Annotated in this window: 114 protein-coding genes and 1 tRNA gene (2 of these 115 running past the window's edge); 47 read left to right on the top strand and 68 right to left on the bottom strand. The window is 35.8% G+C overall.

Annotated elements, in window-relative coordinates:
- Together KXJ69_RS09695 and KXJ69_RS09690 are read left to right on the top strand one after the other, a co-directional pair.
- Nucleotides 1-361 carry the 3' portion of a GNAT family N-acetyltransferase gene (locus tag KXJ69_RS09695; RefSeq protein ID WP_219052889.1) on the top strand. 185 nt of this gene lie to the left of the window's left edge, so only the last 361 of its 546 coding nucleotides appear in the window; its start codon lies beyond the left edge, outside the window; it ends in the stop codon at nt 359-361.
- Between the two features lie 2 nt (nt 362-363).
- Entirely contained in the window at nt 364-1,005 is a 642-nt protein-coding gene (locus tag KXJ69_RS09690; RefSeq protein ID WP_219052888.1) for a protein-L-isoaspartate(D-aspartate) O-methyltransferase, read from the top strand.
- Between the two features lie 5 nt (nt 1,006-1,010).
- On the opposite strand, the gene KXJ69_RS09685 is transcribed toward KXJ69_RS09690, so the two are convergent.
- The 12 genes from KXJ69_RS09685 to KXJ69_RS09630 form a co-directional block, all read right to left on the bottom strand.
- Nucleotides 1,011-1,679, bottom strand: a complete 669-nt coding sequence (locus KXJ69_RS09685; RefSeq protein ID WP_308701037.1) for a cyclase family protein — start codon at nt 1,677-1,679, stop codon at nt 1,011-1,013.
- 43 nt (nt 1,680-1,722) lie between these two features.
- Entirely contained in the window at nt 1,723-2,532 is an 810-nt protein-coding gene (locus KXJ69_RS09680) for a methyltransferase domain-containing protein (RefSeq protein WP_219052887.1), read from the bottom strand.
- Between the two features lie 30 nt (nt 2,533-2,562).
- Nucleotides 2,563-4,968, bottom strand: coding sequence for an FIDD domain-containing protein (locus KXJ69_RS09675; protein ID WP_219052886.1), 2,406 nt, complete (start codon nt 4,966-4,968; stop codon nt 2,563-2,565).
- A gap of 74 nt (nt 4,969-5,042) precedes the next feature.
- On the bottom strand, nt 5,043-5,870 hold the full coding sequence (locus KXJ69_RS09670) for an ABC transporter permease (RefSeq protein WP_219052885.1): 828 nt from the start codon (nt 5,868-5,870) through the stop codon (nt 5,043-5,045).
- Between the two features lie 5 nt (nt 5,871-5,875).
- Nucleotides 5,876-6,772, bottom strand: a complete 897-nt coding sequence (locus KXJ69_RS09665) for an ABC transporter ATP-binding protein (RefSeq protein WP_219052884.1) — start codon at nt 6,770-6,772, stop codon at nt 5,876-5,878.
- 68 nt (nt 6,773-6,840) lie between these two features.
- A complete protein-coding gene (locus tag KXJ69_RS09660) occupies nt 6,841-7,218 on the bottom strand; it encodes a hypothetical protein (protein ID WP_219052883.1) in 378 nt (125 codons plus the stop codon).
- Nucleotides 7,219-7,275: 57 nt separating this feature from the next.
- Nucleotides 7,276-8,334, bottom strand: a complete 1,059-nt coding sequence (locus KXJ69_RS09655) for a nucleoid-associated protein (protein WP_219052882.1) — start codon at nt 8,332-8,334, stop codon at nt 7,276-7,278.
- Nucleotides 8,335-8,357: 23 nt separating this feature from the next.
- A complete protein-coding gene (locus KXJ69_RS09650; RefSeq protein WP_219052881.1) occupies nt 8,358-8,867 on the bottom strand; it encodes an IS1096 element passenger TnpR family protein in 510 nt (169 codons plus the stop codon).
- A gap of 40 nt (nt 8,868-8,907) precedes the next feature.
- Nucleotides 8,908-9,921 (bottom strand): COX15/CtaA family protein, encoded by a 1,014-nt coding sequence (locus KXJ69_RS09645; RefSeq protein ID WP_219052880.1) that lies wholly within the window; start codon nt 9,919-9,921, stop codon nt 8,908-8,910.
- A gap of 1 nt (nt 9,922) precedes the next feature.
- Nucleotides 9,923-11,347: a CCA tRNA nucleotidyltransferase gene (locus KXJ69_RS09640; RefSeq protein WP_219052879.1), complete on the bottom strand. Its 1,425-nt coding sequence runs from the start codon at nt 11,345-11,347 to the stop codon at nt 9,923-9,925.
- A gap of 9 nt (nt 11,348-11,356) precedes the next feature.
- Entirely contained in the window at nt 11,357-11,917 is a 561-nt protein-coding gene (locus KXJ69_RS09635; protein WP_219052878.1) for an L-threonylcarbamoyladenylate synthase, read from the bottom strand.
- A 3-nt stretch (nt 11,918-11,920) separates the two neighbouring features.
- Nucleotides 11,921-12,853 carry a glycosyltransferase family 2 protein gene (locus KXJ69_RS09630; RefSeq protein WP_219052877.1) on the bottom strand — a complete coding sequence of 311 codons (933 nt, stop codon included), beginning with the start codon at nt 12,851-12,853 and terminating at the stop codon, nt 11,921-11,923.
- A 169-nt stretch (nt 12,854-13,022) separates the two neighbouring features.
- Here KXJ69_RS09630 and KXJ69_RS09625 point away from each other — a divergent pair, with 169 nt between their 5' ends.
- The gene (locus KXJ69_RS09625; RefSeq protein WP_219052876.1) at nt 13,023-13,808 is read left to right on the top strand and encodes a glycosyltransferase family 2 protein; all 786 of its coding nucleotides are present in this window, start codon (nt 13,023-13,025) and stop codon (nt 13,806-13,808) included.
- On the opposite strand, the gene KXJ69_RS09620 is transcribed toward KXJ69_RS09625, so the two are convergent.
- Together KXJ69_RS09620 and KXJ69_RS09615 are read right to left on the bottom strand one after the other, a co-directional pair.
- Nucleotides 13,805-14,932, bottom strand: a complete 1,128-nt coding sequence (locus KXJ69_RS09620; RefSeq protein ID WP_219052875.1) for a CDP-glycerol glycerophosphotransferase family protein — start codon at nt 14,930-14,932, stop codon at nt 13,805-13,807. The two genes, KXJ69_RS09625 and KXJ69_RS09620, sit on opposite strands and share 4 nt — an antisense overlap.
- Before the next feature lie 2 nt (nt 14,933-14,934).
- Nucleotides 14,935-15,696: a glycosyltransferase family 2 protein gene (locus KXJ69_RS09615; protein WP_219052874.1), complete on the bottom strand. Its 762-nt coding sequence runs from the start codon at nt 15,694-15,696 to the stop codon at nt 14,935-14,937.
- 122 nt (nt 15,697-15,818) lie between these two features.
- Between KXJ69_RS09615 and KXJ69_RS09610 the strand changes: the two genes are divergently transcribed.
- Nucleotides 15,819-16,502 carry a polysaccharide deacetylase family protein gene (locus tag KXJ69_RS09610; RefSeq protein ID WP_219052873.1) on the top strand — a complete coding sequence of 228 codons (684 nt, stop codon included), beginning with the start codon at nt 15,819-15,821 and terminating at the stop codon, nt 16,500-16,502.
- A gap of 90 nt (nt 16,503-16,592) precedes the next feature.
- Here the strand turns inward: KXJ69_RS09610 and KXJ69_RS09605 are convergent, their stop codons facing one another.
- On the bottom strand, nt 16,593-17,330 hold the full coding sequence (locus tag KXJ69_RS09605) for a glycosyltransferase family 2 protein (RefSeq protein ID WP_219052872.1): 738 nt from the start codon (nt 17,328-17,330) through the stop codon (nt 16,593-16,595).
- A gap of 70 nt (nt 17,331-17,400) precedes the next feature.
- On the opposite strand from KXJ69_RS09605, the gene KXJ69_RS09600 reads away from it, so the two are divergent.
- Nucleotides 17,401-18,237 (top strand): glycosyltransferase family 2 protein, encoded by an 837-nt coding sequence (locus tag KXJ69_RS09600; protein ID WP_219052871.1) that lies wholly within the window; start codon nt 17,401-17,403, stop codon nt 18,235-18,237.
- Here the strand turns inward: KXJ69_RS09600 and KXJ69_RS09595 are convergent.
- Nucleotides 18,222-18,797 (bottom strand): class I SAM-dependent methyltransferase, encoded by a 576-nt coding sequence (locus KXJ69_RS09595; RefSeq protein ID WP_219052870.1) that lies wholly within the window; start codon nt 18,795-18,797, stop codon nt 18,222-18,224. The genes KXJ69_RS09600 and KXJ69_RS09595 overlap by 16 nt on opposite strands.
- A 3-nt stretch (nt 18,798-18,800) precedes the next feature.
- A complete protein-coding gene (locus tag KXJ69_RS09590; protein ID WP_219052869.1) occupies nt 18,801-19,865 on the bottom strand; it encodes a glycosyltransferase family 9 protein in 1,065 nt (354 codons plus the stop codon).
- A 73-nt stretch (nt 19,866-19,938) separates the two neighbouring features.
- Between KXJ69_RS09590 and KXJ69_RS09585 the strand changes: the two genes are divergently transcribed.
- Nucleotides 19,939-20,703: a lipopolysaccharide kinase InaA family protein gene (locus KXJ69_RS09585; RefSeq protein ID WP_219052868.1), complete on the top strand. Its 765-nt coding sequence runs from the start codon at nt 19,939-19,941 to the stop codon at nt 20,701-20,703.
- Nucleotides 20,704-20,706: 3 nt separating this feature from the next.
- On the top strand, nt 20,707-21,291 hold the full coding sequence (locus KXJ69_RS09580; protein WP_219052867.1) for a YdeI/OmpD-associated family protein: 585 nt from the start codon (nt 20,707-20,709) through the stop codon (nt 21,289-21,291).
- A 7-nt stretch (nt 21,292-21,298) separates the two neighbouring features.
- Here the strand turns inward: KXJ69_RS09580 and KXJ69_RS09575 are convergent, their stop codons facing one another.
- A complete protein-coding gene (locus KXJ69_RS09575; RefSeq protein ID WP_219052866.1) occupies nt 21,299-22,114 on the bottom strand; it encodes a 2,3,4,5-tetrahydropyridine-2,6-dicarboxylate N-succinyltransferase in 816 nt (271 codons plus the stop codon).
- A gap of 93 nt (nt 22,115-22,207) precedes the next feature.
- On the opposite strand from KXJ69_RS09575, the gene ruvX reads away from it, so the two are divergent.
- The 4 genes from ruvX to mazG all read left to right on the top strand — a co-directional run bounded on the left by ruvX (nt 22,208) and on the right by mazG (nt 24,538).
- On the top strand, nt 22,208-22,621 hold the full coding sequence (ruvX, locus tag KXJ69_RS09570) for a Holliday junction resolvase RuvX (protein ID WP_219052865.1): 414 nt from the start codon (nt 22,208-22,210) through the stop codon (nt 22,619-22,621).
- Nucleotides 22,618-23,208: a peptide deformylase gene (gene def / locus KXJ69_RS09565; protein ID WP_219052864.1), complete on the top strand. Its 591-nt coding sequence runs from the start codon at nt 22,618-22,620 to the stop codon at nt 23,206-23,208. Before ruvX ends, def begins: the two co-directional genes overlap by 4 nt.
- Before the next feature lie 60 nt (nt 23,209-23,268).
- Nucleotides 23,269-23,685 carry a DUF5606 family protein gene (locus tag KXJ69_RS09560; RefSeq protein WP_219052863.1) on the top strand — a complete coding sequence of 139 codons (417 nt, stop codon included), beginning with the start codon at nt 23,269-23,271 and terminating at the stop codon, nt 23,683-23,685.
- Between the two features lie 70 nt (nt 23,686-23,755).
- Nucleotides 23,756-24,538, top strand: a complete 783-nt coding sequence (gene mazG, locus KXJ69_RS09555; RefSeq protein WP_219052862.1) for a nucleoside triphosphate pyrophosphohydrolase — start codon at nt 23,756-23,758, stop codon at nt 24,536-24,538.
- A gap of 21 nt (nt 24,539-24,559) precedes the next feature.
- Here the strand turns inward: mazG and KXJ69_RS09550 are convergent, their stop codons facing one another.
- From KXJ69_RS09550 to KXJ69_RS09490, 13 genes are all read right to left on the bottom strand, one after another.
- Nucleotides 24,560-26,539 (bottom strand): DUF349 domain-containing protein, encoded by a 1,980-nt coding sequence (locus tag KXJ69_RS09550; RefSeq protein WP_219052861.1) that lies wholly within the window; start codon nt 26,537-26,539, stop codon nt 24,560-24,562.
- Nucleotides 26,540-26,631: 92 nt separating this feature from the next.
- A complete protein-coding gene (locus KXJ69_RS09545) occupies nt 26,632-27,363 on the bottom strand; it encodes a shikimate dehydrogenase family protein (RefSeq protein ID WP_219052860.1) in 732 nt (243 codons plus the stop codon).
- Nucleotides 27,338-28,375: a DUF368 domain-containing protein gene (locus tag KXJ69_RS09540; protein ID WP_219052859.1), complete on the bottom strand. Its 1,038-nt coding sequence runs from the start codon at nt 28,373-28,375 to the stop codon at nt 27,338-27,340. The genes KXJ69_RS09545 and KXJ69_RS09540 overlap by 26 nt, the downstream gene beginning before the upstream one ends.
- A complete protein-coding gene (locus KXJ69_RS09535) occupies nt 28,372-29,394 on the bottom strand; it encodes a DUF368 domain-containing protein (RefSeq protein WP_219052858.1) in 1,023 nt (340 codons plus the stop codon). The genes KXJ69_RS09540 and KXJ69_RS09535 overlap by 4 nt, the downstream gene beginning before the upstream one ends.
- A 32-nt stretch (nt 29,395-29,426) precedes the next feature.
- On the bottom strand, nt 29,427-30,827 hold the full coding sequence (locus KXJ69_RS09530; protein ID WP_219052857.1) for a tetratricopeptide repeat protein: 1,401 nt from the start codon (nt 30,825-30,827) through the stop codon (nt 29,427-29,429).
- Between the two features lie 137 nt (nt 30,828-30,964).
- Nucleotides 30,965-32,152 carry an aspartate aminotransferase family protein gene (locus KXJ69_RS09525; protein ID WP_219052856.1) on the bottom strand — a complete coding sequence of 396 codons (1,188 nt, stop codon included), beginning with the start codon at nt 32,150-32,152 and terminating at the stop codon, nt 30,965-30,967.
- Nucleotides 32,152-33,915 (bottom strand): OstA-like protein, encoded by a 1,764-nt coding sequence (locus KXJ69_RS09520; RefSeq protein WP_219052855.1) that lies wholly within the window; start codon nt 33,913-33,915, stop codon nt 32,152-32,154. The genes KXJ69_RS09525 and KXJ69_RS09520 overlap by 1 nt, the downstream gene beginning before the upstream one ends.
- Nucleotides 33,916-33,963: 48 nt before the next feature.
- The gene (locus tag KXJ69_RS09515; RefSeq protein WP_219052854.1) at nt 33,964-35,235 is read right to left on the bottom strand and encodes an adenylosuccinate synthase; all 1,272 of its coding nucleotides are present in this window, start codon (nt 35,233-35,235) and stop codon (nt 33,964-33,966) included.
- 18 nt (nt 35,236-35,253) lie between these two features.
- Nucleotides 35,254-35,709 (bottom strand): Fur family transcriptional regulator, encoded by a 456-nt coding sequence (locus tag KXJ69_RS09510; RefSeq protein WP_219052853.1) that lies wholly within the window; start codon nt 35,707-35,709, stop codon nt 35,254-35,256.
- A 24-nt stretch (nt 35,710-35,733) separates the two neighbouring features.
- Complete coding sequence (locus KXJ69_RS09505) at nt 35,734-37,938, bottom strand: RelA/SpoT family protein (RefSeq protein WP_219052852.1); 2,205 nt, start codon at nt 37,936-37,938, stop codon at nt 35,734-35,736.
- A 74-nt stretch (nt 37,939-38,012) separates the two neighbouring features.
- The gene (locus tag KXJ69_RS09500; RefSeq protein ID WP_219052851.1) at nt 38,013-38,327 is read right to left on the bottom strand and encodes a DUF6122 family protein; all 315 of its coding nucleotides are present in this window, start codon (nt 38,325-38,327) and stop codon (nt 38,013-38,015) included.
- Nucleotides 38,328-38,353: 26 nt separating this feature from the next.
- Complete coding sequence (locus tag KXJ69_RS09495; protein ID WP_308701036.1) at nt 38,354-38,752, bottom strand: DUF1801 domain-containing protein; 399 nt, start codon at nt 38,750-38,752, stop codon at nt 38,354-38,356.
- Nucleotides 38,753-38,789: 37 nt separating this feature from the next.
- On the bottom strand, nt 38,790-40,022 hold the full coding sequence (locus KXJ69_RS09490) for a M48 family metallopeptidase (protein ID WP_219052850.1): 1,233 nt from the start codon (nt 40,020-40,022) through the stop codon (nt 38,790-38,792).
- A gap of 102 nt (nt 40,023-40,124) precedes the next feature.
- Here KXJ69_RS09490 and KXJ69_RS09485 point away from each other — a divergent pair, with 102 nt between their 5' ends.
- Entirely contained in the window at nt 40,125-40,541 is a 417-nt protein-coding gene (locus KXJ69_RS09485) for a hypothetical protein (protein WP_219052849.1), read from the top strand.
- Nucleotides 40,542-40,549: 8 nt separating this feature from the next.
- On the opposite strand, the gene KXJ69_RS09480 is transcribed toward KXJ69_RS09485, so the two are convergent.
- From KXJ69_RS09480 to KXJ69_RS09455, 6 genes are all read right to left on the bottom strand, one after another.
- Entirely contained in the window at nt 40,550-41,356 is an 807-nt protein-coding gene (locus KXJ69_RS09480; RefSeq protein ID WP_219052848.1) for a TrmH family RNA methyltransferase, read from the bottom strand.
- Nucleotides 41,357-41,385: 29 nt separating this feature from the next.
- Nucleotides 41,386-42,240, bottom strand: coding sequence for an alpha/beta hydrolase (locus tag KXJ69_RS09475; RefSeq protein ID WP_219052847.1), 855 nt, complete (start codon nt 42,238-42,240; stop codon nt 41,386-41,388).
- Nucleotides 42,241-42,243: 3 nt separating this feature from the next.
- Nucleotides 42,244-44,622 carry an alpha-L-rhamnosidase-related protein gene (locus KXJ69_RS09470; RefSeq protein ID WP_219052846.1) on the bottom strand — a complete coding sequence of 793 codons (2,379 nt, stop codon included), beginning with the start codon at nt 44,620-44,622 and terminating at the stop codon, nt 42,244-42,246.
- 77 nt (nt 44,623-44,699) lie between these two features.
- Nucleotides 44,700-45,995 (bottom strand): amidohydrolase family protein, encoded by a 1,296-nt coding sequence (locus KXJ69_RS09465; protein ID WP_219052845.1) that lies wholly within the window; start codon nt 45,993-45,995, stop codon nt 44,700-44,702.
- A gap of 7 nt (nt 45,996-46,002) precedes the next feature.
- Complete coding sequence (locus KXJ69_RS09460; RefSeq protein WP_219052844.1) at nt 46,003-48,960, bottom strand: amidohydrolase family protein; 2,958 nt, start codon at nt 48,958-48,960, stop codon at nt 46,003-46,005.
- A gap of 93 nt (nt 48,961-49,053) precedes the next feature.
- The gene (locus tag KXJ69_RS09455; RefSeq protein WP_219052843.1) at nt 49,054-50,121 is read right to left on the bottom strand and encodes a DUF3810 domain-containing protein; all 1,068 of its coding nucleotides are present in this window, start codon (nt 50,119-50,121) and stop codon (nt 49,054-49,056) included.
- Between the two features lie 85 nt (nt 50,122-50,206).
- On the opposite strand from KXJ69_RS09455, the gene KXJ69_RS09450 reads away from it, so the two are divergent.
- A complete protein-coding gene (locus KXJ69_RS09450) occupies nt 50,207-51,667 on the top strand; it encodes an aminoacyl-histidine dipeptidase (RefSeq protein ID WP_219052961.1) in 1,461 nt (486 codons plus the stop codon).
- 43 nt (nt 51,668-51,710) lie between these two features.
- Here KXJ69_RS09450 and KXJ69_RS09445 read toward each other — a convergent pair whose 3' ends face one another.
- The 3 genes from KXJ69_RS09445 to KXJ69_RS09435 are packed head-to-tail and all read right to left on the bottom strand — an operon-like array spanning nt 51,711 to nt 54,404.
- Nucleotides 51,711-52,835: a peptidylprolyl isomerase gene (locus tag KXJ69_RS09445; protein ID WP_219052842.1), complete on the bottom strand. Its 1,125-nt coding sequence runs from the start codon at nt 52,833-52,835 to the stop codon at nt 51,711-51,713.
- Nucleotides 52,836-52,840: 5 nt separating this feature from the next.
- A complete protein-coding gene (gldI, locus tag KXJ69_RS09440) occupies nt 52,841-53,392 on the bottom strand; it encodes a gliding motility-associated peptidyl-prolyl isomerase GldI (RefSeq protein ID WP_219052841.1) in 552 nt (183 codons plus the stop codon).
- Nucleotides 53,382-54,404: a DHH family phosphoesterase gene (locus KXJ69_RS09435; protein WP_219052840.1), complete on the bottom strand. Its 1,023-nt coding sequence runs from the start codon at nt 54,402-54,404 to the stop codon at nt 53,382-53,384. The genes gldI and KXJ69_RS09435 overlap by 11 nt, the downstream gene beginning before the upstream one ends.
- 134 nt (nt 54,405-54,538) lie before the next feature.
- Between KXJ69_RS09435 and KXJ69_RS09430 the strand changes: the two genes are divergently transcribed.
- Nucleotides 54,539-54,958 (top strand): nucleoside-diphosphate kinase, encoded by a 420-nt coding sequence (locus tag KXJ69_RS09430; protein WP_219052839.1) that lies wholly within the window; start codon nt 54,539-54,541, stop codon nt 54,956-54,958.
- A gap of 47 nt (nt 54,959-55,005) precedes the next feature.
- Here KXJ69_RS09430 and KXJ69_RS09425 read toward each other — a convergent pair whose 3' ends face one another.
- Both KXJ69_RS09425 and recF read right to left on the bottom strand, forming a co-directional pair.
- Nucleotides 55,006-55,302, bottom strand: coding sequence for a DciA family protein (locus tag KXJ69_RS09425; RefSeq protein ID WP_219052838.1), 297 nt, complete (start codon nt 55,300-55,302; stop codon nt 55,006-55,008).
- 14 nt (nt 55,303-55,316) lie between these two features.
- Nucleotides 55,317-56,396, bottom strand: coding sequence for a DNA replication/repair protein RecF (gene recF / locus KXJ69_RS09420; RefSeq protein ID WP_219052837.1), 1,080 nt, complete (start codon nt 56,394-56,396; stop codon nt 55,317-55,319).
- A 139-nt stretch (nt 56,397-56,535) separates the two neighbouring features.
- On the opposite strand from recF, the gene KXJ69_RS09415 reads away from it, so the two are divergent.
- The 7 genes from KXJ69_RS09415 (at nt 56,536) to KXJ69_RS09385 (ending at nt 62,715) form a co-directional block, all read left to right on the top strand.
- A complete protein-coding gene (locus tag KXJ69_RS09415) occupies nt 56,536-57,306 on the top strand; it encodes a tetratricopeptide repeat protein (protein WP_219052836.1) in 771 nt (256 codons plus the stop codon).
- Nucleotides 57,307-57,308: 2 nt separating this feature from the next.
- A complete protein-coding gene (gene ribH / locus KXJ69_RS09410; RefSeq protein ID WP_219052835.1) occupies nt 57,309-57,806 on the top strand; it encodes a 6,7-dimethyl-8-ribityllumazine synthase in 498 nt (165 codons plus the stop codon).
- Between the two features lie 87 nt (nt 57,807-57,893).
- Nucleotides 57,894-58,184, top strand: coding sequence for a hypothetical protein (locus KXJ69_RS09405; protein WP_219052834.1), 291 nt, complete (start codon nt 57,894-57,896; stop codon nt 58,182-58,184).
- Nucleotides 58,185-58,193: 9 nt separating this feature from the next.
- Nucleotides 58,194-60,047 (top strand): DNA mismatch repair endonuclease MutL, encoded by a 1,854-nt coding sequence (mutL, locus tag KXJ69_RS09400; RefSeq protein WP_219052833.1) that lies wholly within the window; start codon nt 58,194-58,196, stop codon nt 60,045-60,047.
- The gene (locus KXJ69_RS09395) at nt 60,047-60,793 is read left to right on the top strand and encodes a rhomboid family intramembrane serine protease (protein WP_219052832.1); all 747 of its coding nucleotides are present in this window, start codon (nt 60,047-60,049) and stop codon (nt 60,791-60,793) included. The genes mutL and KXJ69_RS09395 overlap by 1 nt, the downstream gene beginning before the upstream one ends.
- Nucleotides 60,794-61,675, top strand: coding sequence for a rhomboid family protein (locus KXJ69_RS09390; RefSeq protein ID WP_219052831.1), 882 nt, complete (start codon nt 60,794-60,796; stop codon nt 61,673-61,675).
- 32 nt (nt 61,676-61,707) lie between these two features.
- On the top strand, nt 61,708-62,715 hold the full coding sequence (locus KXJ69_RS09385; protein WP_255571302.1) for an endonuclease/exonuclease/phosphatase family protein: 1,008 nt from the start codon (nt 61,708-61,710) through the stop codon (nt 62,713-62,715).
- Here the strand turns inward: KXJ69_RS09385 and KXJ69_RS09380 are convergent, their stop codons facing one another.
- From KXJ69_RS09380 to udk, 13 genes are all read right to left on the bottom strand, one after another.
- Nucleotides 62,716-63,333 carry a WbqC family protein gene (locus KXJ69_RS09380; RefSeq protein WP_219052829.1) on the bottom strand — a complete coding sequence of 206 codons (618 nt, stop codon included), beginning with the start codon at nt 63,331-63,333 and terminating at the stop codon, nt 62,716-62,718. It abuts the gene before it with no gap.
- Between the two features lie 11 nt (nt 63,334-63,344).
- Nucleotides 63,345-64,964 (bottom strand): signal peptidase I, encoded by a 1,620-nt coding sequence (gene lepB / locus KXJ69_RS09375; RefSeq protein WP_219052828.1) that lies wholly within the window; start codon nt 64,962-64,964, stop codon nt 63,345-63,347.
- A gap of 43 nt (nt 64,965-65,007) precedes the next feature.
- Nucleotides 65,008-65,709, bottom strand: a complete 702-nt coding sequence (gene dapB / locus KXJ69_RS09370) for a 4-hydroxy-tetrahydrodipicolinate reductase (RefSeq protein ID WP_219052827.1) — start codon at nt 65,707-65,709, stop codon at nt 65,008-65,010.
- Nucleotides 65,706-66,281, bottom strand: coding sequence for a DUF5683 domain-containing protein (locus KXJ69_RS09365; RefSeq protein WP_219052826.1), 576 nt, complete (start codon nt 66,279-66,281; stop codon nt 65,706-65,708). The genes dapB and KXJ69_RS09365 overlap by 4 nt, the downstream gene beginning before the upstream one ends.
- Nucleotides 66,271-67,170: a ParB/RepB/Spo0J family partition protein gene (locus KXJ69_RS09360; protein ID WP_219052825.1), complete on the bottom strand. Its 900-nt coding sequence runs from the start codon at nt 67,168-67,170 to the stop codon at nt 66,271-66,273. The genes KXJ69_RS09365 and KXJ69_RS09360 overlap by 11 nt, the downstream gene beginning before the upstream one ends.
- A gap of 6 nt (nt 67,171-67,176) precedes the next feature.
- Nucleotides 67,177-67,941, bottom strand: a complete 765-nt coding sequence (locus KXJ69_RS09355; protein ID WP_219052824.1) for a ParA family protein — start codon at nt 67,939-67,941, stop codon at nt 67,177-67,179.
- A 313-nt stretch (nt 67,942-68,254) separates the two neighbouring features.
- Nucleotides 68,255-69,136 carry an SDR family oxidoreductase gene (locus tag KXJ69_RS09350; protein ID WP_219052823.1) on the bottom strand — a complete coding sequence of 294 codons (882 nt, stop codon included), beginning with the start codon at nt 69,134-69,136 and terminating at the stop codon, nt 68,255-68,257.
- A 68-nt stretch (nt 69,137-69,204) separates the two neighbouring features.
- Nucleotides 69,205-70,341 (bottom strand): AAA family ATPase, encoded by a 1,137-nt coding sequence (locus KXJ69_RS09345; RefSeq protein WP_219052822.1) that lies wholly within the window; start codon nt 70,339-70,341, stop codon nt 69,205-69,207.
- A gap of 58 nt (nt 70,342-70,399) precedes the next feature.
- Nucleotides 70,400-72,529 (bottom strand): methylmalonyl-CoA mutase, encoded by a 2,130-nt coding sequence (gene scpA / locus KXJ69_RS09340; RefSeq protein ID WP_219052821.1) that lies wholly within the window; start codon nt 72,527-72,529, stop codon nt 70,400-70,402.
- Between the two features lies 1 nt (nt 72,530).
- Entirely contained in the window at nt 72,531-73,127 is a 597-nt protein-coding gene (locus KXJ69_RS09335; protein WP_219052820.1) for a hypothetical protein, read from the bottom strand.
- Complete coding sequence (locus tag KXJ69_RS09330; protein WP_219052819.1) at nt 73,114-74,484, bottom strand: methylmalonyl-CoA mutase subunit beta; 1,371 nt, start codon at nt 74,482-74,484, stop codon at nt 73,114-73,116. Before KXJ69_RS09330 ends, KXJ69_RS09335 begins: the two co-directional genes overlap by 14 nt.
- The gene (locus KXJ69_RS09325; protein WP_219052818.1) at nt 74,477-74,812 is read right to left on the bottom strand and encodes an FtsB family cell division protein; all 336 of its coding nucleotides are present in this window, start codon (nt 74,810-74,812) and stop codon (nt 74,477-74,479) included. Before KXJ69_RS09325 ends, KXJ69_RS09330 begins: the two co-directional genes overlap by 8 nt.
- A 9-nt stretch (nt 74,813-74,821) precedes the next feature.
- Nucleotides 74,822-75,430, bottom strand: coding sequence for a uridine kinase (gene udk / locus KXJ69_RS09320; RefSeq protein WP_219052960.1), 609 nt, complete (start codon nt 75,428-75,430; stop codon nt 74,822-74,824).
- Nucleotides 75,431-75,620: 190 nt separating this feature from the next.
- Here udk and KXJ69_RS09315 point away from each other — a divergent pair, with 190 nt between their 5' ends.
- Both KXJ69_RS09315 and KXJ69_RS09310 read left to right on the top strand, forming a co-directional pair.
- Nucleotides 75,621-76,223, top strand: a complete 603-nt coding sequence (locus tag KXJ69_RS09315; RefSeq protein ID WP_219052817.1) for a YceI family protein — start codon at nt 75,621-75,623, stop codon at nt 76,221-76,223.
- Between the two features lie 2 nt (nt 76,224-76,225).
- On the top strand, nt 76,226-77,557 hold the full coding sequence (locus KXJ69_RS09310; protein WP_219052816.1) for a hypothetical protein: 1,332 nt from the start codon (nt 76,226-76,228) through the stop codon (nt 77,555-77,557).
- 44 nt (nt 77,558-77,601) lie between these two features.
- Here the strand turns inward: KXJ69_RS09310 and KXJ69_RS09305 are convergent, their stop codons facing one another.
- A complete protein-coding gene (locus KXJ69_RS09305; RefSeq protein ID WP_219052815.1) occupies nt 77,602-78,723 on the bottom strand; it encodes a PQQ-dependent sugar dehydrogenase in 1,122 nt (373 codons plus the stop codon).
- A 75-nt stretch (nt 78,724-78,798) separates the two neighbouring features.
- Between KXJ69_RS09305 and KXJ69_RS09300 the strand changes: the two genes are divergently transcribed.
- The 4 genes from KXJ69_RS09300 to KXJ69_RS09285 all read left to right on the top strand — a co-directional run bounded on the left by KXJ69_RS09300 (nt 78,799) and on the right by KXJ69_RS09285 (nt 83,851).
- Nucleotides 78,799-78,873 (top strand) — tRNA-Pro (locus KXJ69_RS09300).
- A gap of 264 nt (nt 78,874-79,137) precedes the next feature.
- Entirely contained in the window at nt 79,138-79,851 is a 714-nt protein-coding gene (locus KXJ69_RS09295; protein ID WP_219052814.1) for a TerC family protein, read from the top strand.
- 178 nt (nt 79,852-80,029) lie between these two features.
- Complete coding sequence (locus KXJ69_RS09290) at nt 80,030-80,941, top strand: serine hydrolase (protein ID WP_219052813.1); 912 nt, start codon at nt 80,030-80,032, stop codon at nt 80,939-80,941.
- 288 nt (nt 80,942-81,229) lie between these two features.
- Nucleotides 81,230-83,851 (top strand): Npt1/Npt2 family nucleotide transporter, encoded by a 2,622-nt coding sequence (locus KXJ69_RS09285; protein ID WP_255571300.1) that lies wholly within the window; start codon nt 81,230-81,232, stop codon nt 83,849-83,851.
- A 4-nt stretch (nt 83,852-83,855) separates the two neighbouring features.
- Here KXJ69_RS09285 and KXJ69_RS09280 read toward each other — a convergent pair whose 3' ends face one another.
- On the bottom strand, nt 83,856-85,115 hold the full coding sequence (locus KXJ69_RS09280) for a serine hydrolase (protein WP_219052812.1): 1,260 nt from the start codon (nt 85,113-85,115) through the stop codon (nt 83,856-83,858).
- Between the two features lies 1 nt (nt 85,116).
- A complete protein-coding gene (locus tag KXJ69_RS09275; RefSeq protein WP_219052811.1) occupies nt 85,117-88,023 on the bottom strand; it encodes a PEP/pyruvate-binding domain-containing protein in 2,907 nt (968 codons plus the stop codon).
- Nucleotides 88,024-88,175: 152 nt separating this feature from the next.
- Between KXJ69_RS09275 and hpf the strand changes: the two genes are divergently transcribed.
- Nucleotides 88,176-88,478, top strand: a complete 303-nt coding sequence (gene hpf, locus KXJ69_RS09270) for a ribosome hibernation-promoting factor, HPF/YfiA family (protein WP_219052810.1) — start codon at nt 88,176-88,178, stop codon at nt 88,476-88,478.
- A 99-nt stretch (nt 88,479-88,577) separates the two neighbouring features.
- The gene (locus KXJ69_RS09265) at nt 88,578-89,414 is read left to right on the top strand and encodes a universal stress protein (RefSeq protein ID WP_219052809.1); all 837 of its coding nucleotides are present in this window, start codon (nt 88,578-88,580) and stop codon (nt 89,412-89,414) included.
- A 54-nt stretch (nt 89,415-89,468) separates the two neighbouring features.
- Here the strand turns inward: KXJ69_RS09265 and deoD are convergent, their stop codons facing one another.
- The 5 genes from deoD to KXJ69_RS09240 are packed head-to-tail and all read right to left on the bottom strand — an operon-like array spanning nt 89,469 to nt 92,415.
- A complete protein-coding gene (deoD, locus tag KXJ69_RS09260; protein ID WP_219052808.1) occupies nt 89,469-90,176 on the bottom strand; it encodes a purine-nucleoside phosphorylase in 708 nt (235 codons plus the stop codon).
- A 1-nt stretch (nt 90,177) separates the two neighbouring features.
- Entirely contained in the window at nt 90,178-90,822 is a 645-nt protein-coding gene (gene deoC, locus KXJ69_RS09255) for a deoxyribose-phosphate aldolase (protein ID WP_219052807.1), read from the bottom strand.
- Nucleotides 90,823-90,825: 3 nt separating this feature from the next.
- Entirely contained in the window at nt 90,826-91,122 is a 297-nt protein-coding gene (trxA, locus tag KXJ69_RS09250) for a thioredoxin (protein WP_219052806.1), read from the bottom strand.
- A gap of 2 nt (nt 91,123-91,124) precedes the next feature.
- Nucleotides 91,125-92,000, bottom strand: a complete 876-nt coding sequence (locus tag KXJ69_RS09245; RefSeq protein ID WP_219052805.1) for an RsiV family protein — start codon at nt 91,998-92,000, stop codon at nt 91,125-91,127.
- Nucleotides 92,001-92,010: 10 nt separating this feature from the next.
- On the bottom strand, nt 92,011-92,415 hold the full coding sequence (locus KXJ69_RS09240) for a hypothetical protein (protein WP_219052804.1): 405 nt from the start codon (nt 92,413-92,415) through the stop codon (nt 92,011-92,013).
- A gap of 102 nt (nt 92,416-92,517) precedes the next feature.
- Between KXJ69_RS09240 and KXJ69_RS09235 the strand changes: the two genes are divergently transcribed.
- The 8 genes from KXJ69_RS09235 to KXJ69_RS09200 all read left to right on the top strand — a co-directional run bounded on the left by KXJ69_RS09235 (nt 92,518) and on the right by KXJ69_RS09200 (nt 100,423).
- Complete coding sequence (locus tag KXJ69_RS09235) at nt 92,518-93,741, top strand: PAS domain-containing sensor histidine kinase (RefSeq protein WP_219052803.1); 1,224 nt, start codon at nt 92,518-92,520, stop codon at nt 93,739-93,741.
- Nucleotides 93,742-93,745: 4 nt separating this feature from the next.
- The gene (locus KXJ69_RS09230; RefSeq protein ID WP_219052802.1) at nt 93,746-94,795 is read left to right on the top strand and encodes a response regulator; all 1,050 of its coding nucleotides are present in this window, start codon (nt 93,746-93,748) and stop codon (nt 94,793-94,795) included.
- A 71-nt stretch (nt 94,796-94,866) separates the two neighbouring features.
- Nucleotides 94,867-95,706, top strand: coding sequence for a universal stress protein (locus KXJ69_RS09225; RefSeq protein WP_219052801.1), 840 nt, complete (start codon nt 94,867-94,869; stop codon nt 95,704-95,706).
- A 95-nt stretch (nt 95,707-95,801) separates the two neighbouring features.
- Nucleotides 95,802-96,647, top strand: a complete 846-nt coding sequence (locus KXJ69_RS09220; protein WP_219052800.1) for a universal stress protein — start codon at nt 95,802-95,804, stop codon at nt 96,645-96,647.
- A gap of 10 nt (nt 96,648-96,657) precedes the next feature.
- Nucleotides 96,658-97,506, top strand: coding sequence for a universal stress protein (locus KXJ69_RS09215; RefSeq protein WP_219052799.1), 849 nt, complete (start codon nt 96,658-96,660; stop codon nt 97,504-97,506).
- Between the two features lie 3 nt (nt 97,507-97,509).
- Nucleotides 97,510-98,337, top strand: coding sequence for an ATP cone domain-containing protein (locus KXJ69_RS09210; protein ID WP_219052798.1), 828 nt, complete (start codon nt 97,510-97,512; stop codon nt 98,335-98,337).
- Between the two features lie 3 nt (nt 98,338-98,340).
- Nucleotides 98,341-99,711, top strand: a complete 1,371-nt coding sequence (locus KXJ69_RS09205; RefSeq protein ID WP_219052797.1) for an MBL fold metallo-hydrolase RNA specificity domain-containing protein — start codon at nt 98,341-98,343, stop codon at nt 99,709-99,711.
- A gap of 82 nt (nt 99,712-99,793) precedes the next feature.
- On the top strand, nt 99,794-100,423 hold the full coding sequence (locus KXJ69_RS09200; protein ID WP_219052796.1) for a hypothetical protein: 630 nt from the start codon (nt 99,794-99,796) through the stop codon (nt 100,421-100,423).
- Here KXJ69_RS09200 and KXJ69_RS09195 read toward each other — a convergent pair whose 3' ends face one another.
- The gene (locus tag KXJ69_RS09195) at nt 100,424-101,236 is read right to left on the bottom strand and encodes a universal stress protein (RefSeq protein ID WP_219052795.1); all 813 of its coding nucleotides are present in this window, start codon (nt 101,234-101,236) and stop codon (nt 100,424-100,426) included.
- 148 nt (nt 101,237-101,384) lie between these two features.
- On the opposite strand from KXJ69_RS09195, the gene KXJ69_RS09190 reads away from it, so the two are divergent.
- The 9 genes from KXJ69_RS09190 to KXJ69_RS09150 all read left to right on the top strand — a co-directional run bounded on the left by KXJ69_RS09190 (nt 101,385) and on the right by KXJ69_RS09150 (nt 110,207).
- A complete protein-coding gene (locus KXJ69_RS09190; protein WP_219052794.1) occupies nt 101,385-103,763 on the top strand; it encodes a heavy metal translocating P-type ATPase in 2,379 nt (792 codons plus the stop codon).
- 72 nt (nt 103,764-103,835) lie between these two features.
- Nucleotides 103,836-104,027 carry a cbb3-type cytochrome oxidase assembly protein CcoS gene (gene ccoS, locus KXJ69_RS09185; RefSeq protein WP_219052793.1) on the top strand — a complete coding sequence of 64 codons (192 nt, stop codon included), beginning with the start codon at nt 103,836-103,838 and terminating at the stop codon, nt 104,025-104,027.
- A gap of 2 nt (nt 104,028-104,029) precedes the next feature.
- On the top strand, nt 104,030-106,225 hold the full coding sequence (gene ccoN / locus KXJ69_RS09180; protein WP_219052792.1) for a cytochrome-c oxidase, cbb3-type subunit I: 2,196 nt from the start codon (nt 104,030-104,032) through the stop codon (nt 106,223-106,225).
- Between the two features lie 10 nt (nt 106,226-106,235).
- Nucleotides 106,236-106,433, top strand: coding sequence for a CcoQ/FixQ family Cbb3-type cytochrome c oxidase assembly chaperone (locus tag KXJ69_RS09175; protein WP_219052791.1), 198 nt, complete (start codon nt 106,236-106,238; stop codon nt 106,431-106,433).
- Nucleotides 106,430-107,380, top strand: coding sequence for a cbb3-type cytochrome c oxidase N-terminal domain-containing protein (locus KXJ69_RS09170; RefSeq protein WP_219052790.1), 951 nt, complete (start codon nt 106,430-106,432; stop codon nt 107,378-107,380). The genes KXJ69_RS09175 and KXJ69_RS09170 overlap by 4 nt, the downstream gene beginning before the upstream one ends.
- A 58-nt stretch (nt 107,381-107,438) precedes the next feature.
- Nucleotides 107,439-108,860 (top strand): cytochrome c oxidase accessory protein CcoG, encoded by a 1,422-nt coding sequence (gene ccoG, locus KXJ69_RS09165; protein ID WP_219052789.1) that lies wholly within the window; start codon nt 107,439-107,441, stop codon nt 108,858-108,860.
- A 6-nt stretch (nt 108,861-108,866) separates the two neighbouring features.
- Complete coding sequence (locus KXJ69_RS09160; RefSeq protein WP_219052788.1) at nt 108,867-109,313, top strand: FixH family protein; 447 nt, start codon at nt 108,867-108,869, stop codon at nt 109,311-109,313.
- 1 nt (nt 109,314) lies between these two features.
- Nucleotides 109,315-110,034: a sulfite exporter TauE/SafE family protein gene (locus KXJ69_RS09155; RefSeq protein WP_219052787.1), complete on the top strand. Its 720-nt coding sequence runs from the start codon at nt 109,315-109,317 to the stop codon at nt 110,032-110,034.
- A gap of 29 nt (nt 110,035-110,063) precedes the next feature.
- Nucleotides 110,064-110,207, top strand: coding sequence for a hypothetical protein (locus KXJ69_RS09150; RefSeq protein WP_219052786.1), 144 nt, complete (start codon nt 110,064-110,066; stop codon nt 110,205-110,207).
- An 82-nt stretch (nt 110,208-110,289) separates the two neighbouring features.
- Here KXJ69_RS09150 and hemN read toward each other — a convergent pair whose 3' ends face one another.
- Nucleotides 110,290-111,654, bottom strand: coding sequence for an oxygen-independent coproporphyrinogen III oxidase (hemN, locus tag KXJ69_RS09145; protein WP_219052785.1), 1,365 nt, complete (start codon nt 111,652-111,654; stop codon nt 110,290-110,292).
- Nucleotides 111,655-111,836: 182 nt separating this feature from the next.
- On the opposite strand from hemN, the gene trxB reads away from it, so the two are divergent.
- Entirely contained in the window at nt 111,837-112,805 is a 969-nt protein-coding gene (gene trxB, locus KXJ69_RS09140; RefSeq protein WP_219052784.1) for a thioredoxin-disulfide reductase, read from the top strand.
- 51 nt (nt 112,806-112,856) lie between these two features.
- Here the strand turns inward: trxB and KXJ69_RS09135 are convergent, their stop codons facing one another.
- The 3 genes from KXJ69_RS09135 to KXJ69_RS09125 all read right to left on the bottom strand — a co-directional run.
- A complete protein-coding gene (locus tag KXJ69_RS09135; RefSeq protein WP_219052783.1) occupies nt 112,857-113,342 on the bottom strand; it encodes a nuclear transport factor 2 family protein in 486 nt (161 codons plus the stop codon).
- Nucleotides 113,343-113,414: 72 nt separating this feature from the next.
- On the bottom strand, nt 113,415-114,134 hold the full coding sequence (locus KXJ69_RS09130; RefSeq protein ID WP_219052782.1) for a head GIN domain-containing protein: 720 nt from the start codon (nt 114,132-114,134) through the stop codon (nt 113,415-113,417).
- Between the two features lie 24 nt (nt 114,135-114,158).
- Nucleotides 114,159-115,343, bottom strand: the 3' portion of a protein-coding gene (locus KXJ69_RS09125) for a PspC domain-containing protein (protein ID WP_219052781.1). The gene runs 537 nt beyond the window's last position; 1,185 of the gene's 1,722 nt are visible here — the last part of the coding sequence; its start codon lies beyond the right edge, outside the window; the stop codon is at nt 114,159-114,161.

Genomic DNA, 115,343 nt, shown 5'->3' with positions numbered 1-115,343 from the left:
TGGGATTGGACGTTGGGCAATGATTGAAAAAAATACGGGTGAGTTTATAGGTTGGACAGGCTTTAAATTGAATACGGAACCTGTAAATGGACACCATAACTTTTTGGATTTAGGCTACCGATTGCGGGAAGAATTTTGGGGAAAGGGGTATGCCACTGAATCTGCCTTTGCTTCTTTGAATTATATCTGCACTCATGGGAAGCACGATTCTATTTACGGAATGGCAGAAATCGACAATGAAGCATCCAATGTTATACTGAATAAAAAAGTGGGAATGCACTATGTAAATAGTTTTATGTATGATACTGCGCATTGTCATTTTTATGAAATCACAAAGGCTGAATGGCTAGCTAGAAATTGATAATGAAAGATACATTTACTCATAAAGGTATGCGGAAGAAGTTAGTGGAAACCCTTCGGAAAAAGGGGATTACTAATGAAGCTGTATTGGAAGCTATTAATAAAATTCCACGCCATTGGTTTATGGATAGCGGGTTTATAGATCACGCCTATGTAGATAAAGCCTTTCCCATTGCAGCAGAGCAAACGATTTCTCAACCTTATACCGTAGCAAGACAAACAGAACTTTTGGAGGTGGAAGAGGGAGATACGGTACTAGAGATTGGTACAGGAAGTGGGTACCAAAGTGCGGTCTTATTAGAAATGGGAATTACAGTGTATACAATAGAACGACAAAATGAATTGTTTAAAAAAACGTCCAGATTTCTTCCGAAGATAGGTTATCGACCCAAAAAAATGGTTTTTGGTGATGGTTATAAGGGTTTACCCGAGTTTGCCCCTTTTGATGGTATTGTTGTAACTGCTGGAGCTCCATACGTTCCTAAACCCTTGCTTGCACAATTAAAGGTGGGAGGGAAGTTAGTAATTCCTGTGGGTGAGGATGTGCAAATCATGACTGTATTTACACGCACCAGTGACACCCATTTTGAAAAGAATGAATATGGTGAGTTTCGGTTTGTACCGTTGTTGGAGGATAAGAATTAAATTTTTTATTGTAAAGTAGCATAAGCACGTACTGGAAATGTTCCAACGCCCTTAAATTTAGGTGGAGCTGCATTAAACGTAAACCCCTTATTTGGTAATTGATGTAAATTACATAAATGCTCAACTATTAATATTTCGGCACCTAAAAGGACCGTGTGCGAGGGTCTAGATTTACCTCTCGTGTCATCAATATTATGAGAATCGATTCCTACCAAAACAACTTTTGAATCCCTCAAATATTCTGCTGCTTTTTTTGTTAAAAAAGGATTGTTTTCAAAGTACGCTTCAGTATTCCATTTTATATCCCAACCTGTATGGATGAGTACCGCCTTATTTTCTATTGCATACCCTTTTAAGTTTTCATGTGTTATTTCAATTGTTTCGGTATGGGGAATTCTTATCACTATGGCATCTAAATCCACAAAACGAGATAATTCTACTTCCGATAAGTCTTTTCCATTTTCAAACCTATGAAAAGGGCAATCGACATAGGTTCCTGTATTAGAAACCATTTCAATTTTTCCAATTTGAAACTCCGTGCCTTCTTCATAAAATTTTCTTGATTCTTCTCTACTTAAATAATCACAAATAATAGGAGCAGGTAAGCCTTTGTAGGTGATTATTCCGTTGTCAATTGTATGACTTAAATCGATATGTTTTCTTTTAGTATTCACTATTTTAAGAAACTAAAATGTATAAATAACAATCTTCATACCATTACTTCTCTGCAATCACTTCTATCATGATGGGGCAACAAATGGAAGCTCCATGATTGTTTTCAAGTTGAGCTAGGCCTCTTAAAGCATTTGTAACATCCTCCTGATTTAAATATCCTGTTTCTGCTAATCGAGGAAAAAAGCTTTCATAAAAAGACTTGGGCCACTGCCAAACAAGGTCTTTGGGTGTTGCAAGTTTTGCCATAATGCGTGTGCTTGTAACAGTCATTCCTAATTCGGTTAATATCCTTGGGAGGTGTCTTCCAATGTTGAGGTCGGCATCCATATCTCCAAAACTTTTATAGGCCGCTTTTATGGCTTTAGTGAGTCCGGGAATGCTGGGTTCGGTTTGGTGAGTGGACCAATCGTAATATTCGTGTAGAACCATTCGCCCTCCTGGTTTTAATGCATCGTATACTTTTTTCAGAATTTCTTCAGGGTTCGGAATCCAAGCCAGTGCCCAACGACAATACATCCCGTCAAGGCTATTGGGTGCTAATTGCAAGTCGTTAAAATCTGTGCAGATGGCATCAATACTTAAGTGATTGAGTTTTGCAATTTGATGAAGGTGGTTAATAAATCCTTCCGATTTATCCACTCCCATTACTTTACCTGAAGCTCCTGTAATATAAGCAAGTTCCTGAGTGCAAAATCCGGGACCGCATCCTAAATCTAAAAGGGTTTGTCCTGCATTAAAATGGGCCAAATCCCAACCTTTTTGAGCTTCGGTAGCCCATACTTGGTGTTGAATTCCCAATCGGTGCAATTCAAGTTGGTCGGTACCTAGAATATAAGCATTGGATTCGGACATGGTTAGTATTTGGGTTTTAAAGAATTGTGACTAATAATTAACATATACATTGCCTATAAACGGTTCAGGGTAATCTGGGTCGTTTAAATTTAAAACATAGAAATAAGTACCTACGGGAACTACTTTATTTTGTTGAAGTATTCCAAGATTAGGAATGGCATCCCATAGCCCTTCTTCGTTTCCTCCTTCGTAAATTAAATTCCCTTCACGACTGTAAATTTTAAGATTAAAATCTGGAAACACATCTACGATATAGTATATTTTAAACACATCGTTTAATCCATCTCCATTTGGAGAAATACCCTCAGGTATCATGGGTGGGCATTTTTCTACAATTAGATTGAAAGACGTTGTAGTAAAACAAACTTCATTTTCTAACCGCACATAAATCGTTTGAGGATTACTCGTATTTTCAAATTCTCCAGGATTTTGAATGGGGTTAAGGTTGACGATTGCTTCCGCTTGAGAGGTAAAAAACTGAACCGTTCCTTGCGTGTTTGTGGTAATAAGCTCTAAAAGATCTTCATTTAATAGATTAAAAGTGGCGGTGTTAAATCCTTTGTCACATTCGGTTAAATTAGGTAAATCCACAATGGGAGGAATGGTTCCAAAAGTGACTAAAATTTCAAATTCGTTATTAAATTCATTTAATTCCTGTACGCTTCCCACACCTGTTCCATCATCATCCACCACAGCAAGCAGTGTAAATTGATTTGGGATACTTTCGGGAAGGTCTATTTCTAAAATGCCTGGTTCGCTACCCCCTATGGAGATATCATGTTGTGTTTCCGATTGCCCAATAAGTGTTCCGCTAGCATAAAAAGCTATTTGTGTGCCTGCTAATAAAGTATTTGTGCCTTTGGTATTATAAACTGTATATTCAATAACCAAATCCCGCTGACGACAAGCAAATAGTTCATTATCAATACTAATGGTAGCATCGGGTAGTGGACAAATAATGACTTCTACCTGAAAGCTATCTATGACAAAGCAATCTGGGTTTGAAACACGAATCCAAATTTCCTGAGGATTGAGAGGGTTTTCATAATTGTCGGGATTTGAAATTGGATTTTCATCATTTAATGCCTCACCTTCTGAAAGGTGATATGTAATGGTATTAATAGGGTCGATTTGAGCGGTAGCTTCTGTTAAATCAAAAAACTCTTCACCCACTACATCACATAATTCTAAGTCCGTTAGACCCACAATTTCTGGAAAAACAAGTAAATGAATTTCAACAGAATCTTCATTATTATCTTCTCTTAATTCGTTTATTTCTGAAAATGGATCTACAAATGCACGTAGTGTAAAGTCGGCTGGAACTCCCGCTAGAACAGTTAAAAAAATGCTGCCACTTTCTTGTTCGTCGATGCCTAAATCTACCGTAGTTACAGTGGTGTCTATGAGTGTGTTATTTGCATAAAAACCTAAGGTAGTTCCTGCGGGAAGAATGTCTGTGCTATTTAAGTTGCCAACTGTATATTCAATGGAGATATCCCGGTTTCCACATTCCGGAGTATAGGTAACAGAATCCAAAGTGACTGTTGCGTCGGGTAACTCAGTGTTTAGGACAGTGATAATATTATTAACCATTACCAAATCCTGTCCAGATGTAAGTTCGATGATGGCACTTTGATCTCCAGGCTGGATATTATTTTCGATATTGTAAAAATCAATATCCATATTAAAGAGCTGATCTGAGTTGGTAAAACTATTTGTCCCATTAAATGCATTATCTGCTGGATTTAATGGCGGATTGCTAATGATATTTCCGTTTACACGAAGCGTTTCGTTAACAGCTAAACCCAAATCTCCTTCCCAAGCCAAAAAACCAATTTTAGCACCAATATTGTCCAATACATTTAAGTTTTCAAGAGTAATGGTTAGGTTGGTATTATTTTGGGAAACCCCTTCCATTCCGTCAAAAATATTAACTTGATTAAGATTTAAAGAAGCGTCCTCATAAATTACGGTAACTGCCCAGCCGCCAAAATTGGTAGCATTCCCACAATAGTCTTCAATGACATCCGTTAAATCTAATTCTGATAGAGTATAGGTGCCATTGCCTTCATTTAATAATTGGGTTGTAACATCGGCGAAAGCGGCAAAATAGTTATTTAGTGTGTTAAGTTGATACTCAAACGTTCGTTGTGCTGTAATTGGAACTGCATTTAGCATCACATCAAAATCACCATCGCCAGAGCCAGCCCAATATAAATATGCAGCTATAAGTTGCTGTCCAGCTTGTAGCTGAAAATCTGCACTACTTTGCGTTAATATGACACAATCATTACTTAGTCCATTTTCTTCTGGATTTAATGTATTTCCAAAGGAGAGATAGTCATAACGGCCATTAAATTGCTGAAATAGTTCAATCTCTTGAGAGTAACTCAATAAAGGAAATAGAAATAAGGATAACAGTACAAGTAGACGCATAGCAACGTTTTGATAGCTAAATATACAACTATTTGATAGCTATCTCAATTTTTTTGAAAGCTAGAAACGATGTATTATAAATCTCGCTTTTTCAAAAGGGCGTATGATCCATAAATAAAGATAGCCGTCCAACCCATAACAATGAGTACATCCCAGAATTGTACATCATAATTCTTAGTAAATTCTTCTCCCAACTGATTTGCGGCACTTTTAACTGCTCCTAATCGTGTTCCTGGCTCTTTGATGAGGTTCGCCATAGAATTTAGTGGAAAAAAACGAGTCACGTAAGGAGCAATGGCTTCGGCTTTCCAATATAAAATACCAGTTGAAATTCCTTCAAAAGTTTGCCAAAGGATTAAAAAACCTAAGGCAAAAGCAGATCGTTTTATTAAAATTCCCAAGAATAAACAGAAAGAGAAAAAACCTACTAGTTTCACAAAATACCCAACAAGGTATTGCATATCACTAAATATGATTCCTATCTCATTATAATCTGAATAAATTAATCCTAGAATTAATGACACTACAAATACAAATAAAACAGAAACAACAGAAAACAGTATCACTGTCAAGAATTTTGAAAGGATGAATTCCTTTTTACTTAAGCCATCAATTAAATTCTGTTTAAGCGTTTTATTACTGTATTCGTTCGCCACCATCGATACAATAATAATGGCGAGAAACAACTTAAGCCAAGCCGCTACAAAAGTGTTAAAATGCCAAATAAAAGGAAAGTTGAAAATTCCTTGCTCTGCTAAATGAAACTTAATTGGGCCAATATCAAATTTAATGGCAGCTATAAGGGCAATACAAGTAAGTAAAAAGAAATACCCAAAAATAAGGACTCTACTTACCCGGCTCGTTTTCAGTTTTATTAATTCTATATTAAGAAGTCGTAGCATGGTGGTTAGTTGTTTTTGGTAAGTTCAAGGAATTGTTCTTCAAGACTTTCTTTCTTTTTCTCCAAGCGGGAAAGGACGATGCCTTTTTCAAAAAGTTGTTTGTTTACTGCTGAAGCATCTAAAGACTCATTCAAATATGCAATAAACAAGTTACCTTCTTCTTTGATAGTGCCGAAGGACTTCATTTCTTTTAATGCACTATGCAATGCTTCTCTATTAGGGCTTTCTAACAGTAGGAATCCATGACTTGCATTCATCCCATCCACACTTCCAGTGTACAGACTTACACCTTTTCGTAAAATGACTACGTGGGAGCATACTTTTTCCACTTCATCAAGTAAATGCGATGCCAATAAAATGGTAGTGCCTTGACTTGCTATTTTTTTGATAATTTCTCGAATTTGATGAATCCCCTGTGGATCCAATCCGTTGGTAGGCTCATCGAGAATTAATATTTCTGGATCGTTTAACAATGCCGAAGCAATAGCCAAACGTTGTTTCATCCCCAAAGAAAAAGTTTGAAACTTACTGTCCTTTCTATCCAAAAGACCAACGAGTTCTAATTTTTCTAGAATTTTATCTTCGGGAACTTCTTTAATTTTACAGACCAGTTTTAAATTTTGTTCGGCTGTCATATAAGGGTAAAAGTTAGGACGCTCAATAATCGCCCCTACTTTTCGTAATGCGTGGTGGGTGGTATCACTGCCGTCGAACCAATGGAAATTTCCAGAGGTTTTATTAACGACATTTAATACAATACCTAACGTGGTAGACTTACCACTACCATTAGGGCCTAATATTCCATACACATTGCCCTTTTCAATAGTGAATGACAAATTGTTTACAGCGGTAATAGGACCAAATTTTTTGGTAAGATTGTTTATGGTTAGAATAGGATGCACAAAAAGGGTTTTTGTTGATTAGTTTAAAGTATGACGAATCTAACCCAAATATGTTACAATTCTAAAAATTAATATGACACCTCAATATCGATATTGGCTTGCATCGCTATGGTACTTTCTGGACTACCAAGTGGGCCTGTTTCGGTAATGAGACGAACAAAATCGTGACCAATAAACCCTGCTTGCGGCTGATAGAAATAATACACTTCGCCTGTGGTTTCGTTTACTCGAAGTTCGCTTACTTCAGCATTGTTGGCTTGGGTTAGGATGGAGGTTAAGTTTTTATCTCCAAATGCACCTAAATTATAGGTCAAAGTTTCAGAATTTGAAATACTAGCCGTAGGTGTAAAAATAAGGGTAGTGGTTCTTACTTCGTCATCGTTTGAGCAGCTTACACTAAAAATGAGTGTAATAACTAACAAGGATTTTAAGAGTAGATTTCTCACAACTTTTTTATTTTAAAAGCATCAAAAATCGTTCCTAAAGTCTTATTTAGAAAAGACTTACGATTTATGTTCTTTGTTGAAATATACTAAATAATAATACATCTGCTTCTCCTCATCCCAACCTTTTTCGACAAATTTTTCGGCACTTTCGGGATTAATGAAATCCATTTTAATTTGAATGTTTGTATCCAAATTAATGGTGTTCTTTATTTTTTTACGCGCAGCCGTCACCGCCGTATTAGCAATTGGGAAGGTGGTTAAGTCTTCAATACTGTACTTGGGTGCTTTTTCAGATTTGTAATGACGAAATTCTGGAATAAGGTCTGGGTTATCGATAACCTCGTTCATAAACGCAGTTTCTTCAAACAAATCGTTTTTGGCAAAATGATTTACGGCACGATTCATAAACATCACTTCCTCTTTTTTGTCTTCAGCAGGGAAAACCACGTCTCTGGCAAAATCTTGGCAGAATTTTAAATATTTTTTTGTCTGAAAGTTTTCATCGTGAAACGCATCTACACCCAAAAAGCTTTCTAACCAATAGCGCGCATCGTAGCGATTACTATCGACAGATAGTATTTTATATCCATCTTCTTTTTTATGGTTGAAAATGAGGGCTCCTTTATCCAATCGATTCAAATTAATGCCTTGCTGAAGAATGGCGTCCAACTGATTTTCTTTTTCTGAAAACTGAAGGAAATCTTGTTTTAATTCAGATTTAAAAATCCCCACGGCATCTACCTTTTCGTTGTCAATTTGAAGGTTTTCTAAATACGCCACATATACCTCACCACTCTTAATATGTGGGTGTGTAGATTGATCGAATAAATGTCTTGTAATTTTTTTACTAAGCTCATGAACCTGTTCTGGAGCTTCAAATATTTCGGTCACCAAATTGAAGAGTTCATGAAATTCTAAATCGGTATCATGAGAAAACTGAAAATAATTTTCTTCCTTATCACGAAAAGGTTTCAGGAAAAACTCTTTTAGCAGAGGGGTAATTTCGTCATCCATTTTATAGGGGTCGGCAGAAAGAAATAAAGATTCATTTCGACTTTTGTTCCCCACTCTGTGGATGGATAATGAAGAAATGTGAGTATTATATAAATTAATCATAAATGTCTTTGGGGTAAATTATTTTAATTCCAGTTTTCATCAAAATCGAGGTTGTCGTAATCCTCAGGATCTAAGTCATAATCCTCATCGAGGTCATCTCCCTCAAGGGATTCACCTATAAATTCTTTATCGGGAGCTTCTTCTGGAATTTGTCCGTGAGCAAAAAGTAAATTAGGATAGGTTTTTCCTTCTTCGGGTTCGGCAATTTCGGCAAGTTCCACTAAAAAGGTCCACATATTTAGAAAATCATAGACGTAAATCATTCGGGTTTGCTCTTCATTTAAAATATCTTCAATAAAGGATTCACTCATTACGGGCAATCCGCCTTCATCACTCATATCGAACAAAGGGTATTCATCACCTTGCTCCCAAAGCTCGTTGCTCATATAAAAAGAAGCCATCTCTTGTCCGCCAAATCCAAATGCTTGGGTGATGGCATTGTGAAAGTCTTCTAACGATGCGGTATCATCCATTTCTATATCACGAAACACATCTTCTTGGGTGTCTAAAATAACTCTAAATCGGTAAACCATTTTGAAAAAATTTGGATTGCAAAGATAGTATTATTAATGCTTATTTACTGAAGCGATGCAAGGTAAATGTCATCGCTGCTAACAAGAAAAATGCAACCACTTGATGCAAAATACCTAACCATACAGGAACTTGAAATAATAGCGTAAAAACTCCCAGAATAAATTGAAGCAATACAAGTCCTACCAAACCATTAATTCCTTTTTTCTGTAGCGGAGTGAGTGTCATTTTATGACTTTTCCAAGCTATAAATAGAATCATACCTACAACCACATACGCTAAGTAACGATGCACAAACTGAACCCCACTTTTACCTTCTACAAAGTTTTTCCAAACAGGGCTTTGCTCAATATATACGGTTTCGTGCATCAATTTTCCCTCACTCATGAAAGGCCAGTGATTGTGAATCCAACCCGCGTCGAGTCCAGCCACAAACGCACCCCAAATAATTTGAATGAGTAAAATAGCCATTCCCCATCTTATTAGATTTCTAAAAGATGTATTAATCACTTTTTTAGTTGGATAGATGAGGTCTAACGCCACCCATAATGTATATGCAAAAGTGATAAATGCGGTAGTAAGATGCATTGCTAATCGATAATGACTTACATCGGGGCGATCGACCAAACCACTTTTTACCATATACCAACCTAAAAACCCTTGAAAACCACCTAAGAAGAGTAGAATAAGCGACTTTTTAATGGTTGGTTTCGAGAGTTGCTTTTTAAGTAAAAAATATACAAATGGAATGATAAAAACAACCCCAATGGCACGCCCAATTACCCTATGAATCCATTCCCAGAAATAAATGTCTTTAAACTCCTCGAGGGTCATTTGGTGATTTATTTTCTGGTATTCAGGATATTGTTTATATAAATCAAAAGCTTCGTTCCACTCCACTTCGTTCAAAGGCGGAATGGTTCCAGAAATTAGTTGGTAATTGGAAATAGAAAGTCCAGAGTGGGTTAGGCGTGTAATTCCACCAACAACTACCATGATAAAAATTAAGAAACACCCAGTAAGCAGCCAGTAAATTACCTTTTTATTATCTTTCATATTACGCTTTCTTCAAACCAATTTCCTCGGCTTTTTTAAACATAAACACTTTGGCAGCTTCATACTCATTGGGAATTTCTCCTTCCAAAATAGCTTCCTTTATAGCATCTTTAATAATACCAATTTCTCGGGAAGGTTTTAAATTGAATGTTTCCATGATTTCTTCTCCCGAAACAGGGGGTTGAAAATTTCGCACATGATCTCGCTCTTCAACTTCCACCATTTTATCCCTAACCAATTTAAAATTGTTATGATACTTTTTGAAGCGTTTCGGGTTTTTGGTAGTAATGTCTGCTTCGCAAAGCGTCATTAAATCATCTACATACTCGCCAGCATCAAAAATGAGCCTTCGCACAGCGCTATCGGTTACGTCGGTAGCAAGTACAATAGGGCGGGAGCTCATTAATACCATTTTCTGAACAAACTTCATTTTTTCGTTCAATGGCATTTTTAGCCTTTTGAAAAGTTTATACACCATTTTTGAACCTACAAATTCATGTCCGTGAAAGGTCCATCCGTTCTTTTTATCAAATCGTTTGGTAGGTGCTTTGCCAATATCGTGCAATAATGCTGCCCAGCGTAACCACAAGTCATTGGTTGTTTGGGAAATATTATCAACTACCTCAAGCGTATGCCAAAAGTTGTCTTTATGCAATTGCCCTTCTTTTTCTTCAATGCCTTGCAAAGCGACCAACTCCGGAAAAATATAGGGTAATAACCCAGTTTTATGTAATAATGTAAACCCAATAGAAGGAGTGTCGGCCATTAAAATTTTGTTGATTTCATCCACAATGCGTTCTTTGGAAATGATATTAATTCTTTCCGCATTTATAGAAATAGAATCAAGGGATGTTTTGTCAATTTTAAAATTCAATTGCGTAGCAAAACGAATGGCACGAAGCATGCGTAGTGGATCATCACTATAGGTAATATCTGGGTCTAATGGTGTTCTAATTCTTTTTTCTTCAATGTCTTTTAATCCATTAAAGGGGTCAATTAATTTTCCGAAGGTATCTTCATTGACACTAATTGCCAGGGCATTAATTGTAAAATCTCTTCGGTTTTGATCGTCTTCCAAGGTGCCATTTTCCACCGCAGGGTTTCGGCTATTTTCTTCGTAGGATTCTTTACGAGCACCTACGAATTCCAATTCTAAATCAGCAGTTTTTAGCATGGCAGTTCCGTAGTTTTTAAATACCGAAACTTTAGGCTTGCCAGGGAGTAAATTGGAAACCTCTTTTGCCAAATCAATGCCGCTGCCTACCGCTACAAAATCGAGGTCTTTTGCATCACCACGTTTCAAAATATAATCCCTAACAAATCCACCAATCACATAGGTCTCCAAATGCAGATTGGAAGCTGCTTGGGAAACTACTTTAAAAATAGGGTCTTGAAGTGCGTTTTTAAAAAACTGCGGCTGCTGCATTTTAAGGTCTTATTCTCTAATTATCGTAACCGCTCCATTGTTTTTTAACTTAATAATACTCGATGGTTTTGCGGGTTTGCTATTTCGATACAAATTTACGACATAGTCCACGCCTTCCAAAATAAGCGGACTTATTTCTTTAAAAGTTGCAGGTGTTTTTTCGCCGCTAAAATTGGCCGAGGTAGAAACCAACGGACGCTTTAATTTTCGAATCAAAGTTTTGCAAAAATCGTCTTGTACCACACGAATACCCAAAGAATTGTCTTCGGCAATGAGGTTTTCGGCCACCCGTATGGGGTCATCATAAATTACCGTCGTAGGTTTTACAGCATATTTTAAAATATCGTAGGCCACTTCGGGAACTTCTTGCACATATTGATTGAGCATTTTAAAATCGGATACCAAACAAATAAGAGCTTTGCTTTCGGCCCGTTTTTTAATTTTATACACTTTATCTATAGCTTCAGCATTGGTAGCATCACAGCCTATTCCCCAAACCGTATCGGTTGGGTAAAGGATTACACCACCTCGTTTTAAAACCGCTAATGCATTTTCAATTTCTTCTCTCATTTTTTAAAAAATGGATTCTATTTTTTGTTGTTGTTTAAGCGATTTGCTTAATGGAGCTTGTAAAAGTAATATATAAAACAATTTTCTATATTTTGGCTTAACTATGCTACTAAAAAAATATTTAATTTGAAGAAAAGTCAATAGTACGTAGAATGAAATTAACCCATAGTGTTTCCTTACAACATAGAGCAAAGAGATTTTGAGTTCGATTTTATATTTTACTGATTTAGGGGTGCTTGCTCCATGATAATGAATAAAAATACCTTCTGGTACTAGATATGCTAATTTATTAATATTTAATAATCTTTTACAGATGTCTGTTTCTTCATGAAATAAAAAAATATTTGTATCAAATCCACCTACTGCATTGAAATCATTAGATCTAAAAAACATAAAGCTACCTGCAACATATTGCCCTTTTTGTGGTGAGTTGTATAATATTTTCCGCTTTGGATACTTTGAAGGGTTTATTTTTTCAAGAAATTTTCTTCCAAGTATTTCTCTTGACACTGAAGCAAAATGGTCAATAGTAGGTTTTATTTTTGTTTTACCTTCTGAAAATGCTTGGGGACCACATACACCTACATTAGGGTGACTATCCATAAACAATTTTAAAATCATTAAACAATCATTTTCAAGATAGGTGTCATTATTTATAAAGGCGAAATATTTTCCAGAGGCATGTTGCACTCCAATCATGTTACCACCACCAAATCCTGTATTAATATTACTTCTTACTAATTTTATATTATGGTTATGGATAATAGAATCTACAAATTCCTTTACTTTAAAATAACTATATTTCTTAGATGCGTTGTCAACAATAATAAACTCACAATTAATCTTTTTTGAAGTATGTGAAAAAAGAGATTTTAAACAATTAATGGTATAGTTTTCTGAGTTGTAATTTATTAAGATAACCGAAATATCAATCATAGAAATATATTATATTAATTGTTTACGTTTCAACCATGCCTTAAACAATTTATTTGTAGTATAGATTTTATGATTAGCAAGATATCTATTTTAATGGGATTTGTAAAATAATTAGATCATTGAAAAGTACTTCTTAAAAAGGTTATATTTGAACTTGTTTTTTATGAAAATGAAAACTTCATTATTGGTTTCTACATATAATTGGCCTGAAGCACTAAAACTTGTTTTTAAAAGTGTTGAAAACCAAACTATAAAACCTGATGAGTTTTTAATTGCAGATGATGGTTCTAAGCCAAAAACAAAGGAGCTAATAGATTTATACACTCAAAAAACCACTGTTCCCATAGTACACGTTTGGCACAAAGATGATGGTTTTCGTCGCTCTTCTATTTTAAATAAAGCTATTGCAAAAGCGACTGGAGATTATATAATACAAACCGATGGTGATTGTATATTACACAAAGACTTCATTAAAGATCATATAAATAATGCACAAGAAAATTGTTATCTGTTTGGAAGTAGGGTTAGTATTTTAGAACCTTATTTAAATGTACTTTTCGGAAATGAAAAGATACATTTTCATTTTTTTTCCAAAGGCATTAAAAAACGTGGTCGCACTTTAAGAATACCATTTTTAGCAATTAGACATACCCCAAAAAGTGAACTTTCGCACAAGCTTAGGGGATGTAATCTTTCGTTTTGGAAAAAAGACTTTTTAGCAGTGAATGGCTACAATGAAGCCATGACAGGTTGGGGTAGAGAAGATTCTGAATTGATTGTAAGAATGCTCAATAATGGAGTTAAAGGGAAAAGATTAAAATTTGGTGGAATTGTATATCATATATGGCATAAAACCGCCTCAAAGCATAATTTTAATAAAAATGATGAAATACAAAAAGAAGCCATTGACAAAAAACTGAATTGGTGTGAAGATGGAATTAACAAATACCTTTAATTTTTTTCTAAGTACTTGTTAATGGCTATTGCTGCTCTTTGTGAAGCAGTACTGTTAGGGGCTTGATAAAAGTTTTCATCGGTTATTTTTTTCTGGATTTCCTTGTAGTTTTCAAAATTGGAAAAAGCATTTTTTAAAGCGTTATTCAATTCGTAAACTTCTTCAATCACTTCTCCTAATTTCCAGAACCTATAATTAGAATTGTTTTTATAAATAACCTTTTGTGTATTAATAAATATACAAGGTCTAGGTTTTAAAATAAATTCATACACTTGGCTAGAAACTTCTCCCAAAAAAATGGAAGCTGCGTTTAAATAGGTCATTTCTACGCTTTCTTCGCTTCCTAAATCTATAAAGATATGATCTGCTTCAAAATATTTTTTAGAAATTTGAGCAGCATCCTCGCCACCTTTATTTTTAAATAAATTTATGTGAGGAGCAAAAATGAGATTATATTCTTTTTGGTTATAGAAATACTCTAAAATATCCAACCCCATTTTATGCCAGGAGGAATACGGAGGAGAAAAATGTGGATTGTACAGCACAACTGGCTTATTATTTTTAAAAAAGTGTTTTTTTTGAGATAGATTAACTGCGTCTATTTTTGGGTAACCAATAATTACAGGATGGGGACCTAACAATTGCTTTTCTTTAAATTGTTGGTAATGAAAAGGACCAAAAAGTAATTGAAAATCAAAATCCAACTGGTCTTTATTGTAACTATAATCCCTACCGGGTGCTCCATGTGGAAATTTTAAAAATTTAGGAGAGATTTTTCCTCCTCTTGCTTTTAATAGTTTATGGTGAAAATAATCGGTGAAAACTACAGCATCAAAATTATTGAGCAAATATTTTTGGTTGGTGGTCATCCAGAAACCTTTTCGAGGAAGATCTCTATTTTTTAGTTTGTCGGTAAATGCACGAAACCAATGTGTGTGTTTTTGTACAACTCTAATCTTATGGTCTTTAAATTTTGAAAGAGAATGGTATAAATATTTGTGTTCCCCAGGGTAAGTAAGAATAGAAACTTCATTGGTTCTAGATAATTCAACAGCCACACTTATAAAGTGATTGATATGATGAATTTCATCCATATGAAAAAAACCAATTCTTTTTGATGTCATTTTTAACTAATTTTTCGATATAACAACCACAAATTCACATAGCGTTTAAACACGGAAAATGCGTTGATATAGGCTAGTATAAATCCTTCTTTTCCGTCTAAGATTCCTAACCGAAGTAAGTATTGGTGCCAAAAACGGTAAAAGGGACGAAACAAAAAATGGGATAAGTTGGGCTTCTTTTTCTTTTCATATAGCATCTGAGCCTGCAATTGGCTATAGCGATGCAATTTCCCAGTATAATCATCAAAACTCTTGTAGGTATGATGCGGAACGCGGGTTTTTAATTTGGACGTGGCACCCATAACCTGAAGCGTTTCGTGTACCAAATTACCATCGTATTTTCCACATTCTTTTTTGAATAATCGTATCACCCAATCTGTTTGGAATCCGCTGTATTTTATTTTTTTCCCCATAAAATACAACTGCCTGCGAATGTAATAGGCATCTGCTTTTGGGTTTTTAAGTGTTTCTAAAATTTCAGATTTTACCTCAAGCGTGATTTCTTCATCTGGATCAAAAAACAAAACCCAGTCATGGGATGCTTTGGAAATGGCAAAATTCTTTTGAGCACTAAAATTATCAAAGGTTCTTTCAAACACTTTTACCTTTTCAAATTGTTCGGCAATTGTTACCGTATCATCACTACTAAAGGAATCGACAATAATAATTTCATCAACAAAATCGAGGCTTTTCAGAAAATCGGGGAGGACTTCTGCTTCATTCAGTGTAATGGCAAGTGCCGTAATTTTGGGTAGTTGTTCCAAGAATGGCTGTTTGTTTCAGCAAAAGTACTAATTTTACTCGCAAGGCGAGGATTAAAAATTTTTAGAATCTAGCTTTATAAAAAATCCTTTTAATACTCAAAGTGGCAAAGCTTCCTATTTTAATGTACCACAAAATCTGTGCTTCAGAAAGTGAAGGATTGACTATTTCTGCGTCGAAGTTGGAAGCGCAATTTCAGTACCTTTCTGAAAAAGGATACCGAAGCTATCATCTTTCCGAATTGATGGATCTGAAAAAACTCCCTTCTAAAAAATCTGTGGTAATTACCTTTGATGATGGGTATGTAAGTCAGTTAGAATATGCCGTTCCTTTGCTTGAAAAGTACCATTTAAAAGCGACCTTTTTTATTCCACTGAAATATTTAGGACAAACCGATGCTTGGAATACACCTTCGTATCCGCTAATGACAGCCGAACAATTAAAAAGTTTGAATCCAGATAATATCGAATTGGGCTATCATTCCTATGCCCACCAAAAATATAATGAATTGTCACTTTCCGAAATAGCGGAAGACACGAGAAAAGCATTTGAAACCGATTCTAAAAATGAATTGTCACTCACGTCTACTTTGGCGTATCCTTATGGGAAATTCCCTCGTAAAAACCCTGAAAAAGAGCAGTTTTTTAATCATTTAAAAGAGCAACAATTCACCTACGGTTTGCGAATTGGGAATCGAGTCAATCATTTTCCCTTTAAAAACCCTTTTGAGATTAACAGGATTGATGTAAAAGGGGAGTATTCATTAAAAAAATTTCAACGGAAGTTGAAGTTTGGGAAGTTGTTTTAAAAGATTTTGGCTTTGATCCTTCTTTTGTCTTTCCGTGCTACGACACGGAATCTATTTTAATGGACACCAAATCAAGTTTGGTGTGACAAGTCATTTCATTCCTCTTTGCAACAACAATAACTTTACATACCTAGAAAAAACTCCGTAGGCATTCACTGCCGAAATGGTTAATCCAGGAATCCCATCTTTAAATCCACCTTTTAAAAAATAGCTGCTAAAAAACCGAAAGGTAGGCTTAGTAAATAGTAAGAACAAAGTAGCTTTCCTCCCCTTTTTCTGAAGTTGCTCTGCTTGAAACCACGCATAACTTTCCCGCTTTTCGATATAATATTCCAAGCCTTTATAGGTAAAGTGAAGGACAGGATTTTTCAGCTTACCAATGCTACCGTTTACGTGTAGTTTTTCATGAACCAATCCAGTATATTTGGTTCCTTCTCGTTTTACCAATCGCAACACCTTACTGCTGTGGTGGTATAGAAACCGATTCATAAAAAAATGCAGAAAATTGAGTTTATATCCTGAGTGTTTCCCACTTGTAATGGCTTCTAAAATTTCTATTTGTAACGGATAGGTAATCTGTTCATCGGCATCAAGGAATAGAACCCAATCTCCTGTAGCATGGTCCAAAGCAAAATTCTTCTGATTCGAAAAATTATCAAACTCCCTTTGCAGGGTTTTAGTCGTAAATTTTTCAGCAATTGCAACGGTACTATCGGTGCTAAACGAATCTACCACAATAATTTCGTCGGCAAATTGTACCGACCGAAGGGCAGCCTCCACATAGGCTTCTTCGTTGTAGGTGGGCATAATAACCGAGAGTGTTGGCATACCACAAATGTACTGTGTTTTCTTAAACCAAAAAAGAGGCGTAAATTTGCTAAATAATTAAACAGATACTTTGGATAGTTTAGGAATTTCAGTCATTGTAAGCACGTACAACAGCGAAGCTTGGCTTCAGAAGGTGTTGGAAGGGTATAAATACCAAACCTACAACCACTACGAGGTGATTGTAGCCGATGATGGTTCGCGAGCGTCTACGAAAGAGTTGATTGATTCTTTCAAAAAAGACTATCCCGTGCCGTTACGCCATATTTGGCATGAAGATGAAGGCTATCGCAGACAGCGTATTTTAAATATTGCCATTACCGAAGCGGCGATGCCGTATATTTTGTTTACCGATGGCGATTGCATTCCGCGGAAAGATTTTGTGGAGGTACACGCAAAATATGCCGAAGAAGGCTATTTCCTTTCGGGTGGATATTGCAAATTGCCCATGAAAACCAGTGAAGTCATTGACGAAGATGATATTCGCAACGAACGTTGTTTTGATGTTTCTTGGCTAAAGAAGCAGGATAAGTTAAAGGGTACGCAAGCCTTAAAATTGAATAGTGGACCTGCTTTGGCTTCTATTTTAGATTTATTGACACCCACCAATGCCAGTTTTAATAATTGCAATTCTTCGGCGTGGAAAGAAGATTTAATTGCCATTAACGGCTACGACGAACGTATGCAATATGGAGGTCCCGACCGTGAATTGGGGGAACGTTTGGAAAACTTCGGGATTAAGTCGAAACAGATTCGGCATAAAGCGATTGTGCTTCATTTAGATCATGCACGCGGCTATAAAACAAAAGAATCGCTAGAGAAAAACCTTGCCATTCGAAAAGAAGTGAAGGACCAAAAGAAAGTTTGGACTGAACATGGAATTGAGAAAAAGCCTCAGGCTAACTCATAAACTCCTACCTTCCAAAAGGTAGTTCCGGCTTTGCTATTCACTATTTTAAAATTAGTTTCTTTTAGGTTAGGATGGTCCTTAAAGTACTCCCAACACCCCTTTCCTTCTCTAAAAATAGAAACAATAAGTTTTCCGTCCTTTTTTAAGTGATTGATGATGGTTGAAATCACTTTATTTTTTTTGGAGTCGTGAATGTAATAAAAGGCTTCATTTATAATAATGGTATCAAAATCTTGCGGAGGGGTAAAGTCTAATAAATCTTTGGTTTTAAATTCAGCGTTGGGAAAATCTTGCGCTTTAGCCATTTTTATAGACTCTTTGGCATAATCTACCCCTAAAAAATAGTCATATTCGTCGTAGGTCATTCTTCGGTTTAAAATTCCGTCGCCGCATCCTAAATCCAAAATTGATTTTGGCTGAAACTCATTAATAAAAGCATTGATTTGCTGGTATCGCACCGATTCGTGATCACTTCCTAATTTTGCCCATTTTCCTCTTCGGTATTGCCTATTAAATTTAAACTTGCGTTTCCAATGCTTTAATCTATCGATGAGGTTCATGGTTTAGTTTTTAAAATGATTGGTAAGGTACGGCTCTAATTTTTGAAGGATGATATCTGGCGTTAATTTACGATAGAGCGTTTCAGGATTTTTTTCAATTTCCTTTTTCTGTTCACGGGTAAGACTATCGTAATACTCTGGATCATCTTCAAATAAGTGAATAGAATCGTGCATTTTTCCGTCTTCAAAACTATTCCAATGGCTTTTGGTGATGTATGGCGAATAAATGGTAAACGTAGGTTTGTCGAGTGCCTTGGCAATGTGTACGCTTCCGCCTTCGTTAGAAATAAGCATATCACATTGGTTCATTAATTTAATAAATCCCCGAATAGAATCCTCGTAGATTCCCATATTTATTTGGGCTTTCTGCTCACACAATTCGTAGATTTTTTGAGCATCTTCTTTTTGGTGGGGTGCATAGTTAAAAAGAAAGGTGGCTTGATACCTTTGCGCTAAAGTGTCTATAATTTTCGCTGTGTATTCATACGGAAGGGACTTATTGGGCGTACTTCCCAAAACACCCAGCATAATGACGGGTCGCTTTAGGCCTTCAAGTGTATTGTATTGTTGTTCTGCTTCAGTTAAAAAGATTTTATACTTGGGATCTGGATGTTCCATCCCAAAGGCTTTTTCAAGCAGGTTCATTCGGTCCTCCAAGGCTTTTCCGCAGGGAAGGGATGTCTTATCCAAAAATTCAATTTCGTGGGTATAATATTTCAGCTTTAAATTTTTGCCTTTCCGTTTGAAGCCTACTCTTTTTGGTGCTTTAGACAAATAGGTCATCATTCGGCTTTGGAATTTTGAATAGGGATCAATAATAATATCGTAGTGTGCTTTTTTCACCTCCCGAATAGTTTTCATCAATACAGGAAGTTTTTTTAACTGCTTGTCGTTGGCACGAATGATTTGATCGATATTGGGATTGTTTTCAATCACTCCCGCCGTATAATCGTAAACAAAATACGTGATATGGCACTCGCCGAAATGCTTTTTTAGGTTATTTGCCAACACCGAAGCGATAAGCACGTCCCCAATTCTTTTGTTCTGTATAACAAGAATTTTAATCATATCCTTTACCTTCGCAAAGTATCTCTTTTTTTGAAGTTATTAAAATGATTTCCACTCTTGTGGAAAATAAATTATGAAGGAAACCTTTGTAGTACATACCAATTTTATTGCCGATAGTGATGCTTTGTTACAATGGTTAAAGGACTTTGACGCGAAGGGGGAATATGTTGTAAAAGGAGAACGAAATAGCATAAAAAAGTATAAAGTTGAAGGTGCTTTTGTCAATGCGAAAAAGTTTAAAACGCCTAACATTTTTCAGAGCTTGGTATATCAATTCCTTCGGAAAAGTAAAGCACGACGCTCTTTTGAATATGCTGAAAAATTGATTCATTTAGGGATTCACACTCCCTTTCCTGTGGCGTATTACGAGCGATTTGTATTCGGACTCAAAGAAAGTTTTTACATCTCTCAACACTTGGAATACGATTTCGATTTTCGGGTATTAAATCACAACCCGAAATGGCCCAATCGAAAAGAAATTTTGGAACAAATGGCCACATTTACGTTTCAATTGCACGAGCGAAACATCAACTTTATGGATCATTCCCCAGGGAACACGTTGATTATTGAAAAGGATAAAGGAGACTATGAATTTTATTTGATTGACTTAAACCGTATTCGATTTGAAAAGATGAATTTTCACCAACGCATGAAAAACTTCCGTAGATTATGGCTTTCCAAAACGATGATTAACATCATGGCGCCCATCTATGCGAAGCTTTATGGAACAACAGAAGCCGAAACCTATACATTGATGACGTTCTATAGCCGTAAGTTTCAGCGGAAAGTGAATTCCAAGAAAATGAGAAAACGAAAAAAACGAATATTTAATATGTAGGCTATGAATCCAAAGGTGGTAGATCGATTTTTAGACAGAGCCAAAAAATGGAAGGAAGAAATGACCTTGTTGCGAAACATTTGCCTCGATTGTGGATTAACCGAAGATTTTAAATGGATGCATCCCTGTTATACTTACAAGGAGAAAAATGTTGTATTAATCCACGGATTTAAAGCGTATTGTGCATTGCTTTTTCACAAAGGAGCACTTTTAAAAGACTCTGAAAATATATTGGTGCAACAAACTAAAAATGTACAAGCCGCACGGCAACTGCGTTTTACAAGTGCAAAGGAAATTCTAGAATTAGAAGCAACCATTAAGGCCTATATTTTTGAAGCCATTGAAGTAGAAAAGGTTGGGCTGGAAGTTCCGATGAAAAAGACATCAGAATATGAGTATCCCGAAGAATTACTATTAAAATTTAAAGAAGATCCAAGTTTTAAAATGGCTTTTGAAGCCTTGACTCCAGGACGACAACGTGGTTATTTATTGTATTTTTCGCAAGCAAAACAATCGGCTACACGCATCTCCAGAATTGAAAAAAACACCCCAAAGATTTTTGATGGGAAGGGGTTTAATGATAAATGACCTTTGCCTAAACCGCCACATCATATTCCCTAAGCGCATCGTTTAAGGATGTTTTTTTATCGGTCGTTTCTTTACGTTTTCCAATAATTAAAGCACAGGGCACACTAAATTCCCCGGCAGGGAATTTTTTGGTATAACTTCCAGGAATTACCACAGAACGCGCTGGTACAACTCCTTTTCTTTCAATGGGTGTATCACCCGTTACATCAATAATTTTGGTAGAAGCAGTCAACACTACATTGGCTCCTAAAACGGCTTCTTTTTCCACTCGTACGCCTTCCACTACAATACAACGCGAACCAATAAACGCATTATCTTCAATAATTACTGGTGCTGCTTGTAGGGGTTCTAATACACCTCCAATGCCTACACCACCACTTAAGTGTACATTTTTACCAATCTGAGCGCAGCTCCCTACGGTTGCCCAAGTATCTACCATGGTTCCTTCATCTACATACGCACCAATATTTACATAACTTGGCATCATAATCACTCCTTTGGAAATATACGCGCCAAATCGTGCCACGGCATGCGGTACCACACGAATTCCTTTCGCTTCGTAACCACGCTTCAACGGAATTTTATCGTGATACTCAAAAATGCCCACTTCACTGGTTTCCATTTTTTGGATGGGGAAATACAATACTACGCCTTTTTTCACCCATTCGTTTACTTGCCATCCATTTGCTGTAGGTTCTGCACAACGAAGTTCGCCTTCATCACAAAGTCGTACCACTTCTCTAATGGCGGCAATCGTTTCAGGATTTTGAAGAAGGGAGCGATCTTCCCAAGCATTTTCAATAAGTTGTTGAAGCTGTGTCATAGTCATTTTCAGTTTGTGCAAAGATAACGTACGTGTTTTATTCCAAATAGTTTTTGGGTTACTATTTCTTAAAGCCCTATTTTTGCACCCAGTATGGCAAGAATAATGGCATTGGATTATGGAACGAAACGCACGGGAATTGCCGTGACAGACGAGTTACAAATCATTTCTTCGGGATTGACTACTGTGGAAACAAAAACGCTCATTTCTTTTTTGAAAGACTATTTTGAAAAGGAAAAAGTGGAATTGGTTTTGGTGGGTGAACCCAAACAAAAGGATGGCACCCATTCCAGAGTAGAAGAGGATATTCAGAAGTTTTTAGGGAAATTTTCTGAAACATTTCCCCAACTTCCCATACTAAGAAGAGACGAACGTTTTACCAGTAAAATGGCATTTCAAACGATGATTGACAGCGGATTGAAAAAAAAACAACGTCAAAACAAAGCATTAATAGATGAAATTAGTGCGACTATTATTTTACAAGATTATTTGAGTTCAAAATCATGATATACCCCATAATTGCCTACGGAGATCCCGTTTTAAGAGTCATAGGAAAAGAAATAGACAAGGACTATCCTAAGTTGGATGCCTTAATTGAAGATATGTTTGAAACCATGTATGCTTCCTCAGGTATCGGATTAGCAGCGCCTCAAATTGGGTTGCCCATCCGACTTTTTATAGTGGATGCTTCACCATTTGAAGATGATGAAGATTTAACCGAAGAGGAAAGAGCTTTTTTAAAGGATTTTAAGCGTGTTTTTATCAATGCCAAAATGGTTGAAGAAATAGGTGATGAATGGGTCTTTAACGAAGGCTGTTTAAGCATTCCCGATGTGCGTGAAGATGTTTTTAGAAAAGACACCATTACGATTGAATATATGGATGAAAACTTTAAAAAGAAAACCGAAACTATTAATGGAATAGCCGCACGGATTGTGCAACACGAATACGATCACATTGAAGGAATTTTGTTTACCGACAAACTTTCTGCGCTCAAAAAGCGTTTACTTAAAAGTAAATTGGCAAATATTTCGAAAGGGAAGGTAAAAGTAGATTATAGAATGAAGTTTCCTTTGGCAAAAAAGAAACGTTAATCCATTTGGAAAATCCATTGTAACCCAAGATATTTGCCCGCTTAAAAAGTAATCCTATTTATGAGTTTAGAAAAAATCTTATCTATTTCTGGAAAACCCGGACTTTACCAATTGAAAACCCAAACCCGTACAGGAATTTTGGCCGAATCTTTAATCGACGGAAAGAAAGTAACGGTGAGTGCGCGTCAGAATGTAAGTTTACTTTCTGAAATAGCTATTTATACATTAACTGAAGAAGTTCCATTACGTGATATTTTCAAAAAAATTGCTGAAAAGGAAAATGGAGGAGAGACCATAAGTCATAAATCTTCCAAAGATGAGTTGGAAGAATACTTTTTTGAAGTACTTCCAGAATATGATGAAGATAGAGTATATCCTAGCGATATTAAGAAAGTAGTACAATGGTATAATTTGCTAGTTAAAAATGGAATTACCAATTTTTCTGAATCAGCAGAAGACGCTTCGGAAGAAGAATAAGTTTATAACTTTTCAATAAAATATGTTTAAAAAATCTTCACTCAGTTGAAGATTTTTTAGTTTTATATCTATGAATTCTAGAGAAAAACAACTTCAGGCTTTTGACCGTTTATTGACTATTATGGATGAGTTGCGTGCGCAATGTCCTTGGGACAAAAAGCAGACGATGCAAACGCTTCGGCATCTTACAATTGAAGAAACTTACGAGTTGGGTGACGCCATTTTAGACAATGATTTGGAAGAGGTGAAAAAGGAATTGGGCGACCTGCTTTTGCATATTGTGTTTTACGCCAAAATAGGAAGTGAAACCAACGATTTTGATATAGCAGATGTTGCCAATGAGATTTGCGATAAATTAATCTCACGTCATCCCCATATTTATAGCGATGTGATTGTAGCTGATGAAGAAGAGGTAAAGCAAAACTGGGAGAACTTAAAACTAAAAGAAGGGAAAAAAAGTGTTTTGGAAGGTGTTCCTAAGTCGCTGCCCGCTTTGGTGAAAGCGAATAGAATTCAAGATAAAGTGGCAGGTGTTGGGTTTGACTGGGAAGAGCCCCAACAAGTGTTTGAAAAATTGAAAGAAGAGTTAGAAGAATTGCAACATGAAGTGAAAGCAGGGGACAAGGCTAAAATGGAGCAAGAATTTGGCGATGTGTTGTTTTCGATGATTAATTACGCACGATTCCTTAAAGTTGACCCAGAAAATGCTTTAGAGCGTACCAATAAAAAGTTTATAAAACGATTTCAATACTTGGAAAGTAAATCTAAGGAATTAGGTAAATCTTTAAAAGAAATGACCCTTGCCGAGATGGATATATTTTGGGAAGAAGCAAAAAAAAATCTGAGTGGTTAAACTCAGATTTTTTTTATTGTGTTAAAGAGACTTTATTTTCTTCATTTTTTGTTTCCAAACATCTAGTTGCTCTTTCTGCCTCTTAATATTATTGTGTACTTCCTTCACCAAAGGATTGTTTTGATCTGCGTGCTGGAAAAAACCTAAATTATTTTCTAGCTGACGAATATCTCCTTTGATTTCGGTAATTTTTTTGGAAATAAAGAACTTTTCATTTTGAAGTTTACGGTCGTCCTCTTGAGAAGCCAAGGCATTCAATTTATTTTCAAATCGAATCATTTCCACTTCTTTTTTATTCAGTTTTAACTTACCAAATAACCCATCCAAAACTTTATTAAATTTCTGGTCAATATTCTTTTTATTATAAGGAACACGACCAATGTCTTTCCATTTAGATATAGCTTCTTTTATCAATTTTAGATCGGCATCATTATCTCCAGATAATGTTAGAGCTTCGACCTCTTTTAATAAGGCTTCTTTGGATTCGAAATTTGCTAATTCTTCTTTATTTGCTTCATTTTTTTCGGCGTGAAGTCTATCAAAATAATGGTTACACGCATTTTTAAATAGCTTCCATATTTTGTCACTATCTTTTCTAGGAACATGTCCTATTTTTTTCCAGTCCTGCTGAATTTTTTTCATTAAAGGGGTAATCACTGCAAAGTCGTCTCCGTCTTTATTTTCTTCAGCAATTTTTACCAACTCTTGCTTTTTTGCAAGATTTTCAAACTGTTCTTTTTTCTGGTTTTTGTAAAAGCTGTTTTTTGCGTGGTTAAAGGATCGCGTAGTGTCTTTAAAAGCTTTCCAAATTTCTTTGTTTTTATCCTTAGGAACTTTCCCAGTCTCAAAATAAGCATCCCGAATTTCCTGAACGGCTTTTATGGCATTTTGCCACGCTTTATGGTTGGACTTAGTATTTTTTGTGATTTCCTCTATTTGCTGAATTTGCTGTTTTTTTACTTCGTAATTTTTTTCAAACTCGGCTTCAAGCTCCTGCATAAAGGCTTGTCGCTTATCGTGAATTACTTTTGTAGCGGCACTAAATTTATCCCAAACCTCGTCACGATATTCTTTTGCAACAGGACCTATATCTTCTTTCCACATTTTATGAAGCATTTGTAGCTCCCTAAACACCTTATTCATGTCTTCCTCTTGCGCCAACTCCTCTGCACGGCCAATAATCTTTAATTTTTGCTCAAGATTGTGTTTAAAATCTAAATCCCTGAACTCGCGATTTAAGTGAAGGAAATCGTAAAAATTCTCAACGTGATGGTGATAGGTATTCCAAACAGTATTGTATTTATCCCTTGGGATTGCCCCAGCAACATGCCATTTTTCCTGTATTTCTTTAAAGTGTTTATAAGTAGTATTAATATTTTCCTCCATATTGAGCAAGCCCTTAAGCTCCTCAATTAATTCTAGTCTTTTGGAAAGATTATCTTGTAAATCACGCTTTAAACTTTTGTAGTAATTATTGCGTTTTTCTTTATAATCGAAATATAGAGAACTAAATTCCTTTTTAAGGGGAGTGGTATAATGAAAGTCAATAATATTACCCCCAGTAGCTAAAAACTCTTCCTTTTTTTGTTCTAATTCTTCTTGAAATTTAGAATTGAATTCACTTCTTATTTCTTCAACAGCATTTTTTATAGATTGAATGGGCTTGTCTTTAAGCAACTTTTTCAACTCAGTAATGAGCTCTTTTTTGGAAAGTGCGTGGTAGTCTAATTCCTCTTCTTCTTCCTCTTCAGATTCCTCATCTTCCTCTTCATCAGTATCATTTTCTTCTATAGCTTCTTCTTCTTTGTCTTTTGTTTCAAAAGTTTCTTCTGCTTCAACTTCTTTGGCAGCTTCTTTAACTACTCCTTTTTCTTCAGTGGTTTCTTCCTCGGACGTAGACTCTTCAGATTTTGATTCCTCTGTTACTTCAGTTTTTTCATCTGTTGTAACTTTAATTTCTTCTTCTGAATTTTCTTTTTCCTGTAAATTTTTGTCTGACATTTTTTTCAATGTTAAGGTTCTAACTTAATTAGTTCTGAAAGATACTAACAACTGCCCACACTGCAAAGGAAGAAGCAGGTTTTTGAGGTTTTTTATGATTTCCAGATAGCCCAAGATTTTTCGGCTTGGTATTCAAGCATAGAAATTCCGTTTGTTACCCTAGCCCCTGCAGCAAAGCCTCTTTTTATAAATTCGGTTTGTGCGGGGTTATAGATTAAATCATATAAAACGTGATTCTTTGTGAGTAAATGGTAGGGTATTTGTGGGTAGCTATTTACGTTTGGGAAAGTGCCAACAGGTGTGCAATTTATTATTAAGAAGTACTTATTAATAATATCTCTGTTAATAGCTTCGTAAGAAATAGATGTTCCGTTTGGAGTTCTTGATACAGTTAGAAATTCAAAATTAAGAGTCTCTAAAACGTACTTAATGGCTTTTGAAGCACCCCCAGTCCCTAAGATTAAGGCAGTTTTTTTATGAAAAGGAAAAAACTCTTCTAATGACTTTGCAAATCCGAAATGGTCTGTATTGTATCCAATAAGTTGTCCATTTTTACTGAACTTAATTGTATTAACAGCACCAATTTTTTCGGCTTCGTTATCTAATTTATTTAAAAAGGGAATAATACTTTCCTTATACGGTATGGTTATGTTTAAACCTTTTAGACCTTGAGTATTTTTTATAATGTTAGGAAAATCCTCAATACAGTTAATATCAAAATTTTCGTAGGTGTCTTTTCTTTTTTCAGTTTCAAATTTGTGATTAAAAAACCCTTTTGAAAAAGAATAGGAAATATTCTTACCTATGAGTCCGTATTTTGCCATTCTGTTTTTGTGATTTATTATATCGTTCTAGACTTACAACAAGGATAATGCCTGCAATGATAAAGAAAATTGCTAAAAATGTCTCGAATGAAAATTCTGACGGGATGTATCTATCATAATCTTTAATAATTTCTCTTCCTTCGGCATCGATTCTAATATTTCCTAGGGAATCCAATTCATATTCTTTGTTTTTCCAAGGCCAAACCACTCCTAGGGAACCTGCAATAAATCCAATTATAACGGCATAGGTAGCCTTTTTAAAATGCTTAAGAACATAGCCTAAAATATGTGAAAAAGAAACCAATCCAGCTAAAGATCCTATTGAAAATACCATAAGTACTTTTAATAATTCGATTCTGCTTGTGTCATCGATAAAACTGAAATCAAATTGAATAATATCTGAAAAGGTATCATATAATGCATTTACAGAATCCACTAATAAGAGTACATAATTTCCAATGAGCATTAAAATAAAAGAACCAGAAAGCCCAGGCAAGGTCATCCCAGAAACACTAATCATTCCACAAAAAAAGACAAAAATTAAATTATGATTTTCTTTAGCAGGCTCCAAAAAACTAATACTCAAACCAGCAATAATTCCAAGTAAAACATATCCAATATACTTGCGATTCCATTCACCAAAATCTTTGGAAATGTAATAAATTGAGCCTATTATCATCCCAAAAAAGGCACTCCAAACGTAGAGTTCGTAATGCACAATTAAGTAATCTAGAATTTTTGATACGCTAAAGTAGCTTATAATCATTCCTAGAATAAGCAATCCTAGAAATCGCCCATTGATGTATTGAAAAAAGCTTTTAAACCTCCCATTAACAAGAAGTTTAAAGGCTTTTCTATTCACTTTTTGAAGGGAATAAATAAATTCTTCATAAAACCCAGCAACAAATGCTACAACACCACCCGAAACCCCAGGAACTTTATTAGCTGCCCCCATCGCAAGACCTTTAAGGACAAGCCATAATCTGTCACTAAGATTTCGTGTGCTTTTCATGTGAGTTGCTTTTTACTATGAGCAAATTTTTCAAGTAAAAAAATAGTCAAAAATCCAATAAGGATAAATACCACAGACTGCCAAATTTGAGAATCGATTCCCCCATTAATTTCTGAAAAATGAAAAGGACTAATACTAACTTCGGTAGCGGTTTTTAAAGTTTCAAAATCTTGAATGTTCTGTTGGAAAACGGAAAGAGTTCCCACTTCTGAAACATCAGAAAAAGGAATAATTTCTCCCACTTCTTTTGAATACACCGAAAATGTTTCTTTCCAAGGCCAAATTTTGTTCAAGGAACCCACTATAAAACCTGTAAGTAAGGCAAGTGTGGTGTTTTCATAATTTTTGAAAAGCCATTTTAACACATGACTAAAACTTAAAAGTCCTATAAGAGCTCCTGCCGCGAAAATGGCAATTCTCTTAAAATCGAAATCGTGTAGGGCATCACTTAGTGTTTTATACGCTCCAAGAATCACTAAAATAAAGGACCCCGAAATTCCAGGTAAAATCATAGCACAGATGGCTAAAGCACCAGCAAAAAACAAAAAATAAGCACTTTCATTGGTGCCTAAAGAGGGAAGTGTGGTAATATAAAAGGCAATGACCGTTCCTAAAATTAAAGCTACTAGGGTAGATAGTCGCCATTTTTTAATTTGTTTTCCTACGTAAATGATACTGGCGATAATTAGACCGAAAAAGAAAGACCAAATAAGGATAGGATGGTTCTCAATGAGGTATTTTGCCAAACGCATAAAGGAAACAAAACTGATAAGGATACCCGTTAGTAATGCTACTAAAAAACTTGCATTGGATTGGTTCCAAAAGGCATTAAAGCCTTGATTTTTAAGTGTTTTTAATAAAGATAGATTGATGTTACTTATGGTAGTCACTAACTCTTCATAAATTCCCGATATAAAAGCAATCGTTCCCCCAGAGACACCTGGGACAGCATCTGCTGCTCCCATAGCAACTCCTTTTAACGAAATGATAAAATACTGAAGAAAATTTCGGGAAGGCATAGGTTTATTTATCGATTCCCAAAATTAAGAATTTAAACCGAAGGTTTTTGGTGATTCACAATTAATTGTTTCACACTTTTATTTTTAAATACCGAAGGAAATAGTTCTTCAATAATTAATGAATATTCTTCATCAAGATTTAAGGCGTTTTTTAAATGGAATACACCTTTGTTTGGCTCTAAAACAGTATAGTATAATCCTGCAAGGCGGTATTCAATTTCGGCATTTTCTGGATAGAATTCCTTGGCTTGTAATAAATTATTAATAGCTGCATCATACTCGCCTAATTGTAATAATATATCACATCGAGAAATCCATGTGTCCATTTCGTAATTACCAAGCTCAATACTTCTTCTAAAGCCGTGCTCGGCCTCTTCAAATAAGTTTAATTGCTTATTAATCTTTGCATAACGCTGCCAATACAAAACATTTTCATTATCAATATTTAATGCTTTTTCAATGTAATACAAGGCTTTTTGAAAATTTCGTTTTCTAAAGTAATAATCGGTAATAGCAATCCAAGCCTTGTCCAAAAGCGAATCTTCCTCTACACATTTTGTATAAAACTGAAGCGCCATTTCGGGATTGTTCATTTTTTCATAACACTTCCCAATTCTAAGCAATGCAAACGAAGTAGGGTCGTCTAGAGTTAGCGTTATGGTATAACTTTCAATAGCACGTTCAAACTCCTTTAAACGTTCATGAACTTTTCCTTTTTCTAGATATGCACCTATAAATCGATCATCGCTTATAATAGCAAAATCAAATGCTGCTAAGGCTTTCTTATATTCTTTTAAGGCGTAATACTGTTTTCCAACTTGGTGCCACGCCACTTCACAATACGGGTTTTTATTCAGAAAATCATTGAGATAGTCTATGGCTTCCTCGCTTTGGTCTAAATATTCAAAACAGTACACGATATTATACAATGCCGAATAATCCTCTTCATCCTGTTCAAGGCATTTCATAAAATAATACTTCGCATTTTGGTAATCTTCAATAAAAAGATATTCCATACCTAATAACGAAAGGACATCGCCTTGATCTTCACTTATTTCGAGTGCTTTTTCAAGAAGTTTGATGGCGTTTTCGTGGTCGTCTCTTCGAGAAAATATATTCGCTTTTTGAATATAAATCTCTTCATTAGATTGTTCTAGAAGATATAATTCATCCAACAACTGCTCTGCGATTTCCAGCTTGTTTTCAAAAATGTACATTTCTACCCTAAACAATTTTAAATTGGTAGAGGTAGGATGTTGTTCCAAACCAAGCTTGGTTGCCTTTTTTGCAAGGGCAATCTTACCGTTTTCGAGATAATAATGAATAATTTCCTCGAACTCTTCAGAGTCGAAGAAGTACACATCATTAGTTTTTAACATGGACTCGAAACGGGTAAGTGAGAAGTTGTTATGCTCGTTTGGGCTTAATTGCATACGCAGGGGTTAACTGTTCTTCTAATTAAATATACTAATGATAGTAGCAAATCAATTGTTATGCCCTTTTTGTTGTTAACAGGCTTATTAACAGATTAAATGATGATATAAAATGCTGAAAAACAAAGCGGTATAGGCTATTTTTTAGTGTTTATAGTATTCAACACTTCGGTCAAGATGGCACATCCTTTTTCAATTTCTTCCTCTGAAATGGTCAATGGAGGGGTAATTCGTATGGCTTTTCCTTCAAAAAGGAGCCAAAAAAGGATTAATCCACGTTCTTTGCACGCTAAAATTATTTCTGAAGCCATTTCGGCAGATTCTACCATCACAACAAGCATCAATCCTTTCCCTCGAACTTCCTTAATGAGTGGGTGTTTTAATAATTTTCTGAAGGTGTTTTCTTTTGCTAATGCATCCTTCATTAATGAGGTTTCAGTAATTTCTTTTAGGGTAGCTAAGGCTGCTGCCGCAATGACAGGATTTCCACCAAAAGTAGTGATGTGACCTAACTTTGGGTTGTCCTTTAAATGTGACATAAGCTCATTGGAAGCTGTAAACGCACCAATGGGTAATCCGCCACCCATTCCTTTACCCATGACCAATATATCTGGGACAACATCATAGTTTTGAAATCCGAATAGCTTTCCTGTGCGTCCAAAACCCGGCTGAATCTCATCCAAAATCAGTAATGCACCCACTTCTTCGCAACGCTGCTTTACCTTTTGTAAATAATTATCCTTAGGTAGGATAAACCCAGCACCTCCTTGAATGGTTTCCAAAATCACTGCGGCCGTTTTTGAGGTTATTCGCTCTAAATGTGCTTCATTATTGAACTCAATGGGATGACAATCGGGGATAAGCGGTTCAAAGGGTTTTTTGCGATCCTCGTAATCCATTACGCTCATAGAACCCATGGTGTTTCCGTGATAGGCATTGTGTGCAAAAAGAATTTCAGTTCGTCCAGTAGCTTTACGAGCTAACTTTAAGGAAGCTTCAATAGCTTCGGTACCGCTATTAACAAGGTAGGTGGTATTTAGTGAGGGAGGTAAGTGAGTGGCTAATAATTTTGATAACGCTACAGCAGGTTGTTGGGCATATTCCCCATACACCATCACGTGAGCATATTTATCCATTTGTTCTTTTACAGCATTTACTACTACAGGATGACAATGCCCCAAACTACAAGCCGAAACTCCTGCCACAAAGTCTAAATGTGCTTTTCCAGAAGTATCGAAAATATAACTCCCTTTGGCATGGGAAACTTCCAACCCCAATGGGTGAGGGGACGTTTGCGCTTGATATGTCAAGAAGTCTTTGAGCATTAATAATTGTCCTTTTGCTCTTTAATTTTTTCTAATTCTAAAGAATCAGTCTTTTGCGTCTTAAATCGTGGATCGTCCTCTCTGTTTTGAAGATCCTTAGGCTTTAACTTGGAAGCTTCAGGGAGCTCGATATCTTCTTCATCCAATTCCTCGAAAAACTCTCCTTCATCTTCCGGTAAAGGGATTCCTTTTATTTTTGGTAAAATGGGTGCTGGTTTTCCTTTAAACAAGTCTTGTACGGTCATTAAGCGTTCGTCACCACGCCAAATAAAGCCAGGCAGTATTCTAGCGTTTTCAGCAAATTGAGAAGGAGGATACACTTTTCCGGGTACTTTTTTCAGGAACCGAATCCCTATAATCTTTTGGTTTTCCAAATACATTTGGATAGAACTGGAAGTAGTATTATTAATCCCTACTAATTCCTCTTTATCGTTTCGAGAATAGAAAATTACCTGGGTGTTTTTGATGATATTTACAGTGTCCAATTGATTTTTTGTAAATAATCCAATCAATCGTTCCCCTTTCACCTGATTATAACCCGCGCTGTCTTTTTGAACTAAAAACGCATTGTTAAATACTTTTAAGGTATCCAATTCGTCTGTAAGTTTGTTATTTAATAAATGAATGGTGTCGCCCGTCATTTGATTTTCGCCACTCCACAGAATGGGTTCTCGTATCATTTTTGTAATGCCCAGTTTTTCATTTACATAAATAGAATCACATTTTCCGCTTGTAGGTTCTTCACCATCCAAACCTTGTTTAAACATACGAGCGCGATAAAAGCCTTTTATGATGCGATTTTCGGGTTTCCCAGTAACGCGAAGGGTGTCGGCATGAACATAGACCGAATCATTTTCCTGAAGTGTTACAGCCACCGCTCTTTTGGTAATAAATACCGAATCTTGTTCCCGAAAAACCTCGGCATAGTGCCCTCGAATAATACTTTTATTTAGTGTGTCGAGTACTTTTATATTATTGGTGGCTGATGCAAAACCCGTATTCCGATTAAAGAAAATACTATCTCCGTATAAAATTCTGTTTTTGTAATCTACACGAGAGTTTTTTACAAAATGCCCCATATTGCTTCGGGTGTTGTAATAGCCTCTTTCACAATACACCGTGCTTGTTTCACTTACAATTTTAGATTCTCCGTATAAGTAGGCACCACCCGATTCTGAATAAAAATCGAGTTGCGGGGAGTAAACCGTGTACTTTGGATTGACAATTTTTACATCTGAGAGAAACTGATATTTTTTGGTTTCGGCATAATAACGACCAACCCTACTAGTAAGAACGCTGGCTGTATCCCGAACGGTACCACCTGTACGATAATAGGCTTGTTGTTTTATTCTGTCGAAGTAAAGGGTATCTGTTTTTAAGGTGGTTTTAGGCTCGGTTAGGGTCACATCACCAGCGGCAAAAGCAAAGGAGGTGTTGCCGTTATATTCGCCATACTTACTCGTCATACTAACGGTATCACCTTGTGAGATGCGTACCTTTCCGTAGGCTTTAACAAAGTTGTCCTTAAAATAGACAAAGGCTTGGTCGCACCACATTTCCACTCCTTCATGAACAATATATACTTGTCCTGCCTCATCACGGGTGTAAATAACGGCTTCGGGAAATTCAGGTTTTTTTTCGAAATATCCTGATTTTACTGATACTTTGGTAGTTTTTGTAGTATCAATAATTTTTACCTGTCCTTGGGAAATACTTCCGAAGAAAAGGAATAAAAGAAAGCATATGTAATTTGATATTTTCAAAAAGGTGTATTTGTTTTCTGTTAACGAAAATACCAACAAAAACTTGTTTTACCTATGAATTGTCTGTGTTCTGTCGGGTCCTACCGAAACAATTTTAATAGGCACCTCTAGTGCTTCTTCAAGAAAATCGATATAATCATTTAGGGCTTTTGGGAATTGGGATGCATCATTCATTTTGGTGAGATCTTCCTTCCACCCAGCCATTTCGGTATAAATTGGCTGTACGTTTTCTTCTTCAATATTGTAAGGTAAATGTGTGATGGTTTCCCCTTTGTATTTGTATGCTGTGCACACTTTTAGTTTGTCGAAACCACTTAATACATCTCCCTTCATCATCATTAATTGGGTAACACCATTTACCTGTACGGCATATTTTAACGCAACTAAATCTAGCCATCCACAGCGTCTTGGGCGACCTGTGGTTGCGCCAAATTCATTTCCAACTTTCCCCATGGTTTTTCCGTAGTCGTCAAACAATTCGGTAGGGAAGGGGCCACTACCGACACGAGTTGTATAGGCTTTAAAAATTCCAAAAACTTCATTAATCTTTCCTGGCGCCACTCCCAATCCTGTACAAGCCCCAGCAGCTGTAGTGTTTGAGGAAGTTACATACGGATAAGTCCCAAAGTCGATATCTAATAATGAACCTTGAGCTCCTTCGGCTAAAATAGTTTTACCCGCTTTTTGGGCTTGGTGTAAATATTCTTCGCTATCAATAAAAGTGAGTTCTTTCAACGTTTTAACAGCGCTGAAAAACTCGGATTCAAGTTCCTCAAGGTTATATTGAATGTCCACATTATAAAAAGCAATCATGGCTTCGTGCTTATTGGCTAACGCACGATACTTTTCTTTCCAGTCTGAAAGTTCGGTATCACCCACACGAATCCCATTTCGTCCTGTTTTATCCATATAGGTTGGGCCAATTCCTTTTAAAGTAGATCCAATTTTTGCTTTTCCTTTTGAAGCCTCACTGGCAGCATCCAATAGTCTATGAGTAGGAAGAATAAGGTGTGCTTTTCTTGAAATAAGTAGCTTCTTCTTGTAATCGAGATTAAATTTATCTAGATTTTGAAGTTCTTTTTTAAAAATTACGGGGTCAATCACTACGCCATTTCCCACAAGATTTATTGAGTTCTCATGAAATATTCCACTAGGAATGGTATGCAGTACGTGTTTTATTCCATCAAACTCCAAGGTATGACCCGCATTAGGTCCTCCTTGAAAACGAGCAATAATATCGTAGTTTTTTGTAAGTACGTCGACAATTTTTCCTTTTCCTTCGTCTCCCCATTGGAGTCCCAATAATAAATCTACTGCCATATAGTTTTGTTATTTTTCCTATTGTTTTTCGGCGGATTTTCGTTTTCCGTAGAAATAAAGTGAATGTTTGGTTATTTCAATATCGAAGACTTCTTCGATGGTTTTTTTAATTGTTTGAATACGAGGGTCACAAAACTCAATTACTTCACCATTCGATAGTATCACGTGATCGTGCTGCTTATCGAAATACGATTTTTCATAATGCGCTTGGTTTTGCCCAAATTGATGCTTTCTAACTAAGCCGCATTCCAATAATAATTCGATGGTATTATAAAGAGTTGCTCGACTCACACGATATTTTTTGTTTTTCATATTGATGTATAAAGACTCAATATCAAAATGATCGTTGTGCTCGTAAATTTCTTGGAGTATAGCGAATCGTTCGGGAGTTTTTCGGTGACCTTTTTCTTCCAGAAAATCGGTAAAAACTTGTTTTACGATGGCTTGGTTATTTATCTCGCTTTGCGTGCTCATAAGTAAGTGGCAAAGTTAGGTATTTTATACTCTTGTAACTTTATCAATACCATTTATTTTTTTGATGTTTTTAACCAAGTTATCAAGGATGGCTTTGTTTTTAACTACCACAATAATTTTTCCTGTAAATGTTCCGCCATCTGTATCAAAATGAACACTTTTCATATCGATATGAAGGTTGTTTGAAATCACCTTAGTTACGTTATTTACAAGACCTAAAGTGTCAATTCCCGAAATCAATAAATTAGCTTTAAACTCTTGTTGGGTAGAGTCGATCCAAGTAGCTTTAATAATACGATATTCGTAATTACTTTGAAGCTGAATCGCATTAGGGCAATTCTTTTTATGAACTTTAATTCCTTCGTTAATGGTTATAAAACCAAAAACGTCGTCCCCTGGAATGGGATTACAACATTTTGCCATTTTATAATCCAATTTTTCCTCTTCCTTTCCAAAGACTAATTGGTCATATTTAACCGTAAGTTCTTCTTTGTTTACATCTTCTGGGGTACTAGGCTTTCTAATTCTATTCTTGAAGAAACTTACAAAGGCATTGCTACGGGACGCAGCAAAATCTTTCAGCATTTGGTTGTCAATAATACCAGCACCCACACGATAAAAAAGATCCAAACTTGTCTTTAATTTGAAATAGCTCACCAATTGGTTTACCGTTCGCTCATCCAAAGCTATTTTTAAAGACTTTAGTTTTCGGGTTAACACCACTTTTCCTTCTGATGCCAATTGCTTTTGCTCATCTTTTAACGAAGACTTAATTTTTGAAATGGCTCGGCCTGTAGTTACATAGTTAAGCCAGTTGGCGGAAGGTTTTGATTTTTCTGAGGTAATCACTTCAACCTGATCTCCACTTTTAAGTTCCTGACTTAATGGGGTTAATTTTCCATTTACTTTAGCACCACGTGTGTGTAACCCAACTTCGGTATGCACGTGGAAAGCAAAATCTAAAGCCGTTGATCCCTTGGGGAGAGAATATAAATCTCCTTTGGGCGAGAAAACAAAAATCTCTTTCGCATACAGATTTAGCTTAAATTCTTCCACAAAATCCACTGCGTTTACTTCGGCATTTTCTAAGGTGTCCTGAAGCTTGTTAAGCCAGGCATCCAATCCACCATCTTCTTTTTCTTTAGTTTTATATTTATAATGTGCGGCATAGCCTTTTTCGGCTATTTCGTTCATTCGCTGACTTCTAATTTGAACTTCAACCCATCTGCCTTTAGGCCCCATAACCGTTATATGCAATGCTTCATACCCAGTGGATTTTGGAGAAGAAATCCAGTCTCGAAGTCGGGTAGGGTTGGGACGAAAATGATCCGTTACAATAGAATAAATCTTCCAAGCAATAAACTTTTCATTATCTGGAGTGCTCTTGTAAATTATTCGAACAGCAAATTTGTCGTACACTTCATCAAAAGAAACATTTTGAGCATTCATTTTTCGCCGAATGGAAAAAATAGACTTTGGACGACCTTTTATTTCATACTTCAATTTTTCGGCATCAAGCGAATCGCGAATTACTTTTGAAAATGCTTCTATGTAAGCATCTTGCTCCTCTTTACTTTCTTTAATTTTACTTAGGATATCATGATATACATCGGGTTCGGTATATTTTAATCCTAAGTCTTCTAATTCTGTTTTTATGTTATACATCCCAATCCTGTGAGCCAAAGGGGCATAAATATATAGTGTTTCTGAAGCAATTTTCACCTGTTTCGGAGCTGCCATGGAGTCCATGGTTTGCATATTGTGAAGCCTATCTGCTATTTTTATAATGATTACGCGAATGTCCTCATTGAGGGTGAGCAACATTTTACGGAAATTCTCTGCCTGCAACGAAACATCACTTTGATATTCTAAAGCAGAAATCTTGGTAAGTCCATCAACAATTCTAGCGACGGTTTCACCAAAAAGTTGTTCAATATCGGCAAGGGTATATTGGGTGTCTTCTACCACATCGTGTAACAGAGCGGCAGCAATAGCAGTAGCATCTAATCCTATTTGGGAAGCGACAATTTTTGCCACCGCAATAGGGTGGAAAATATAGGCTTCACCACTTTTACGACGTTGCTCCTTATGAGCATCTACAGCGACATCAAAGGCCGAACGGATGAGTTTTTTATCTTCGGAAGAAAGCACACGATAACTCACTTTTAACAGCTCTTTGTACTGTTTGGCAATCTCTTTACTTTCTTTTTCTAGCAATGCTTCTGTCATAGATTAAAAGTACAACTTTGTAAGAAATTGGGCAAGCACATTATTGGATGCTTCCAATTTAAGATAGATATTTATTATTGATTCATGAGTAGGCAATCAATCCAATCTGTAAGCATATGAAATAATAGCCCAATACCTAAAATGTTGAAAGGTTTTCGGAACAATAGTAAAACAAAATAGATTCCTATAGCCACGTCACTATGAAAAATATGAAATCCAATACTACAACGGTCTGCTTGAAAAATAGGAGTCGCCCATAGGTGGTCTATATCAACCAGCATCGTTGCAAGTAATAGGATGTATACTTTTAGCCATTCTTTTCTGAAGAATAACAACGCAATAAACAGTGGAAATCCTAAGTGTAAAAAGTAATGGAGAATGGGATGCATAGCAACATTTGTTTAGCCTTTTTTATTTAAAAAAGGCGTTCTAAAACACCCTTTCGTTTTACTATATTTTTATAATCCCACTGAATTATTTTCGATTTTTCTAACCAACATTTTAGTTGACGTGCATCAATTTCTGAAACGGCATTGTAAAATATGGAGGCATCTTTAAACTTTTTACCACGAACGTTAAGTGCATCTTCCTCAAAACTGGCACCACTCCAAAACATCAACCGAATCCCTTTTTTCTCTTTGCTGTATCCTACAATAGGATTGCCTTTTAAAAACCAAACTGGGTGACCGTGCCAGATTTTTGATTCGGCTTCTATTAGATTTTCAGAAATAATTTCTTGTAAAGTAACACAAATGGCTTTGTCTTCTGGTGATTGAGTGTCGTTGTAGATTAATACGTTAGATGAGATATTCACAAGAGATGATTAAGTTTTGATTTTTTTTTCAGCTTAATTAGCTTTTCAAATTCCTAAACCTTTCCAACAATGTAGGATGCGAATAATGCATAAACACGTAGGCAGGATGCGGTGTAAGGTTGCTTAAACTGTTTTTATTCAATTTTTTTAATGCTGAAATAAGGGGAGAAGCCTCAAAAGTATTTTTAGCATAATCATCGGCTTCGTATTCAAATTTTCGGGAAAGGAGATTCATTACTAAGCCTGTGATTTCAGAAATTGGGGTATATAGAATTCCAAAGGCAATTAATCCAATATGAAACGAAGGCGTCGAAACCCCCAAGGCTTCCGAAAAAATGGGCATCCCTACAAATAAGGAGAGTAGCCAAAAAGTAATCCCCATGGTAATCGTAGAGGCAATTAAATTGTAAATAATATGTTTCCGTTTGTAATGCCCCACTTCATGTGCCAACACCGCTACAATTTCATCTTCTTCCAAATCATTAATAAGGGTATCGTATAAGGTAATTCGTTTTTCCCTTCCGAAGCCAGAAAAATAGGCATTGGCTTTAGTGCTTCGTTTGGATCCATCTATTACAAAAATATTCTGTAAACTAAAGCCTACGTTGGATGCGTATCCTTCAATTTTAGAACGCAACGAGCCTTCTTCTAATGGAGTTTGTTTGTTGAATAGCGGGACAATTAGACGTGCGTAAAACATATTCAGAAATACTGAAAAAACAATGACAATTCCCCAAGCGAAGAGCCAAAAGTTACTTCCCGTACTTTCATAAAACCAAATAATGAGCGACAAAATGCCACCACCTAAAATTGCCGACATCAACCAGCCTTTCAATTTGTCGAGAATAAAAGTTGAAATTGTGGTTTTATTGAAACCGTATTTTTCTTCAATCACAAAGGTGTTATAGTATGAAAATGGAGTGCTTAAAACATCATCGGCCAGCATAATAATTCCGAAGAAAATAAGTGCCACAATGATATTGTTATCAGAAAAAGAACGCGCTATTTGGTCTACAAACTCAAATCCGTCGAGAAAGAAAAAGAGCAAAGTAGCTCCCATGGAAATGAATGAAGTAAGCATACCAAAACGGTATTTTTCCTTTTTATAGGCCTGAGACTTTTCATACTCTTCTTTGTTGTAAACATCTTGTAACTCCGCAGGAATTGGGTCGTTAAAATGCTTGGCATTAAGCGAATCTAGAATTTTATCAATAACAAAATGGAGGACTAAGATGCCAATAATGATATAAAAAAGTGCTGTTGCAGTCATTAAATTATTAAAGTTTTGTAAAAGAGTATTAAAGTTTGCCAAAAAAACGCAACATACTATGTATTGCACTATCTTAAGGATACAAATAACAAAAATAAGACTATGAAACCCAAACTTTTAATGCTATTATTTTTTGTTTCGAGCTTGCTTTTGGTGAGTTGTAATAAAAGTGATGATGACGGAGGTGATGCTGTTACCTTAAATGGAATTTGGCACTTAAATAATGTGAGTGGAGGCTTTGTGGGAGTCGATGTAGATTATGACCGCGGAGAGGTTAGATGGAATTTTAACCTTTCAACGGGTGTTCTTTCAGTTGAGAATAATTTGGAAAAATCAGATCCAGAGTATGCTTATTCAGGGTTGGAAACGGGAACTTATCCCTTTGATGTTTCAGAAATTAACGGACAAGAGGTGGTATTTATTGAAGGAACTGATAACGGAAATTATATGGTGACTTCAACTATGTTAACCATTGATGACCGTCCCGCCGATGGTTTTTTAAGAACATTTGAGAGGTAACGAAGGCATTACTTAAAATTTCGTTGTCTTTTGGCTTCAAAAATTAAAATCCCAGCTGCCACGGAAACATTCATGCTATCTATTTCCCCTTGCATTGGAATAATAATGTTTTGAGTACTGTTTTGAAGCCAATCTTCCGATAGTCCATCGGCTTCTGTACCCACTACAATGGCTGAAGAAGTTTTGAAATCACAAGTGTGATAAGGAATTGAAGCTTGCAGGGCAGCACAATACATGGCAATCTTTTTATCTTTTAAGAATTGAATAATTTCTGAAGTATTCCCTATAGCAATTTGATTGGTAAACACACAACCTACACTACTACGAATGATATTAGGGTTGTACATATCGGTTTTGGGATTGGCAATAATCACGGCATCAACGTTAGCAGCATCTGCCGTGCGAAGCAAGGCTCCAATATTTCCAGGTTTTTCAGGAGCTTCGGCAACAAGAATTAAAGGGTTTTTATTTGAAATATTTAGTTGGGAAAGCGTTAGTTTTTTTGTTTTACAAATTGCAATAACACCTTCGGTCGTAGTGCGATATGCCAATTTTTCGTACACCTCCTTCGATATTTCAATAGTTTCATAATTTGCTGAAATTTCTTTTTGAAGAAGAGTTAATGCTTCAGAAGTAATTATTTCAGAACAAAACAGTAAGGTTTCAATTTCATAACTTCCCTTCATGGCTAAGGAGATTTCCCGTTGGCCTTCTACCACAAAAAGCCCTTGTTTTTTTCGCTCACGGGATTTCTCGCCTAATTGCAAGATTTGCTTTATCAAAGGGTTTTGAAGACTAGAAATGTGTTTTTGCATGGGTGTAAAGATAGTTTTTACAAGTCAATTTACTTAAAAATGGCAGTTAGAGCATTACTAAAATTTTGCTGCCAACAATTCCAGTCATGTCCTCCGTTGGTAATCCGTAATTCGTTTGGAATGCTATCTTGAAGCATTTGCTGTTGTAAACTTGTTACAACAGGAACAATATTGTATGCATCATCATCTCCCACCGAGAGATAGTATTTAGGCTTTTTTGGTGCTTTTTTTATATTTCCCCAACGATGTGTGTAGGAGAAAGATTTCCAAATAGAATCATTAAAAACCCCATTTTTAGCAAAGGCAGCCACTTTTCTGGATGAGGAAATAGCGGGTGGTAATGGCTCGTAGGAAGCGGGACTTAATAAAATAACATTTTGAAATAATTCTGGTCTCAATAAGGAAAAGCGTAAGGCACCATAACCTCCGGCAGAATCTCCAGCGGCAATTCTACCTTGTTCGGTATCCACACGATAGGTAGCTTCAATAAAAGGGATAAACTCTTCCAAATAAAAAGACTCCATGGGTTCGGGTCTATTAACGTACCATGAGTTGCCTGCATGTACCGTCACGGCAATTATAGGAGGAATTATTTTATGCTGTATAAGTGAATCTAAAAACACCTTAATATTTCCTTCATCTTCGATAAACCAATCTTTTTCATCACCTCCGTGGCCGTGTAATAAATAGACAATGGGAAAGCTTTTTGTAGAGTCTTGGTAGGCTTCTGGTAGATAAATTTTATAAGGAAGTGTACGTTTTAATAGGGTAGAAGTAATGGTTTCATCTTGGACAATGCTTTCACTTTTTTGAATTTCCTCTTTACAAGATTGTAGTGAAAAGGCTATTAGAAAAAGAAATACAAAAAACACAGATTTCTTCATAAATTATAAATTTTTTAATGTAACCCGTGCTTTCTTGTCTTTTGAAACAAAGTGATAGTTTACAATGGAATTGGGCTCTGCTATTGTTCCTGGTTGAACTTCAAAGGAAGCATATTTTTCCTTTGGGAAAATAATTTCAATCTCCCAATCGGTTTGTGTTTGTGATACCAGCATCGTAGTTTTTCCGTCCTTATTAGAAAAATGCACCGAAACTTCGTTGTTTCCTATGTGTACATTATCTAATTGGGCAGTATCCCATTCAGAGGGCATTTGTGGTTTTATGACCACCCTTTTATTGGCTGCGTCGGGCTGGATTCCAAAGAATTGTTCCACAATAGGTACTGCATAGCTATAGATATTCCAAGCTTGAGTCATCATCCCGTAATCTGGAGAAACTTCATACATACCTCCTGGAAATGCATAGCTGAAGGTTCGTGTCATTCGCTTTAAATAGTTAAGAGCGTTGTCGGGTCTTCCGTAATTATTTTCAGCCACAATTTGCACGCCCGTAGGAAGTGTCATCACAGCGCCAGTGTACGAAAATATTTTACTTCCTTTAAAACTGCCATCATCACTTCCCGCCGAATCATCACGGTCTATTCCAGTGACAAACACCCCAAATGGATTGACAAATTGCTCTGCCGTATTCAAACCTTTTATGGCTTTATCCACGGGAGCGATGCCTACTTCCATAGGTGTATTCACCACCCAGTTATGATGTAATACAAAAGGTCTAGGCTCTTGTGATGGGTTTTTAAAAATGGCTTCTCGAGTTTTTTTCAACTCAGTTACCGCCCATGGTTTATTAAGCGTATCGGCTCTTACAATGGCATCATCGATGAGTTTTAAGGCTTGCTCGTCAGTGCCAATAAAATCGGCATAGGAATTAAATTCTTCATTCCAAAATTCCTTATTTATTTTGCCCTTCAATTGGTCTGCAAACAACTTATAACTTCTTGCTTTTTTCCCAAAACCTAATTCCAAAGCTATTTTGGAAGCATCATCAAAGGCTTTTTGGGTGTACGCAGCCACATCGATCATTTCACTATCCATGCCGTGGATTTCCATCATTCCAAAACCATCTGGGAATAAATTTTTATTGGCATCATTTTCTCGCAATAGCCATTCCAACCCTTTTTCAATGGTAGGAAAGTACTTTTGAAGAAATTCCTTGTCGCCATTCCACTGATAAATTTTCCAAATTAGGGAAGCAAACTGAGGTGTTTCATTGATGTTTCCGGGATTGAAAACAGCTCCGTTGGTGGACATTTCATGAATTATTCTTCCGTTACCATTGAGTGCATTTGAAACGCTATCTAGTAATTTAATAGTATTATAAACGGGCTCGGTTTGTCCAATAGCCATATAGCCTTGCAAGGCATATTCACTATCTACACCAAACCACCACGGGTAATCTGGAAGCCCTGCACCAATTCCTGAACCAATTTCAGGAACAGTTCGCACTAACCAATCGCAGTTATATTTAAGCCATTTAAAGGTTTCATTAATGGTGGAGTCTGGAGTAACTAAAACTGATTTGCTTGAAATTTTCTTGTACCGTTCTTTTTTTTCTGAAAGTAAGGTTGTCCAGTTAGTTTTTAGCTCATCATATGTAGCTTTTGCTAAAGCTTCTGACGTATACGATCCAGCGATAAAATAATTGATCGTTGTAACATCATTTGAAGATAGTATAATTTCCTTTTCAATAGAATGTATTGAAGTATTGTCGTTCGAAATACTAGTCGAGGTTTTCTCGATTCCCATTTCCGAACCAAAAATGGTAAACCAAGGGTTGAGGCTATCTTTTATAAACCACGCTTGAGTTTTATCATCCCAATGACCAATATCTTTTCCATCAATCATATTGGTGCGTTCCCCTAACCACGTGGGTCGTAAATCACTTTTCCCAGTAAATTTTACTTTTACCTTAGTTTCGGGTGCTTTTTTGATGACCAGCTGGACAACCATACCTTCTTTACCATCGGGGACAAACTGCCATCGTTCTATTTCTATGTTTTTTTCTTTCCAATTAAAAGTATGCATGTTGGCATAAGGGTAATTTGTAAAACTCGTCGCTTTGTTTAAGGTAAAAGTAGAAGTTCCATCATCCAAAACGATATCAAACCCATCCATCAATTTAATAGGATGATTCCAAATTCCTCCCATTTCCCCTTTAATATGCCATCCCAAGTCTGGAAAAGACCCATCTTGGTGCCCAACCATATATACTCTGTCTCCAGCTGCTACCATAGGAGACGAAAGATATTCAGGCTTTCCGTTGATGAAGGGTGAATCTTTAAGAATTTCTGAAAAAACTTGAGGATTGGACTTCGAACAACTTGCAACTATAGAGATTAGGAGTAAGGAAAGTAAGTATTTCATTGTGGCAATTTTGAAAAAACTAAGATAAAAAAAACAGCCCTTTAAAGGGCTGTTTTGGTATTGTTATTTATTTGAAATTACTTTTGCTCATATTTCTCAGAATATCGCTTCCACAATTCCGTTTGGTGGGTTTCCAGCGAAACTTCCCTTCCGTCAATAAAGGCATGCGAAACCATATTGGTACGCATATCTAAGGCATCCCCTTCACTTACAAACAGGGTAGCACTTTTCCCTACTTCCAATGTTCCGTAGTCTTTATCTATTCCCAAGATTTTTGCGGTATTGGAAGTGATCAATTTTAAGGCCTCTTCTTTTTCCATTCCTTGTCCAACAACCTGCCCTGCATAAAAGGGAAGGTTACGAGTATTCATACGCTCCATTCCCCCACGAGAGTTTAGGCTAACGGTTACCCCTCCATCACTTAAAAGTTTAGGAAGTTTGTAGGGATGGTCATAGTCATCATCATCTGCATCTGGTGTAGAATGAACTCTATCTACAATAACAGATACATTGTTTTGCTTTAATAATGGAATAATTTTATAGGCTTCATAGCCTCCTACCAATACAACTTCGTTAATTCCTGCATTCTTGCAAGCCATCACTCCATCTATAATTTCCTTCTCACCTTGTGCATAGAGATATAACTTTTTTGAACCATCAAATAATCCTTGCATGGCTTCAAAACCTTCATTTTTTGACGAGGCCTTTACACTTCCGTAGGCTTTTGCGTTTGCCACATACATTTTAAAAGCATCAGTGTCCTTTTCGTAGTCTTTATTAGGTTTCCAACCGCGTTCTTCACCCATCCACCAGCGACCTCTCCTAAAGGTGTTTGGCCAATGTACGTGAACACCATCATCTACTTTAACGGCGGCATCTTCCCAGTTCCAAGCATCCAACTGCACCACCGAAGAAGTTCCAGAAATCCCTCCTCCTTGAGGGGTTATTTGTGCTAAAAGAACTCCATTAGGGCGCATACTCTCTACAACTTTGCTTTCGGCATTGTAGGCGATTAAACTTCGAATATTCGGAATAAAATCTCCAATTTCATCATCGTCATTGGTAGCTCGAACTGCGTCAATCTCAACCAACCCTAAGGAAGATACTGGTGCGATGATTCCAGGGTAAATATGCTTTCCAGTAGCTTCAATCATGCGACCTTGCTTTCTTGTGGTTCCTTGTCCTACCTCGGTTATTTTACCATTTTCAAAAATGATAAATCCGTTGTTAATTATAGTTCCATTTCCAATATGAATGGTAGCACCCGATACAATAATGGTTTCAGATTGTGCAGGTGCGGGAGTTTGTTGAGCCCAAGTTTGAAGCCCAATACTTATAATAGTTGCTAAGAATATATTCTTTAAAATTTGCATAATTGGCTTAGTTTATGGTTTCACATTCAAAATCAATTTTATCTTTTTTCATTGGGGGACGTTTTTTCCCACCATTGTTATCTTTTTCTGAAAGCATCATCTTAATGAGTTTATTCCTTTCGGCTTTAATGGCTTCTCGTTTTGCTTTATCGGCTTCTAAATCAAAATACACAGCACCTTCAATTAAAGTCTTTTCTGCTTTTGCATATACAGACAAAGGATGATCTGTCCATAGGACCAAATCGGCATCTTTTCCTACTTTTATGCTTCCTGTACGATTGTCTAAATGGAGTAATTTGGCTGGGTTAATGGTTACCATGTTCCACGCTTCTTCTTCGGTCATTCCACCGTATTTAATCGTCTTTGCAGCTTCCTGATTTAATCGTCGAGACATTTCATCATCATCACTGTTAATAGCAGTAGTGACTCCTGCATTGGTCATAATGGCCGCATTGTATGGAATGGCATCATTTACTTCATATTTGTACGCCCACCAATCACTAAAAGTAGAACCACCCACGCCGTGTGCGGCCATTTTATCTGCTACTTTATAACCTTCCAAAATGTGCGTAAAGGTATTCACTTTAAATCCGAATTTTTCCGCAACCTTCATCAACATATTGATTTCGCTTTGTACGTAGCTATGACAACTAATGAAGCGTTCACCGTTTAAAATTTCGGCTAATACTTCCATTTCTTCATCGTAACGATAAGGTTTTCCGCTTTTCTTTGAGGCGTCGTATTCTTTGGCACGATTAAAATAGTTTACATACAATTGTTCCACACCCATACGTGTTTGTGGGAATCGTCCATAACTTTGCCAGTTACTTTGTTTTACGTTTTCACCTAAAGCAAATTTGATAAACTTTGGACTGTTTTTGTAGATTAAGCCATCGGCATCTTCACCCCATTTTAATTTAATAAGGGCAGAACGCCCACCAATGGGATTTGCTGAACCGTGCAAAATTTGCACGCTGGTAACCCCTCCGGCAAGATTTCGGTAGATATTAATATCTTCTGGATTTATAACATCTTCAATTTTTACTTCGGCCGAAGAGTTTTGCCCACCTTCATTGATACTCAAAGCTGCAATGTGCGAATGCTCATCTATAATCCCTGCAGTTAAGTGTTTTCCTGTGGCATCTATCACAACCGCTCCAGCACCGCTGAGGTTTTTACCAATTTTTTCAATTTTACCATTTTTAACCAATACATCAGTATTTTCTAAAACCCCTGCCATTTCACTTGTCCAAACCGTGGCATTTTTGAATAACATATTTTGTGATTGCGGTTTTGTTGTAAAACCATAGCCCACATTAGGATAGGTGAGAGGTACCAATTCTGGGGTTTTGCTGTCTTCTTTTTTATCGTCTTTGTCATCAGCTTTTGCTTCACCGGTCCTAACGGCAGTAAACGATGTTTCTGCCCCATTTGGAAGCACCAATCGGCCACTGAAACCCATTCCTGAATTCGTTATGAGTGCCGTGGCTCTATGTAACTCCTCATTTTCATCTTCAAAAGAAAAAGTCACCCAATTATTTTCGTAAGAAATTTTTGAAGTTCTTTTAAGGGTGTCTTGCTTAACCTCAATTTTTGGTTTTGAAATCTCTCCAGAAAGAGTCATTTCATAATTTTTACCTCCTGCCGAAAGCGAATACACACCACGAATATCTTTAGTGTCTTTATCGTTTATCACGTGTTTTTTTCCTTGCACCCAGTTTTCGTAAAGGGTGGTTTCTTTATCGAAAATATCTCCCGAAGTAATTAAGAAATTCGCCCATTTTCCAGATTCCAATGTTCCTAACGAGTTGCTTTGTCCTAGTAACGAAGCAGGAACCGTGGTTAGCGCTTCTAATGCCTTCGTTTTGTTAAAACCATACTCAATAGCCTTTTGAAGGTTTTTAGAAAATTCTGAAACTTTATCTAATTCATGAGTTGTTAAAGCGAAGGTAATTCCGTTTTCTGAAAGGACTTTTAGGTTTTGTGGCGCCTGATTCCATTCACGCATATCTTCTAAAGAGATGTACTTTGCATAATAGGGATCACTTACATCGTAGGCAGATGGAAAGTTAATAGGAATTACATATTTAGCATTTGTCTTTTTGATGCTTTCAATACTTTCATATTCATCGCCACCCCCCACAATGACATAATTGATGTTAAACTGATCTCCAATTTTATCGGCTCTTACATCGTTTCCTTTGTCTCCCGCTTCAAAAAAGGAGATGAGGTTTTTATTTTCTATCATCGCTTCCAAAGAGCGATCTTTTGTTTTACTATTCCCTTTGGCATACCAGTCCATATCGCTATATACTTGTCGGAGTAATGCCATAGAACCCATAAGGGAGCCAGGATAGGATTGATTACTGGATACGCTTTTTGAAAAGGAATAGAATTGTCCCGATTGATCATTTAAAATTCGGGTTGCATCACCAGATTCATCATTTAGTGCCACCAAAACTCCTGTACCACGAGCAATACCATCCATAAGATGGGTATTTACAATTCCAAAGCCAAGTTTCCGTAGTTCTTCGGCGTCTTTACTTTCATATTTAAACTTATCGATTCCTTTGTTTTCGGGCATAATATGATCGTTCCAATAAAAACCTTCGCGCGTAGCATCGTACTGAGGGGATCTTCCACCTCCTTGGCGTTTAGGTTTTTCAATTCCGAAACCCGAATAACTATCAATAAAAGAAGGGTATACATACTTACCTTGTAAATCGATAGTAATACTGTTTTTTGGGATGTTCACATTGCTTCCCGAAGCAACTACCTTTCCGTTTTGAATAAGTAGCGTTCCATTTTTAATGATCTGCGAAGGAGTGACATAAAGTGTTGCATTAGTAAGTGCAACATAATTATTGTTTTCTTCTTTAACACCGTCATTTTTGGGAAAATAATCTTGGGCATTTGCCATTCCAATAAATAGGAAAAGCAAAGCGAGAATAAACGTTTTTTTCATTAGAAATTAAGTTGGTTAATTTACTTTTTAAATATAGTAATGTTGATTCGTTTAATTGGAAAATTCTTCTGGTTTAACAAGATGTTAAGAGAATTACATGGGTTTATCTTCAAAATAATTTACAACCAGCGCCACCATATAGCTGTAGCTCTCAATTCCTTTACTCTGGTTATTGGCTTTTAAGAATTGGTCCCAAAAGGCTTTGGATAAATTTTCAAACGGGTTTTTGTAGGACAACCAAAACTCACGCATTTCGCGATAGCTTTCTAAAATTCCAAAGTTTACTGTGGGTAACATAGTTTCATAGGCAGCCATATCTCTTCTGGCAAGTTCATTAAGACAATACCGCAAAGCAAAAATATAGCCTGTATATCGTATGTAAGGATCTTCATTATGAAGGGTAGCCAAAGTGGCAATAAAATTAGCCTCGTTCTCTGCTGCAAAACCAATTTGGTGTGCTTGCTCATGACACGCCACAACTGGAAATTTGTAACTTTTAATCAAATTATTAACCTGTGCTTCCCCTGTTAAAGGGTTGTAATACCCACTATACCCCATATAGGTTAAACCTAAACTCCATCCACTTTTTTTAATACTGGTGGGGGAATAAGCAAGGTTAGGATACTCTTTTTCTAGATTTTGATAACCGTTTTTTGATTTTTCAAAAATTTCATTTTGCGTGTAAGGCAAATCAATTTTTACACTGTCTTTGTAGCCTAAAGAGCGATGAATTTCATTGCTTTTTTGGATAAGTCGTTGTGTGGTCGTGATGAGCTGTTGGGTGGTATAATCATTTTCTAACTGAAGTGTTTGGTGAAGGGCAGGGCGCAAATAATTAAGTCCCCAAACCAAATTAAAAACAGCATATACAATGGAAAGTGTAGCTGCTATATCTACAAAAAACCAAACGGGTTCTTTAATAAGTCTTTTATAGTTCTTTAGTAGCCAGCGTATCATCAATACGATAAATAATAAGTAAAAAACATCCCCCATGGAAAATGGGATCCATCCAAAAATATATCGTAAAAGGCCCGAAATGTAAGGGTAAATACCTTGGCTGTAGTATGTTTCTATAAACTCTGGAAAACCGCGTAGAATGCGCAAAATAATATATTGAACCACTAATAATGAGGCTAAAATTAGACGTGTTCTTTTTTGCATTTTCAAACTTACAAAGAATTCTTTAACCTATAATTTTATGAATGCAGAATTAAAAGTACTTTTGAAAAGTTTAAAAAACAAACCTATGAACGAAGAAATACGAAATCTTGAACCCAAAGAAGTTTGGAACCATTTTGCCGATTTGAATGTAGTACCCCGTGCCTCTAAAAAAGAGGAAAGAGTCATTCAATTTATGAAAGATTTTGGCGCAAAACTTAACCTTGAAACCATTGAAGATGAAGTGGGTAATGTCATTATTAGAAAGCCTGCTACCAAAGGAATGGAAGATAGAAAACCCATTGTGATGCAATCGCATCTCGACATGGTACATCAAAAAAATAATGATACCAATTTCGATTTTGATACCCAAGGTATTGAAATGTTTGTGGATGGGGATTGGGTAAGAGCGAAAGGAACTACTTTAGGAGCAGACAACGGATTGGGAGTGGCCACTATTATGGCAATATTAGCAAGTAATGAAATTGCACATCCAGCATTGGAAGCATTGTTTACCATAGATGAAGAAACTGGAATGACCGGTGCTATGGGCTTAAAAGGAGGAATACTAAAAGGAGAAATTTTATTAAACCTAGACACCGAAGAAGATGACGAAATAGGTGTGGGTTGTGCCGGAGGAGTGGATGTAACAGCAAAAGGAACTTATTCACAGGAGAGTCCAAATGCCAATGCTGTAGGATGTAAAATCACTTTAAAAGGCCTACAAGGAGGGCACAGTGGAATGGATATTCATAAGGGATTAGGGAATGCCAATAAATTAATGAATAGAATTCTCTACGCTACAAAAGATTATATTCAAATTTCCGAAATTAAAGGCGGAAGCCTTCGTAATGCAATTCCTAGGGAAAGTGAAGTCTGGGTTGCTGTTTCTCAGAAAAACTTTAAGAATTTTGAAACGGTTTTTAATACTATTAAACAAGATATCACAACCGAATTTGTTCAATTAGAACCAACCATTTCTATTTCTATTGAAAAAACATCTCAGCCAAGCAAGGTTATGAGTTTGGAAGATCAATCCAAATTTATTAATACCGTTTATGGAATTCGCAATGGTGTTTTTAGAATGAGTCCCGCTATTGAAGGATTGGTGGAAACATCAAACAATTTAGCCAAGATTACGTTAGCTAATGGTAGTATTGAAATAGAATGTTTAACACGCTCTTCGGTAGAATCCTCAAAGCAAGATTTAGCGCAGACTTTAAAAGCTGTTTTTAACCTCGCAGGGTACGATGTAACTTTTTCTGGTGCCTATCCTGGTTGGGCACCTAATATGGAAAGTCCTATTTTAAAAGTAATGGATGCACTCTACGAAAAATTGAATGGCGATAAGGCTCATGTTGCTGCCTGTCATGCTGGGTTAGAATGTGGTATTTTAGGTCAAAACTATCCTGGGATGGATATGATTTCCTTTGGACCTACAATAAAAGGAGCACACTCTCCAGATGAGAGAGCTAGCATATCTTCAACACAAAAGTTTTGGGATTTTGTAAAAGAAATTTTAAAAGAAATTCCGAAAAATAAACTATAAAAAAAGCCGCTTTATTAGCGGCTTTTTTAATTATAAATCAGATTTACTGCTTCTCTACAATTTCAACAAGTTCCAGTTCAAAAATTAATCCTGTGTCTGGTGCTACAATCACTTCACCCGTTCTAGGATCTCTTAAACCTTGAGCGCCATACGCTAAATGAGATGGTATAAATATAGTAGCTTTATCTCCAACACTCAATAATAGTAATCCTTCCTTAAATCCAGGAATAAGTTGCGCATCTTTACTGTATTGTGCAAGAGTTGGTCCATATTGGCCTGAATCAACTCTTCTATGATCTACTGCATCATATTTTTCTGCAATTTCTTGGGAACTTGTGTCTAATAGTCTTCCGTCTTCAAAGTAACCATTATAGTTCATTTTAATCATACTACCTTCCGCGGGTTTCATTGCTTTGCTTCTGTGATTCCAGTAAACTTGTAATCCTGAAGGTAGTGTTTCTGCTTGTGCTTTAAGAGCTTCTAGTTCCTTTACCGTGTTCGCGGCTACTTCCATCATTTTTGCTTCTTTTTCTTTTTGGATAGCTTCTATTTTTGCCATTTCAGCATTAAAAGAAGGAGCGGTAACACCTTTGTTGATAATATTTACTTGCTCAATGATAACAGGGTTTACTGGTTTGTCCCCTGGTTTTTTAGTTTCCACAGCTCCAATGGAGTCAACAACTTCTTGCCCAATTACTATTTCACCAAACACCGTGTGTTTTCCATCTAACCAAGGTGTTTCTTTCAATGTGATAAAAAATTGACTTCCGTTAGTTCCAGGACCAGAATTAGCCATAGAAAGAATTCCTTTTTTACTATGCGTTAAACTATCGACAAACTCGTCTGGAAATCTATAGCCTGGATTTCCACTGCCATCTCCTTTTGGGTCTCCTCCTTGAATCATAAAATCTTTTATAATACGGTGGAACGTTAATCCGTTAAAGAAAGGTTTTCCTTTATAGGTCGAATCTGTTAGCGGGTGTTTTCCTTCAGCTAATTCAATAAAATTGGCTACGGTAAGCGGTGTTTCTTCGTAAAATTTGGCAACAAAAGTTCCTTTGTTGGTTACAAATTCTGCATATAAACCTTTCTCAAGATTTGGATATTTAGATTTACAAGAAGTAAGGGTAGTGGTAGCTAATACCAATAATATTAATAATTTTTTCATTGTATTTAATTGTTTTCTGTTGAATTTATTGATTTTAAAGTTACTGTGCTTTGCACGGGAACATTGGTTCCTAATTTGTTTTCAATGCCGTAATATCCGTAGGCTTTATGAGAAGGAAATAGAAAGGTAATGGTTTCGCCTGCCTTCATTAATTTTATACCGTCTCTAATGCCGGAGATAAGTGCTTGATTGGTTTGGTCTACTTTATATTTTTGAATTCCGTTTTCGGTTTCAGAAAGAATGGTTTCTCCGTCTAGGTGTTTAATATCGTATGTAAAAGTAACGTCGTCGCCTAATTCTGCAAGTTGGGTAGAAATGGTGTCCTGCACATTATAATAATACCAAAAACCACTCTCTGAAGCGATATAGTCTATGGTATCTTCTTTTTCCATATAGGTAGCAATGAGAGCTTCCTCCTCTTCAATTAGCTTTTTATTTCGCTCTACCGATTCTTTTATAAAAGAACCTGAAGCCGATTTTATCGGGCGTCGAGCTTCTGGGCTTTTGCATGCTATTACCGACAGTAATATGCTTATTATTAATAAATTACGAAACATGATTTAGGGCGTTTTTGTAATGGGGCAATATACTAATAAATTCAGACACTGTTTCAGTTAATGTTGCATCACTTTTTCCTCCTGCGGCGTTAGTATGTCCGCCACCTTTATAATGGCTTCGGGCAAATTCATTTACCGAAAAAGTTCCTTTACTTCTAAAAGAAATTTTGGTGATACTTTCTTGTTTATTTTCAATAAAAATGACGGCAAAAATGATTCCTTCAATAGATAAGGGATAATTTACAAAACCTTCGGTATCTCCCTTTTTAAAATTGTGATCGTCCAATTCCTTTTGTGAAAGTGTAATATAGGCCGTATTATATTCTGAAAGAATTGTCATATTATTTAATGCCACACCCAAAAGTTTCATCCTATCAGGACTATTGGTATCATAAATATTTTGATGAATCTCACTGTTATTCGCGCCACACTCTATTAAATGAGCAATCACTCTATGGGTTGTTGCTGAAGTGGCTGGAAAGCGAAACGAACCTGTGTCCGTCATTATTCCTGCATATAAATTGGTGGCAATTTCTGGAGTGATTTCGTTTTTACCTTGTAATTTTTCAATAAAATGATAGACCATTTCACATGTAGAACTCATCGTTACATCACTATAAGTTGCTACAGCATAATCATCGGGTTGTTGATGATGATCGATCATAATAAATTTAGCTTCAGCTTGTTCCAAAACTTCGCCAAGACCACCTGTTCTATTTAAAGCGTTGAAGTCTAAAGTAAAAATAACTTCAGCGTTTTCAATAACTGTGGTTACTTCTTCGAGGTGCTTTTCAAAATTAATAATAGTATCACAACCTGGAAGCCACTTCAAGAAATCGGGAAAATCATTGGGCATCACCACCGTCACATTAAATCCTCTGTTTTTTAAAAAGTGAAAAAGGCCCAAACATGAGCCCACCGCATCACCATCGGGGTTTTTGTGGCCAACAATAGCAATTTGCTTTGATTTTTGCAGTACTTCTATAACCGTTTTAAGGGTTTCTTCTTTCATAGCTTGCGAAGATACAATTTAATGCGAGATTGCTAAGATAGTGCCTAAAATGTAATGATTGTATTAAAGAATGGTTAAGGACTTGTTTTTGCTTCTGAAAAGGTTATTTTTGCACAAAATTTTGAAACATACTCATGAGAACAGACAGAACATTTACGATGTTAAAGCCCGATAGCGTTGAAAAAGGTAACATTGGGCCCATTTTAGAAAAAATAACTTCGGCAGGTTTTAGAATCGCTGCTATGAAGCTTACCCAAATGACAACTGCAGATGCGCAGGCTTTTTACGCAGTACACAAAGAGCGTCCATTCTTTGGTGAATTAGTGGAATATATGACTCGCGGGCCAATCGTTGCTGCTGTGTTAGAAAAAGACAATGCTGTTGAAGATTTCCGTACGCTAATTGGAGCTACCAATCCAGCGGAAGCTGCAGAAGGAACCATCCGTAAATTATACGCTGCTTCTATTGGTGAAAATGCCGTTCACGGAAGTGATAGTGATGAAAATGCTGAGATTGAAAGTCAGTTTCACTTTGCTGGAAGAGAGATTTTCTAATAAAATTTATTCCAAAACATAAAAAAAGCCACTCATCGAGTGGCTTTTTATCGTAATACTAATTTCTTGACAAGTTCTTTGCCAAGGGCTTCATTGAGCAGTGTAATTATCTTTTCCTTTCCATAGGTTAACTCTTCACGCAATACCGAAGAACTTAATTGCACATACAACGTATCTCTTTCCAATAAAACTTGGGTAGTATATTTTGAAATGGCATTTCCCATGACTTGATGCCAAGCCTCTTCCACAGAGATTTTATTCAAACCTTTTTCTAATTTACTAGACGCAATAAAATCTTTAAGGATATCTCCTAACGAACTATGTTCTCCTACTCTTTTTGCCATAATTTTAAAATAGGCTATAATTTAAACATTTTATAGCTCTGGTGTACTTTTTTAATTACATTTTCGGTCCTTTCGGCATGAGTGTCTGTAATAAATAACTGCCCAAAGTTTTCATTATCTACCAAAGTAATAATTTGTGCTACGCGTTCCTCATCTAGTTTATCAAAAATATCGTCCAAAAGTAGGATAGGATTCACATTACTTTGCTGTTTTATAAAATCGAATTGAGCCAACTTTAAGGCTATTAGGAACGATTTTTGCTGTCCTTGAGAGCCAAATTTTTTAATAGGATGCCCTTCAATTTCAAAATGTAAATCATCTTTATGGATTCCCACCGTTGTGTATTGCATCCCTCTATCTTTTGAGATGTTTGAGACCAATTGGGATTTTAAATCACCCTCTTGTAGGTGGCTTGTGTACACTAAATCGACACTTTCATTGCCGTTACTAATGGATTGATGTCTTTTTAAGAATATAGGCTGAAAGTCTTTTATAAAAGCCGTTCTTTTTTCAAAAATTTCACTTCCAAACGTATGCAATTGATCATTATAAATGTCAAGTGTATCTTGATTATATGTATTATTAACCGCAAAGTATTTTAAAAGCGAATTGCGTTGCACCAATACTTTGTTATAGTTAATTAAGGCTTTTAAATAATTGGCATCGCTCTGTGAAATAACACCGTCCATAAACTTTCGACGAGTATCACTGCCTTCCATAATTAAATCTCTATCACTTGGTGAAATAATTACCAATGGCAAGAACCCAATATGGTCACTAAATTTTTCGTAGGCTTTTCCGTTGCGCTTAATGATTTTTTTTTGTCCTTTTTTAGCACTCACAACTACTTTTTCTTCTAACTCTTGTTTCTCGTAAATTCCTTCAATAACAAAAAATTCTTCCCCGTGTTTTATATTTTGAAGGGTAATAGGATTAAAGTAACTTTTTCCGAAGGATAGATGATAAATTGCATCAAGTGCATTGGTCTTTCCAACACCATTTAGCCCTACAAAGCAATTAATTTTTGGGTCAAGGTCGAATGTTTGTGATTCGAAATTTTTATAGTTGAGTAAGGATAATTTTTGTAAAATCATCTATATAAATAAGTTAGCTATTTTTTTAATGCTATGGTTGCTATTTTGAAGTAGCATAATTCCTTGTCCGCAAAATATTGATTTTTCCCTTTTTAATTGTAATAAATATTATATTTTTGCCCCTCAATAATTCAATATTATGGCAACCTACAAGAAAAGAGGCTATAAGCCAAAAACTAAGGCTGAAAAGGAATCTCAAATAGAACAAGAAAGTACTACGGCAGAGGTATTTAATACCTTAGATGAAACAGCTTCAAAAACGGAAGCTTGGGTAGAGAAAAATCAAAAAATTATTTTTGGTTTGGTAGCTGTAGTTGCTATTGGAGTATTAGGCTACATTTCGTATCAAAAATTTATTGTTGAGCCTAATCAGGCCGAAGCGGTTAGCGAAATTTACCAAGCCAACTCCTATTATGAGCGAGCCTTAAATTCTCCAACTGAAAAAGATTCGTTGTACAATTTAGCACTTAACGGAAATGCTGGAAAGTATGGTTTAATTGATATCGTTGATAAATACAGTGGTACTCCAACAGGAAATATTGCTCGTTATCAAGCAGGGATGGCTTATTTAAACACCAATAAGTATCAGGAAGCAATTAACTATTTAGACAAGTTTAAAACAGACGATCCATTATTAGGACCGCTTGCTAAAGGAGGAATTGCAGATGCTTTTGTACAGTTAAATCAGCCAGAAGAAGCATACAAATATTACAAAGAGGCTATTAAGCTGAGCGATAACGAAATGACCTCTCCGCGTTTCTTATTAAAAGCTGGAATTACAGCTTTAAACTTAGGAAAGGCAAATGAAGCTTACGATTTCTTTAATAGAATAACGGAAGAATACCCAGATGCTCCAGAAGCAGCTCAAGCTAAAATCTACAAGGGTCAAGCCGAAGGAATGAAAAAATAAAGATGGCAACATCCAATAAAAATTTATCTACTTACGATAAAGCTACAATCCCAAATGCGAAGAACTTTCGGTTTGGGATTGTTGTTTCAGAATGGAACGAACAAATTACCCAAGGCATGTTTCAAGGGGCGTTCGATGCTATTCTAGACTGTGGCGGAATCAAAGAAAATATCGTTCGTTGGAATGTTCCTGGGAGCTTCGAACTTATTTATGGTTGTAAAAAAATGACCGAAAGCTTCGATATGCTTGATGCCGTTATTGCTATAGGGAGTGTGATTCAAGGAGAAACCAAACATTTCGATTTTGTTTGCGATGCAGTTTCTCAAGGCATAAAAGACCTAAACCTACAACAGGATATTCCGGTTATCTTTTGTGTGCTTACCGATAATACCCTTCAACAAGCCATTGATAGAAGTGGAGGAAAACACGGTAATAAAGGTACAGAAGCGGCCATTGCCGCCATAAAAATGGCACAACTTCGGAAAGACGCTAAATTTTAAATCTTTTCCCCTTCTTTGTTAACAATTTTTAAGAGAGGCTTCACGGCATTGTTTTTGATTTTACCTAACTTTGAAAACAATTCTGTTATGATAAAGTTCACACTCATAAAAAAATTAAAAACGAACAATCGTTTTAACTACACCCCTCGATATTACAAGGGAAAGGAAGAAGCAGACCCAAAAGATTTTACAACCAAAATGGATATGTACAACGAGACATATAATAAAAACGATTTTGGGGGTCAATGGAGAGAGGCTCGTCTTGAAAAACGAAACAGAAATAATGTAGAGTTTAACAAAACGGTGCTCATTATTGCTGCTGTTTTGGTTTTCATTTTTTTGTGGATTATAGATTTTGACTTAACCATTTTTACCTAAACGCGTTAAATGCCTGATATTATCCAGTTATTGCCAGATCATGTGGCTAACCAAATTGCCGCAGGAGAAGTAGTACAACGACCTGCTTCGGTGGTAAAAGAATTACTGGAAAATGCCATCGATGCTGGAGCTACGGAGGTTACGTTAGTTTTAAAAGATGCAGGAAAAACATTGGTGCAAGTTATTGATAATGGGATTGGAATGAGTGCCACCGATGCGCGTCTTTGTTTTGAGCGCCACGCTACTTCAAAAATAAAAAGTGCCGAAGATTTATTCAATTTACACACCAAAGGTTTTCGTGGAGAGGCATTGGCATCGATTGCTGCGATTGCGCACGTCGAGTTAAAAACAAAGACAGATACTGCCGAGATGGGTGTTAAAATTGCCATTGAAGGCAGTGAAGTAACGTCACAAGAGATGGTGGTGATTCCAAAAGGAACAACCATTTCAGTTAAAAACCTTTTTTACAATATTCCCGCACGGCGTAATTTCCTTAAGAGTAATCCTGTGGAAACGCGACACATTATTGACGAATTTCATCGGGTAGCTTTGGCGCATCCGCAAGTTGGTTTTGAAATGATTCACAATGGGAGTAATGTATTTAGTCTTCCTGGAACGAAGTTGAGACAACGTATTGTTAATATCTTCGGAAGTAAAACGAATGAAAAACTTGTCCCTGTTGCTGAAGAAACAGATATTGTAAAAGTAAACGGATTTGTATTAAAGCCCGAGTTTGCACGAAAGAGCAGGGGAGAACAATTCTTTTTTGTGAATGACCGATTTATAAAAAGCCCGTACTTGCATCACGCGGTGGCTTCGGCATTTGAAGGATTAATTAAAACTGAAAATCATCCCGGATATTTTCTTTATTTGGAGGTAGATCCACATGCCATCGATATTAATATTCATCCCACCAAAACCGAAATTAAGTTTGAAGACGAACATGCAATTTATGCCATGTTACGCTCCACCATTAAACATAGTTTAGGGCAGTTTAGTATTGCGCCAGTACTCGATTTTAATAGAGATGCCGGATTCGATACGCCTTATGAGTATTCAAAAAAATCCCCTAAGGTACCTACCATAGAGGTAGATAAAAACTTTAATCCTTTTCAGAAAGAACCCAAACAAGGGAATATCTCCTTTCCGTTTAAAAGGGAGAAATCTCCAGCTTGGGAATCATTATATGTTGGTTTGGAAGATGAAGAAAGCTCGAATGACAATTCCTTTTCTCTAGAAAACATTGAAATGGAGAGTGAAGAGGTAACAGGTAGTTTATTTGAAGGGCAGCATCAAGAAAATGGAAAGGTTACGTTTCAAATACAGAATAAATACATTGTAAGCTCCATAAAAAGCGGACTTATAGTCATCCATCAAAACTTAGCCCATCAACGAATATTATACGAAGAATTGCTGAAAAACATTACGTTGCACCAAGCGGTAAGTCAGCAATTATTGTTTCCTATTTCCTTTCAGTTTTCAAAATCGAAAGTAGCCATGTTGCAGTCGTTGAAGGAACAACTAGAGGATACCGGTTTTGTATTTTCAGAAATAAAAGAAGAATTAGTGGAAATTAGTGGCGTTCCCTCGGGTGTTCTGGAAAGTAGTGTAGAAGAAATTTTACAGCAATTAATTGCCGATATCGAAACCGAAGTGCCTGAAGCAGGGTATAGTCAGAATGATTTAATGGCAAAGTCATTGGCTAAGAGTATGGCGATTAAAACAGGGGTCTCACTTTCTATGGAAGCACAAGAACATATTATCCATCAACTTTTTGCTTGCAAAGAGCCTAGTGTATCGCCTAATAATAGACCCGTTTTTGTCACGATGGGAATTAACGACTTTGATAAAAAATTTATGTAATGGGAAGAATCACCGAAACAGTTAAAGTCTTAATCATTTGCAATGTGCTGTTTTTTGCTGGGACATTACTCTCTGGAGAAATAGTATATCGTCTTTTCTCGCTTTATTATTTTGAAAATCCCAATTTTCAGGTTTGGCAACCCGTAACGCATATGTTTATGCACGGAGGATTCATGCATATACTTTTTAATATGTATGCTTTATGGGCCTTTGGTTCTCCATTGGAAGAACGCTGGGGTAGAAATAAGTTTTTGTTCTTTTACTTTTCGGCGGGATTGGGTGCTGCTTTAATTCATTCTTTAGTTTCCTATTACGAAGTTCATTCTGTGATGGCAGAATTGCTTAATGGAGGATGGAGTCAAGCTGAAATTCAAAATTTCCTTATAAATGGTAAAGGGGGTAGTGAGAGTATTTTAGCTACAGTTTCCCGAGAAAGTATCGATAGTCTATATGCGGCATTTAATACTCCTGCAGTTGGAGCTTCTGGAGCTATTTACGGAGTCTTGGTAGCCTTTGGGATGATGTATCCCAATGTAGGGCTAATGCTTATCTTTTTCCCAGTACCCGTTAAAGCAAAGTATTTTATTCCTGGATTAATTCTATTGGATTTATTTAGTGGACTCACAGGTTTCTCATTATTTGGGCAAAATATCGCCAACTGGGCACACCTTGGGGGTGCTTTATTTGGTTTTCTTATGGCATACTATTGGAAGAAAAATAGTTTTAATGATCATCGTTGGAATTAAATGGCACAGGGAAGCATCGCATATCAATTTAAAACCGCAGACATTATTACCAAACTCATCGCTATTAATGTGATTGTGTTTTTGGTGGTGACCATTGTAGCTGCTTTGTTTCAAATAGATGCATTTAGCCTAATTGCTTGGTTTGTTTTACCAGAGTCCATTGGAAGTTTTATCACTCAACCTTGGTCGCTAATTACCTATAATTTTATTCATCTAGGTTTTTTGCATATTCTCTTTAATATGCTCTGGTTGTATTTTTTTGGAAGGTATATTACCAACTTATTTTCAGCAAAAAGGTTTTTAACCATTTATTTGCTTGGTGGAATTGTAGGCGGATTACTTTTTATGATATCCTATAATGTTTTTCCTGCTTTTGCTTCTGCTAATGGCGTTTTGTACGGTGCTTCCGCAGCGGTAATGGCATTGATGGGTTTTTCGGCTACTTACACACCCAACGCACCTATTAGGATTTTTACAATTAATCTAAAACTATGGCATATTGCTGTGTTTTTTGTGCTTTGGGATTTAATCAGTCTTTCAAGTTTGAACAACGCTGGAGGAATATTAGCCCATCTTGGCGGAGCCCTTTTTGGTTACATTTATGCGCGCCAATTGCTTAAAGGAAAGGATATTGGAAGTTGGTTTGAAAAACTTATGGATAGTTTAGCCAACCTCTTTAAACCTAGGGAGAAAAAGCCATTTAAAAAAGTACATAGAAATCGTGCAACACAATCCAGTTCCAAACGTTCTATGAACAAAGAAACCAAAAGTGATCATCAAAAAAAAGTAGATCTAATTTTGGATAAAATTGGTAAAAGTGGCTACGAAAGCCTTACCAAAGAGGAAAAAGATTTCTTGTTTAAAGCAGGGAAAGAAGACTAACCAAATTTACGACATTGTTTAAGACTCAATTTTTGGGGAAATTGCTTTATGGGCTCAACATTTTTGCCGCGTTGTTGCTTTTTATTTCTTTTGTTTTACCCTTTTTGCCCCCAAAATCCTTCCCTACACTCTCTGTATTAAGTTTAGCAGTGTCTCCTTTAATACTAGTAAATCTTCTATTCGCAGTGTATTGGCTTATCCGTTTAAAAAAACGATTCTGGTTTTCGGCTACGGTAGTGGTGGTAGCTTATTTTTTATTTAATGCTTTTTTTGAAATTTCTTCGGAAGGTGATGCTTCAGAATACTCACATACCCTAAAAGTGCTAAGTTATAATGTTCGTCTTTTTAATGCTTATGAAAAAAATCCGAATGAAGCCGAAGTGAAACAATCTATTGCAAGCCTATTAAAAGATGAAACTCCCGATGTGGTTTGTATTCAGGAGTATTATTTACCAAATACGGCGGACTTTTCACAATTTCCATATCATTACATTCATTTTAAAGACAGCACCCACAAGTTAGGTCACGCTATTTTTTCTAAGCATCCTATTGTTCACAAAGGGGCTTTTGATTTTGATAAAACGTATAACAATTCATTATTTGTAGATGTTGTTGTAAAAGGCGATACCATACGTGTATATAATTTGCACTTACAGTCGTTGGGTATATTGCCTACCGTGGATTTCATTCAGCAAAAAGGAACCGAAACAATAAAGAAAAAAATATCTGAAACCTTTGTGCAGCAAGAAAATCAGGTGGCTTCCATTATTGCTCATAAAGAGAAGGCTCCTCATCCTGTGATTCTAGCAGGTGATTTTAACAATACGGCATTTTCTTACATTTATAAGCGTTTGAAGAATGGTATGAATGATGCTTTTCAAGAACGGGGAAATGGCTTAGGAACAAGCTTCTATTTTAATAAATATCCCTTGCGAATTGATTTTATTTTAGCATCTGAAGAATTGGAGATTTTAGACTTTACGAATAGAAAAGAATCTTTTTCAGATCATTATCCCATCATTTCCACCATAGCTTGGTAGCTAGAATACTATTTTTTGTTCTTCGAGATAGTGAAGTGTATTTGGACCTTCATTAAAAAGTACATCTAATACGGAAAGATTAGGAAGAAATCCGTGATTTTCCTGTAGCACTTGATTGTATTTTGATAATGTATATTGAGGTTCTTTCTTTGCTACGGCTAGATGTCTTAAGTCTTTTTCTGAAGGTGTTTTTACATATTCTGAAGTTAGTGAATAGGGAGTTTCCATTCCTATTAGGTCACTAAGAATTTCGAATATTTTTAAGTTGAAATCTAATAGAAGTTCTACAGGTTCTTCAAAGAGAGGAGCTAAATCATCTTCATAAAATTCGAAAAAGGGAGACGTGCGATACGCGGTTTGTAACGATTTCCAGTGTTGAGATTGCCACGGAAAACTATTTTCAACCTGGACGTCTTTGGTTTTTTGTCTTTCCCCATTTTTAGAATGCTTGATGGGAACATTCAGTGTAAGCTTCCCATTGGAGTGCGCTATGTACGCTCTATTTCTATAGGTTTGTTTTTGGTAATTGTCTTCTACTTCAAACACGATCTTATCTGCTTGAGCCATGGCAACCATTTGTACAATACTTGGGAAATAGGTTGGATGAAGCAATATCATTTTATAACTCCTTATGATAAAGATTTAGCTTTCTTTCTTTTTCTGAAAAAGCTAAAAATATACCATCCCGCTACCAAAATTAAAAAGTACTTCAAGTAGGAAACGGGTTCTCCACTTCCTCCAACAGTTGTGAACATACGTTCCCAACGAATATTTTTAGGGAAGGATTTGTATTTATCACTACTAAACCAAACAAATACAGGCTTACCTACCACATGGTTAAAGGGCACATACCCCCACGATCTAGCGTCTTGGGAATTATCGCGATTGTCTCCCATCATCCAGTAATAATCCATTTTAAAGGTATATTGACTTAAAGGTTCGCCATTTAAAAGTACTTGTGTGCCCGCTTGCGAAATTTTATTATCAATGCCTATTTCACTTCCTTCGTACACTTCAATTATTCTTTGGTAATAGGGAATGCTTTCTGGAGTGATATCTACGGTTACCCCGGCCTTCGGAATATAGATAGGTCCAAAATTACTATTGTTAAAAGATGTGGAAGAACTATATGGAAATATTTCAGGGTCTCTAAATGTATTTGGAAGTAAATATCTTTCTACACTAGTTATCCCCGGGTAGTTTTTGAGTTGCTCGGCTGCCGCCTCAGTTAATGTGACTCTGTGTGTAAAAAGTTGTTCCTCTTGGTTAATGTCCATCAAACCAATTTCCGTTATGTTGTAGCGTTCGTGCAGTACTTTTGAGGGGAAATTAGTGTACCTTCCATTTTGAGTGGCAACCAAAGCATTTTTTGAAATCACTTTATACGCAAATTGAATCTTGGCTCTATCGGGTAATTCGTTTTGTTTTCCATTAATAAAAACATAACCATCTCTCACTTCAAGAGAATCTCCGGGAATTCCAACACAACGCTTGACGTAATTCGATTTTTTATCAATTGGTTTTTGAACGCTTCCTTTCATAAAACCTGGTCTAATATCAACTAAGGTATCCACAGGCCAATTAAACACAACAATATCGTTTCGCTTTATATCCTGAAACCCAGGAATCCTAAAATAGGGAATTTGAGGCTTGCTGAAGTACGATTTATTCTTCACTAATGGAAGACTATCATGGACCATGGGTAAGGCTACCGCAGTCATAGGTGTTCTTGCACCATAATGAAACTTACTCACAAAAAGATAATCCCCAACCAGTAATGTTTTCTCTAATGAAGAAGAAGGAATAGTAAAGGGTTGCATAAAATACGTATGTACAATCGTTGCTGCAACCACGGCAAACAAAATAGAGCTTACCCATTCTCCCGATGAGGATTTTGGTTTTAAATCACGGTCTTCAATATAACTTAACTTTTGAGTATAATTGAGATAGAAAATATACAACCCACAAGTAACTAAAACTAAAATAGTGTCTTTTGGTTTATTAAAACCGAAACTTCTAATGGTCTCGACCCAAGTTACCGGAAACATAATCAAGTTAACAATGGGTACAAAAAGCAATAGTACCCACCACCACGGGCGATTTATAATTTTCATTAAAACTACACCATTGTGGACAGGAACAGCGGCTTCCCAAGGTTTACGTCCAGCGGCAACATAGAGTTTCCAAGTGCCTAAAAAATGGATGACTTGGATTATGAGAAAAAATAAAAACCAACCTAATAATGTCATAATTTATATTTTTGAGAGTGTATTAACACCCTTCCTTTTCGTTTTATTTCAAATTTAGAACATCCTTCATATTATACACCCCTTTTTTCCCAATGAGCCACTCGGCGGCTAAGATGGCTCCTAAAGCAAATCCATCGCGGCTATGGGCTTCATGCCTAATGCTTAGGGTGTCAATGTTTGAACGATATTCAACCGTATGTGTTCCTTTTACATCGCCTTCACGAAGCGCTGTAATATTTAGTTTTTTTGAATCTTTTGAATCTAATTCCCAAGCATCCAATTCTGAATGCCGAATAATTCCATCTGCAAGCGAAATGGCTGTTCCACTGGGAGCATCTTTCTTTTGGGTATGATGAATTTCTTCAATGGAAGGGATATACTCTTTCCAAGGCTGCATTAGCTGTGCTAGGTAGCCATTTAAATTAAAGAATAGATTTACACCCACACTAAAGTTCGACGCGTAGATAAAACTTCCGTTACACTTTTCACAAATCTTTAGAACTTCATTGTAACGTTTAATCCAACCGGTTGTTCCGCTCACTACAGGGATGTTATTTTGGAAACAAAATGAGATATTTTCTACGGCAGCTTCGGCAATGGTAAATTCTATGGCTACATCGGCTTCTTTTAAATTACCTTCCGAAGCATTTTGAGTCGATTTAAAAACTACCTCATGACCTTTTTCCATCGCTAATCTTTCGATGGTTTTCCCCATTTTTCCGTAACCAAGCAGAGCTATTTTCATTTTAAATTAAAAGTTAAGGTAAGACCATAATTGGGAACCGTGTTAATAGGGTCCATTTCCACCTTGGGCTGCAGTGTTAAGTCTTCGCTTATATTGTATTGCTTTAAATGGGCATCAACATTAGCATCAATAATATTTAAAAGATAAAATCCTATAGAAACAACGATGCTGATATCTCTATTTCTACTCGCGGTTTCCTGTGCGTCAATAAGTCGGTCTGTTGAGATTCCTTGAAATTCATCATCTTCAAAACCAGCGAGTCGTCGTTTATAAGCATCTCGAAAGCGGTTATAGTCATTGGTATTTTGAACATAGAAATAGATTCCAGTACCTATCCCAGCATAGATAATGGGAATTTTCCAATATTTTTTGTTGTAAGCTTGTCCCAATCCAGGCAATACTGCCGAATAAAAAGCAGCTTGAGCAGGCGCTAATGGGTCATAATCTTCTTTAGGTGCTAAGCTATCTATAACGACTAAGACTTTTTCTTCTTTTACTGAAAGACTATCAGATTGTGCAAATAGGGAAAGACTTCCTAAAAAAAATAAGATATGGAAAAGCTTATTTCTCACTTTTTATGAGGTTCAAAATGCGTTGAAAATCGGCTTCACTTTTAAAAGGAACTACGATTTGCCCTTTTCCATTTTGTGATGCTTTTATAGAAACTTTTGCGTCTAATAGATCGGTCAATTCTCTACTGCCTTTATTAGCGAAATGAGGAATTTCTTTTTTTGTAGAAGTACCTTTGGATTCAGGATTTTTGTAATTTCTAACTAAGGCTTCCGTTTCACGTACCGAAAGCGATTGACTCACCACTTTTTCATAAATATCCAGTTGATCGTTGGTATCTTCAATATTTATTAAGGCTCTACCGTGTCCCATAGAGATAAATCCATCTCGCATTCCTGTTTGGATAATGGGATCTAATTTTAATAATCGAAGATAGTTAGTTACTGTTGAGCGATTTTTACCCACGCGATCACTTAATTCTTCCTGAGTTACTTCAATTTCTTCAATTAATCGCTGATAGGAAAGCGCTATTTCTATAGGGTCGAGGTCTTGTCGCTGAATATTTTCCACCAAAGCCATTTCCAGTGACTCCTGATCATTAGCAATTCGGATATACGAGGGAATGGTTTCTAGGCCAATGAGTTTAGAAGCACGAAAACGACGTTCTCCACTAACCAATTGGTATTTATTAAAATCAATTTTACGAACTGTTATTGGCTGAATAACGCCTAATTCTTTGATAGAGGAAGCTAACTCACGAAGCGTTTCTTCATTAAAACTTGTGCGAGGCTGAAAGGGGTTTACTTCAATAGAAGACAATTCCAATTCAACAATATTACCTACTACTTTATCTGCGTTTTTATCATCCACAGACTTAATGTCGTTATTGGGATCTTTCAGTAAAGCTGAAAGTCCACGTCCTAAAGCCTGCTTTTTTGTTGCTTTCGCCATAAATCCTTATCCGTTTTTCTCAATTAATTCTTGTGCCAAACTTAAGTAATTATTGGCACCTTTACTACCCGCATCGTAACTTATAATGCTTTCTCCATAACTTGGGGCTTCACTTAAACGCACATTTCGTTGGATGATTGTTTTAAAAACCATTTCATCGAAGTGCTTTTTCACTTCTTCCACTACTTGATTGGACAATCGCAAACGAGAATCGTACATCGTTAGCAGTAATCCTTCAATATCAAGATTTTCATTGTGTATTTTCTGAACACTTTTAATGGTATTTAATAGCTTTCCTAGCCCCTCTAAGGCAAAGTATTCACATTGAATAGGGATTAACACCGAATCAGCTGCAGTTAAAGCATTGAGTGTTAAAAGACCTAATGAGGGCGCACAATCGATAAGGATAAAGTCGTAATCTGACTTTAAATCGATAATTGCCTTTTTTAGCATCGATTCGCGATTTTCTTGGTCCACCAGTTCAATTTCGATGGCTACCAAATCAATGTGTGCAGGAATAATATCTAAGTTGGGTGAAGCCGTAGAGATAATGGCTTTTTTTGCTGAAACCGTATGCTCAAGCAGTTGGTAGGTACCAATTTCAACACTTTCCACATCAATCCCTAGTCCAGAGGTCGCATTAGCCTGTGGATCTGCATCAATAAGAAGTACTTTTTTTTCTAAAACACCTAAGGAAGCCGCTAGATTTACTGACGTTGTTGTTTTTCCAACGCCTCCTTTTTGATTGGCAATAGCAATTATTTTACCCATTAATTTTCCTACAAATTATAAAGGTTAAAAATACGATTAATTATGGGCTTTGAAAGCTAATTTTGTTAACAGGGTGTGAACAATTTATTTATTCTTTTTGGCTTTAATCATTGCCCCTATATTTCCGCCCAAAACCCCAAAATGATTGCTTCACAAATTATTCATTTTGTGCTTTTGGCCACCCACGAATGATTTAAAACGCTTCTTTTATCTTTTATCATAGTTTTTGGTTGCCGCCAAATACTTAAAAATAACTAGTATTCAGTTTAGTCATTTTTAAGTATTTGCCACCCACGATGGTTTCAATGAAAATTTAGTTACTCTTTTTGGCTTTAATCATAGCTTCCAACATGTCCCACATTTCTTTGGGGATATCTTCCAGTAAATTAAATTGTCCAGCACCTTTAAGCCATTCACCACCATCAATGGTAATCACTTCTCCATTTACATATGCCGAAAAATCGGAAACCAAATATGCAGCCAAATTCGCTAATTCTTGATGGTCCCCCACACGTTTTAAAGGTACTTTTTTAGCTAAATCAAATTTTTCTTTTAAATCCCCAGGTAGTAATCTATCCCAGGCCCCTTTGGTGGGGAAAGGACCAGGAGCAATGGCATTAAAGCGCATTCCGTATTTTGCCCATTCTACTGCCAATGAGCGTGTCATAGCCAACACACCAGCTTTTGCAGTAGCACTTGGCACTACATACGACGAACCCGTCCAAGCGTAGGTCGTTACAATATTCAACACTACTTTATTAGTTTCTTTTTGGTCAATCCAATGCTTTCCAAATGCCAAAGTGCAGTTTTTGGTTCCTTTCAATACAATATCAATAATAGTATCAAATGCATTACTGGAAAGTCGCTCGGTTGGAGAAATAAAATTTCCTGCGGCATTATTTAATAGGACATCCACTTTTCCAAAAGCATCCACAGAGGCCTTTACCATGGCTTCCACTTCGTCATAATTTCTAACATCACATTGAACAGATAATACTTTTCCACCAGTTGATGCTTCCATTTCGGCAGCAACCGTTTGCAACTTTTCAAGATTTCTGGAGGTGATAACGATATTCGCACCCAACTCTAAAAAGTAAGTTGCCATGGCTTTTCCTAAACCGCTTCCGCCTCCAGTGACTACAATAGTTTTTCCTTTTAGCGCATTATCGCGCAACATTTTTTGTTTTAAATTCATGGATTGTTATTTGAAGTATAAAAATACAATTTACATAAAGAATCGCTTTACCCATTAAGGTTTATTTATCATTTTAAATACACTGTTTTAAACCAAATTTTAAATAGGGGATCCAAAAACGCAATCTGTTGATGAAAAGTATCTATAATTTCTTTCTGAATGAGTGCCTCTTTCGACCGATTGACACTTGCCGAAGAAGAAAGATGGTACTTGTCAATCGTTTTTTTACTGCTTAGTTTTTCTTCGTTATACGCAATGGCCTTTAAAAGATTAAGCTGTAGGTTAGAAAGCCCGTCCAGCTCTCTACTAAAGATAAGGTCGTATTGGTTGAGTAGATTTTTTAACCCCATTTCAATTTCAGTTTCACTGCATTTGTCTGTAGTGCAAATCCAAACCGAATTCGCTAATTGCTGCACAAAATAGGGGTGATTATCTACTAGGCTGGCAATTTTTGAAGCATACTTTGCCGAAATACTTTTACCCGTTTTTTTGAAGCGTTTTACTATGTATTTGCACCAATGTGTGTTGTCTATTTTTGAAAGGAATAAAATTTCACCAAACTTGTAAAAAGGCATCGATTTCTTTTCAAAAATCTCTGTCATCATGTGTTGTTTGCTTCCGTAGATAGCGTAGGAGCAATGTTGGTGTGTTTGCCAGCTGGCACGTAATTTTTTCTGAAAGCCCAACGAATCGTTAAAGTGTGATATATTCTGAAATTCAACCAAACAAATTATAATATGGATTCCTTTTTCTTTTGAAATAACTTCTGGTAAATCGAGAATTTCCTGCGGATGCTTTTGAACCTCTTCCCAATCTAGCGATACTGAAAATTCTTGTGTGGGATCTACTCCAAAGCTGAACTTTGGAATAAGATGTTTAAAAAACACCTTCGCTTTTTCGAGTCGCTCCTCCCATTTAGAATAGGAGGCTTTTAGTACTTCCGAAGCAAAATATTCATAAAATTCTCTTTCGTTTCGGGTTTTAAATAAATCGATAAAGCAAAACTTGATTTTTGGATTTTTCTTTTCAAGATCATGGGCAATCTTAAAAAACAAAGAAGATTTTCCCCATCTTCTGGGTGAAATAAGCGTTACGTTGATTTTTGATGTGAGCAGCGACGATATTTGGGCAATCTCTTCGGTTCTGTTCACAAAGAAATCTTCAGTAACGAGTTTACCATATTTAAACGGAAGATTATTTTCCATATCACAAATATAGTAACAATGTTGTAAGTAACAAAATAGTAAGTAACAATATTGTTACCTAGTCTGTAGAATCTATCAGGATTTGAAGAATTTCAATAGCGGCTTCACTGATTTTGGTGCCAGGGCCATAAACGGCAACCGCTCCGGCATCAAATAAATATTGGTAATCCTGTGGCGGAATTACACCGCCAACAATCACCATGATATCTTCTCGTCCGTATTTCTTTAATTCTTCAATGACCTGTGGTACCAATGTTTTATGACCTGCCGCCAGAGAAGAAACGCCTAAAATATGTACGTCATTTTCCATGGCTTGCTTGGCCGCTTCAGCTGGGGTTTGAAAAAGCGGTCCAATATCCACATCAAAGCCTACATCGGCATAACCAGTGGCAACTACTTTAGCACCCCGGTCGTGACCATCTTGCCCCATTTTGGCAATCATAATACGGGGACGACGCCCTTCCAGTTCGGCAAATTGGTCTGCCATCTGTCGTGCTTTTTCAAAACTTGGATCTTTCTTTATTTCTTTACTGTACACGCCACTAAAGGATTTGATTTGTGCTTTATACCTTCCAAAGACTTTTTCCAAAGCATCACTAATTTCACCAAGTGTTGCTCGTTCTCTGGCTGCTTCTACTGCTAAAGCTAATAAATTTCCTTCACCTGTTTTAGCACATTGAGTTAATTTTGAAAGTGCTTCCGTTACTTTTTCTGAATTTCTTTCCGCTTTAATACGCTTTATCCGTTCAATTTGTCCTTTTCTAACTTTCTGATTGTCTACGTCTAAAATTTGTAGCGGGTCTTCTTTTTCTAATCGATATTTGTTAACGCCCACAATAATGTCCTGTCCGCTATCGATTCGAGCTTGCTTTCTAGCGGCTGCTTCTTCGATGCGAAGTTTTGGGATGCCAGCTTCAATAGCTTTGGTCATGCCGCCTAATGCTTCCACTTCTTCAATAAGCTGCCACGCTTTTTCAGCAATATCATGGGTGAGTTTTTCAACATAAAAACTTCCAGCCCAAGGGTCGACAGTTCTAGTGATTTGCGTTTCTTGTTGAAGATAAATTTGAGTATTTCTTGCTATTCTGGCAGAGAAATCGGTTGGGAGTGCAATGGCTTCGTCTAAGGCATTTGTGTGTAAGGATTGGGTTCCGCCAAAAACGGCAGCCGCTGCTTCAATACAGGTTCTAGAAACATTATTGAAAGGGTCTTGTTCGGTTAAACTCCATCCGCTGGTTTGGCAATGAGTCCGTAGTGCGAGTGATTTTTCATTATTAGGGTGGAATTGTTTAACAATTTTTGCCCAAAGCATTCTTGCGGCACGCATTTTTGCTATTTCCATAAAATGATTCATCCCAATGGCCCAAAAGAAAGAGAGGCGAGGGGCAAAGCTATCAATGCTCATTCCAGCATCGATTCCAGTACGTATGTATTCGAGTCCGTCGGCGAGGGTATAGGCCAATTCAATATCACAGGTAGCTCCGGCTTCCTGCATATGGTATCCCGAAATTGAAATGGAATTAAACTTGGGCATATGCCTACTGGTATATTTAAAAATATCACCTATAATTTTCATAGAAGGAGTGGGAGGGTAGATGTAGGTATTTCGCACCATAAACTCCTTTAAAATGTCATTTTGAATGGTTCCAGCTAAAGCCTCTGGATTAACTCCTTGTTCTTCAGCAGCGACAATATAAAAAGCCATGATAGGTAACACCGCACCATTCATCGTCATTGAAACACTCATTTTGTCCAGTGGAATTTGGTCGAACAAAATTTTCATATCCTCCACACTATCAATGGCAACACCAGCTTTTCCTACATCCCCAACAACGCGTTCATGGTCACTGTCGTAACCGCGATGCGTAGCTAAATCAAAGGCAACAGATAGTCCTTTTTGTCCTGCGGCAAGATTTCTTCGGTAAAAAGCGTTGCTATCCTCGGCAGTAGAAAATCCTGCGTACTGGCGAATGGTCCAAGGCTTTTGAACATACATTGTACTGTAAGGACCACGTAAATTAGGCGCAATACCAGCAGCGAAGTTGAGATGATTTAAAGAGGCAATATCACCTTCAGAATAGGTTGATTTTACCGAAATACCTTCAGCAGTTTCCATTTCTGAATTGGGATATTTTTTTTCAGGAATGGACTTCTTTATAGTAATATGTTGGAGATTTTTTCTATTCATGCTATCTCGCTTCGGGAAAATCGTAGTTTATTAAATATTGGTAATAGGCATCGAGCATCATATACATGGCCAAATGTTCATCTCCCACAATTTTTAGAACTTCTCTTCGCATGGGCTCTGCAACCATATCTGGCGATAAATAATCTACTTTTTTTAAACTAAGTAGTCTTTCTTTCATGTCTTTATCTTCAATGTTATTCAAAAGACATTCAATATACTCGTAGTTATAGTTTAGATTGGTTTTTACGTTTCCAGTATTCCAAAGGCCATCAATTTCTTTAAGCTTTTTTAAAACTTTTTTAGAATGAGGAGATGCTATTTCATCAAACTTTGCTTCCCCAGAAAAACCAAAATATACATACTGTCTATAGGCCTCTAAGTAATAGTTTGTAGTGCCTTCCCTAAAATCGGTGTGCTTATTATAATAAGCGCCAATATCCTCTTGAAAGCTATACAAAGCTTCGTGCATTAAGGCTTTATCTGCCCCAGGACATTCTACTAACTGTGGCTTGTCTTGAAATTTGTAGTCCAAAGGCTCTTCACAGCCGGCAAAAAATGAGGCTAAAATTATAAGAATTACAATATTATTTTTTTTCATTTTCTAATCGTTCTTTTTCAATTATTTCTGAAAGTCTTTTTTCAATAATAGGTTCAATGATGGTTTTTCTAGCTTTTGTTTTTACAAATGGGAACAATTCTAGGTCTTCTGACATAGCATCCAATTTGTTTTGATATTTGTTGGTTCCGACCAAAACTAGGGTTCCACTATCAAAAAGGGACTGCTCTTTTTGAGCACTTTCTTTTATTTTTTTCTGAATGATTCCTTCTTTTAATTGCTTCAGAAATCCACCGCCCTTTTCAATTTCTTTAAATACTGTAAGCGATTTTTCTGCAAGTTCTTCGGTTAATTTTTCAATATAATAACTACCATCTGCGGGGTTTGTTACTGCGTCAAAATAACTTTCAGCTTTTAGAATAAGCAACTGATTTCTGGAAATTCGCTCTCCAAATTCATTGCTTTTATGATATAATGCATCATACGGAAGATTGCAAACGGCATTGGCACCCCCAAAAACGGCACTCATCGCTTCGGTAGTGGTGCGAAGCATATTTACATTATAGTCATACAGGGTTTTGTTACGTTTACTAGGCGTTGCCAAAATGTGACACTGTGGATTAAAATTATATTCTGAAGCCAAAGTTGCATACAATAATCGAAGCGCTCTCACCTTTGCAATTTCGAAGAAATAATTACTACCAACAGCTATTTTAAAACATAACTGAAGTTCTTTTTGTGCTTCGTAATGATTAAAATATTCGTTGGCGTGAGCAAGGGCATAAGCAAGCTGTTGGACAATGTTTGCACCCGCATTTTGATACATAGAGGTATCAACTCCTAAAATAGCTTCGGAAGGATTCTTTAAAACAATTTCATCTAAAATTTGATGGTCTTTTTCTAGTGAATGAAACCAATTTCCATCTTCGCAAAGATGGTTTATGAGATCGATGTTGTATAAAACACAGGCATTTTTTTTCTGAAGAAATGCAATTAATTTATTTAAAAAAAAAGCATCTAAAAACTTAATATTGAAATAGATGGATGTGTTTTGGAAACCAAAATTTTGAAACACTTTTTCAATATCAAAAACTTTTTCAGTTGTAAGATAGACCGCTTCTGCACCTCTTTCAATGGCATCTAAAAGTAACCGATTGCTAATCGCTTCATCATCAATAAAAACATGCTGTACCACACTCCATTCCTTTGGTTGCCCAGGAATGGTTTGAAACCCTTGAGGGAAGTCATCTTTATGATAAAAGGGTTTTACATGAACTCCTTCTAAACTCTGCCAAACGAGTTTCTCATTGTAATCTTCTCCTTTAAGTTCTACTTGAATTTTTTGTTTCCATTGTTTTGCAGAAACAGATTCAAATTCTGAAAATAGCGAATCACTCATGCTCTTTTTCTTTTTTTAGGCTATCCTCGTGTTCTATGATATATATGTCTTCATTTTCTTTCTTTAAATAGTATTTTTCCCGTGCATATTTCTCCATTTCATTACTATCCTTCATTTTTTCTATAAAAGTTTTGTCTTTTTTTATCTCTTCTTCGTAAAACTCTTTACTTTTTTCGAGTGCATTAATATCGTCATTAAGCTCTTTATGAATGAAATAAGAATTTGTGTCGAAGAAAATCATCCAAACCAAAAAAAGGATTAAAATAAGCACGTATTTGTTGCTTATAAATCGTATCCATTTCTTCTTTTTTAATTCAGAAAATTTCATCCCGTAAAGTTACGATAATCTTTGATGAATAATGTTTCTTATAAGTTTTACAGCAACAGTATTATATCGATTGGTAGGGATAATAATGTCTGCGTATTCCTTAGTAGGTTCAATAAATTGTTGGTGCATAGGTTTTAACGTACTTTGGTAGCGATTTAGTACTTCTTTTAAATCTCTCCCACGCTCCGTAATATCTCTTTTTAACCTTCGTATCAAACGTTCGTCGCTATCTGCATGAACAAATAGTTTAATATCGAACATTTCGCGAATTTCGGGATGGGTAAGAATTAGAATTCCTTCTACAATAACAACCTTCTTAGGGTAGGTCTTTAGGGTTTCTTTAGTTCTATTATGCTCCACAAAGGAATATATAGGTTGGTCTATAGTTTTTCCTTTTCTAAGTTCTTTAAGATGCTTTACCAATAATTCGAAATCGATAGCTTTTGGATGATCGAAGTTTATTTTTACTCGTTCTGCATACGATAAATGGCTAGTGTCGTGATAATACGAATCTTGTGATATAACACACACTTCATCTTTAGGAAGTTCTTCAACAATTTGATCAACCACGGTAGTTTTTCCGCTACCCGTTCCGCCAGCAATACCAATAATAAGCATAGGTTTTATTTTACGCAAAGGTAGCAATTTTACAATTTAATAGCGTACAGAGTGGAGGTGGTTTTCCATATATACTTGGGATTCTATCTTTTTGGAATTGAGGTAATTTTTAAAATGACTTTAATCATAGTTTACAACTTTTTCTGCTTGTAGTTTTGTCTATAAATAAGTAAAAGAACAATCTAATATCATGAAATATCTAATCTTTTTACTCGCTTTTTTAATAACAAGTTTTGAGGGTTTCGGTCAGTCCTTAAATGAAGAATCTACAACTGTATCAACTATTAAATCGTATAAAGTAGATTCAGGAAATTCAAATTTCACCATAAAGGGTACATCTTCATTACACGATTGGGAAATGGTTTCAGAAAGTTTTAGAGGTTCCTTAGAGTTAAATACCACTGCCCAAACATTAGCAATACAAAGTATAAAGGTGTTTGTGGATGTAAAAACACTTAAGAGTGGGAAACGTATTATGGATAATAAGTGTTACGATGCTTTAAAGTATGAAGAACACCCTACCATAAAATATCAGTTTGAAAAACTATCTGCCTTAAGTGAAACAGGCTCTGGGACCTATAAGGCTATTTTACACGGCACTCTCAGTATTGCTGGGATAAGTAAGAAAGTTGCTATCCATGTCAATATTTCTCAAACAAATAAAACTTTAATTATAAAAGGAGAACTGCCTTTAAAGATGACCGATTTTGGAGTGGAACCTCCCACAGCATTACTCGGGACGTTAAAAACAGGCGATCCAATAACAATAGACTTTAACCTAAATTATTATTAATTATGAAAAATCATGTAAAGAATTTAATCGCGTTTGGTATGCTCATTATGATAACGGTGAGTTTTGGCCAAGACAAAAGAAGTTTGAACAATTTTAGAGAGCCAAGTAAGGATGGAATTAATGTCTTTGAAGCTCCTAAAGATACGGCTGTTATAAAAGCCTTTGAAGGCGTAACTGTTAGAATTGGAGGGTCTTCGGCATTACAATTTCAAGCTGTAGATCACGAAAACGGATGGACTGAAGCAGCCTCTATGGATCCAACAAGCCCTTGGTATGAAAGTTTACCATTAATTGAAATAGGGGATAATTTTAACCTAGCAACCGCCAACTTAGATTTGGATGTTGCCTTAGCAGATGGTTTACGAATGCATTTGCGTACCTATTTATCTTCAAGACACCACCCAGAACCTTATGTAAAGGGAGGATATTTACAAATAGACAACCTTAACTTCATTAAAGAAGGAACGTTAAGCGAGTTAATGAAATATGTAACCGTTAAGATTGGTCATATGGAAGTAAATTATGGAGATACCCACTTTAGAAGATCAGATAACTCATCTTCTATTTACAATCCATTTGTTGGGAATACCATATTAGATGCCTTTACTACTGAAGTTGCAGGAGAGTTTTACTACCGAAATAACGGTTGGATTGCGATGGTTGGGCTTACCAATGGAAAATTGAACCAAGCAGTAAACAATCCTGAAACTACCTCTCCTTCTCTCGTAGCTAAACTTGGGTACGATAAACAAATAGATAGTGATTTACGCGTTCGTTTAACAGGGTCTGTATATAATACTTCTCATTCAGCAAGAACTTATTTGTATTCTGGTGACCGTGCTGGTTCTCGATATTATCTTGTTTTAGAAGATGCAGAAGCTAGTGCAACTAGTAATTTTAGATCGGGTCGTTTTGATCCAGGTTTCAGAAATGAAGTAACAGCAATAATGATTAATCCATTTGTGAAGTATCAAGGTCTTGAGTTCTTTGGAATGTATGAAACGATTACAGGTCGTGCCGATTCCGAATTAGATACTAATGGAGAACAGGTAGACCGAAATTGGAATCAATATATGCTCGAGTTGTTATATCGATTTGGAAATAATGAAAACTTCTACATTGGAGGTAGATATAATAGCGCAAGTGGCGAATTAGCTCCTGGAGTTGATGTAAGTATTAATCGTTTTAACGTAGGTTTTGGAGCATTTATTACCAAAAACGTTCTTGCAAAACTTGAATATGTTAATCAAGAGTATAAGGATTTCCCAGTAGGAAATATTTATAACGAAGGTAAATTTAATGGAGTTGTTTTCGAATCAGTTATAAGTTTCTAACAGCTACTCTAAACTTGAAAAAGGTCGTTTTAAACGGCCTTTTTTTATTTTGGGACAAGTCGAGAAATACCTTGCCCTTCCAATGCAATATAGATATAACCATCAGGTCCCATTTTTACATTTCTTACTCGACCAATATCTTCAGCTATTTTTTCACGTCCAATAACCTTGTCTCCATTCAATTTCACTAATTCTACATAACTAAATTTCAAAGATCCCACTAGCAAATCACCTTGCCAATCTGGAAACTTATTCCCAGTAACAAAGTCCATTCCGCAGGGAGCTATTGAAGGTGTCCAATGGTGTATGGGTTGTTCCATTCCTTCTTTTTCAGTGATTTCGGTAAATTTGGTGCCACTATAATTTACTCCAAAACTTACAACCGGCCATCCATAGTTTTTTCCTTTTTGAATGATATTTATCTCATCACCTCCTTTAGGACCGTGTTCATGTTCCCAAATAACGCCCGTTTTGGGATGTTTTACTAAACCCTGCGGATTTCGATGTCCATAAGAGAAAATGGCTTTTTTTGCCTTTGTGTCGTTCACAAAAGGATTATCATTAGGAATACTTCCATTGTCGTGTAGCCTATAAATTTTACCACCATCACGTGTTTTATCTTGCGGATTTACATCTCTGTCGCCCCTGTCTCCAACTGAAAAGTACACATGGTTTTGATTGTCGAAGGCGATACGAGAACCAAAATGTTGACCAGCTGTAGAATTAGGATCAGCTTTATATAAAGATTCAATATTTGTTAATGAATTTCCTTCCAGTTTTGCTCTAATAAGTTTTGTATTCCCTCCTTTTCCGTTTCCTTCCGAAGAACTATACGTAATATAAATCCAACCATTTTCGTTATAGTTTGGGTGAAGGGCAATATCCAGTAACCCTCCTTGTCCCCAATTGTATACTTCAGGAACATTTTTTAGTTGTGTTTTTATTCCGTTTTTAAAATGAATGATTTCCCCACTTTTTTCTGTTATAAGCATACTTCCGTCAGGGAGCCATGCCATTCCCCAAGGATTGTTGAGGTTTTCTACGAAAGACTCAATGGAATAGGGGCGTGTATTCTCTATGGAAAGAGCTATGTCAGTTTTATTAGGATTGTTTTTACAAGACAGAAAACAAGCTGAAAAGACTAGTAAAATTAAGGCTTTGTTCATTTGAGATTCTTTTGGTAAAAGATAGTAAAATTGTTTGAAAAAAAATAAAAAGGGATATATTTGCAAACCTTAAAACGGGATGTGGCGCAGTCCGGTTAGCGTACACGGCTGGGGGCCGTGTGGTCGCAGGTTCAAATCCTGTCATCCCGACAAACTAAAGCGAAAGGCTTACGTAGAAAATTTATTTTCCTAAGTAAGCTTTTTTGCTTTAGATAAAATTAAAGCATCGCTTTAATTTGCAACATATGCGATGTAAAGAGATTCTATAAATCCTGTCATCCCGACTTAACCAAAAAAAAGTGATTCACTTGAGTGAACCACTTTTTTTTGGTTCAAAATTAATTAAGCTATAATTCCATTGCTTACTATTGATTATAATATATTTGTTCCTACAAATAAAACAGAACTTTTATCATGGAATTATTATCGAATCCAGACATTTGGATTGCCTTTTTCACCCTTTGTGCACTTGAAATTGTATTGGGAATAGATAACCTTATTTTTATTTCAATTTTAGCCAACAAACTGCCAGAACATCAACAAAGGAAAGGACGGCAAGTAGGTTTAAGTTTGGCGTTATTAATAAGAATAGGACTTTTATTTTCTATTTCTTGGATCATGAGTTTAACATCAGACATTTTTACTGTGAGGGATATGGGAATTTCTGGGAGGGATATCATTCTTATTTTGGGAGGACTCTTTTTAATTTACAAAAGTGTTAAGGAGATTCATGAAAAAATGGAACATAAGGACGAAGAATTAGTTCCAAAAGTTAAAAAGGTAACATTTAAGGGAATTGTTACCCAGATAGTTCTCATTGATATAGTATTTTCTTTGGATTCTGTAATAACTGCTGTTGGAATGGTAGATCATATTAGTGTTATGGTTGCTGCCGTGATAGTTTCAATGATTATTATGATGTTGGTTGCTAAGTCCTTAAGTGATTTTGTAAATAGAAATCCAACTATAAAAGTACTAGCGCTTAGCTTTCTATTAATGATTGGTACGGCTTTAATTGCAGAAGGTATTGACTTTCATATTCCTAAGGGATACATCTATTTTTCTATGGCTTTTGCGGTTTTGGTAGAGATTGTAAATATTAGAATTGGAGCAAGAAAAAAGGCATAAGGTTTTTATGGAGATATTTTTTAGAATATTCATTTAATAATTTTAACATTTTTTCAGCGTTACCATAGGGAAAAGGCTTGTTTTTAAGGAGAAAAATATTTTTAATTAAATAAAATTTTAACTAAAATGAATGTGTCAATGAATTACTTTTGCCTCATTATAAATAACTGATAGCTAGATGAAAACAAACTTTTTCTTTCTTTTATTTTTTATAACTTCCACTTTTGTTTGGTCACAAGAGTTACCTATCAAAATGCCTGATTCTGAGATTAAATCCTTGAGACAACTTGTGGATAAGGATTTACAAGCCAAACTTGAGAAAGAACTTATGTCTCACCCGGATTGGAAGAGATTAATTAGTCAAAAGAAAATGGCGGTTGGTGTGGTTGATTTAAGTAATCCAAATCAGGCAAGGTTTGCTAGAATTAATGGAAACCATATGATGTATGCTGCTAGTTTGCCTAAAATTGCCATTTTGCTTGCTGCGATGGATGCCATTGAAAATAAAGAACTTAAAGAGACCGCAGAGATTAAGAAAGACATGAGACTTATGATAAGTAAGTCTGATAATGCTGCTTCAACTCGTATGATAGATAGACTTGGTTACGAAAAGATTGAAGAAGTAATGACTAGCCCAAAATATGAGTTTTACAGTAAGAAATATGGTGGAGGTATCTGGGTTGGTAAGCGTTATGGTAAAGGAGGTGAAACTAATAGAGAGCCTTTAAAAAACTTAAGCCATGCTGCTTCCGTAACACAAGTTTGCAGGTACTATTATTTATTGGCTCATGGAAAACTTGTTAATGAAAAGCGTTCGAAGCAAATGCTAGACATTTTTGAAAACCCAGAGTTGCACCATAAATTCGTTAATACTTTGGACCGGATTGCTCCGGCAGCAAGACTTTTTAGAAAATCTGGTTCGTGGTCTACCTTTCATTCAGATTCTATATTAGTTTGGGGAAAAGAGGAAAATAGAAAGTATATTTTAGTTGCGCTGATAGATGATCCAAATGGAGAACAAATAATTAGAAATCTTGTAGTTCCAGTTGAAAAAATTTTAAAGAAAAAAAACTTAATTAGTGCAAATTAATTTCTATTAATTTGAGAAAAAATAATTTAAGGAGATATTTATATCTCCTTTTTTATTTTATAATTTGGAGGTCTCATTAATACTATCTTAGCTATAGAAACAATAAAGTCATATCTCCTAAAAGTCTTTGATTTAAAAGAGCACGAGTTAAATAAAACGCTGCTGCTTCAGCTTAATATATTTTTACTTATCACGTGTCTTTTAATTGTAAAGCCTACCATTAATTCTCTTTTTCTTTCAGAATTAAGTGCAGATGCATTACCTCTTGGCTACGTCCTAACCGCTATTATGGCGCTTTTAGGATCTTATTTTTACAATAAGGCCTTAGAGATCTATTCACTTAATAAAGTTATAGAAATGACGTTGTTTTGCTCCATTTTAAGTTTATTGATTTTTGGGTTTTTATTTCAGTTTCATCTTGCGAAAGGTTTTATCCTTTACATTCCCTATGTATGGGTTGCTATTTTTGGGTTATTAACGGCTTCCCAATTTTGGATTCTTGCTAACTTGGTTTATAATGTACGTGAAGCGAAAAGAGTTTTTGGGTTTATAGGCGCAGGCGCCATTGCAGGAGGGATCTTTGGAGGGTATCTTACTTCACTTTTAACTAATATTTTAGCAGCGGAGAGTTTGCTGTTTGTAGCACCCGTATTGCTTGCTTTTTGCTTACCAATAACACGATATATTTGGAAAAATGAAGTCGAGGACCTTAATGAATTTCAAGTCTCTAAACGAAAAGACCCTAAAGAAACTTCACCATTTAAACTTATAAAAAAATCAAAGCTACTATCACTTATTGCTATTGTGGTTGGTTTAAGTGTACTTGTAGCAAAACTTGTAGATTATCAATACAGTGATTATGCATCACTCTTTTTTGAAGACCCAGACGAGTTGGCTGCTTTTTTTGGGTTTTGGTTTTCAACACTTAGTGTAATTTCATTACTCATTCAACTCTTTTTAACTAAGCGGGTGGTAGGAACTTTTGGAGTAGGTAAATCGTTATTATGGTTGCCTTCGGGAATATTATTTGGATCAATTCTTCTATTGTTTATACCAGAACTTTGGGTAATCGTTTTTATTAAATTAATAGATGGAAGCTTAAAACAATCCGTAAACAAAGCAGCTACAGAGCTATTATCAATCCCAATTCCTATTGAAATAAAGAAAAAAACAAAAACTTTTACAGACGTTGTAATCGATAGTGTTGCCACTGGCTTGGCAGGTTTTATATTAATTTTCTTTATTAATGGGCTAGATATTTCTTCAACTTACATAAGTTTAATTATTTCAGTGTTAATTGTTGTATGGTTGGTTTTTATCTATCATTTACGACAAGAATATCTTTTCGTTTTTAAGAAATTACTAGAGGTTTCTGCAGACAAAAAAGAAAGAACCACGAAGAAGGAAATTCCTATAACCTCCATTGTAGAAACAGTTAATAGAGTGCTTGAAAACGGAACCGAATCTCAAGTATTGCATATGCTACAAAGGGCATTGCCGGTAAAAGATGAACGATTCTTTAAATCAATTAAAAAGTTATTACTTCACGTTTCTCCAAAAGTGAGGGTTTTAGCCATTGAAAATTTGTATTTTTTGAAGACTGAAAATTTAAGTCATGAAATGGAACTTCTAATACAGGATAGTAATCAAGAAGTAACTACTGCGGCTTTTCGGTATTTAACTAAATTTTATTCTGGAAATACACTCGATTTATTTGATAAATATCTTAATAGTGATGATATAACGATATCAAATGCGGCACTTATAAGTTTGTCTATTGAACTTAGAAACAAACCAAAATTGCAAGAAGCTTATCAATTATCCTCAAGGGTACAACATGCTATCGATACTGTTTTACAATTAATAACTTTTTCCGAAAAAGAGAATAAAATAATTGCCATCACCGAGACCATTGGAAATGCAAGATTAGAAACTTTTTATACCTATTTATTACAGCAAACAGAAGCCTCTGAAATTACCATTAAGAATTCGGCATTGCTTAATGCTGGGAAGTCGTTAGCACCAGAATTTATTGATGTTTTAATTAAACATCTTCCTAGCAGAGATACCAGACAAGCTGCCATGGAGGGACTATTTAATTATGGAGATCCTATTATATCAAGACTTTATTCCGAAATTAAAAATGAAAAAATAGACTTAGACGAAGCATCACAAGCGTTACTTGTTATAGAAAAATTTAGCTCGCAAAAAGCCATTAATGTATTAATTGGGCTTACGGACGGCACAGAACATCATATAAAAATGGAAGCTATTGAGGCGATAAAAAGACTTAAATGGGCAAATCCTAATCTTGAAATAAACGATCGATTTATTGTGAATAGAGTGCTGGATGAGTGTCATTTGTATCAAAATACACTCTCGGTAATTCACTCCCAAATTGTCCTACAACATAAACGTGCCTCTTTAGGAAATGATAAAATTACTGAAGCGCGTAATGCATTAATGTTGTTGCTGGAGCAACGATTGGACCGTCAACTGCAAAGAATTTTTAGTTTATTAGGAATAAAATACCCTCCAGACGATATAGACCCTATTTTAAATAACATCATCCACGGGGAAGAAGAACAACGCATACACGCGATTGAATTTTTAGATAATATACTAAATGCTCAATTAAAGCGAGAACTAATTCCTGTGGCTGAGTCGTTTTTAACGCAAGATATATCTGAAGAAAAAATCAAAAAACTCAACCTAAAAGTCTACAGTGAAATTGAATGCTATCAGTTATTATTTCAACGCAAAGATGTGAAGCTAAAACTTGCTGTACTATATTTAATAGAGCAAACAGAAGATTCTAAGTTTATACCACTTTTGGAAATTATTTCAAAAGACACCAATGAAAAAGTAAGCAATAGAGCTTCAGAAATTTTAAAAAATCATCAAAGTTAATCCGCTACTTTCTTATAATTTTATCTATACTACTGGCCAATGCCATATGGTCTGACGCCGAATTCTTCCTAAGTACATTACTCATAAGCACTACCATATAACAAGTATTATCGGTATGTTCCACTATGGCAACGGAATTCATATAATTTGTAACATTTCCCATGTATTTTCCACAGGCTTCTCCTTTACTTCTGTCGCATTTATACAAACTCCCCGATTTAAAATAAACTGCAGCTTCTTTTAAGCTAGGCGATTGTGCATATCGAATCCTTCGGTCGGTCATATACATAAGGCGTTTCATTTCGAGACTCGATTTTGTATCCACTACCTTGCCTTGTTCCATCTGCACTAAAAACTTCATTAATCCGCGTGTCGTTCCAGTACTTCCACCTTTATCCCCAACATAGGTGTTAGCTCCTCCTGTAAAAAAACTTCCTAGGCGCCATTCATCACTAGTAATTCCTAATTTTCGTAGAGGAAGATTCACCACATCATTTCCTAAATCGGTAAGTTCTTTCTTTGGCGTAGTTTTAAAATAGTTGAGAGCTTCTTCTTCGGTTAATGCAGGATATTTGTCACCAAAAGCAGCCATTAATAAGGCTTCACGCCAAACAATGCTTGCCGCTCCATTATTACTTACAGACATCATATGATCTGCCCATTCAAATAAAGAAAATACATCACTTGCAATAACTTGCCTCTTCACAAGTACATTCTTCTCTACATCATAAATGGGTACAGTATGTGTATCGGTTAAACCCCAAACACCAGATTTTACGTGTTTACCTTTCAACAGAGCTACTCGATCTTCATAAGAATCGGGATAAATGTTTGCTAATTGTTCGAACAATGCCACTAAAACGGCAATTTTACCTACACTACCAGGCTGATATCCTGCCAGCGGATTTTTTTCAGCATAACGAATAGAATCTAAATTAGTAATATCTAATACCGAAATAGAGTAATTTTTACTTAAACTGCCGAAAAGTCCATTAATTTCCTTCTGAAATTTTTCATTGGGTTTCAGGAAATACCCAACACTGTCTTCCACATTGGTTAGCAAATTTAATTGAATATCCATCATAGATTTCATCGCTCCTGGCGGAATGACCGTATTATCCTTTATTTCTCCGTTTTTAATACGTTCAAGGCGTTTTAATCTTTTAATTCCTGTGTATTCATATCCATCAATGGGGTAGATGGTAGTAGTGGTAAAAGCCGAAGCAATAAAAATAAAGGCAAGTAAATAGGCTATTTTTTTCATTTTATAAAGTGGCATTGAGTGAAATTTCTTTTTTGGAATCTATTTTTGGCGAAATAGATTCTAAATAATCCGAACTAAGTGCTTTTTTGTTTTCAACAAAAGGACGAATTTGAAACAACCAAAGCTGCCCATTTTTAAATCCTAATTCTACATCATACGCACCCGTGTAATCTGGATGTAGTTTATCCATAAGTTCCCTAACTTGTTCTGTTAATTTACAAATTTGGGTAATATTCTTTTCGGTTAAAATTCGCGATTCAAAAGTCGCCATATTCTTTTGTGTGGCTCCCGTTTTTGGTAGTGAATTGTAATAGGGTTCTCTTGCTGGTGCCAATAAATCGTAAGTTTCATCCATCCTAATTAAATAGGTTTCAGCAATTTGTCCATCGACTGCACCACCAGCCCCTCTGCTAAATGCCACCGTAATATCTGCACCATTTCCAGACTGAATTCCCTTTGTAATCATCACACCGCTATAATCTACATCGACACTTGGGATAATTAAAATCGATGGGAAAACATTCTCGGGGTTTAATAAATACTTTTGACGCCATTTAAAACTTCTTTCGGTGTATGGAGAAGCCCAAACAGCTTTAATGCCATCCCATATTTTTTGACTTTCCACAACATTAAATAAGGTTAAATTAAGCCCTGCCCCTGTAAAGTCCTTTAAATCCTCCATATTGGTGTCACTTCTCAAGAATACAGGAATATTTCCCATAGAAGATTTTAAAACCGATTTAAAATCGTCTTCCAGCGATTTTTTAAAATCACTTTTTAAGGGCATTTCTTTGATAGCTGCTCTTAATGATTCCAGTTTTTTTAGCTGAAAGCTTTCTACTTCAGCTTCAGAAGTTCCATTCTTTCGCATCGACTCAGCCTGTTCAAACATAGCTGTTAAAAACCCCCAATAGCTCGTATTTTGATTCGGCATATTCTGGTCCATATGGCTTTTAAAAATTCCGAATGGGATTACTAAGCCTTCCACTACGTTATCAGGAAACATTTTTTTAAGTTGCCCCAAATTGGCTGCTTTTGGCCCGCAAATGTTACCAGATGAAGTAGCATCCACATCACGAAGATTTAAAATAGCATTTTGGTCTAGCCTGATTTTATCCACAGGTACTTCAATTTTATCTTCTTTGCGCTCCTTTTTTTCAAAAAGTGCTTTTTCGGTTGCACTCATTTCTCCTTCTAATTTTAGAATCACTGTGCCTTGATTGGATACAGCGTAAAACACATTTTTACCTTCGTACTTTTTTAAACCTTTCAAATTTTCTGAAGAAAGTGCGGCATTCGGAATCCCAAGATTTCGTGCTAATAACTGTACGTGAGAGACCATATTTCCTTCTTCTACTGTGGCAATACCTGCTACGGGTTTTAGGTCGGCTGGTGGTCTTTGAAAAATATATATTTTGTTCGAAGATACTTCTACACTTTCTGGATCTTCAGAAACCACCACCAGTTCCCCAAAAGCATAACCAGGATTAAGACCGCGAAGAGAGCTTGTATTTTGTAAATCGAGTACTTTATTACTAAAATTAGAAGCTTCTGCAAGATAATTTCCTAATTCACCAACACTTTGTCCCAAATGCAAGGTGATGGAGCCCCTAATTCTATCATCAATAAATCCATAGGCCTTAGGTTCAAATGCAGTATACATATTGACAACTTCTTGGTAATATGCCTTTACCATGGATGCGCTCCATTCAACTTCCCCACGTGCAGCGATTAAAATATTATTCAGATCAGCTAGTGTAGTTGTACCGTTATTTTTTGGTTTTAGGGTTTTTTCAATTTGACTCCATTCCCATAATTCAATATTTCCTGCACCTGCGTTTGCCATTCCTAAGTAATAAATTTTCTGAAGCAATTCGTTGAGTGTTTTTGGTTCCCATTTTGGAGATTCTTTAAAAATGACCGTTTCCAACTTTAAAGAAATATCCATCAATTTTAATCTCGTGATTACTCGTTTTTCAGAAAGAATTCCTTTTCGTATTTGTAGTAACAACTCAGAACTATTTTTCACCACCTCCGATGCGTTTTGCACGTTTGTTTTTAAAATAAAATCCTGAATGGCATTTCCCATGGGAGTTCCTTTAAGTAAGGTGTCTTTATACAAAAGACTTGAAAGGTCTATGGGTTTGTAAAACTGAACCATGGTCTCCACCAATTCATCTAACTGTTTTAATACAGAGGCCGAGAGTCGCGATTGATTTTGTTGCTTAAAGGATTTTACTTTTTCAACATCTGAAACTTCGGGTTGGCTGTGGATTTTCACTCGTAAATTCATAAATCGAGGTTCGATATCACTAATGGTTTTAGATTGACTGCGCATTAATTGTGCAAGATTATCATCGCCACTATGTGGCACATCCTTTAAACTTTCTCGTATTAAAAAATACTTTTGCTCGATATTTTTGTCATTTGCCAGTACCCATTTATAAAAATCTCTACCTGCTTCCTGTTCATCTTCATATTGAATAGAGCCACGATAGAATTGGGCTTTTTCCAAAATCCAGCCATTGTCAATTCCGTATAGGTATTTACCAAGTTGATATTGTTTTAATCTAGAGTTGTTACGGGCTTCATCCCAAAGGGATTCCTTTTTAGTATAGGCCAAGATTTGTGCTAAAAAAATATGATTTTCTTTACCTATTTTTTCAACCACCTCTTTATATCGTGCGTGCTGTACCCCTGGACCAATATTTGCTGGGCAAGGGTCTTTGGGTTGACGAATACTACCATCTTCACAAAACCATCGTATATCACGATAAGGACCTCTTTCGTCTGCTTTAAAAGCCTTTATCTGCGCTTTTAATGCATCGTTACTTAATGTTTGAGCCTGAGTTTGTCCTAAAATTAGGATGCTCAGCGCAATAAAAAAAAGAATTCTATTTACATTCATAAGACATCAAATAGGTAAGAATTGATTTTAGTAAAATACAAAAGTTTTCTTGAATTTAATGGGATTTATCGAGAATAAATAGTTACTGACTATCGTCATATTTTAATTTAATAAACAGCTTTATTTTTACTTCATAATAAAAAAGTAAACCAATGACTGTAGATTTTCAATTCGTAAAAATTCCTGTAAGTGAAGCACTCAAAGAGTATACCACAAAGAAGCTTCAAAAAATAGAATCTAAATATAACTGGGTTATACATACCGAAGTGTTTTTTAAAATAGAAAATGATGCCTTAGGCGAAAAAATTTGTGAAATGGAATTGAGCCTTCCAGGGCCAAAGATATTTGCATCTTCTAAGGAGAAAAATTTTGAAATGGCTGTAAAAGAAACCATTTCAGATATACAAAAACAACTAAAAAAACGTAAAGAGCTCACTTTTAGAGCAAACCATTAAAATCAATCTTATGAAATGCCCATTAACAAATTTTACAAACCCAAAGAAGATGAATAATTCGGGCATTCCATCTTCCTTATTATCAAATATTATATACCGATGAAAAAAATATTAGTACCAATCGATTTTTCCGACCATTCTGAATACGCACTTGAAGTTGCGGCCACCTTGGCAAAAAGACACAATACAGAACTTGTTGCCTTACATATGATGGGATTATCTCAAGCTGTGATTTCAAAAGAAGATTCTCAAGATATGATGGAGGCTATGTTTTATATGAAACTTGCCGAAAAACGATTTAATGAATTTTTAGATAGAGAATACTTAAAAGGTGTTACAGTGCATACTACGGTTCAAAATTATAAGCAATTTCATGAAATAGACAGTGTAGCTCAGGAGTTCGATTGCGACTTAATTGTTATGGGTTCCCACGGTAGCAGTGGCATAAAAGAAGTTTTCGTGGGTTCTAATACCGAAAAAGTGGTACGTACTTCAGAAATACCTGTATTAGTTATTAAAAACAAAGTGAAGGAATTTAAAATGGATACCGTTGTATTCGCCTCTAACTTTGATAAAGAAGCAATTGTGGTTTTTAGAAAGGCAAAAAAGCTTTTTGATGTATTGGGTGCAAAAATGAAATTAGTATTTATAAATACTCCTGGAGATGGATTTAGAAGTACTAAAGAAATGAATGAAAAAATACTTCAGTTTCTATTGGATGCTAAAGTAAACCAAGAATTTACCCTAAGTGATATTGCTACCTTTAATGCCTATACAGTAGAAGATGGTGTTTACGGCTACAGTAAGAGTACTAATGCAGATGCTATAGCGATGCCAACCCATGGCCGCAGAGGATTAGCACATTTTTTCTCTGGAAGTATTAGTGAAGATTTGGTAAATCATTCAAGATTACCCGTTGTTACTTTTAAAATGTAATGACGATGTTTAGTTTTTTGGTAAGAAGACCGGAACATTAGTTTCGGTCTTTTTTTATTTATCTGAAAGGGTATGAAGGGCTATTTCAATCATCGTTGAAAAGGTCTTTTCTCGCTCATCTGAAGTTGTTCTCTCCTTGGTCACTAAAGAATCTGAAATAGTTAAAATAGCTAGTGCTTTTACATTGTATTTTGCTGCAATAGTATATAATCCTGCGGCTTCCATCTCCACACAAAGAACTCCAAACTCTGCCCATTTCTTATACGAATCGAAATCGTCTTCATAAAACTCATCACTCGATAGTACATTTCCCGCCTTAATGGGAATGCTATTATTTTTTGCATACGTAGCGGCTTTCAAAAACAGTTCAAAATTGGCTGTAGGAGAATAATCGGCATTTATAAACCGAGAATTATTAATTCCTGAAGTAGAAGAAGCGGCCATGGCAATAACAATATCCCTAAGATGCACCTCTTTTTGATAGGAGCCAGCTGTACCTACTCTAATTAAATTCTTAACCCCATAGTCGTTTATAAGCTCATGGCAATAAATGAGTGCCGATGGAATTCCCATACCTGTTCCTTGTACCGAGATTCTTTTCCCTTGATAGGTTCCAGTATATCCCAACATGGCACGCACATCATTGTAGCACACGGGATTTTCAAGAAAAGTCTCTGCAATCCATTTGGCACGCATAGGATCTCCAGGGAGTAAAACAGATTCTGCAATATCGCCAGGTTTTGCTTCAATATGAGTGCTCATGCTATTGTGTTTTTAAAAGTTGAATTCCGTTGGATGTACCAATTCTACTAACTCCATTGGCAATATATTCTATGGCTTCTTTTCCTGTTTTTATTCCGCCAGAGGCTTTAATTTTCACCTTCATACTAACGGCATCTCGCATTAACTGAATGTCTTTTAAGGTAGCACCTCCAGTCCCAAAACCCGTAGACGTTTTAACGTAATCTGCACCCGCTTTTTCAGCAATCGTACATGCAAGTTTTTTTTCATCATCTGTAAGGTAGCACGTTTCAAGAATCACTTTTAAAACTTTAGTCCCAATCCCTTTTTTTACTGCTGAAATTTCTTCACGTACACTTTTGGTGAGTCCAGATTTTAAGAAACCTATATTTATAACCATATCAATTTCATCGGCGCCTTCTTCTATACATTTTTTTGCTTCACAAACTTTCGCATCGGCACTCATGGCGCCTAGCGGAAATCCCACAGTAGCTGCTACTTTTACTTTTTCAAACTGTAATAATTCAACAGCCAAATGAACATACCCACTATTTACACATACAGCATAAAATTGGTGTTCTATGGCTTCGTTGCATAATTGGGTGATCTCTTCTGGCGTTGCTGTAGGCTTTAACAGGGTATGATCTATAAATTGGTTGAGCAGCATATATTATAAATGACTTTGAATAAGTTGAACCAACTCATGTTTTTGAAGCACTCCAGATTGCCTCCAAACTTGTTTTCCCCCTTTATAAAGTATTAACGTTGGGACTCCCATAACCTGATATTGGGAAGCTAATGATTGGTTTTTATCTACATCTATTTTTATGATTTTTATTGCATCTCCTACTTCATCCTTTACTTGTTTTAATATAGGTGCCAGCATTTTGCAAGGACCACACCAATCTGCAGAAAAGTCTACCAACACTAACTTTTGTGAAGCAATTATTTCATTAAAACTACTCATTTTTAAGCTTTAAGTGGGTTTAAGTTATAACGACGTAATACTGTCATTAGTTTTTCTATGGGGACTATAATTGAATATTCTCCAGTATAAGCTGGACAAATGACACAATCTTCGAAGTAAAATTCAACCGATTTGTCATCGACCACAAAGTTGTTTTTATTTCTAAAAAAGTCATCCTGGGTAATTTCCCAACAATCATAAAACATGGCACCAGACTTTACTCTTTCAAAGATAAGCTCATTTATTATTTTTCGTAGTGCTTCTTCGGTTCCTTGACTAAAAAAATCTTCATATTTCATAAATACACCACGTTCTAAATCGAAATTTAAACAATCGAAGGTGAATGAGGGATGCATGGCTCCAGAATAGTAGTTTTCTTTATAAAAAAGTACACTTACCAGTTGCTCGTTTACGTTGTAAACTTTGTAATTTACAATACGTTTTTCACGAATTTGATGAATGCGTAAGGTATCGCACAGTAGTTCTTTATCTTCTAAAATTTGTGCTTCGACTTCTTTAATGTTGAGGTATTTTTTCGAGATAAACTCGTTAAAATTTACATGTGTCTTTTTTAAATTTTCGTTGAGGTATGGATACTTAAAATCCAACACATAGAAATCTGTTTCTTTAAAAAAGTTTTTGTCGACTAGTGATTTTTCTAATTCCTTTTTTTCATCCGGTTTCTCTATGAGTTCTTTCCTTTTTATTTCAATTTTTTTTAAGTTTTCTATGTCTTTATCGCTTTGGGTTACTTTAATAGAGTCATTAAGGCGTAATTCTTTTTTATCTTCATCTATTAAAGGTTCGACGGTCTTTGTGTCATTTTTACAAGCAGAAACTAACAATAGAAGTAAGAGAAGAAAAGGTAGGTTTTTCATATTCAATAGATTATTTTTTTAAAAGCAATTGTAGTCTTCCTAAAAGCATGAGTTCGCTCTTGTTCTTACCGGCAAAGGCGTCGGCTATTGAGTGTGCTGTTTTTATTATCAGGTCTTTTCTTTTTTCAGTAAATAATTTGGGATACTCTTTGTAAAAGGAGGCAAAACTTTCAAAACAAGTATCTGCATCAAGACTTTCGTAATCGAGCCAATCAAAAACAATTTCCATTTGGTACGAGGCATCCACGCCAAATTCATCTTCAAAATCGTCAAGATTTTTCCAGTGTTCCAAAATCATTTTGTGTAAACTTTCGTACTCGTTTTTTCGTATCACTTTATCTGCTGCAGCCACAGCAAAAAAGAGTTCCCCTGTTTTTTGATAGAACTCAAGTTGGCTTTTATTTAGTTCACTCATAGTCGCTGATATTTAATATGATAAAATTAAAACTCCCAGATAGTTTTTTTTATGATTAAAATCAGTTCTCAATTTTATATAAAAATTGGCTACATTTGAGAAATGGATTTCTACGGCAAAGAGAAAGGATTATTCGACCTTTTAACCGAAACAATTTCGGAGGGAATTGTTATCGTAAATGCAAAGCAAACTATTGTTACACTTAACGAAACTTTGGCCCAATTATTTGGGTATAACAAAGAAGAATTGGTTGGAGAACCCCTAGAAATACTAATTCCACAGAGGTACCATCACAACCACTCGTCTCATGTAAAAACGTTTTTGAAAAATTCTGAAAAGCGTATCATGGGACAAGGAAGAGAGTTGTTTGGAATTAGAAAAGATGGTTCACAGTTCCCTTTAGAAGTAGGATTGAAACCATTTCAATCAAACGGAGAAATTAATGTCATGGCTTTGGTAATTGATATTACTTTACGCAAACAACATGAACAACAATTAAAGGATTTAAATAATCAATTAGAACAAAAGGTAAGCGAACGCACTCAAGAGCTTCAGGACTCAATTGTCCAACTTGAAAATGAAATTGAGAAACGTAAGGATGCAGAGAATAAGATAAAGGAATCACTTCGAAAAGAACGAGAGCTTAATGAGCTTAAAACAAAATTTTTATCCCTTGTTTCACATGAGTTTAAAACACCTTTAAGTGGAATATTAAGTTCTACATCCCTTATTGGTAAATACACCACCACAGAACAGCAGGAGAAACGAGAGAAGCATGTGAAGACAATTACTAGCAAAGTAAAGTATCTTAACAATATTCTTGACGATTTTCTATCGGTAGAGCGATTGGAGACTGGTAAAGTAAATTATAAAATAACACTGTTCCCCCTAAGTAAAGTAATTAACGAAGTAATTTACAATGCCAATATGCTATTAAAGGAGGGGCAAATTATTAATTATCCTGAGGGGATTGATGACATAGAAATTAATTTCGATGAAAAAGTATTGGAACTTGTTTTGTCTAATTTGGTCAATAATGCCATTAAATATTCACCAGAAAATACGAACATAGATTTAAAGGTGTTTCAAAAAGAAAAGAGCCTTCAAATTACAATTATAGATCAAGGTATTGGAATTCCAAAAAAGGAGCAAAAATTCATATTTAATCGTTATTTTAGGGCAGAGAATGCCTTACTAAACCAAGGAACAGGAATAGGACTTAATATTGCCAAAAGCCATTTGGAAAATCTTGGTGGTGGTATTACTTTTGAAAGCAAAGAAAATGAGGGAAGCTCTTTTAAAATTGAAATTCCTATGGCAAAATAAATTTATGAATACAATACTAATAATTGAAGATGATATCGCTTTGCGCGAGAATACGGCAGAATTACTGGAGCTTTCTGGCTATAATGTAATTACTGCTCCCAACGGAAGAATAGGAATTGAAAAAGCCGAAAAAACACTGCCAAATATTATTATTTGTGATATTATGATGCCAGAGGTAGATGGCTACGGAGTATTGGAAAAGCTGTCACACAAAAAAGAAACTCAACATATCCCTTTTATATTTTTATCTGCAAAAACAGAACATAAAGAAATTAGAAAAGGCATGGATCTTGGTGCAGATGATTACCTCACCAAGCCTTATGAAGAGGAAGAATTGATGAGTGCTATTGAAAGCAGACTTGCAAAGGCCGAGTTACTTTCAAAAGCCAACCATAGTCAAACCGATTTAACTATTGCCGACGATTCTTTACGAAACCTAAATGAGTTAAAGAACTTTTTCGATGATAACGGAGAAATGCTGAAAATTGAAAAGGGAGAAATTATTTATTCTGAGGGGCAACATTCCAATAATGTCTATTTAATCCTAAAAGGAATTGTAAAGACTCATAAAATGGATGAAAACGGTAAAGAGCTCATTACTACACTTTACAAGCCAGATGATTTTTTAGGTTTTACTTCCTTTGAAGAAAATATACCGTATCAAGAATCAGCCACCGCTGTGGAAGATGTTGAAGTTGCTGCCATTTCAAAGCAAGATTTAAAAGAAATTTTAGGGAATAGTAAAGATGTTACTTTAGAATTAGTAAATGTTCTTACTGAAAACTTATCCGAAATAAAACAACAATTACTTCAAATGGCATATAGTTCTGTGCGAAAAAAAACAGCCCAAACCATATTGCAATTCGCAAAAATACTTAACAAAAAACCCAACGAGAGCATAAAAATTTCTCGTTATGATTTGGCTAATGTTGCTGGTATAGCAACCGAAAGTTTAATCCGAACACTTTCCGGCTTTAAAAAAGAAGGCCTTATTGAAATAGAAGGTAGAAATATTCGTGTTTTAGACATTGAATCACTTCAAAAAATGGAATAATCCTATAAACTGATATTTATCATTCTTTCTGCTCCTTGTCCACTTTATTTTTGGACCAGAAAGTAGAAGATATGCAGCGAATTCTCGTCCCAACAGATTTTTCTGAAAACTCGTGGAATGCGATAGCGTATGTTTTTGCCTTTTTTAAAGGTGAAATGTTGGATATTCATTTCTTGCATTTAGGTTTTCAGGGGATTGCAGAAAACTTAAATGATGATTTACATACAAATGGTCTTGCCTTTACTGCTGCACAATCTAAAGGAGCTTTGGCAAAATTAGATGATCTATTGGATAGAATACAACTTAATTTTCCAAACCATAAACATAGACTTTATACTCATTTTGAAAATTCGTTATTTGTTGAAGGTATTAGAAAGGCTTCAAAAAAATGGGATATAGATTTAATTGTTATGGGGACCAAGGGTGCTTCCGGCTTGAAGGAAGTTACTGTAGGATCTCATTCTGGTGCAGTGATTACTCGAGTTAAATGCCCAACCCTAATAGTGCCAGAAAATGCTTGTTTTCAGAATCCAGCGAATATAGCATTCCCAACAGATTTTAATATGCCTTATAAAAACAGAGTTTTAAAAACTCTACAATCTTTTGCAAGTTATCATACATCTACAATTAAAATATTACGAGTCGTTAGGAGAGGTGGTAACCTAGAAACAGAACAAGTAAAAAATAGAGAATATTTAAGTGATGTCCTTCAAGGAACAGCGCATAGCTTCCATTGGATACAAAGTCCAGAACTAGAGTCTGGATTACAATCGTTTATAGATTCTATGGATATTAATATTATTGCTATGGTTGGTAAAAACTTAAATTTCTTTCAACGACTTTTATTTAAACCTAAAGTCGCCAAAATAAGTTACCATACTAAAATTCCTTTTTTAGTGCTTCACGAGTAGGGTTTCTTCATAGCAAACTATAAGCTACTGATAATTATCATTCTTTTTGTTCTAAGTAACTTATATGTTTGAATTCATTATTACTTCTATACACAATGAAAAAAATATTAATTCCAACAGATTTTTCAGAAAATGCTAGTGATGCCTTTTTCTATGCGGCTAAAGTATTTGGAGGTGAAAAAGTAGAATTTATTGTGGTTTATTCATTTGAAAATGAAGCTTCAAACCTTACCAGTAGGGTTGATATTGGCAAATCTGAATATGTTTTAGACAAACTGTATGATGATTCTATACTGGAAGGCAATAGTTTTATCGATAAGATGAAACAAAAATTGGGAAAGACTAAAAGTACATTTCGTTTTATATCCACAGGAATGGGGATTTTTAGAGCAGTAAATAAGCTTATTAAAGAAGAAGAAATTGCACTTACTGTAATGGGAACTAAAGGAAGAACTGCAGATGAAAATATTTTGGTTGGAAGCACCACGTCTAAAATGACAACTAAAATTAAAGGATGTTCTTTACTTATTGTCCCAAGTATATCTAAATTTGAAGCACCGCTAAAAGTAGGTTTTGCTACAGATTTTAGTACCTTTTATCCTCTTCAACAAGTACCCCCAATTAATGAATTAATACTCAATTTTAATTCTACCCTCGAGATACTTTATGTTGGAGAAGAAAGTACTTTAAGTGAAGAGCAATTGAAGACCCGTAGTGCTTTCAAAAATAGCTTGGATAACCTGAATGTACATTTCCATCATCTAAAGACACTAAATAGTATCTCAGAATCTCTGGCAAAATACGCTTTAGAAAACAGATTGGATTTACTAATCTTAGTGAATCGAAAACACAATATTTTTAATAAGTTATTTAGGGAAGCAGTTATAAAAAGAGTAGGAAACAAAATGGAAATACCTTATTTATTACTACCCATAAATTAAATCCAATACCATGAGAAAAGTATTAATTCCAACAGATTTTTCAAGAAATGCTTGGGATGCCATTGCCTATGCCGTGGATTTATTTAAAAATGAACCCTGTGAGTTCTACATTTTAAATGTGTATAGTCTTGCAGATTTTGCCACAGACAATCTTATGGTGCCTCAATTAGACTCTACACTTGTAGATACCTTTAAGGGAAATTCTGAAAAAGGCCTCGAAAAAGTTTTGCAGCGCCTTTCTTTTAGAGATGAAAGTGATATGCACTCTTATGTAACTCTTTCACAGCAAAATGACCTTATTGTTGCTTTAAAAGAAATTGTGGAATCAAAAGACATTGGCTTAATAGTCATGGGCACAAAAGGAAGTACCGATGCTCTCAACATTAGCTTTGGTAGTAATACCGTTACGGTGATGGAAAAAATTCGAAATTGCCCAGTGTTGGCCATTCCTAAAGGGACAATATATACTTCAGTTTCTGAAATTGTTTTCCCGACTAGTTTTAAAACTCATTTTAAAAAGAGAGAGTTGGATTACTTAATAGATATTGCAAAAATCACCAATGCCCCCATTCGAGTGCTTCATATAAATGAAGGAGGAGATTTAAGTGAGGAGCAACTTAATTTCAAATCTTTGCTTGAAGAATATTTTGATGTTTTAGAATATAGTTTTCATTTTTTAGAAAGTAAAAACATTAATGAAGGGGTGGAGTTGTTTATTCAAAGTAGAGATAGTGGTATGGTGGCCTTTATCAATAAAAAACACACTTTTTTTTCGACACTTTTTTCAAAACCTCTTGTAAAGGAATTAGGACTCAAGGCAAAAATACCTATACTAGCGCTTCACGACTTTAGAAATTAATCTATGGAAGAAACCAATTTTGATGTTATAAAATCTTCGGGGAATGTGGTAAAGTTTTCTATCGAAAAACTTCGCAGTTCTTTAAGAAGAAGTGGATCTGATGAAAAAACAATTCAGCAAATCATAGATACCGTAAGAGACGAACTATATCAAGGTATTTCAACCAAGGAGATTTATAATAGAGCCTTTGCACTATTGAAAAAAAAGAAATCCATTTTTGCTTCAAAATACAAGTTGAAAAGAGCGATTTACGAATTGGGTCCCACAGGCTTTCCTTTTGAACGTTTTGTAGGAGCTTTACTAGAATATTCGGGATACGATGTAAAAGTAGGGCAAGTTATGCAAGGAAAATGTGTGAGTCACGAAGTAGATGTAGTGGCTCACAAAAATGGACAGCATATTGTAGCCGAATGTAAATTTCATAGTGACCCCAGTAGAAAGTGTGATGTAAAAGTGCCACTCTATATTCATTCTCGATATCAAGATATTCTAAATTATAAACGAAAAGACACCCCAAATGAAGGCTGGGTGATTACCAATACGCAATTCACAAAAGACGCTTTAGATTATGGTACGTGTGTAGGATTATATTTGTTAAGTTGGGATTATCCAAAAAATGATGGACTAAAGGATAGGATTGATAGACTTGGACTCTATCCAATAACAGTTTCAACATTACTTACCAATAGAGAGAAAACCTTTCTTTTAAGTAGAGATATCGTTTTGTGCAGACAATTACACAAAGACAATTTTTATTTGGATCATTTAGGAATTTCTGAAAGCAGAAAAGAACGAATATTAAAAGAAGTAGATATGCTTTGTAATTTTTAAAGGATGAAAAAAGCTAAAATTCATTTCTTAGGAGCTTCGGGAACGGTTACGGGATCAAAATTTATTATTGAAACCCCCGAAATTAATCTGATGATTGATTGCGGTGTTTTTCAAGGATTAAAAGAATTGAGAAATCATAACTGGGAGGATATCCCTTTTGATGTTTCTACCATAGATTATGTGCTTCTTACCCATGGGCATTTGGATCATACAGGTTATTTACCTCGATTAGTAATGCAAGGATTTCATGGTAAAATCTTAGGCACAGCACCTACATTAGATATTGCTGAAATTATTCTACGCGATAGTGCTAAAATTCATGAGGAAGAAGCAGAAAGAGCTAATGAAGAGGGTTATTCTTCCCATAAGCCCGCACTGCCATTTTATACCTTGGAAGATGTTTTTAAGACGCTTCCAAAATTTAAAAACACACCAAAAGATACTTGGGTAACACTATCTGACCATATTAAATGTCGCTTTATATACAACGGCCATATCATTGGATCAACTTTTATCGAACTACAGATTTTTGAAAAAACGTTTGTTTTTTCGGGGGATGTAGGAAGGAAGGAAGATCATTTACTGTATCCACCCCAAAAACCACAATGGGCCGACTACCTGTTTATGGAAAGTACCTATGGTAACAAATTGCATCCCAAGGAAAGTGTTTCAGAAAAGCTTACAGAGTTAATACATAAAACCATCTATAACCGAGGAACACTTATCATTCCTTCATTTGCGGTGGAACGGTTACAAGTGTTGATGTATTTACTATGGAGGTTATATCAACAAAATTCCATCCCTAATATTCCCATTTTTGTGGATAGTCCTATGGGAAATAATGTTACATCGGTTTTTCAACAGTTTCCAGAATGGCATAAACTATCAAATAAAGAGGTGAGTGCGCTTAAAAGCAGAATGAATATTATTACTTCCTACAAAGAAACTTGGGAAACCATCGATGACCCTCGACCTAAAGTTGTGATAGCGGGGAGCGGAATGGTTACAGGAGGACGTGTTTTAACGTATTTAAAGCAACTCATAGATGAACCCAACACAAGTATTCTTTTGGTAGGATATCAAGGAGAAGGAACACGAGGTAGACAATTATTGGAAGGTTCTCATGAGATTAAGTTCTTCGGAAAATATTATCCTGTAAAAGCGGAGATTCATCATATTGAAAGTCTATCGGCTCATGGAGATCAGGGTGATTTATTGGAATGGGTGAGTGAGATAAAAAACATACCTGAAGAGGTATTTTTAATTCACGGAGAACCTACTGCGAGGGATGCCTTACGAGTGAAAATTCAAGAAAAATTGGGTTGGAAGGTAAATCTTCCAAAATTGTATGAAACAACCGAAGTATTATTATAAAATAACCTGAAACTGATTTTGGTCATTGAAAATGATTTAGTAAATAGCTACTTTACTAGTTAATTATTTAAAAATATATGTTATGAAAAACATTGTAATGTTACTACTAATTTTCATTTTGTCTAGTTGTTCCTCAACAAAACTAGTCAATCAATGGAAAAGTCAAGATACTCCTGTGTATGAAGCCAATAAAATACTCGTTGTTGGGATGAGTTCAGATATAGAAGTACGTAGAAGTTTTGAAGAAGAGCTATCAAAATCTCTAGAAAGTAAAGGCGTTGTAGCCGTACGCAGTATCGACTTTTTTGAGAATGTGTTTCAAGTAGAAGAGAAGACCGAAAAAGAAATGGATCTTATTGAAAACTCTTTGCTTGAAGCAGGTTTTGATAGTGTGATATTTTCAAAACTAATAGGAGCAGAAGAAAAAGTTACTTTGATGCAAGCTTCCAAAAATTTTGATAGAGACTTTTTAAACTTTAAAGAGTATTATATTGAAAACCAAAGTGTATATACCACACGAGAGACCAATAGCTATAAAATTTATCATACGGAAACTTCTGTTTTTTGTATTTGCGCAGGTAAAGAGCGCGAACTTTTATGGAAAGGAAATATAGATTTAGTGGCTCCAGAAAAGCGTTCTAAATCCATAAAACAATATGTAAAAGTGTTACTTAATGCCTTAGAAGAAAACGAAATTGTTTTAGTGGATTAATTATTTTAAAACAAGCAAGGGTACTCTACTTTCGTAACTAAGTTGTGGGGCGTCTGTTCCAGAAAATATTCTTTCAAAAAAGGATTTGGGATGAATAAAAATGGCGTGCAAATCTACCTTGAATAATTGCTCAAAACTACTTACAGCTTCAGGAGTTGGTACATTTTCAATATGATGGTATTTTATTTCAGAAAACTGTTTATGCAGTGAGCTTTTGGGTAATTTTTTCTTTGTGTCAAGCTGTAACACTTGTAAGGAAACATTTTTTCCTTTTACCAATTCACTTATAGGAAGTAAAGCATCCGGATGAAAATCATCATCTTCTTTAATTGTAAATAATATGGAAGAAATTGAAGAGTATTTATAGCCTTCTGGGATGGCAAGAATAGGGTGTTGGAGGTTGCGAATAAGTTTAAGAGTATTACTTCCAAAGATTACTTCTTCTGCTCCAGTAGCACCATTTGTACCTAAAATAACTAGTTCAATATGTTTTGAATGGATGGTTTGCTGCACCGAATCTACAAACACATCAAAATCAAAAATGCCTTCAAAAGTAAAAGACTCTGAAGCATATTTTTTTGAATATTTTGCTACCAACGTATTCAATTTTTTCTTGTTGTCTTCAGCAATGGAGGCATAGATGGTACTATCCATAGGAGAAGCCGTATAAATATCACTTGAAACAAATTCTGAAGGCTTTTGAACATTCAAAAAATAAAATTCACAAGTCTTTCCTTTAAAAAATTCCATAGAATAGTTTACAGCGTTTAAGGAGTTTTTTGAAAAATCCGTGGGTAATAAAATGCGTTTCATCTCAATAAAATTTATACCTAAATATACGTTGGATTTTGTTGATTTTAAATGATTTTACTCACTTTAGGAGAATTTTATAACTGATAATTATCATTTCTTAATCCCATAATTGAAAGCATTTTTGCCTAGAAATTGTAACTAAAAAACTATGGCACATTGCTACCATTGTGGCGATTTATGTGAGAGTAAAACCATTTTACATGACGAAAAGTCCTTTTGTTGCCAAGGCTGTGTCACGGTTTTTGACATTTTAAACGATAATGATCTTTCATATTATTACGATTTAGAAAAATCTCCAGGAACTTCCCCGAATGAAATTGAAGGTAAGTTCGACTTTCTTGATAATAAATTAATTATCGATAAACTTTTAGAATTTACCGATGGCAATACCCAAATAGTTTCTTTTTTAATCCCTTCCATACATTGTAGTTCATGTATTTGGGTTTTGGAAAACCTTCAAAAATTAAACAAAGGTGTACGGACCTCTCAAGTGGATTTTCCCAAAAAAAAGGTGCGTATCACTTTTTCTGCCAAAGAACTTTCGCTTAAAGATTTGGTAACCCTCCTGACAAGAATAGGGTATGAGCCAAACATCTCTTTGGACAGCTTAGATACAAAAACAAAAAAGACCAATAATAAACTTATATACCAATTAGGCGTAGCGGGATTTGCATTTGGAAACGTAATGTTTCTCTCTTTTCCCGAATATTTTCAGGTGGAAGAATATTGGCTCGACCAATTTAAGCACTTATTTCGTTGGCTTATGTTTGCCTTTTCTGTTCCAGTGGTGTTTTACTCTGGTAAAGACTATTTTATTTCCGCTTATAAAGGACTGCGTTCTAAAATATTAAATATTGATATTCCAATTGCGCTTGGAATAACTGTGTTGTTTGTAAGAAGTACCCTTGAAATAATCATGGATTGGGGAACTGGATTTTTTGACAGCCTTACAGGATTGGTGTTCTTTCTTTTGGTAGGAAAGTATTTTCAGCTAAAGACTTATTCATACCTTTCCTTTGAACGTGATTATAAATCGTATTTCCCTATCGCTATTACAAGACTTTCTGAAAGCCATACCGAAGAACAAGTTCCTATTTATGAAGTAAAACAAGGCGACCGATTGTTAATTCGGAATAAAGAATTGCTCCCAGTAGATGCTATTTTGCTTAAAGGGAATGCACTAATAGATTATAGCTTTGTCACAGGAGAGGCGGTGCCCGTTCCTAAAGCTTCTGGCGATAAATTATTTGCTGGCGGAAGACAGGAAGGAACTATTATAGAAGTTGAAGCGGTAAAGGAAGTTGCACAGAGCTACTTAACCCAATTATGGAGTAATGAAGTTTTTACCCATAATAAACAACATTTATTTGAACCCTTAATTAATAAGATTAGTAAACACTTCACAATTAGCGTTCTTAGTATCGCTTTTTTGGCAGGCATGTTCTGGTTTGTTGTGGATACTTCAAAAATATTTCAAGTAGTCACGGCGGTCCTCATTGTTGCTTGTCCGTGTGCCATTGCGCTAGCTTCTCCTTTTACGTTGGGTAATTTGTTGCGCATTTATGGAAGGAATAAATTTTATGTAAAAGAAGCCTATATCATCGAGCAAATGGAGCAAGTGGATACTGTAGTTTTTGATAAAACAGGAACGATAACTACCAGTGCTAAAAGTCAAATCTATTATGAAGGAATTCCACTTACCGAAGAAGAATCGACATTATTAACAAGTTCGCTTCGGGCCTCAAATCATCCGTTAAGTAGGGCTTTATACGAAATATTGAATAAAAATAACATTACTGTTCTAGACCATTTTGAGGAAGTTGCTGGAAAGGGAATTTTAGCCACTCATAAAGATCAAGAAATAAAAATTGGTTCCTCCTCTTTTGTTGAAGGGAATACCGTTTCGAATGAAGAAAATAAAACCTCTGTCTACGTAAGTAGTAACGATGGTTTTAAAGGACGTTTTGTTTTTCAGAACACCTATAGGGAGGGACTCGCAGATGTATTTCGTGAGATATCCAAAAATAACGAGATTGTTATTTTAAGTGGTGATAATGACGGAGAACGCGGAAGGTTGGAAATGATTCTACCTAAAAATGCACAATTGTATTTTGATCAAAAGCCTGATGACAAGCTTCAGTTTATTAAAAACTTACAAAAGGCAGGTAAAAAAGTGATGATGGTTGGAGATGGTTTAAACGATGCCGGAGCACTTGCACAAAGCGATGTAGGAGTAGTAGTTTCAGAAAATATAAATGTGTTTTCCCCAGCGTGTGATGGCATTTTGGATGCTTCAAAATTTGAACAACTACCTCATTTTTTGAAGATTTCAAAAAGAGGAATGAAGATTATTAAATGGAGTTTTATCCTCTCTTTATTGTACAATCTTATAGGGCTTGGCTTTGCAGTGTCTGGAAATCTTTCCCCTGTAGTGGCAGCTATTTTAATGCCGTTGAGTTCTATAAGTATTGTAGTTTTTACGACCATTGCTACCTATTTTTTAGGGAAACAACTTTTTAATAAATAAAAAATGCAAACTGACATATATCATATTTTCAGAAACCAAGTCGGTCTAATTTTACAACTTAATTAACCAGAAATGACAATCATTTATATGCTTCTTGCCATCAGCATTATAGTTGCTATCGTATTTTTTATTGCCTTTATTATTTCAGTTAAAAGCGGTCAATATGAAGACACCTATACACCCTCTATTCGTATGCTTTTTGAAGATGAAGTGATTAAAGAAGTTTCTACCAAAAAACCAAAAACCGAAAACGATAACAAATAATTATGGAAGTAGAAAAGTTTTATTACGACAACAAAATCGTTAAAAATTTCCTCTATGCTACCCTTATTTGGGGTATTGTAGGGATGAGTGTAGGGCTATTATTAGCCTTTATGTTTTTGTTTCCTAACCTTACCGACGGCATCTCTTGGTTAAGCTTTGGACGTTTACGTCCCTTGCATACCAATGCCGTAATTTTTGCTTTTGTTGGGAATGCCATTTTTGCGGGGGTCTATTACTCTTTGCAACGATTACTCAAGGCAAGAATGTGGAGCGATTTTTTAAGTAAGGTCAACTTTTGGGGTTGGCAACTTATAATTGTAGCCGCTGCAATTACACTTCCATTAGGTTATACCTCTTCAAAAGAATACGCAGAGTTAGAATGGCCCATCGATATTGCAATTGCTTTAATATGGGTGGCTTTTGGTGTGAATATGATAGGAACCATTCTTAAAAGAAGACAACGTCACCTATACGTTGCCATTTGGTTCTATTTAGCAACTTTCGTAACCGTGGCGGTGCTTCATATTGTAAACAGCATTGAATTGCCAGTAAGTTTTATGAAAAGTTATTCAGCCTATGCTGGGGTTCAAGATGCTTTGGTACAATGGTGGTATGGGCACAATGCAGTAGCATTCTTCTTAACAACACCCTTTTTAGGATTGATGTATTATTTTGTTCCTAAAGCTGCAAACAGACCCGTTTATTCTTATAAATTATCTATTGTTCACTTCTGGTCTTTAATATTTATTTATATCTGGGCGGGTCCTCACCATTTATTATACACAGCATTACCCGATTGGGCCCAAAGTTTAGGTGTTGCTTTTTCGGTCATGCTTATTGCTCCGTCTTGGGGTGGAATGATTAATGGACTTTTAACCTTGCGTGGAGCTTGGGACAAAGTACGCACAAGTCCGGTATTAAAGTTTATGGTAGTAGCTATAACTGGATATGGTATGGCAACTTTTGAAGGACCTATGTTATCCTTAAAAAATGTAAACGCTATTGCACATTTTACCGATTGGATTGTAGCGCACGTTCACGTAGGAGCACTGGCTTGGAATGGCTTCTTAACCTTCGGTATGGTGTATTGGTTAGTTCCAAAATTATTCAAAACAACCTTATGGTCAAATAGATTAGCCAATGCGCACTTTTGGATTGGAACCTTAGGGATCATTATGTACGCATTACCTATGTATGTGGCTGGATTTGTTCAAGCTTTTATGTGGAAGCAATTTAATCCAGACGGTACACTTACTTATGGAAACTTCCTTGAGACTGTTACCGAAATAATGCCAATGTATTGGATGCGAGCCATTGGGGGCACCTTGTTTATTGTAGGTATGATTATGCTGCTTTATAACATTGTAGCTACTATTCGTCAAGGAAGTAAGGTTACAGATGAGCTAGCTGAAGCTGCTCCGCTTCAAAAAGTAACAAAACATAGAACTGGAAAAGAAGGCTACCATACGTGGTTAGAAAGACGTCCAGTAAAACTTACCATTTATGCTACCATAGCTATTCTAATTGGTGGCGTTGTACAAATTATTCCCTCATTAATGGTTGATGATTATGTACCTAAAATTAGTAGTGTTAAACCCTACACTCCTCTAGAACTGGAAGGTCGCGATATCTATATAAGAGAAGGATGTAATAACTGTCATTCACAAATGATTCGTCCATTTAGAAGTGAAGTAGAGCGTTATGGCGAATATTCAAAATCTGGTGAGTATGTGTATGACCACCCCTTCCTATGGGGAAGTAAACGTACAGGTCCAGATTTATTTAGAGTGGGAGGTAAGTATAGTGATAACTGGCATTTTAATCACTTTTACGATCCACAAACCACCTCTTCTGGATCAATCATGCCATCCTATAAATGGCTGATTAAAAATGAACTTGACAAATCGTTAACCGAAAAGAAAATGGAGGTCATGGTTACCCTAGGCGTCCCTTATACCGAAGATGATATTGCGAGAGCACAAGAATGGATGAATGAGCAAGGAAGTACCATTGAACAAAACCTTTTTAGTGATCCAGATTTTGTCAAAACTTATGAAGCAGATAAGCAATACGCTCAAGATAATGGTAAAGCATTTATTGAAATGAAAAACCGTGAGGTAGTAGCACTTATTGCTTATTTGCAGCGTCTTGGAACCGATATTAAAGTGAAGACTAACGACGAATTAACCAACAACTAAACAATTTATTATGTTAAAGTTTGTAAAAGGAAATTTAGAAAACATTGATGGAGTAGCCATTTACCCCATTATTTCCCTACTTATATTTTTCATCTTCTTTCTATTACTTTTCTGGTGGGTTTTTACTGCCAAGAAAGCTTACATAAAAGAAGTGAGTAATATACCCTTAGAAAATGAAGATAATTCTAACCATAATAATATAGTATGAAGTCACTAGCATCTTATTTACGAGTTATAGGATTTATAATTATCGCCTTTTTATTACTAGAGTTAACTATTGACTCTGGTGAAGAAATGGCAGTAGTAAAGTACCCCATACTTTGGGGAATACTAACCTTAGTATTTTTATTTGCCATTGCAGTAGAACTCATTGCAGAAAGTTTAAAAAGTATTCTTTATAGAGGACTGTCAGATGAAGCCAAAGAAAAATACCTTGCTTCAGAAAAGAAAAGAAATGAAGCTCAGTTTTCAGGAATTAAAAGAATTTATAAAAAATTACTGGGGAGCAAACCTATTGAGCAAGAAGGAGAAATTGTCCTCGACCATAATTACGACGGAATCAGAGAATTAGATAATAAATTACCACCTTGGTGGTTGTATGGTTTTTATATTACGATTGTTTTTGCCGCAATTTATTTGCTCAGATATCACGTATTCGATGGGGTTAAACAAGCTCAGGAATTCGAAATTGAAATGGAAGAAGCTAGAATTGCCGTGGAAGAATACAAAAAAACTGCAAAAGGATTGGTAGATGCAAATACCGTTGAACTATTGACAGAAGCTTCAGATTTAGCTGCTGGTAAGGCTATTTTCGAAACTAATTGCGTTGCCTGCCATAAGTCTGATGGTGGTGGAGGAATTGGACCTAACCTAACTGATGAATATTGGATTTTGGGTGGTGGAATTAAAAATGTATTTACTACCGTTTCTGAAGGAGGACGTGACGGAAAAGGAATGGTTTCATGGAAAACCGAACTTTCTCCTCTTGAAATAGCACAAGTTTCGAGTTATCTATTAACCTTCCAAGGGACGACTCCTGCAGAGCCCAAAGCTCCCGAAGGAGACATTTGGAAAGACCCTAATTTACAAAATCAAGAAATCCCTTTAGAAGTTATTGTTGACTCTACGAGTGTAGATTTAACAATGAGGGACTAACTAACCTTTAAACCCCCTTAAGGTCCATATAAGGGGGTTTTTATATAAAAATATAGCTTTGGAAACCCCAGAAGACGAAATTTTCCGTGATAGTATTGCCACTATAAATGAGGAGGGTAAGCGCGCTTGGATTTATCCTAAAAAACCTTCGGGAAAATTCTATAAATATCGAAAGTTAGTAAGTTATGTTTTATTAACCATGCTATTTGCATTTCCGTTTATAAAGGTTAACGGAAATCAATTTATGCTTTTAAATGTATTAGAAAGACGCTTCAATATTTTTGGATATCCCTTTTGGCCTCAAGACTTTCATTTAGTGGTTATCATGATGCTTATTGGCGTTGTTTTCATCATATTTTTTACAGTAGCCTTTGGAAGAATTTTCTGCGGTTGGATATGTCCTCAAACTATTTTTATGGAAATGGTTTTCCGAAGAATTGAATATTGGATTGAAGGGGATAGAGGAAAACAGATTCGATTACAAAAGCAAGCTTGGAATGCTGAAAAAATTAGGAAAAAGGGATTAAAATGGTTTGTCTTTTTTATCATCTCTTTTTTAATTGCGAATATATTTTTGGCTTACTTAATTGGAAGCGACAAGCTTTTGGAATATATTTCTGAAGGTCCAGCCGAAAATGTGAGTACTCTAATTTCATTACTCATTTTTACAGCAGTCTTCTATTTCATATTTGCTTGGTTTAGAGAACAGGTATGTATCATTGCTTGCCCTTATGGTAGACTTCAAGGCGTACTTCTTGATAATAAATCTATTGTAGTGGCCTATGATCATAAACGTGGCGAAAAGGAAGCAGGAAGAGCAAAATTTAATAAAAAAGAAGATCGTGCCACTACTGGAAAAGGAGATTGTATCGACTGTTTTCAATGCGTTCATGTGTGTCCCACAGGTATTGATATTAGAAACGGAACACAGTTAGAATGTGTTAACTGTACCGCCTGTATAGATGCGTGTGACCATATGATGGAATCGGTCAACTTACCTAAAGGACTTATTCGATATGCCAGCGAAGACAATATAGAAAAGAAGGCGAAATTTAAATTTAATGCTCGGTTAAAGGGGTATTCTGCAGTTCTTATCATACTACTTGGTGTGTTTTCTGGTATGCTATTTTTACGAAATGATGTGGAAGCTCGTGTGTTGCGATTACCAGGACAATTATATGAGCACAAGGAAAACAACATTATTAGTAATGTGTATACCTACAAGCTCGTTAATAAAACCACCAAGGATATTAATGATGTTCATTTTACATTGTTGTCTCATGATGGAGAAATTAAATTAGTAAAAAATGAACGATTTAGCGTCGCAAAGCAGGATATAGAAGAAGGAACCCTATTTATCGAAATTAATGCTAGTGCCATAACAGGGGATAAGGCAAAAGTGAAAATAGGCGTGTTTGAAGGCGATAAATTAATAGAAACCACAAAAACAACCTTCTTGGGGCCAAGAAGTTTTAAATAACAAACTATGAAAATTAACTGGGGTACGGGAATAGTGATAGGAATGATTGCCTTTATGGGATTTATCATGTTTATGGTCATCACCATGATGACCGATAAAGAATATGACCACGATATGGTTACCGAAAATTATTATGCAAAGGATTTAGTGTATCAAAATGAAATTGATGCTGAAAAGAAAGCGAATTCACTAACCTCTAAAATTAAAATAGAAAAATCGTCTGAAGGATTACACATCTATTTTCCAGAGGAACTGCAAGAAAAAAATGTTAGTGGGTCCATTCAAATGTATCGCCCATCCAATGAAAAACTAGACTTTCAAATTCCTTTACAAATTGAAAATTCAACCATGCTTATAGAAGACTCAAAGTTAGTAGGAGGAAGCTGGAAAGTAACCATAGACTGGGAAATGGATGGGGAACAGTATCTTTTTAAAAAGGCAATAGTGTATTAATATGTTTGTAACGGCACTTATATTAGGTATTTTGGGAAGTTTCCACTGTGTGGGAATGTGTGGACCCATTGCCTTTTTATTGCCTCTAGATAGAACCAATTCAGTTAAAAAATACAGTCAGTTGTTTTTGTATCACTTTGGACGACTTTTTACGTATAGCATTTTAGGATTGCTCTTCGGGTTGCTAGGAAAAGGACTTAACCTGTTTGGGTTTCAGCAAAAGTTATCCATTGCTATTGGAATTATCATGATTTTAGTAATTATCATTCCGCAGCAACATGTTAAACGATTTTCCATTTCAAAACCTATTTATACAGCCATTTCCAAAGTTAAAAGTGCTTTGGGTAGTCAGTTAAAAAAGAGAACTCCAGATACGTTTTTTACCATTGGTTTTTTAAATGGTTTTTTACCCTGCGGATTGGTTTATATTGCTGTTTTTGGAGCTATAGCCTCTGGAAGTTTAGTAGATGGGAGTTTGTATATGTTGGGCTTTGGTTTAGGAACCATTCCTTTAATGACCACCGCAGTTTATTTGGGTAATTTTTTGAAAGGAGAGCTACGACAAAAAATACGCAAAGCCATTCCAGTATTTGTAGTGATTGTAGGTTGTTTCTTTATTTTACGCGGAATGGGATTAGGAATTCCGTATGTATCGCCAACACCCGTTACAGAAATGGTGGATGCCAATTACAACTGTCATTCAGTTTCTGTAAACGAATAAAATAATACTAAATTTAAAATTATATCCTTATGATACTTAATAATATACCCTTAGTTAATTGGAGCAATGGCGTCATTATGATTGGTGTCTTTGCCCTTGTTTGTGTCATTTTAGTAATCATGCTCATTAACTTTATGAGTAGTGGCAGTAAAAAAGAAGATCCTAAAGACTAAAAGAAACTTTGCTGATTCCAATTCAAAAAGCGGGCATTCAATTTCTTGAATAACCCGCTTTTTTACAACTAAAAAACTGCTTTTATACGGTCATAGAAAAGAGTTGTCTTTCTGGCTTATTGCGTTGTAATCGCAAATCGAAAGCCATACAAATATTTCTTACAAAAGGACGTCCTTTTTCTGTAACGGTAATGGTATCTTTTTCTAAAATAACGAGCTCGTCATTTTCTAATTCTTTTAACTGTATCAACACTTCAGGGATTTCATTAAAGTATAAATTGTCGTCTTTCCATGAAGTTTGCAATTGACACATTAGGTTGAGAATATGGGTTCTTATTTTTAAATCTTCCTCATTGAGAATATGACCTCTAAAAACAGGAAGAATATTATTTTCGAGTAAGTGGGTGTATTCTTCTACACCTTTTACATTTTGCGCAAAACCATACCAACTATCACTAATGGCAGAAACACCCAAACCAAGCATCGCCTGGGTTTTTGAAGAAGTATACCCCATAAAGTTTCGGTGTATGGTTTTCTTTTGTTGTGCTTTATATAGTTTATCTGTTGGTAATGCAAAATGATCCATGCCTATTTCTACATACCCGGCCTCTAACAATAATTTTTTTCCAAGTTCGTACTGCGCTCGTTTTTCTTTAGCCGAAGGAAGATTCTCTTCTTTATAACCACGCTGTCCGTTTCCTTTTATCCAAGGTACGTGGGCATAGCTGTAAAAGGCTATTCGTTCGGGGCGTAGTTCAATTGTTTTTTCAATGGTAAATTGAATATGCGCTGTTTTCTGAAAAGGTAACCCAAAAATAATATCGTGACTTATAGAGGTATACCCTAGTTCTCGAGCGGTTTCGGTGACATATTTTACATTTTCAAAAGGCTGAATTCTATGGATGGCTTTTTGAACCGTTTCATTATAATCCTGTACCCCATAGCTCACTCTTTTAAATCCAAGATTCGCAAAGGTTTGTAAATGCTCCTTGGTAGTATTGTTTGGATGCCCTTCAAAACTTAATTCAATTTCTGGGTGCTGAATTGTTCTACGGAAAATGCCTTCCATTAAGAGCTGAAGGTTTTCTGCCGAAAAGAAAGTGGGTGTTCCACCTCCTAAATGAAGTTCCCTCAAGATTGGTTTTTCACCTAACAAATCGCAGTATAGCTGAAGCTCCTTAATTAGAGATCGAATATATGGAATCTCTACGTCGTGATTTTTTGTAATTCGCTTTGTGCAACCACAAAAGGTGCACATACTTTCACAAAAAGGAAGATGAATATATAAACTTATGCCCTCGGCATCATTGCTTTCAGCAAAACTTCTTTTAATACTTTCTTTCCATGATTTTAATGAAAAGTTCATAGTATCCCAATACGGAACTGTAGGATAACTTGTGTATCGAGGTCCTGGATTATTGTATTTTTCTATGAGGTTTTGAGGCATTTTTATAAAATCGATTAATAGGAGTAAAAATACCTTTGTCTGGTTATTTAAAATATGATTTATATCAGTTTTGAAGCATAAACTTATATGATGTGTTGATAACAATTCTTAATAACTTTTACTGTAAGTTTTAAACTAAAGTTGCTACTTTTATAACCTCATAAAATTGAAGATTTTAAATTATGTCAGATACAATCGAAAGAATAAAATGCTTAATTATTGGATCGGGTCCAGCGGGTTATACTGCCGCTATCTATGCAGCTAGAGCCGACCTAAAACCTGTTATGTATACTGGGTTAGAGCCAGGAGGACAATTAACTACTACTACCGAAGTGGATAACTTCCCTGGATATCCAGACGGAATAGACGGCCCTACCATGATGGTGCAATTACAACAACAAGCGGAGCGTTTTGGAACTGAAGTGCGAATAGGAATGGTAACCGCTGTAGATTTTAGTGATGAAGTAGGTGGCATCCATAAAGTGACTGTAGATAACAAAACCCAAATTGAAGCTGAAACAGTGATTATTTCAACTGGGGCCACTGCTAAATATCTAGGAATCCCAAGTGAACAACGCTTACGTGGTGGGGGAGTCTCTGCCTGTGCCGTTTGTGACGGATTTTTCTATAAAGGACAGGAAGTAGCCATTGTAGGAGCAGGAGACACGGCTGCGGAGGAAGCTACCTATTTAGCCAATATTTGTAACAAAGTAACGATGTTGGTTCGTAAGGATTATATGAAAGCATCTAAGGCGATGCAACATCGTGTAAATGCTACAAAAAATCTTGAAGTCCGTTACAATACTGAGGTGGATGAAGTTCTTGGAGATATGGTTGTAGAAGGACTTCGAATGGTGAATAACCAAACCGGTGAAAAAGAAGAAATTGCCATTACAGGTCTTTTTATTGCCATTGGTCATAAACCCAACACCGATATTTTTAAAGGACAACTCGATATGGACGATACGGGATACCTTATCACAAAAGGGAAAAGTACCAAAACCAATAAGCCTGGCGTTTTTGCCAGTGGGGATGTACAAGATAAAGAATACCGTCAGGCTGTGACTGCTGCAGGAACAGGATGTATGGCTGCTTTAGATGCCGAGCGTTACTTGGCGGCTGTAGAGAGTAAAGAAGAAGTGGAAGCTTAATATAAATAAGCTGAATTTAAAAAGCCCGAAGATAACTTCGGGCTTTTTTTGTTAGTGATGGTTATAACTTAACACTCGTAATAATTTCCATTGGTCATTTTCCAATTTCCATAAATGACTAAATAAAGCGGTGCTTCCTGCCTTTTCTGGACCTCCATTACTTTTTTCAAAAAAACGATGTGTCCCTTTTTGTAGCGCAGCATATAATTTTCCATTATTGTAAAGGGGAAATACCTCCAAAGTCCCAGCTACTAATTCTCTGCGAGACTTGGTTTCGTTAATTGGATTACAAATGCCTTCTTTCATAATATTTAAAAAATCCTGCTTGCTTTCAATGATCCCACTTTGATCGTGGTAAAATTCGAAATCTTCTGAAATGAGTACTTCTAAATATTGTCCTTCACAATAATTGAACGCTCTATCAAACAACAAACTGTCTTTTGCTTTTAAGGTTTGAAAGAGTTCAGAATTTGTGTCAACTTGTGCATAAGCAACACTGAATACTACACTGAAAATATAAAGTATACTGGTTTTCATATTGCTAATAAAAGTAAGCCCGAAGCGCTATGGACTTCACTTCGGGCTTGGGTTGGTTAGGGTTTATTAAAATTACATTTTACGTACATTTCCTGAAGTTCCGTCTTTTACCGAAACATCTGATGGATTTCCATAATACTTTATGTCTCCACCGCTGGAGGCTTTCCCTTCCATTTGCTCTTTTACATTCACCGCAATATCTGCTCCACTACTAGCACTAGCTTTACAGCTAATTACTTCTAGTTCGCGTGCTTTTATATCACTTCCGCTTGAGGCATTTGCGATAAGTCGGGTTGCTTTTCCAGATATTTTTAAATCGGAACCACTACTAGAACTAGCATATACTTCTTTGGAAAGAATTTCAACTTCTAAATCGGCGCCACTGCTACTTTCCAATGAAAGTGTTTCACTTTTAATAACCGAATTACCTATAACATCTGCACCGCTTGAAGCTTCTATGCTCTCTAAAGCAACATAGGTAACATGTGCCTTTTGAGACTTAGATCTTCCTATACTTTTTTTGGTGGTGATTTTAAGAACACCATTTTCAACATAGGCCTCAATGTTATCCATTAAATTCTCATCGGCTTCAATTACTACTTTGTTTTCGGAGCCTTGTGTTAAAAAGACATCCATTCCTGCACTTCCTCTTACACCGATAAAATCTCCTACCTCTCTGGTTTCGGTGGTTACGTTTCCGTTACCATTTATTTCACCTAAGTTGATATCAAAATGACAACTTGTGGCTACCACTCCTATAAAGGCTACAACTAAAATTTTGATTGTTTTCATGGTTTTATTTTTTTGATTGATAATTTATTCAATGGTATCTAGTACAATTGTATTACTAATACTATCCTTTTTCTTTACTGGATTAAAGTCGTTTTCAACCTCTTTTTCCCAAGATTCTTTATTCCCGTTATGTTTCTTTTCAACATCTTTTTCCCAAGATTCCTTTTCTTCTATAGGACAATCTAAGCAACGAGTTTTTCCGTCTTCGATAATGAGATATTTTTCTTCATCTCCATTGTTAAGAATGTCTCTATAGTTGTAATCATTTCTATGAAAGGAATAGGTGTTGTCATCTGCATAAATTATAGTTCCAACGGGTAAATACACCACAACTTCAACTTCTTGGTCACGGTATTTATTTTCGAAATCCGTAGTTAAAAAGGCATCAAGCGTAAGTGTGTTTCCTGAAAGATTGTAGTTGTAATGAATAGCTTCGGCCTTCCTTTTGGCAACAAGATAATCTGGGCCTTCGGCTTGCTTTTCAATCACAATTCTTCCCACAGAATCATTTGTAGAGCGAACAATAAGACGAATATCGGTCGAGTAAATAATCTTTTCGTCATTTTCGTTATACTCAATTTTTAATCCGCCTCTTCGTCTTGCATCATATTCGTACTTTTCGTTAGAATACATGGCAATATTTAACGTGTCACCGCTGCGAACAGGTAAGGTTTCTTCAATGATGAATTCTCCCGTATAAGCTGTTTCGGTAGCTTGACGAATCCCTAATATCCCCAATCCAATAATGGAAGCCAACCAAAGTACAAACAATGTAATTTTTGCTGGTAGCCCAATCGATTTCAGGTTATTGATGAGCATCTTTAACCCTAAAATGAAAAGGACAAAGAAAGGAATTCCAACGGCAAAGAAAGTAAGTAACGATATAAGCCATAGTGGAGATTGTGTTGTGTCTACTAATTGATACCAGTCTGTAAATTCTCCATGACCCCACATTCCAAAACTTCCTGCAGTAAATAATCCTATTAGAAGTCCAACCAGAGTACTAAGTGAAACAATAATAACAATGATCCCTATAAACTTGACAAATATTTTAAAGAGTGTTAGAAAGATACTACCAAGCGTGTCGAAAAAAGTAGCACTGCTATTTTTCACTTTTTGCCCGTATTTGTCATAGTCGGCGTTTTTTACTTTATCGGCGACAGTTTCATATCCTTCTTTAAACTTTTTTTCAATATTCGAGATATTAAT

The sequence above is a fragment of the Halomarinibacterium sedimenti genome (genome assembly GCF_019312585.1).
Taxonomy (GTDB): Bacteria; Bacteroidota; Bacteroidia; order Flavobacteriales; family Flavobacteriaceae; genus Halomarinibacterium; species Halomarinibacterium sedimenti.
This window is presented reverse-complemented; position numbering and strand designations above follow the sequence as displayed.

Excerpts from the sequence above, each read along its gene's own strand:
- KXJ69_RS09580 (WP_219052867.1), top strand. The coding sequence starts at position 20,707 with ATGAATCCAAAGGTGGTAGATCGATTTTTAGACAGAGCCAAAAAATGG.
- KXJ69_RS09360 (WP_219052825.1), bottom strand. The coding sequence starts at position 67,170 with ATGGCGAAAGCAACAAAAAAGCAGGCTTTAGGACGTGGACTTTCAGCT.
- ccoN (WP_219052792.1), top strand. The coding sequence starts at position 104,030 with ATGGAAGTAGAAAAGTTTTATTACGACAACAAAATCGTTAAAAATTTC.
- KXJ69_RS09610 (WP_219052873.1), top strand. The coding sequence starts at position 15,819 with ATGTACCACAAAATCTGTGCTTCAGAAAGTGAAGGATTGACTATTTCT.
- mutL (WP_219052833.1), top strand. The coding sequence starts at position 58,194 with ATGCCTGATATTATCCAGTTATTGCCAGATCATGTGGCTAACCAAATT.
- KXJ69_RS09245 (WP_219052805.1), bottom strand. The coding sequence starts at position 92,000 with ATGAAAAACCTACCTTTTCTTCTCTTACTTCTATTGTTAGTTTCTGCT.
- KXJ69_RS09490 (WP_219052850.1), bottom strand. The coding sequence starts at position 40,022 with ATGACTGCAACAGCACTTTTTTATATCATTATTGGCATCTTAGTCCTC.
- KXJ69_RS09190 (WP_219052794.1), top strand. The coding sequence starts at position 101,385 with ATGGCACATTGCTACCATTGTGGCGATTTATGTGAGAGTAAAACCATT.
- KXJ69_RS09445 (WP_219052842.1), bottom strand. The coding sequence starts at position 52,835 with ATGAAAAAATTATTAATATTATTGGTATTAGCTACCACTACCCTTACT.
- KXJ69_RS09475 (WP_219052847.1), bottom strand. The coding sequence starts at position 42,240 with ATGAAGAAATCTGTGTTTTTTGTATTTCTTTTTCTAATAGCCTTTTCA.
- KXJ69_RS09390 (WP_219052831.1), top strand. The coding sequence starts at position 60,794 with ATGGCACAGGGAAGCATCGCATATCAATTTAAAACCGCAGACATTATT.
- KXJ69_RS09325 (WP_219052818.1), bottom strand. The coding sequence starts at position 74,812 with ATGAAATTTTCTGAATTAAAAAAGAAGAAATGGATACGATTTATAAGC.
- KXJ69_RS09335 (WP_219052820.1), bottom strand. The coding sequence starts at position 73,127 with ATGAAAAAAAATAATATTGTAATTCTTATAATTTTAGCCTCATTTTTT.
- KXJ69_RS09280 (WP_219052812.1), bottom strand. The coding sequence starts at position 85,115 with ATGAAAAAAATAGCCTATTTACTTGCCTTTATTTTTATTGCTTCGGCT.
- KXJ69_RS09175 (WP_219052791.1), top strand. The coding sequence starts at position 106,236 with ATGTTAAAGTTTGTAAAAGGAAATTTAGAAAACATTGATGGAGTAGCC.
- def (WP_219052864.1), top strand. The coding sequence starts at position 22,618 with ATGATATACCCCATAATTGCCTACGGAGATCCCGTTTTAAGAGTCATA.
- KXJ69_RS09290 (WP_219052813.1), top strand. The coding sequence starts at position 80,030 with ATGAAAACAAACTTTTTCTTTCTTTTATTTTTTATAACTTCCACTTTT.
- KXJ69_RS09670 (WP_219052885.1), bottom strand. The coding sequence starts at position 5,870 with ATGCTACGACTTCTTAATATAGAATTAATAAAACTGAAAACGAGCCGG.
- KXJ69_RS09535 (WP_219052858.1), bottom strand. The coding sequence starts at position 29,394 with ATGCCTTCCCGAAATTTTCTTCAGTATTTTATCATTTCGTTAAAAGGA.
- KXJ69_RS09460 (WP_219052844.1), bottom strand. The coding sequence starts at position 48,960 with ATGAAAAAAACGTTTATTCTCGCTTTGCTTTTCCTATTTATTGGAATG.
- KXJ69_RS09530 (WP_219052857.1), bottom strand. The coding sequence starts at position 30,827 with ATGCAATTAAGCCCAAACGAGCATAACAACTTCTCACTTACCCGTTTC.
- KXJ69_RS09240 (WP_219052804.1), bottom strand. The coding sequence starts at position 92,415 with ATGAGTGAACTAAATAAAAGCCAACTTGAGTTCTATCAAAAAACAGGG.
- udk (WP_219052960.1), bottom strand. The coding sequence starts at position 75,430 with ATGCTTATTATTGGTATTGCTGGCGGAACGGGTAGCGGAAAAACTACC.
- KXJ69_RS09625 (WP_219052876.1), top strand. The coding sequence starts at position 13,023 with ATGAAAACTTCATTATTGGTTTCTACATATAATTGGCCTGAAGCACTA.
- KXJ69_RS09650 (WP_219052881.1), bottom strand. The coding sequence starts at position 8,867 with ATGGTTTACCGATTTAGAGTTATTTTAGACACCCAAGAAGATGTGTTT.
- KXJ69_RS09620 (WP_219052875.1), bottom strand. The coding sequence starts at position 14,932 with ATGACATCAAAAAGAATTGGTTTTTTTCATATGGATGAAATTCATCAT.
- KXJ69_RS09195 (WP_219052795.1), bottom strand. The coding sequence starts at position 101,236 with ATGAAACGCATTTTATTACCCACGGATTTTTCAAAAAACTCCTTAAAC.
- KXJ69_RS09430 (WP_219052839.1), top strand. The coding sequence starts at position 54,539 with ATGAGAACAGACAGAACATTTACGATGTTAAAGCCCGATAGCGTTGAA.
- KXJ69_RS09680 (WP_219052887.1), bottom strand. The coding sequence starts at position 2,532 with ATGTCCGAATCCAATGCTTATATTCTAGGTACCGACCAACTTGAATTG.
- KXJ69_RS09675 (WP_219052886.1), bottom strand. The coding sequence starts at position 4,968 with ATGCGTCTACTTGTACTGTTATCCTTATTTCTATTTCCTTTATTGAGT.
- KXJ69_RS09575 (WP_219052866.1), bottom strand. The coding sequence starts at position 22,114 with ATGACACAGCTTCAACAACTTATTGAAAATGCTTGGGAAGATCGCTCC.
- KXJ69_RS09505 (WP_219052852.1), bottom strand. The coding sequence starts at position 37,938 with ATGACAGAAGCATTGCTAGAAAAAGAAAGTAAAGAGATTGCCAAACAG.
- KXJ69_RS09295 (WP_219052814.1), top strand. The coding sequence starts at position 79,138 with ATGGAATTATTATCGAATCCAGACATTTGGATTGCCTTTTTCACCCTT.
- KXJ69_RS09135 (WP_219052783.1), bottom strand. The coding sequence starts at position 113,342 with ATGAAAACCAGTATACTTTATATTTTCAGTGTAGTATTCAGTGTTGCT.
- KXJ69_RS09640 (WP_219052879.1), bottom strand. The coding sequence starts at position 11,347 with ATGCAGCAGCCGCAGTTTTTTAAAAACGCACTTCAAGACCCTATTTTT.
- hpf (WP_219052810.1), top strand. The coding sequence starts at position 88,176 with ATGACTGTAGATTTTCAATTCGTAAAAATTCCTGTAAGTGAAGCACTC.
- KXJ69_RS09285 (WP_255571300.1), top strand. The coding sequence starts at position 81,230 with ATGGCGCTTTTAGGATCTTATTTTTACAATAAGGCCTTAGAGATCTAT.
- KXJ69_RS09470 (WP_219052846.1), bottom strand. The coding sequence starts at position 44,622 with ATGAAATACTTACTTTCCTTACTCCTAATCTCTATAGTTGCAAGTTGT.
- KXJ69_RS09465 (WP_219052845.1), bottom strand. The coding sequence starts at position 45,995 with ATGCAAATTTTAAAGAATATATTCTTAGCAACTATTATAAGTATTGGG.
- KXJ69_RS09545 (WP_219052860.1), bottom strand. The coding sequence starts at position 27,363 with ATGGCAAAATACGGACTCATAGGTAAGAATATTTCCTATTCTTTTTCA.
- KXJ69_RS09155 (WP_219052787.1), top strand. The coding sequence starts at position 109,315 with ATGTTTGTAACGGCACTTATATTAGGTATTTTGGGAAGTTTCCACTGT.
- KXJ69_RS09635 (WP_219052878.1), bottom strand. The coding sequence starts at position 11,917 with ATGAGAGAAGAAATTGAAAATGCATTAGCGGTTTTAAAACGAGGTGGT.
- KXJ69_RS09150 (WP_219052786.1), top strand. The coding sequence starts at position 110,064 with ATGATACTTAATAATATACCCTTAGTTAATTGGAGCAATGGCGTCATT.
- KXJ69_RS09485 (WP_219052849.1), top strand. The coding sequence starts at position 40,125 with ATGAAACCCAAACTTTTAATGCTATTATTTTTTGTTTCGAGCTTGCTT.
- trxB (WP_219052784.1), top strand. The coding sequence starts at position 111,837 with ATGTCAGATACAATCGAAAGAATAAAATGCTTAATTATTGGATCGGGT.
- KXJ69_RS09130 (WP_219052782.1), bottom strand. The coding sequence starts at position 114,134 with ATGAAAACAATCAAAATTTTAGTTGTAGCCTTTATAGGAGTGGTAGCC.
- KXJ69_RS09450 (WP_219052961.1), top strand. The coding sequence starts at position 50,207 with ATGAACGAAGAAATACGAAATCTTGAACCCAAAGAAGTTTGGAACCAT.
- KXJ69_RS09405 (WP_219052834.1), top strand. The coding sequence starts at position 57,894 with ATGATAAAGTTCACACTCATAAAAAAATTAAAAACGAACAATCGTTTT.
- KXJ69_RS09275 (WP_219052811.1), bottom strand. The coding sequence starts at position 88,023 with ATGAATGTAAATAGAATTCTTTTTTTTATTGCGCTGAGCATCCTAATT.
- scpA (WP_219052821.1), bottom strand. The coding sequence starts at position 72,529 with ATGAATAGAAAAAATCTCCAACATATTACTATAAAGAAGTCCATTCCT.
- KXJ69_RS09170 (WP_219052790.1), top strand. The coding sequence starts at position 106,430 with ATGAAGTCACTAGCATCTTATTTACGAGTTATAGGATTTATAATTATC.
- KXJ69_RS09540 (WP_219052859.1), bottom strand. The coding sequence starts at position 28,375 with ATGAAAAGCACACGAAATCTTAGTGACAGATTATGGCTTGTCCTTAAA.
- KXJ69_RS09585 (WP_219052868.1), top strand. The coding sequence starts at position 19,939 with ATGAAGGAAACCTTTGTAGTACATACCAATTTTATTGCCGATAGTGAT.
- KXJ69_RS09225 (WP_219052801.1), top strand. The coding sequence starts at position 94,867 with ATGCAGCGAATTCTCGTCCCAACAGATTTTTCTGAAAACTCGTGGAAT.
- KXJ69_RS09645 (WP_219052880.1), bottom strand. The coding sequence starts at position 9,921 with ATGAAAGATAATAAAAAGGTAATTTACTGGCTGCTTACTGGGTGTTTC.
- lepB (WP_219052828.1), bottom strand. The coding sequence starts at position 64,964 with ATGACATTATTAGGTTGGTTTTTATTTTTTCTCATAATCCAAGTCATC.
- KXJ69_RS09265 (WP_219052809.1), top strand. The coding sequence starts at position 88,578 with ATGAAAAAAATATTAGTACCAATCGATTTTTCCGACCATTCTGAATAC.
- KXJ69_RS09590 (WP_219052869.1), bottom strand. The coding sequence starts at position 19,865 with ATGATTAAAATTCTTGTTATACAGAACAAAAGAATTGGGGACGTGCTT.
- mazG (WP_219052862.1), top strand. The coding sequence starts at position 23,756 with ATGAATTCTAGAGAAAAACAACTTCAGGCTTTTGACCGTTTATTGACT.
- KXJ69_RS09655 (WP_219052882.1), bottom strand. The coding sequence starts at position 8,334 with ATGATTAATTTATATAATACTCACATTTCTTCATTATCCATCCACAGA.
- KXJ69_RS09435 (WP_219052840.1), bottom strand. The coding sequence starts at position 54,404 with ATGAAAGAAGAAACCCTTAAAACGGTTATAGAAGTACTGCAAAAATCA.
- KXJ69_RS09205 (WP_219052797.1), top strand. The coding sequence starts at position 98,341 with ATGAAAAAAGCTAAAATTCATTTCTTAGGAGCTTCGGGAACGGTTACG.
- KXJ69_RS09230 (WP_219052802.1), top strand. The coding sequence starts at position 93,746 with ATGAATACAATACTAATAATTGAAGATGATATCGCTTTGCGCGAGAAT.
- KXJ69_RS09380 (WP_219052829.1), bottom strand. The coding sequence starts at position 63,333 with ATGATATTGCTTCATCCAACCTATTTCCCAAGTATTGTACAAATGGTT.
- KXJ69_RS09200 (WP_219052796.1), top strand. The coding sequence starts at position 99,794 with ATGAAAAACATTGTAATGTTACTACTAATTTTCATTTTGTCTAGTTGT.
- recF (WP_219052837.1), bottom strand. The coding sequence starts at position 56,396 with ATGATTTTACAAAAATTATCCTTACTCAACTATAAAAATTTCGAATCA.
- KXJ69_RS09305 (WP_219052815.1), bottom strand. The coding sequence starts at position 78,723 with ATGAACAAAGCCTTAATTTTACTAGTCTTTTCAGCTTGTTTTCTGTCT.
- KXJ69_RS09455 (WP_219052843.1), bottom strand. The coding sequence starts at position 50,121 with ATGCAAAAAAGAACACGTCTAATTTTAGCCTCATTATTAGTGGTTCAA.
- KXJ69_RS09350 (WP_219052823.1), bottom strand. The coding sequence starts at position 69,136 with ATGAATTTAAAACAAAAAATGTTGCGCGATAATGCGCTAAAAGGAAAA.
- dapB (WP_219052827.1), bottom strand. The coding sequence starts at position 65,709 with ATGAAAATAGCTCTGCTTGGTTACGGAAAAATGGGGAAAACCATCGAA.
- KXJ69_RS09605 (WP_219052872.1), bottom strand. The coding sequence starts at position 17,330 with ATGCCAACACTCTCGGTTATTATGCCCACCTACAACGAAGAAGCCTAT.
- KXJ69_RS09415 (WP_219052836.1), top strand. The coding sequence starts at position 56,536 with ATGGCAACCTACAAGAAAAGAGGCTATAAGCCAAAAACTAAGGCTGAA.
- KXJ69_RS09525 (WP_219052856.1), bottom strand. The coding sequence starts at position 32,152 with ATGCTCAAAGACTTCTTGACATATCAAGCGCAAACGTCCCCTCACCCA.
- KXJ69_RS09595 (WP_219052870.1), bottom strand. The coding sequence starts at position 18,797 with ATGAACCTCATCGATAGATTAAAGCATTGGAAACGCAAGTTTAAATTT.
- KXJ69_RS09690 (WP_219052888.1), top strand. The coding sequence starts at position 364 with ATGAAAGATACATTTACTCATAAAGGTATGCGGAAGAAGTTAGTGGAA.
- ribH (WP_219052835.1), top strand. The coding sequence starts at position 57,309 with ATGGCAACATCCAATAAAAATTTATCTACTTACGATAAAGCTACAATC.
- KXJ69_RS09515 (WP_219052854.1), bottom strand. The coding sequence starts at position 35,235 with ATGGCAGTAGATTTATTATTGGGACTCCAATGGGGAGACGAAGGAAAA.
- deoC (WP_219052807.1), bottom strand. The coding sequence starts at position 90,822 with ATGCTGCTCAACCAATTTATAGATCATACCCTGTTAAAGCCTACAGCA.
- KXJ69_RS09500 (WP_219052851.1), bottom strand. The coding sequence starts at position 38,327 with ATGCATCCCATTCTCCATTACTTTTTACACTTAGGATTTCCACTGTTT.
- KXJ69_RS09330 (WP_219052819.1), bottom strand. The coding sequence starts at position 74,484 with ATGAGTGATTCGCTATTTTCAGAATTTGAATCTGTTTCTGCAAAACAA.
- KXJ69_RS09510 (WP_219052853.1), bottom strand. The coding sequence starts at position 35,709 with ATGAGCACGCAAAGCGAGATAAATAACCAAGCCATCGTAAAACAAGTT.
- trxA (WP_219052806.1), bottom strand. The coding sequence starts at position 91,122 with ATGAGTAGTTTTAATGAAATAATTGCTTCACAAAAGTTAGTGTTGGTA.
- KXJ69_RS09550 (WP_219052861.1), bottom strand. The coding sequence starts at position 26,539 with ATGTCAGACAAAAATTTACAGGAAAAAGAAAATTCAGAAGAAGAAATT.
- gldI (WP_219052841.1), bottom strand. The coding sequence starts at position 53,392 with ATGTTTCGTAATTTATTAATAATAAGCATATTACTGTCGGTAATAGCA.
- KXJ69_RS09630 (WP_219052877.1), bottom strand. The coding sequence starts at position 12,853 with ATGATTGATATTTCGGTTATCTTAATAAATTACAACTCAGAAAACTAT.
- hemN (WP_219052785.1), bottom strand. The coding sequence starts at position 111,654 with ATGCCTCAAAACCTCATAGAAAAATACAATAATCCAGGACCTCGATAC.
- KXJ69_RS09395 (WP_219052832.1), top strand. The coding sequence starts at position 60,047 with ATGGGAAGAATCACCGAAACAGTTAAAGTCTTAATCATTTGCAATGTG.
- KXJ69_RS09215 (WP_219052799.1), top strand. The coding sequence starts at position 96,658 with ATGAGAAAAGTATTAATTCCAACAGATTTTTCAAGAAATGCTTGGGAT.
- KXJ69_RS09160 (WP_219052788.1), top strand. The coding sequence starts at position 108,867 with ATGAAAATTAACTGGGGTACGGGAATAGTGATAGGAATGATTGCCTTT.
- KXJ69_RS09425 (WP_219052838.1), bottom strand. The coding sequence starts at position 55,302 with ATGGCAAAAAGAGTAGGAGAACATAGTTCGTTAGGAGATATCCTTAAA.
- deoD (WP_219052808.1), bottom strand. The coding sequence starts at position 90,176 with ATGAGCACTCATATTGAAGCAAAACCTGGCGATATTGCAGAATCTGTT.
- KXJ69_RS09355 (WP_219052824.1), bottom strand. The coding sequence starts at position 67,941 with ATGGGTAAAATAATTGCTATTGCCAATCAAAAAGGAGGCGTTGGAAAA.
- KXJ69_RS09560 (WP_219052863.1), top strand. The coding sequence starts at position 23,269 with ATGAGTTTAGAAAAAATCTTATCTATTTCTGGAAAACCCGGACTTTAC.
- KXJ69_RS09315 (WP_219052817.1), top strand. The coding sequence starts at position 75,621 with ATGAAATATCTAATCTTTTTACTCGCTTTTTTAATAACAAGTTTTGAG.
- KXJ69_RS09310 (WP_219052816.1), top strand. The coding sequence starts at position 76,226 with ATGAAAAATCATGTAAAGAATTTAATCGCGTTTGGTATGCTCATTATG.
- KXJ69_RS09345 (WP_219052822.1), bottom strand. The coding sequence starts at position 70,341 with ATGGAAAATAATCTTCCGTTTAAATATGGTAAACTCGTTACTGAAGAT.
- ruvX (WP_219052865.1), top strand. The coding sequence starts at position 22,208 with ATGGCAAGAATAATGGCATTGGATTATGGAACGAAACGCACGGGAATT.
- KXJ69_RS09480 (WP_219052848.1), bottom strand. The coding sequence starts at position 41,356 with ATGCAAAAACACATTTCTAGTCTTCAAAACCCTTTGATAAAGCAAATC.
- KXJ69_RS09235 (WP_219052803.1), top strand. The coding sequence starts at position 92,518 with ATGGATTTCTACGGCAAAGAGAAAGGATTATTCGACCTTTTAACCGAA.
- KXJ69_RS09210 (WP_219052798.1), top strand. The coding sequence starts at position 97,510 with ATGGAAGAAACCAATTTTGATGTTATAAAATCTTCGGGGAATGTGGTA.
- KXJ69_RS09220 (WP_219052800.1), top strand. The coding sequence starts at position 95,802 with ATGAAAAAAATATTAATTCCAACAGATTTTTCAGAAAATGCTAGTGAT.
- ccoS (WP_219052793.1), top strand. The coding sequence starts at position 103,836 with ATGACAATCATTTATATGCTTCTTGCCATCAGCATTATAGTTGCTATC.